The sequence below is a fragment of the Pseudomonas sp. CAN1 genome (genome assembly GCF_030462585.1).
GTDB lineage: Bacteria > Pseudomonadota > Gammaproteobacteria > Pseudomonadales > Pseudomonadaceae > Pseudomonas.
In genome coordinates this window covers 1-115343 of the sequence record NZ_JASMRU010000015.1, presented here as the reverse complement: position 1 = coordinate 115343, position 115343 = coordinate 1, and the positions used below count along the sequence as shown (strand labels likewise).

Below are 115343 nucleotides of genomic sequence, written 5' to 3'. Positions count from 1 at the left end.
TGACGTTGGGGAAGATCGACGCATCGACCACGCGCAGACCCTGGAGGCCGTGCACACGCAGACGGTTGTCCACCACCGAGGTCTGCGAGTCGCTGCCCATGGCACAGCTGCCGCACAGGTGGTAGATCGAGCCGCAGTTCTCGCGGAAGTACTGCAGCATCTGCTCGTCGGTCTGGGTCGCCGGGCCGGGCAGCACTTCCTCGACGGTGATCTTCTTCAGCGCCGGGGCGTTCATGATCTTGCGGATCAGGTGGTTGCCCTGGATGGCCTCGTCGATGTCCTTCTGCGTGCTCAGGTAGTTCGGGTCGATCAGCGCGGCATCGGCCGGGTTCTTCGAGGCGATGCGAATTTCGCCACGGCTGGTCGGCCGGCACGGGTTGAAGCAGAGCAGGAAGCCCGAGTACGGCTCGGGTTTCAGGCTGGCCTTGTTGCTCTTGGGGATCTGGTACGAGAGCGGGTTGAAGTACAGCTGCAGGTTCGGATGCGCTTCGGCGTCGTTGCCGCGGAAGAAGCCGCCACTCTGGTTCACGCTCATCGACAGCGGGCCCTTGCGAGTCAGCAGGTACTCCAGGCCCAGTTTCGCCTGGCCGAACAGCGAACCGAAGTCGTCGTTCAGGGTACGGATATTGGCCTTGTAGTAGTAGCTGACGCAGAGGTGATCCTGCAGGTTCTTGCCCACGGCAGGCAGTTCATGGACCAGGGGAATCTGATGCTGTTCGAGCAACGCGCTGTCGGCGACGCCGGAGAGTTGCAGCAGCTTGGGCGAATCCACCGCGCCAGCGGCAAGGATCACTTCGCGCTTGGCGTGGAACTCACGCTGCACGCCGTTCTGCGTCAGGCTCACACCGATGGCACGCTTGTTCTCGTCGAACAGCACGCGCTCCACCAGCGCGTTGCGCTCGATGCTCAGGTTGGAGCGGTTCTGCGCCGGGTGCAGGTAGGCGAAGCTGCTGGAGCAGCGCTGGCCGTTTTTCGTGTTGACGTCGTAGAGGCCGGCGCCTTCGAAGTCCTTGCCGTTGAAGTCTTCGCTCAGCGGGTAGCCCAGCTCCTGGCAGCCCTTGAGGAAGCTGTCGCAGATCGGGTGGGTGTGGCCCTTCATCGGCGTGATCCGAATCGGACCGTTGGCGCCGTGGTACTCGGTGTTGCCCAGCGGGTGCGATTCCAGCTTGCGGAAGTACGGCAGTACGTCCTTGAACGACCAGCCCTCGTTGCCGTTGGCCGCCCAGTCATCGAAGTCATGGGCCTGGCCGCGCACGTAGATCATCGCGTTGATCGAGCCCGAACCACCCTGCACCTTGCCGCGCGGCGCATAGAGTTCGCGGTTGGCGAGCTGCTTCTGCGGCTGGCTGTAGTACATCCAGTTGAAGGTCGGGTTGTAGTAGAGCTTGGCGAAGCCCACCGGGATCTTGAACCAGTGCGAGCTGTCCTTGCCGCCAGCCTCCAGCAGCAGGACGCTGTGTTCGCCCGATTCGCTCAGGCGGGCGGCGAGGATGCAGCCGGCAGAACCGGCGCCGACGATGATGTAGTCGTATTTCATGGATTGCGTACCGCGGTTTTGGGTAGAACCCCGCCCCCGCCTTTCCTTGAAGGGAAAGGCGGCAGCGGGTCCGGCATCAGCCTTTGGCCGGTGCGTTGTCTTTCACGTCGACAGGGTCCGGGCCCATCTGCAGGTGCAGACGCTCGCCGGTGTAGGGGCTGTGGGCGCGCACCACGTCCATGTTCAGCTCGACGCCAAGGCCTGGCTCGCTGGACGGGATGATGTAGCCGTCTTCCCACTGCAGCGGCTTCTTCAGCACCTGCGCGTGGAAGCCGTCCCAGGTGCCGATGCTTTCCTGGATCAGGAAGTTCGGCGTGCAGGCTGCCAGCTGGAAGCTCGCCGCTGCGCCGATCGGGCCGTTGTAGAGGTGCGGGGCGATCTGCGCGTAGAAGGCTTCGGCCATGGAGGCGATCTTCTTGCCTTCGAGCAGGCCGCCGCAGCGACCGACGTTCATCTGCAGGATCGACGCGCCGCCGGCCTGCAGCAGCTTGAAGAACTCGTACTTGGTGGTCAGGCGCTCGCCGGTGGCAATCGGGATGCTGGTCTTGGCAGCCACCTGGCCCATGGCGTCTTCCTGGCCCGGCGGGATCGGCTCTTCGAACCACAGCGGGTCGTACTTCTCCAGGCGCTTGGCCAGGCGGATGGCCGAGGACGGCACCATCTGCCCGTGGGTGCCGAACAGCAGGTCGCATTGGCTGCCCACCGCCTCGCGGATCTTGCGGCAGAAGGTCTCGCAGCGATCGAGCACTTCCAGCGATACCTGGTGGCCGGAGAACGCGGTGTAGGGGCCGGCCGGGTCGAACTTCAGCGCGGTGAAGCCGAGCTTCATGTTCTCGATGGCGCACTCGGCGGCCAGGTCCGGGTCGGAGTAGTCGTACTCGCCCTGGGCGTTCTTCGGGTACAGGTAGGTGTAGGAGCGCAGGCGCTCGTGGACCTTGCCGCCGAGCAGCTCATACACCGGCTTGTTCGCCGCCTTGCCGATGATGTCCCAGCAGGCCATTTCCAGGCCGCTGACGATGCCCATCATGGTCAGGTCAGGGCGCTGGGTGAAACCGCTCGAATACGCACGGCGGAAGAAGCGCTCGATATGGTGCGGGTCCTGGTTCTCCAGGTAGCGACCGAACACGTCTTCGATGGCCGGGACCATGACTTTGGGGTGGAAGGTGGCGGCGTAGATCTCGCCGACGCCTTCGATGCCGCAATCGGTCTTCAGCTTGACGAACAGCCAGTACATGCCGCCGACGTGGGGCGGCGGGACGGCAACCACATGGGTTTCGAGGGAGACGATCTTCATGCGTTTTTCGCTCTCTTCTGGATGCGCTTGTTCAGGATCAGGGTGGCGACCACGCCCAGCAGGCCCATTACCACAACGTAGGAGAAGTAGATCTGGTAGCCGACGAAGCCGGGGAAGCGGTCGGTGATGTAGCCGTTGAGCAGGGGCAGGTAGGCGTCCGGGGCGTAGCCCAGCACCGAGATGATGCCGATGGCCAGGCCAGTGACGCGCAGCGGGATGTGGCAGTCGTCGAGGATCGCCCAGTACAGGCCGCGGATGGCGTAGGTCATCAGGCCGATGAAGATCACCAGGAAGATCAGCACGCCCAGTACATGCAGGCTCGGCAGCACGATCAGGCCGATCATGCCCAGCGCCGCGAAGAGCATGGCCCAGGTCAGCACGCCGGTGCGGGTGAAGCGGTCACCCAGCCAGCCGCCGCCGATGCCACCCAGCGGGCGCATCCACAGCTTGATGGTGGTGATCAGGCCGGCGGCGGTGGCGCTGAGACCGAAGCCGCCTTCCTGCAGGTAGGCCGAGAAGCTGTAGGTGGCCCAGAAGAAGTGGTAGCCGCAGAACACGATGGCGGTCACCAGCCACAGCTCGGGAATGCGCAGCAGGGTCTTGAAGTCGTCCAGCAGGTTGCCCTTCTCGGCGTTGGCATCGCGAGTGTTCTTCTGCGGATCACGCACGGCCATCAGCGCCACGCCGAGCACGATGCAGAAGATCGCGTACATGTGGATCACCAGCTGCAGGCCCTGGGCGTTCTTCTCGCCGCGGGTCTCGGTGACGTAGGCAAACAGCGCGATGGCGACGGTTGCCAGCAGCGCCTCGACCAGCCCGCGGCCACCGTCGAGCACGCCAAAGAAGCGGCCCTGCTCGTCTTCGCCGGCGAGCATCTTCACCCGCTTGATCAGCGCGGCCCAGAAGGTCAGTCCGGTGGTGATGCCGAAGCCGCAGAAGATCACCAGCAGCATGTTGAAGCCCGGCAGCATGGCGTACCACATGCCCAGCAGGCCGGTACCGATCAGCGAGAAGCTGATCAGGAAGCGTGGCGACAGGCGGTCCGCCAGCCAACCGCTGGGCAGGTAGCTGAGCAGGAAGGCAGTGCCGAGGATCGAATAGAGGTAGCCCAGTTCGCTGTTGTTGATCGCCAGCGCCTCGAGCATGGTGCTCTGGTACACCTGGCGCAGGTACAGCATGGGATAGATCGCGCCCGCTGCAAGGACGAGCAGGGCGAGCTGGATGTAACGGGTGAGGTTGGCGTTAGCGGGCACGGCCATGGGCATGGCTTCTGCACTTATTGTTTTTTTCATCATGCATCTCGCAGCCGGCGCGGTCGCCGGCAACTGGTCGGAACAGCAGTGGGAAAGACGGAGCCCAGGCAGTGGGCCCCGTGGAGTTGAATCAGCGAATCAGAATTTCAGGACCACCAGACGGGTCTGGGTGAACTCGAGCATGCCGTGCTTGCCGTCGTCGCCGCCCAGGCCCGAGCGCTTCCAGCCGGCGTGGTAGCCCTGGTAAGGGTCGGCCGGTGTGCGGTTGACGTAGATCTCGCCGGCCTCGATGTGGTTGGCGACCTTCATGGCGTTGCGGTAGTTCTCGGTGTAGAGCACCGAGGCCAGGCCGAACTGGTGGTCGTTGGCCATGGCCAGCGCTTCGTCGAGGGTCTCGTAGGACAGCACCGGCAGCACCGGGCCGAAGATTTCCTCCTGGACAATTTCCATGTCCTGGCGGCAGTTGCTGAGCAGGGTCGCCGGGTAGTAGTGACCGGCACCTTCGGGCAGCACGCCGCCGCACTCCAGCACCGCACCTTCGGCCAGCGCACGCTGAACCTTGGCGTGCACATCCTGGCGAGCACGGGCGTGCTGCAGCGGGCCCATCAGGCTGGCGTCAGCAGCGCGGTTGCCGATGCGCACGGCAGCCATCTTCTCGCGCAGCAGGGCGAGGAAGCGGTCATGCACGCTGGCCTGCACGTAGACGCGCTCGATGGCGGTGCAACGCTGGCCGCTGTGGGCGAGCTTGGCGGCGACGATGGCTTCKGCGGCCTTCTCCAGGTCGGCATCGGGCTCGATGATCGCCGGGGTCTTGCCGCCCAGTTCCAGGGACGGCCTGGCAATGTTGGCCTTGCAGTAGTCGAGCACGATGCGGCCGGCGCCAACGCTGCCAGTCAGGGTGATCATGCCGATCTTCGGGTGCTGGCAGAGCACACCGGCTTCGCCGTGATTCATGGTCAGCACGTTGAGCACGCCGGCGGGCAAGCCAGCTTCCTCGGCGCAACGGGCGATCTCGAACGCCGAGGTCGGGGTGTTGTTGCTCGGACGCACCACCACGGTGTTGCCGGTGATCAGCGCCGGGGCGACCTTGCGCAGGAAGGTATAGACCGGATAGTTGAACGGGATCAGTGCCGCGACCACGCCAATCGGCTCGCGCTGCAGCAGGAGGGTTTCGTCGGTGGAGTCACTGGGAATCACCTCGCCTTCGATACGGCGCGCCCATTCGGCGTGGTAGCGGGTGATCTGGCCGGCGTAGAAGGCTTCGCTGCTGGCGTCGGCCAGGCTTTTGCCGGACTCGGCAGCCAGTGCCGCGCCAATGCGATCGGCATTGCGTTCCAGGGCGTCGGCGAAGCGGCGCAGGTGCTCGCCACGTTCGATGGCCGGCAGGCGGGCCCAGCTGCGCTGGGCGCGAGCGGCCACTTCGACGGCGTTGCGCACATCGGCCTCGGTCGCGGCCGGCACCTGGGCCACCTGCTGCTCGGTCGCCGGGTCGAACACGGCGATATGGGCGGAGGAGGCGTCGGCGAAACGGCCGTCGATGAAGTTACGATCTGTACGCATGGTCATGTCCTGTCGTTCAAGCAAGGCTTCGGGCCGGTGAAGGCCGCACGGAACGACAAGCTGCAGACTGCTGCATGCAGGCAGCATGGCTGCAGGCATGAGGTGACTCTTGTCGTTATCGGTTGTCTGAAGTTTCGGTAGGCACCGAGGGAGCGACAAGCGATTAATAGACCGCAGTAACTTGCGAAAAACGCAGGTTACTAGCCGTAGGAAAGCGCCAGCTCCCGGTCGGAAATCACCGCTGGCTATTCAGGAAAGATTGATGATGGAACCCGATCCCGCCAGGTTGCGTTCGGCGGTCCAGACTTCCTGCTGCAGCCACTCGTGGAAGCGCTGGACATGGGGCGGCAGCTCCTGTTCCGGACGACTGACCCACCAGTAGGACTGGTGCCCCTGCACCTCCACGTCAAGCATCTGCACCAGCTGCCCGGCAGCCAGTTCGCGGGTCACCATCTGCCGGTCGGCGATGGTGATGCCCAGGCCATCGATGGCCGCGCGGATGGCCATGTCCAGCAGGTCGAATTCGTAGCCGCCCTGCAGGTCGACACCCTGGATCTTCGCCGCGTCCAGCCAGTGCCGCCAGGTCAGGAAGCGCTGGTCATCGCGGGCCAGCACATGCAGCAGAGTCATGCTGCGCAGGTCGATGTCCTGCTCCTCGCGCTGCGCCAGCAGGCTGGGTGCGCACACCGCGATGTGCCGTTCATGCATCAGCAGCGAACTGTCCAGGCCATCCCACTCGCCATTGCCGAAGCGGATCGCGCAATCCAGCGTGCTGCTCTGCGCGAGGCTGTCCTGCAGGTTGGTGGTCAGGCTCACTTCCAGGTCCGGGTGAGCTTCACGCAGCCGCCCCAGGCGCGGCAGCAGCCAGCGCAGGGCGAAGGTCGGCGGCGCGTTGACCCGCAGGCGGTTGAGATGGTGGCGCTGCTGGATGCCGCGCACGGTCAGCTCGATGCGGTCGAACGACAGCTGCAGCGCGCGCAGCAGCACGCGCCCGGCCTCGGTCAGCTCCAGGTGGTGGTGACGGCGGATCAGCAGGTCTTCGCCGAGCTGTTCCTCCAGCTGGCGGACCTGGCGGCTGACCGCGCTCTGGGTCACGTTGAGCAGCTCGGCGGCACGGGTAAAGCTGCCCGTGCTACCGGCCACCTCGAAGGCTTTCAGCGCATTGAGCGCCGGAATCTTGCGTTTCACCCACCCTTCCCTGCCCGCCGACCGTCGCCGTGCGGGCATCGTCCGAGCCCTGCTCAGAAGTAATAGCCGATGTTGGCGTAGAGCTGGTTCTCCCAGTGATCGGTGCCACCTTCGGCCAGACTCTGGGTGTAACTGCTGCCGCCGATGTAGGGATCGTTGCGCCCGTTGAGCCATTCCACCGCGATGTACAGCGCCTTCACCGAGAAGGAGGTGCCGAGGATGAAACGCTCGGAGGTCTTGAAGTCGTCGGCGGACTTGTCGAAGGCGCTGTAGTTGCCATAGACCTTCACACCACTGACCCAGCCATCAAGGAAATTTCCTGGAATGCTGTAGCTCAGATCACCGACATACAGGTTACCGCGACTAGCGACATTGAATGTACCGTCGTACCCACCGAATGTGACTACCTCGTCGCTACCCGGATTCCTAGGCGACATTTGCTGCCGAGCGGCTTGCAATTGCACGCCCCATGGGCCGTTCTGCCCCAGGTAATGCACTGCGTAGGCATTGCGCCGGCCGTCGTCGTTGGTGTCGCGGTTTTCCAGCCGCGAGGTCAGCGCGGAAACGCCCACTTCGGACTTCCAGTCGCCCAGCTGCAGCGAGCGGGCCACGCGGCCGACCAGGATCTGCCGTTCCTTGTTGCGGTTGCCGTCCGGAACGTAGCTGTCGGCGTCGGTCACCACAGTGGAATAGCTGGCGCCGTTGCTGGTGCCATGGCCGGCCCAGGCGGGGCGGGCATAGGCGCCGAACTGGAAGTTCCACTCATCCTGCTGCTGGATGTACTTCACGCCGACGTCATTGACGTCTTCCAGGCCAACGACGTTGCCCAGGGTCTCGTAGAAGGTGCTGCCGAAGTACGGCTGCAGGCCGAAGGGAATGCTGTTGAGGCCGACCTGCACCTGCTTGTCGGCATCGAACTTGTAGCCGACCCAGGCGTACTCGGCGAAGTGGATGTCGCCGAAGTTCTTCGTGTACTGGTAGGGGTAGGCCTTGCCGTACCAGCGGTAGCGCGCGGCGCCGATCCAGCTGTCGGAGGTGTAGGTCACGCGCAGCATTGCGGTATCGATGCCGAACTTCTCGATGTCGCGGTCCGGATCGTGGTCCCAACGGGCGCGCACGGCGCCGCCGATATCCAGGTTCTCCGTCACCGGGACGGCGAGTGCGGCAGTACTGGTTGCAAGCAGGAAAGGAAGCAGGAACGGCAGGTGGAGTCTGGCCACGTTGAGGGTGCCTCGGCAGGTTTCTTGTCGTTATGGGAAGCGCTGACGGGCGGAGGGCTCCAGTCCGTGAGCGCGGCCGAAACTAGCCCTTGGGTGAGCCGCCCGACAAACGACAAAATCGCAGGTCAAACCCGAGAAAAACGCATATTCCGAAGGCATCGCCGCCGCTAGAATCAGCGAAAAAAGCCCGCGCCCTGAGCGTACTTTCGGATGGCCCCGCCATGCGTAACCTGCCGCCCTTGACCATGCTCCGCGTCTTCGAAGAAGTGGCCCACCATCGCAGCTTCAACCGCGCGGCCGATGCCCTGAACGTCACCCAGGGAGCCGTCAGCCGGCAGATCAAGCAGCTGGAGGAATACCTCGGAATCAGCCTTTTCCTACGCACGCCTCGCGGCCTCACGCTGACCGAATCCGGCAGCGCCCTGGCCCCACATCTGAGCGAAGCCTTCGACCAGATGGAGCGCGCACTGCAAGCGGTACGCGTACCGAACCTGCGCCAGCGCCTGCGCATCCTCGCCCCGCCCACCTGGAGCGCACGCTGGCTGTCACCACGCCTGCGCACCTTCCTGCAGCGCTACCCGGACATCAGCCTGAGCGTCACCAACCACCTCGATGGCGAGACGGCCGGCGAGCTGGACTGCCGCATCCGCTTCGGCCTGGAGCAGGCCGTCCACTGCCACAGCGAGCTGTTGGTGATGGAGCGGCACATCGCCGTGGCCAGCCCGGAACTGTTCGACGGCGAGCAAGCGCCTGAACTCAATGCCCACCCGCTGCTGCACATCCTGCATGAGGGCAGGCGCCTGCGAGTGTGGGAGAACTGGCTGGAGGCGATGGGTCGCAATGATGTCGATGCCGACAGCGGTATCGAGTTCAGCACCCTCGACCAGGTCATCCACACGGCCCTGGCCGGCGGCGGCCTGGCGGTGATCGACCGGCAGATGATCGAGCGCGAGCTGGCCGCCGGCAGCCTGCTGCCGATCACTCCGGTGGAAGTGATCGGGCCGTACGGCTACTGGCTGGACATCGCGGCGGAGCGCAAGGGACTGTCGAAGGTGCAGCGCTTCCAGGACTGGCTGGGCCTGGTGAGCAATCCCTGAGGGGAGAAAAAGAAGCCAGGTTCATGACTCGCCGTCAGAACCTGGCCAAGTGCTGCAGGAGCACGGAGCGCCACCCCCATTCCCGAGAGTTGCAGCGGGATGGCGAGACCATTCTGTTCAAGCCCTCGCAACCTGGATGCAGGAAAAGTCCCAGAAGGCCCGGCGACTCTTCGCCAACCACCGCCTCAGCGCTCCATACCTGTCTGACAGACCGTAACCTCTCTAGGTCGCGGTTCGAGGACGAATCGACGGCAATCGTTGAATCCGATTATCGAGGTACAGATAGATGAAACCAGCAACATCCTGGGTCGCCGCACTCTTCTTCGCCGTGTCGCTGAGCGCATGCGCAAGCAGCGGTGACGGCAATGGCGGTCCGGGGGAAATGGAAATCCGCACAGGCCGCGTTGAACAGATCACCCTGACGCAGATGCAGACCAACCACGACACCGGTATCGGCGCTGTGCTTGGCGGCGTTGGCGGCGCGGCCCTGGGCAGCCTGGTCGGCGGCGGCACCGGACGCGACGTCGCCATGGTTGCTGGCGCACTGGGTGGCGCGCTGGGCGGCAACTATATGGAGAAGAAACACTACGACCAGCCCAAGGAAGCCGAGCAGGTCATCGTACGGATGAACAGTGGCGTGCTGGTTTCGGTCACCCAGCCCATCAACCAGTCCCTGGCAAAGGGCATGAAGGTCTTCATCGAGGGAACCGGTAACGAGGCACGAGTCGTTCCGCAGAACTGACGCCGGCCAGGCCCCTCGTCCCGACCTGGGAGAGGGGCCTGCAGACCTCAGCCTGCAATCAGCGGACGTCCAGGCGGCTTTTCAGTTCGCCGCGCAGCACCTCGATACAGCGCGGCGCACGTACCGAAAGGCGCACCGTCACGCCTTTCACCGGCTCACGGGACAGTGGGGCATAGACGCCATCGACGCGAACGGCGAGCCCCTCCCCTCTCACCGCTGCAAGGATTTCCTCATCGGTCACCTCGTTGCCGCAGAAGAGGCGGATCTCCTCTCCCGAGCGGCGCGACAGGGTCAGTGCCATGCGACGGTCTCCTGCGACTGCGGCTGATCAGCCGGCGAGCCCAGCGGCAGGTTGCTCACACCGCCACCCACCGCGAGATACAGCGTATTGAAGGCATTGAGCGCCGACAGGCGACTGCCGACCTGCTGCAGCTGTCCATCGAACAGCTTCTCTTCCGAAGTGGTCACGTCCAGGTAAGTGGAATAGCCGCCCTCGTAGAGACGCCGCGCCTGCCGTGCATACACCTGCAGCGCGTCCACCTGCTGGTTGACCGCTTTCAGCTGCGCCGCGGACTCGCGGCTGTTGACCAGGGCGTCGTTCACGTCCGCCAGCGCGGACAGCACGGACTGCTTGTAGGCCAGGACTGATTGCTGGTGCAGAGACTTCGCTTCGAGCACCTGGCCGGACAGGCCGCCGGCGTCGAACACGCTCTGGTTGAGGCCCAGCGCGAGATTCCAGACCTTCGACGCACTCTCGAACAGCTGCCCGCTCTGCCCACGGCTGAAACCGATCATGCCGGTCAGGTTGAGGCTGGGGAGATACAAGGCTTCGGCCGCGCCGATCTTGGCATTACTGGCGACGACGGCTTGCTCCGCCTGCAGCAGGTCCGGCCGCCGCGAGAGCAGACTGGCTGGCAAGACCTCCGGCACCCCGGGAGTGCGCAACGCGTCCAGCCTTTCGGTGCGCACGATGGGGCCCGGTGAGCGCCCCAGCAGGATCGACAGCGAGTTCTCTGCCGCTGCTATTTTGGTCCGCAGCGGGGGAATCGTGGCTTGCATCTGCCAGTAGTCGTTCTGTGCCTGGCTGAGCTCGATCTGCCGGATCACCCCACGCTCGTAGCGCTTCTGGAAGATGTCCAGAGCTTCCTTGCGTGCCTGGGCGGTCTGCTGGGCGATCGCCAGCTGCTCATCCAGCGCCAGCAAGTTGAGGTAGCCCTCGCTGATCGAGCTGGCGAGGCTCAGCGCGACGCCTCGCTGCGCATACTGCGCACTCAGCAATTGGGCATTTGCCGCTTCGCTCAGGCGGCGCAGACGCCCCCAGAGATCGATTTCCCAGCTGGCATTCAGCCCGGCCTGGTACTGATCCGTCACCCCATCGAAATTGGCCAACGGCGTATCGACGAACTGATCGCCCCTGCGACGCTCGGCTCCCAGCCCAATCCCGACATGCGGGAACAGGCCGGAGCGAACGGTCTGCAACTGTCCGCGGTACTGGTCGATACGTGCGACGGCCCGTTGCAGGTCGAGGTTGTTCTTCAGGCCTTCGTTGACCAGGGACGACAGGGTGGTGGAGCCGAACTGCTCCCACCAGGGCCCCGCCACGCCGGTGGCGGTATCCGCCAGGTGGGCCCTGAACGAATCCGGCATGGCCACTTCGGGACGCTGGTAGTCCGGGCCGATCATGCAGCCGCCAAGGGCAGCGATGGCTACTGCCAGCAAGAGTTTTCCGGGCCGCATCAGTTGGCCTCCTTCGAAATGACCAAACCCTCATTGGCCTGGGCCTTGCGCCGTTCGGCGAGGCGCTCGACCAGGTACGAGAACAGCGGGACGAAGAGCAGCGCCAGACTGGTCGCCGCCAGCATGCCGCCGATGATCCCGGTGCCGATGGAGTGGCGGGAGTTGGCTCCGGCCCCGGAAGCGATGGCCAACGGCACCGCGCCGAAGATGAAGGCCAGCGAGGTCATGATGATCGGGCGCAGGCGCAGCTCTGCAGCCTTCAGCACCGCGTCCATGGGCGACAGCCCGGCCTGGCGCTGGAGAATGACGAACTCGACGATGAGGATGGCGTTCTTCGCCGCCAGGCCGACCAGGGTGACCAGGCCGATCTGGAAGTACACGTCATTGGGAATGCCGCGTGCCCAGATCGCCACCAGCGCGCCGAAGATGCCGAACGGCACAGCGCTGAGCACGGTCAGCGGCAGCGTCCAGGACTCGTACTGCGCAGCGAGGATCAGGAACACCATGATGATGCCGAAGATGAACACCAGCACCGTGGTGTTGCCCGCCTTGTTCTCCTCGTAGGCCTCGCCGCTCCAGGCATAGCTGTAGCCCGCCGGCAGCACCTTGGTCGCCAGTTGCTGCATGGTCGCGATAGAATCGCCGGAGCTGTAGCCGGCTCCTGCGTTGCCGGTGATCTTGGCTGCCGGGAAGTTGTTGAAGCGCGTCACCAGGCTGGGGCCGGAAGTGAAGTCGGTCTTCACCAGCGCCGACAGCGGAATCATCTTGTCGTTCTTCTGCTTCACGTACAGGTAACCCAGGTCCGTGGGCGAGCTGCGGTACTGCGGAGCACCCTGCAGGATCACCTGCCAGACCCGGCTGCCGAGCACGTACTGGCTGGCATAGGAGGAGCCGAACTGGGTCTGCAGTGCGCCATACACGTCGGCCATGGGCACGCCCAGGGTCTCCGCCTTGGCGTTGTCGACGCTGATGCGCATCTGCCGGGTAGAGGCCTGGAAGGTACTGATCAGCCCGCTCAGCTCCGGCTGTTTGGCGGCGGCACCGATGAGCCCCCAGGTCGCAGCCTGCAACGCCTTCGCATCACCATCGCCACGGTTCTCCACCCAGAACTCGAAACCGCCCTGGGTGCCCAGGCCGGGAATCGACGGCGGGTTGATCGGGATGATCCGCGCCTGGGGAATCACCGCGAGCTTCGGATACAGGGCGTGAATGATCCCCTCGGCCGACAGGGCAAAGCCCTTGCGCTCCTCGGACGGTTTCAGGTTGATGAACACCGTGCCCATGTTGGTCTGGTTCTGCCCGTCGATGAAGCTGTAGCCCGATACGGCCGAAGCATCCTGTACCGCCGGATGCTCGCGGAACAGGGCGGCCACCTGCTCGGTGGTCGCCTCGGTGCGGTCCAGGCTGGACGAGTCCGGCATCATCACCGCGACCAGCAGGTAACCCTGGTCTTCCTCGGGCACGAAGCTGGTGGGAATCTTCGCGAAGAGCATCCAGATGCCGACCAGCATCAGGCCGAACAGGGCCACGGCCAGCACGACGCGACGCACCATCACCGACACCAGCGCGACGTAGCCACGGGTGAGCTTTTCGAAGACCCGGTTGAACCACTCGAAGCCCTTGAAGCGCGAGTGCTGGCCGGGTTTCAGGATCAGCGCCGCCAGCGCTGGCGACAGGCTCAGGGCGACGAAGCCGGAGATCACCACCGAACAGGCGATGGTCAGGGCGAACTGGCGATACAGCAGGCCAGTGGTGCCGCTGACGAAGGCCACCGGGATGAACACCGCGCAGAGCACCAGCACGATGGCGATCACCGGGCCGGTTACTTCCTCCATGGCCTTGATGGTCGCGTCGCGGGCGCTGAGCTTGAACTCCTCCATGTTCCGCTCGACGTTTTCCACCACCACGATGGCGTCGTCCACCACGATGCCGATGGCCAGTACCAGGGCGAACAGGGTCAGCAGATTGATCGAGAAGCCCAGCGCCAGCAGCGCGCCGAAGGTGCCGATCACCGCGACGAACACCGCCGCCACCGGAATCAGGGTACTGCGCACGCTCTGCAGGAAGACGAACACCACCAGCACCACCAGCACGATGGCGATCAGCAGCGTGATCACCACTTCGTGGATGGAGGAGCGGACGAACTCGGTGGTATCCAGCGAGATGGCGTAGGAGATGCCCTGGGGGAAGGTCGTCGACATGTCCGCCATGGCTGCGCGCACGTTCTTCGACACTTCCAGCGCGTTGGAGCCGGCCTGCTGGTAGACCGCGATCAGGGTCGCGGTCTTGCCGTTGATCGACGAGCGCATGGTGTACTGGTTGAGGCCGATCTCGGCCTTGGCGACGTCGCCCAGACGCACGATGGCCGCGCCGTTGGAATCGGCGCGCAGGATGATCTCCTCGAACTCCCTGGCGTTCTTCATCCGCCCCGGCGTCACCAGCGGGTAGGTCAGCTCCATCTTGCCCTGCGACGGCGCCTGGCCGATGTTGCCGGCGCCAAACTGCTGGTTCTGCTGGCTGACGGCGTTCTGCACGTCGGAGGCGGTAATTCCCAGTTCGGCCATGCGGTCGGGCTTGAGCCAGATTCGCAGGGCCAGGTCGGCGTCGCCCATGATCTGCGCCTGGTTGGCGCCCTGGATGCGCTTGAGCGCGTCCAGCACATAGAGGTTGGCGTAGTTGCCGACGTACTGCTGGTCGAAGCTGTTGTCCGGCGAATAGACCGCCAGCAGCATGAGGAAGCTGGAGGAGCGCTTCTGCACGTTCACGCCGTTCTGCTGGACCGCCTGCGGCAGCTGCGCCAGCGCCTGGCTGACGCGGTTCTGCACCTGCACCTGGGCGATGTCCGGGTCGGTGCCCACCTCGAAGTAGACGTTCAGCGTCATCTGCCCGGTGGGCGAGCTGACCGACTGCATGTAGAGCATGTTGTCGACGCCGTTGACCTGCGTCTCGATGGGCGCCGCGACCGTGGAGGCGATGGTCTGCGAGTCGGCGCCGGGATAGGTCGCCGTCACCGTGATCTGGATCGGCGTGATGTCCGGGTACTGGGCCACCGGCAGGGCGAAGATGGAGACGCCGCCGGCGATGATGATGATCAGCGACAGCACCATGGCGAAGATGGGGCGGTCGATACAGAAGCGCGATAGCATGGCCTGAACCTCACTCTGCCTTGGTCGCGGTGGCGCCGAAGCTGCCCGCCGGCGCAGGGCCGGTGACCTTCACCACACCGCCGGGCTGCAGCTTGCCGGCGCCGTCGACCACCACCTGCTCACCGCCCTTGAGGCCGCTCTCGATGCGCCAGACGTCGCCGTTCGGCTCGGCCACCTGGACCGGCCGCGCCTCGGCCTTGTCGCCGACCACGACGAAGACGAAGTCGCCCTTGGGGCCATGCATGACCGCTCGCTGCGGAAGCTGGATGGCGTTGGTGTAGCTGGCCCCCTTGAGGGTGATGCGGACGAACTGCCCCGGGTGCAGGTCGCCCTTGGGGTTGGCGAACTCGGCGCGGACCATGAAGGTGCCGGTCTGCTGGTCGAAGCTGTTGGAGGCGAAGGTGACTACCCCGGTCTGGGGATAGCTGGAACCGTCCGCCATCAGCAGGTCGGCTTCGAGACGACCGTCCGCCGGCATGCTCAGGCGCCCACTGGCACGCTGGTCGCGCATCGCCAGGAACTGCTGCTCGCTGACGCTCATGCTGACGCGCATCGGGTCGAGGGTGGAAACGGTGGTCAGCAGGCTGTTGCTGGCATTGACGTAGGTCCCGTCGTTGACCTGGGCGTAATCGCTGATGCCATTCACCGGAGAGCGGATATAGGTGTAGGAGAGATTCAGCTCCTGGGTCCTCACCTGGGCCGCCGCGGCCTGCACCGCCGCTTCAGCGGACTTGGCGCTGGCGATGGCGTCATCGCGATCCTTCGGGCTCAGGGCATTCTCGGCGGCCAGGGGCAGCACACGATCAAGGTTGGCCTTGGCGCGGGTATAGGCGGCCTGCTGCGCCGCCAGTTGCGCCTTCGCCGAATCCAGGTCGGCCTGGAACGGCGCGTGATCGATCTCGAACAGCACCTGCCCGGCCTTCACCTGGCTGCCTTCGAGGTAGTTGCGCTTGACCAGGAAACCGTTCACCCGCGAGCGGATCTCCACGGCCTGCGGGCTTTGCGTCTGGCCCACGAAAGTCATGCTCGCGGGGAGGTCCGCAGGCTGGGTCATCAGGGTGGTCACCGCCACCGGTGGGGCCGCCGGAGCCTTGGCTTCCGGTCCACAGGCCGCCAGGCAGGCGGTCACGAGCAATGCTGCAGCGCGGCAGCCGAGGTCTTTCGAACGCATACTTGATTCCACTGGTCTTCGCCGCAGCGAAAGTACGAATGCCCGGCGCTCGGGATATCCCTTTCCCGAGCCCGAGCGTCGGCATTACTGGGAGGACTTGGCAGCGACGGCCTGGGGATGGGCCGTGACGATCTGCAAGGTGTCCTCATAGGTCACGTTGAGCATCTGGCCGACCTTCAGCGCGCTCATCTTGCTGCGCAGTTTCGGGTCGTCGACGGAGACCACCTTGGTGGTGCCATCCGGCCCCTCGAAGGTCAGCTCGTGCTTCTTGACGTTGATGCCGACGATCTTCAGCTGCACTCGCGCCATGCGGAACGCGTCGCCACCCGGATGCGGGTTGTTCGGCGTGGCCAGCTCCACGCCTTCGGCCTCGATGCCGCCCGGAGCCCGGGACTCGACCTTGGTGTCGAGGTCGAAAGCGACGGAATGGATGACCAGCGCGGCGATGTAGTCACCGCTCTTCAGGTTGCCCAGGTCCTGGGCCGCGTCGGTGACCTGCACGGTGATGTGCTTGCCGGAAGCATCCTCGACCACCAGACGATGATCCTTGGCATCGACCGAGACGACCTTGGTCACCACCTCGTCAGCCTCGACGGCGCTGCCCAGCTTGATATCGGCAGCCATGGCCGGAGCGGCAACCGCGATGGCCAGGGTGCTGATCAGGGGCAGGGATTTGAGAAATTGCATGGTTGAACCCTCCTTGGGCTCGATGGGTGGAAAGCGATGCGGCGAGCCGGCTACTGCGTGATACGTGCGGTATCGGATAGTGCGTTGCAGTTGTCCGAGGTCAGGCAATAGGTGACATACACCGACTGCCGGCCGCAGCCGCGCACGCCGATGGTGTATTCGGTGCGGTTGTTGGCGTAGGCGAACTGGGTAACCTTGCTGGACAGCACGGTGGCGGCGACGTCGGGGCAGTTCAGCTCGAACTTCGCCCGCGAGACGGTGGCGTCGATCGCAGCGCTCTGGTTCTGTGCCAGGAACTGCTGGTCGGTCACACAGCCGCCGAGCAGGGCAACGGCGAGCATCAGGGAAGAGAAGCGAAGAACTTTCATGGGTACCTCCAGCGAACGGAGTGGAAGCCCGGCAGGCGATGCCGGGCAGGAGCGGCATCACTGCGCCAGAGGCAGAGCCCGGTTGGTCTGGACCTGAGCGATGGCATCGAGCTGCGTCTCGATCTGCAGGAAGCGCAACGCACGTACTGGCGAGACTTCCTTGGAAATCCGCTCGACGTAGGTTTCCTTCAGCTTCTGGTTCCTGTCTTCGAGCTGGAACACCCTGGCCTGCAGCTGACGCGCCTGGTCTTCACCGACGCTGCCTTTCTGCAGGGCCTCGACAAAGTCCATTTCCAGCGCGATGGATTCACCGGCCAGCTTGTCTGCTTCGGCGCGGTAGCTGTTGTAGATGCCCCAGAACGCCTCGGCCTCGGCCGGCGCCAGCTGGATGTTGCGTTCGATGACCTGGCGACGGTTGTATTCCACGTCGGCGATCTGGTTCCTGATCTCTTCCTGGTGCTGGGTCATGACCTTGCGGGTCTGCTCGTTGCTGTCATCGGCGAAGGCGAACAGGGAGAGGCTGCCCAGGGTCAGGGAGGCAAGTACGGAACGGAGGTACATGGCGATTCCTTGCTGAAGATAAGGTCGCCTGCGGAGCGGTCGGGTTGGCCGAAAAGGCCAGGGCAGACCGCTGATCCGAGGCGGGAGGCGCTACCTTAATCGGCATCTTCAACGCTGGAATCGGGTAGGAAATCGATAAGGACGGGCCTCCCGTCAGTTACGCCAAATTCCTACAGCGGCTGAGCAGAATCCCGAATGGGATGCCCTTTGAGGCCCCGTTCAGGACACGAAAAAACGGGCGTACCGGCATGCCGGTACGCCCGCTTCACTTGTTTCTGAAGGACGAATCAGGCCAGGCGAGCAGCCCCTTCCGAAGTGGGAGAAGCAGCCGGGTCCGTCGTTCCACGACCACAGTCGGTCAGCGTCAGGTACTTGGTTTCCGGTGCCCAGGCGATGGAGATGATCGCGCCGAACAGCAGGATACCGGCGAGGATCGCCATGGTCGGGTTAAGGCCGATGCCCGCCACGCTGACCGGCAGCAGGAAGGTGCTCAATGCCGAACCCAGGCGACTGGCCGCGGTAGCCAGGCCGATACCACCGGCACGCACCTCGGTGGGGAAGCTTTCCGCCGGGTAGACACCCACCAGGTTGCTCACCGCCGACAGCACCAGGGTGAACAGGCCGAAGCACGCCACCATCAGCCAGGCCATGCTGCCGGGCAGCAGCACCAGCAGGAACAGCGAAGCGGCGAGGATCAGGAAGGAGTTGATGAGGAAGCCGCGGCGGCTGAACTTGATGGTGCACCAGATGCCCAGCAACGCACCGATAATCAGCAGCGCGTTGAGCATCATCTCGGTGCCGAAGCCCTCGGACAGCCCCATCTTCTGCAGGATCGACGGCAGGAAGGTATAGATCGCGAAGTACGGCATGACGATGCAGATGAAGAACAGGCAGTTGAACGCCGTGCGCTTGCGGTACTCACGGCTGAACAGCGCCTTGTAGCCGCTGTGCTTGCGGTTGATGACCTCCTCGTCGATCTCCACGTTGGCGCCCAGGTGCTTGCGCACGATGGCGCGGGCTTCCTCGATGCGGCCCTTGTAGACCAGCCAGCGCGGCGATTCGGGTGTGCCGATGCGGGCTATCAGGATCATCGCCGCCGGGATGGCGGAGGACGCCAGCATCCAGCGCCAGGCGTCATCGCCCAGTGGCAGCATGGCCGTGCCGACGAAGGTGGCGGCGACGTAGCCGAAGGTCCAGATCACGCTGAACGAGCCCAGCAGCACACCACGATGCTTGCGCGGCGAGAACTCGGCGAGCATGGCGTGGCCGACACTGAAGTCGCCGCCCAGGCCGATACCGATCAGCACCCGGCAGAGGAACAGCTGCAGTGCCGACTCGACGTAGAACTGCATCACCGAGGCGATGGTGATCAGCACGAAGCTGATGAGGAAGATCTTCTGCCGGCCAAGGTGGTCGGAAATCCAGCCGAAGAACAGGCTGCCGAGGAACAGGCCGAACAGTGCAGAGCTGCCGATCAGCCCCTGCCAGAAAGGCGTCAGCGCCATCTGCGGATTGATCAGGGTGAAGGCGATGCCGATCAGGCCGAGGATGTAGCCGTCGGTGAAGTGGGCGCCGAAGGTGAGGCCGGCGATCTTGATGTGGAACCTGCCGATGGGCAGGTCATCGATTTTGACTGGTTGACCCGACATGATCGTCTCCGACTTTTTGTTATTGGAAACACTGTGAGGTTGAACCGCCGCGCCCTGAGCGACGCGGCGGATGAGGCAGAACTCCTTGAGGGGCGTCAGGCAGACAGGCCGCCCATGAGCAGGTACTTGATCTCCACGTAGTCCTCGATGCCGTACTTGGAGCCTTCGCGGCCCAGGCCCGATTCCTTGATGCCGCCAAAGGGCGCCACTTCGGTGGAGATGATTCCTTCGTTGATGCCGACCATGCCGGCTTCCAGGCCTTCGGCCATGCGCCAGACGCGGCCGATGTCGCGGCTGTAGAAATAGGCGGAAAGACCGTAGGGCGTGTCGTTCGCCAGATTCAGGACTTCAGCTTCGTCGCGGAAGCGGAAACAGGCAGCGACAGGACCGAAGGTTTCCTCACTGGCGATCAGCATTTGCGGATTCGCCTCGGCCAGCACGGTGGGCTCGTAGAAGGTGCCGCCCAGCGCGTGGCGGCGACCGCCACAGAGCACCCGCGCGCCCTTCTCCAGTGCATCGCCAACATGCTGCTCGACCTTGGCCAGCGCCGCTTCGTTGATCAGCGGGCCTTGCTCGGTCTCGCCCTCCAGCGCATTGCCCACGCGCATGGCACTGACTGCCTTGGTCAGGCGCGAGACGAACGCCTCGTAGACGCGCTCCTGGATATAGAAGCGGTTCACGCACACGCAGGTCTGCCCGGTGTTGCGGAACTTCGAGGCCATGGCGCCGCGCACGGCGGCGTCGATATCGGCGTCGTCGAAGACGATGAACGGCGCGTTGCCGCCCAGCTCCAGCGACACCTTCTTCAGCGTGTCGGCCGCCTGGCGCATCAGCAGCTTGCCGGTGCGGGTCGAACCGGTGAAGGACAGCTTGCGCACAGAGCCCGAGGCCTGCAGCGCACCGCCAATGGCCGGAGCATCGCCGGAGACGATGTTGAACACGCCCGCCGGAATACCCGCCTGTTCCGCGAGCACCGCGAGGGCGAAGGCCGACAGCGGCGTCTCTTCCGACGGTTTGAGGATCATGGTGCAGCCGGCGGCCAGCGCCGGGCCAACCTTGCGGGTGACCATCGCCAGCGGGAAGTTCCACGGAGTGATCGCCGCAACCACACCGATGGCCTGCTTGATCACCACGATGCGCGCATCGCCCTTGTGCGAGGGAATCACGTCGCCGTAGACGCGCTTGGCCTCTTCGGCGAACCACTCGAGGAAGCTCGCCGCGTAGGCCACTTCGCCCTTGGCCTCGGCCAGCGGCTTGCCCTGCTCGGTGCTGAGCAGGCGCGCCAGGTCATCCTGGCGCTGCAGCATCAGCTCGCCCCAGCGGCGAATGCGCGCGCTGCGCTCCTTCGCGGTCAGCGCACGCCAGGCCGGCAGTGCGCGTTCGGCAGCGGCGATGGCCGCGTTGGTTTCCTCGGCGCCGCCGCGGGCGACTTCGACAATCAGTGCGCCGGTGGCTGGGTTCCGCACCGGATAGGTCACACCACCATTCACCCATTGGCCGTCGATGTAGTGGCCGGTCTTCAGCAGCTCGCTCATGCCACTGCCTCCGTCAGCGCGAAGGCTTCGCGCATGGGCCGGGCCACACGCAGAATGCGCTTGCCGGCGGTGTAGTCGTTGATCACGTCGCAGGGCGTGTAATTGCGCTCCAGCTCGTGGATCTCCTCGTCGTCCAGACGCGTCTCCAGCGCGGCCAGGGCGCTGTCGAACTGCGCGGTAGTGTCGGCGCCGACCAGCATGCAGTCCACGCCGGAGTGCTGCAGGACCCAGGCCTGGGCGATCTGCGCGTTGGACACGCCACGGCGTTGGGCCACGCGCTGCACCGAGCTGGCGATCTCGAAGGAAGCTTCATCGGCGTACATCTGTTGGGTGAAGAAGTCGGTCTGGTTGCGTGTGGAGCTCACGTCGCCGGTCAGCAAACCACGCGCCAGCGGGCTGAATACCGAGACACCGAGGCCCTGGTCGCGACAGAACGGGATCATCTCGCGCTCTTCCTCGCGGTAGGCGCAGTTGAGCTGCAGCTGCATGTTGATCGGCTTGACCCAGCCATTGCGCTCGCAGGCCATGAGAATCTTCGCCAGCTGGCCGGTAAGCATGGTGGATACGCCGATGTAGCGGGCCTTGCCGGCGCGGACGATGTCGTTCAGGGCGCCCATCACCTCTTCCACCGGGGTGTTCACGTCGTAGAAATGCAGCATGTAGATGTCGACGTAATCCATGCCCATGCGCTTCAGGGAGGCGTCGATGCCATCCATGATGTGCTTGCGCGAGTGGCCGCTGGCGTTGATGCCGGGGCGGGTGCCGTAGCCGACCTTGGTGGTGATCACCACGTCCTCGCGACGCACCAGGCGCTTGAGGATGCGGCACACCACTTCCTCGCCGACGCCGGCGGAGTAGAAGTCGGCGAGGTCGATGAAGTTCACGCCGGCATCCAGCGCGTGCTTGACGATCGGCTCGCTCTTCGCCTCATCGAAGATCCACGGTTTCCAGTCCGGGGTCCCCATGTTCATGGTGCCCAGGCACAGCTTGGAAACCTGCAGGCCGGAATTGCCGAGACGGATGTATTCCATGGTGCGGACCTCAGGCCTTGGGGGTGTAGAAGGGGTTGGCGATGGCGTTGACCACGTCGGCCAGCTGCGCACGCTCGGGCTTGCAGCTCAGCGCCGCATGAATCGCGGTGCGGCAGGCGTTGTAGTTGTTCAGGTAGACGGCATCGAGGTCGTCGCAGCCGGGGTTGACCCAGTTGGCGGTGACGATGGCCCATTCGTCCTCGGCTTCCGGCGGCAGGGTGCCGTCCAGCAGGGCCTCGGTGACGGCCTTGGCGATGCCGGCCTGGGACGCGCCCCAGGTGGCGTTGGCGTGCAGGTCGCCGTTGATCTCGGCCTTGTTGACGTAGAGGGTCATCGGCTTGACCGGGATATTCGGCTGGGCGATCACCATGAACGGACAATGGCCCTGGCTGGGCGACGCCAGGCTGCTGGAGAAGGCCTGGCCGGCCGGGCCGCTGCGCGGGCCGAGCAGGATATTGATATGCGCGGCGTTGACGCCGGGGCCTTCGAAACCTTCACCGATGTACAGGTCGAGCTTTTTCATGGGGTACCTCATGGAACCGTGGGGTGTAAGAAAGCCCGGGCCTGCTTGCGCGGCCCGTGGCAAAACCGGCGCAGGGACGCCGGGGGGAGTTCGGAGGGAGTCAGGAATCGACGGGCAAGTCGGACGGGTGCGCGAAGGCACCGGACAGGCCGGAACGCGGAGGACGGATCGAGGGCAGGGAAAGCAGGGAAGTGATCATGTCGCGTCGCTCTTTGTTGTTGTCGATGAGCTGGTACGACGATTTTTAGCACCGGGCCGAAACGGCCCGGTAACCACAAAAACTCAAGGAGTTATGAGTTCAAGTCATACCCGGATTCGGGCGAAAACCCAGATCACATCCTGGGTTCTGCAGATAAAAAAACCGGCGCAGGGCATTGCCCTGCGCCGGCTTTCATCAACCGAACAGACTCAATCTGACTGGATGCAGGCGACCCGGTAGAGGCCATCCTCGACTTCAACGCCATGGGTATCGTGGGTGAATCCCGGGAAACGCCGGTCGAAGGCTTCCAGCGCCTCCAGGTAACCCAGCAATGGGCCATCGGCGGGCCCGGCGTTCTCACCCGGCATCAGCAGTGGAATACCCGGCGGATAAGGCACCACCCCAGTTGCCACGGTGCGGCCGCTCATTTCCTCCAGCGTCAGCCACTCGATACGGTTCTTCACCAGTTGCTCGTAGGCAGCGCTCGGGCTCAGCCGCGGCTCGGGCAGCAGCGAGAAGGCCTGCCCCATCAGCGCGGTGGTATCCAGTTCGGCCATCGCTTCGAACATCCGGTCGCAGAGGTCCTTCAGGCCCAGGTCGGCGTAACGCTGCGGGAAATCGGCCACCAACTGCGGCAGCGCACGGGGCAGCGGCAGGTTGGCGTCGTAGTCGCGCTTGAACCCCAGCAGGGCATTGACCAGCGTGCCCCACTTGCCCTTGGTGATGCCGATGGAGAAGAGGAACAGCAGGGTGAAGTCGGTGGTCTTCTCCACCACGATGCCTTGCTGCGCGAGGTAGGCAGTGAGTACCGCGGCGGGAATACCCACCGGCATCAGCCCACCAGTGGGCGAGATGCCCGGCGTCACCACCGAAACCTTGATCGGATCGAGCATGCAGTAGCCCTCCTCGATCTCGCCGAAGCCATGCCACTGAGCCCCGGGAGCCAGGGTCCAGCATTGCGGGTCGCTGACCAGCAGTTCCTCGTCCGCCTCGAAGAAAGCCACCTTGCGCCCGGTGCGCGGGTCGCGTACCTCGTCAGGCTGCCAGGCATCGAAGAACCAGTCGCCCTGTTCCGCGAAGTCGTTGTTCAGGCGCGCCAGCAGGCGCCGGAAGGCCACCGCCTCGCGTATGGCGTCGGTGGTCAGCGCCACCCCGCCCTGCCCGTCCATCATCGCCGCCGACACATCGTTGGAGGCGATGATCGCGTATTGCGGCGAAGTGGACGCATGCATCATGTAGGACTCGTTGAAGCGTGCGTGCTCCACTGGATTACGCCCGTCGCGCACATGGATGAACGATGCCTGGGACAGTGCCGCCAGCAGCTTGTGGGTGGACTGGGTGGCGAACACGGTGGGGCGGTCTGCGCCTTGCTCGGCCGGGTCGCCGTGCATGGCGTGGCGCTGGCGGTAGATCGGGTTGAAGCGCGCATAGCCATACCAGGCTTCATCGAAGTGCAGACGGTCGACGCTCTGGCCGAGCAACTCCTCGACCCGCGCCACGTTGTAGCAAAGGCCATCGTAGGTGGAGTTGGTAATGATCGCGTGGCGCGGCGCAGGGTCGATGCCCGGATGCACCAGGGCGTTCTCGGCAATCTGGCGCTTCACCGCCACGGCGGTCAGGTGCTCGGAGCGGATCGGCCCGATCAGCCCGAGGTGGTTGCGCGACGGTACCAGGTAGGTAGGGATCGCCCCCGACATGGTCATCGCGTGCTCCGCCGACTTGTGACAGTTGCGATCGCACAGCGCGACCTGATCGCGGGTCACGCTGGCCATCAGGATGACCCGGTTGGAGGTCGAGGAGCCATTGGTGACGTGATAGCTGCGATGGGAGCCGAATACCCGCGCGGCGTAGCGCTCGCTCTCACCGATCGGGCCGCTGTGGTCGAGCAGCGAGCCCAGGTCGCCGACGGAGATCGACAGGTCCGAGCGCAGCAATTCCTCGCCGAAGAAGTCGAAGAACGCGCGCCCGGCCGGCGACTTGAGGAATCCCGTGCCGCCGGTATGGCCCGGCGTATGCCAGGAATATTCGTAGACGCGGGAGAACTTCATCAGCGCCTTGAACATCGGCGGCAGCACCGCCTCGCGATAGCGCTCGACGGCGGCGACGATACGGCCGCCAATGAAATCGGTGGTGTCTTCCAGCAGCCAGATGAAGTCGTCCGACTGGCGCAGCGCCTGAAGCTCGATGGAAGCCGCGTCGCCACGCGAAGCCATGAGGAAGGCAGGCATCTGTGCATTACGTCGACGCAGTGTCTCCAGTACCGGCAATGCACCGCCAGGCAACTCCCAGTTCAGCAGCAGACATTGCAGGGCCGGATTCGAATCGATAACGGCGCAGGCATCCGCGGCCGTCGCAGCGGGCAGCACGGTTACACCGCGCCGCTCGAGGTCCCGGGTCAACGCCCGCACGGCTCGCCCCGCTGAGGTGACCTGATCCTGCGCCTCATGGACCATCAGGACGACGACATCCAGGGTGTTCTTGGTAACGGATTCGGACATGAAAACTCCTCGAATCGGCTGGCAGCACTCGCGCCGCCAGCCAGGCAGGCGCCTGCCCCGCCCTCAGCGCCATCGAAGAAGGCGCGGGCAGGCGGGGAAATTCAGTTGGGTGTTTGTGCGGGAACGGCGGGTGCGCTGGCCGCAGGTTGGAGTACCCGCGGGCGCAGATTGAGGTTGTCGTGGCGGCCGACCGACACCCAGAACATCGCTGCCAGCGCGATGATGGTCAGTGCCAGGGTGCCGAAGCGGATCCAGCCGGGAGAAACGCCGCCCGGATGGACGCCGGTTTCCTCGACAGTACGCATGCTGTTGATCGACAGCTCGTAGAAGATGATCGTGGAGACCACGAAGATCAGCGACCAGCGCGTCTGTTCGCCATCGGAGCCGACCATCGCCCAGAGGCTGTAGATCGCCGCGATGACCCCGACGAAGGTGTAGAAGCCGTACTGGCGGGCGGGCATCTTGCGGTAGCCCAGCACCTTGATGGCGACTGCCGAGTAGATGTACGGCAGCAGGGTCATGATCACCGCGATGGAGGCAATCTTGCCGAACTGCTCGCTGGCAGTCGGCGACATGGTTGCCAGCACCTGGATGCTCATGATTGCCGCGACGATGGCCAGGCCGGCCGACGGCACGCCCTTGGCGTTGACCTTGGCGAACACCTTGCCGAACAGGCCATCGTCCGCCGCGGCCTTGGCCGTCTGCCCGACCAGCAGCGTCCAGCCAGCCAGCGAGCCGAGGCAGCCAATTGCCGCACAGAGCGCGACTATGTTCGCCGCGGTATCACCCAGCGCCAGGCGCGCAGCGTCGGCGAAGGGCGCACTGGAGGCCAGCAGCTCCTTGTTCGGGATCATGCCCATGATCGCGGTGGAACTGAGCACATAGCAGACGGCTGCGATGAGTACGCCACCCACGGTGGCGATTGGTACGTTGCGCGCGGGGTCGCGTACCACACCCGCGGAAACCGAGGCGCTCTCCACGCCGATGAAGGCCCACAGCGTGTAGTTCAGGGTCGATCCGACCGCTTCGAAACCACTCTTGCCGGAGACGTTCCAACCCGCCTCGTAGATGTCGCCGCTGAACCAGAACCAGCCCAGCAGCGCCATGCCGATGATGGGGAACAGGGCAAAGACGATGGTGAAGGATTGCAGCTTGCCGACCACCGAAGGGCCGAGGATGTTGGCGTAGGTGAAGAACCAGATCACCGCGATCTGCGCCATGGCAGAAACCAGTGGGTCCTTCAGGCTGGGGAAGAAGTGCGACAGGTAACCCAGGCCGGCCACCGCCAGACCGACGTTGCCCACTACGTTGGCCAGCCAGTAGATCAGGTTGGTCTGGTAGCCCATGTAGTTGCCGAACGACTTCTTGGTATAGGCGTAGGGGCCGCCCGCCACCGGATCGATCGCCGACAGCTTGGCGAAGACCAGGGCCAGGGACACCGCGCCGACAATGGTGATGAACCACCCGTAGAGGGCGATCCCTCCTGTGGTAGCGAGGTTGGCCGGAAGCATGAACACTCCCGAGCCCATCATGTTGCCGGCCACCATCAGGGTGGCCGCTACCACCCCGATCTTGTTGCTGTCGGCTTGTTCCATCGCGTGACTCCCTGAAAAAAGAAGTCACGATTCTTCTGCCGTCACCCAGGTCCTGAAATCGCTTGGCTTCCCATAGCGCGGGCCGAATTTTCCTTAACAAGCCAGCGGCTCAATCTGTCTATTCCGGGGTTCCTGCGGGGTTTCCGCTTCAGAGCCCGATGCGTTCGAAGAAGCCGGGGCCTTCGACTTCCTTGCCGCTGGCGGCGATGCTCACCGGTTCCTGTACCTGCCGCGTGGCGGGGATTTCCCGCGAGCCCAGCTCCTTGCCCACCAGTTGCAGCGGGCCGGCGCCCTGCCCTGCCGTGTGTTCGTACTTGGGCGGCGTGTGAATCTCGTCGTAGCGCAGGTAGTAGACCTCGCCAGCGCGGGCTTCCAGGGTGAAGCCGGCGATCAGGGTGAAGTCCAGGCTGCCGCCGGCGAAGAAGGTCCAGAAGCTGCCCAGCAGCGGCCGGCGCATCTGCAGGGGATAACTGCCGGGAGCGAAGCTCAGGGCGAAGTAGCCGTTGCTCGGCAGGCTGCCGATCAGCTCGTTATTGAGGAACAGCCCCGGCGCCTCCAGTTCCTCGTCGGACCACTGGTTCTGCGGCCGGTAGATATACACCGTGGCCTGCTGTGCATCCGCCGGCAGTGCGCCGAACGGCGGCCCATCCACTGCGCCGAAGAAAGCGCCGGGCGAGCTGCAGCCGGCCAGCATCAGGAGAAAGGCGTACAGGGCCACTCGGAGCATGGAAAGTCCCTCTTATGGTTATTCCCGGAGCATAACCACCACTTCGCGCCTTGCCACCCGTCGAAAGTCCGGGTCTACGGCATCACATTTACAGCGCCACTGCGCCCCATTCATCCTTTGCTGTTTGACACTACCTTGCGACAAACCAAGTATGACCAGGTATCAACAGGTATTACCTTTTATCAAGAGGTCTGCACATGGCCACTTCGGTCAAGCTCGATGAGGAGATGCTCGCCCGCATCCGCGAACTGGCGGAGCTGCGCCAGCGCTCCCCGCACTGGATCATTCGCGAAGCCATCGGCCAGTACGTCGTGCGCGAGGAGCAGCGCGAGAAGCTGAAGAAGGACACCGAGCAGGCCTGGGAAGAATTCCAGGCGACCGGCCAGCACGTCACTGCCGAGACCGTGGAGAGCTGGCTGAACAGCTGGGGCGCCGAGGACGAACAAGACACTCCGACATGCGAGTGATCTACGCCCCGGCAGCGCTGCGCGACCTCGAGCGTCTGCGGCGCTTCCTGCGGGAAACCAACCCCGCCGCCGCACGTCGCGCGGGCCGGATCATCATCGAAGCCACCCAGGCGCTGGCCGCCTATCCGCAGATGGGCCGGCTGATCGACGACCTGCCCGTGGACTTTCGCGAATGGCCCATCGATTTCGGCGACAGCGGCTACCTCGCCCGCTACCGCATCGACGGTGACACCCTGGTGATCCTCGCCATCCGCCACCAGCGCGAAGTCGGTTACTGAACGCTCTGCAATCAGTTCAGCTGCTTGATCCAGAAGTTCATCGGCTTGGCGCTTTCCTCCTGTTCGCCCAGGTCACGCCAGCGGTATTCGGTCTGCAGTTGCGGGCGCGGACTGAAGCCGCGTTGCAGCCAGAAGGCATCCAGCGTGCGGTAGTCGGCGGGACGGGCGGGATGGTCCTGCGGGCGTTGCACCGCGCAGAAGGCACACCAGTCGAAGCGCTCCAGGCTGCGCGCATAGCGCTCGCGCTCCTCGAAGAAGCGCAGGCCCAGGCCGGCGTTGCGATAGGCCGGCAGCACCACGGATTCGCCGAAGTAGAACACCCGCTCGGGGTTCCAGCCCTGGGCCAGGAATGGTCGCTGGAATTCCTCGGTCTCGTCCTGTAGCGGCAGGCCGGTGGACGCACCGATCACCCGCCCTTCATCAAGCACCAGTACGCAGAGGCTCCGTGAGGAGCGCACGTAGGTGTCCAGGTAATTCGCCTCGTACTCCGGCGAGCCGTCGTAGAGGTAGGGATACTCGCGGAACACAGTGATGCGCAGGCGCGCCAGGTCATCGATGAAGGGGCGAATGGCGTCGCCACTGAGCAGGCGGATTTCCGTGAGCATGGTCGTTTTTGTCCGCGAGATGCCGCAACCGGCAAAGTGGCGGCCAGAGCGACAACCTATCATGGGCGCCCCAGCCTTCCCGATTCCCGTCCGCGACAGGAGCATGTCCATGCACGCCAAGACCCTGATCAGTGCCTATTACGCCGCGTTCAATGCCGGCGACATGCAGGCCTTCCTAGACCTGCTGCACGACGAGGTGGTGCATGACATCAACCAGGGCGAGCGCCAGCACGGCAAGGCCGCCTTCGCCAGCTTCATGCAGCACATGAACCACTGCTACCGCGAGCAGCTGGCGGACATCGTGGTGATGGCCAGCGACGATGGCAGTCGTGGCGCCGCCGAGTTCGTCGTGCATGGCGAATACCTGCGCACCGATGAAGGCCTGCCGACAGCCAACGGGCAGACCTACGTGCTGCCGGCTGGCGCCTTCTTCGAGTTGCGCGAGGGCAAGGTGGCGCGGGTGACCAACTACTACAACCTCAACGACTGGCAGGCGCAGGTGGGCTGAACCTGGCGTCGAGATCGGTTCGCGAGCAAGCTCGCTCCTACAGGAAGCTCTTCGTAGGAGCGAGCTTGCTCGCGAACAACCCGATCCGTGGATTACGACTCGGTGACCATCCGCCGCCGCGCCGTCGGCGGTGCGGGCGGCGCCGGCAGCAGATGGCGCACCAGCCATYTGCGCACCGGCACCACACAGCGCTCCTGCACCAGCACGCAGCTGGTGACCATGAACAGCAGGAACAGCGGGTACAGCCACAGCGACAACTGCTGCTGCGTCGCCGCCTCCACGCAGTAGGCCCAGTCCGCCAGGCAATCGCCCGGCGCGCGGATCAGCTTCTCGGTGCGCGAGAACAGAGTGAACAGCGGCACGTGCAGGGCGAACAGCGACAGCGACGCCGCCCCCAGCCGTGGCGACCAGTGGCGGATGAAGCTGCTCTGCGGGTCGCGCGGCAGCGCGCTCATGTACACCAGCACCAGCTGTGCCGGCAGCAACAGGCCGTTGTGCAGCAGGAAGTACCAGTACTTGGCGCCGTGGGTGTAGAGGTAGTCGGCGACCAGGAAGCTCGCCAGCACGAAGGCTCCCATCGCCACCAGCATGCCGCGCCCCGGCAGACGCCCGGCGTCCTTGTACTGGCGGAACAGCCCATAGGCGAGGATGCCGCTTAGGAACTCCGGCAGGCGTAGCAGCGGGTTGCGGTGCAGCAGGCCGGTCCAGGGCATGCCGTACTGCTCACTGGCCACCACCAGCACCGGCGGGATCAGATAGACCAGCCAGAGCACCAGCAACCACTTCCACTTGTTCTGCAGGCGCGCCAGACGCGGCGCGACGAAGGGGAAGCAGAGGTAGAAGAAGAACAGCGTCGACAGCGACCAGAGCGGTGCGTTGAAGGTCAGGTAATACGGGTTCCAGGCCTGCAGCATGGTGAGCTGGAGGATGCTGTTGAACAGCAGCTCGCCGTCGCTCATCCAGTGACGGAACAGCTCCGGCTGCAGACGGCCGATGGCTTCATTGGTGTCGTAGACGACAAAGCGTGGCGTGGCCTGGTCGATGTCCGGCCCGATGCCCAGCTGGCTCACCAGCAGCAAGACGGTAATGGTCAGCAGGATCGAGAAGATGTGCAGCGGGTAGAGGTTGGACAGCCGCTTGGTGAAGAAGCTGCGCGGGCTCTCGCGCAATTGCCCGTCCGTGACATAGACGTGACAGAGCAGGAAACCGGACAGCACGAAGAAGGTGCTGGTGGCGAAGAAGCCCAGGCTGGTCAGGTCATCGAGCCCGGCGAACTTCTGCTCGGCTGGGTAGCTGTGCAGGGTGTGGTAGATCACCACGTACAGCCCCATGAGGAAGCGCAGCCACTCCAGGCCGATGAAGCGCTCCTTGGTTTGCTTCTCCACGTCACTCTCCCTCTCGACGGACAACAACGACTTCAGCGGCGGCGGTCGAGGAAGTTCACCACCAGTCGGTCCAGCGATCCCCACAGGCGCTCGCGCAGGCGTTTCCACCAGGGGCGCGCACGCCAGAAACCCAGGTCGATCTCGCGACTCTGCGCGAAGTCGGCAGCCAGGCAATCGGCCACCGCCGCAGTGAATTGCGGATCGAACGCTTCTACATTGGCCTCCAGATTGAACCGAAGGTTCCAATGATCGAAGTTGCATGAGCCGACGCTGACCCAGTCATCCACCAGTACCATCTTCAGATGAAGGAAGCGCGGCTGGTATTCGAAGATCTTCACCCCGGCGCGCAGCAGGCTCGGGTAATAGCGCTGCCCAGCGTAGCGCACCGGCGCATGGTCGGTGAGGCGCCCGGTGAGCAGCAGGCGCACGTCGACACCGCGCTGCGCCGCCTTGCGCAGCGCCCGGCGGACCTTCCAGGTCGGCAGGAAATATGGCGTCGCCAGCCACACCCGCTGGTGCGCGCCACGCAGCGAACGCACCAGCGCCTGGACGATGTCGCGGTGTTGGCCGGCATCGGCATAGGCCACCCGCGCCAGGCCTTCGCCGTAGTTCGGCAGCGGCGGCAGGCGGGTCAGCAGGACCTCCTCGCGGGGCTTCCAGGCGCGCACCCCGAGGCAGGCATTCCACTGCCGCTCGAACAGGCGCTGCCAGTCGGCAACGATATGGCCGGTCATCTCCACCATCACTTCGTGCCAGTCGCTGCGGTTGTCCCGCGCGGACCAGAATTCGTCGGTGGCGCCGGTGCCGCCGACATAGGCGATGCGTTCGTCGACCAGCAGCAGCTTGCGGTGATCGCGGTACAGGTTGCGGATGCCGGCCTTCCAGTTCAGCGGGTTGTACTGGCGCAACTCGCCGCCCGCCTCCAGCAACTGGCGGCTCCAGGCGCTGGAGAGCTTGAGGCTGCCGAAGGCGTCGAACAGGCAACGAACCTTCACCCCGCGCGCACGGGCGGCCAGCAGGCGATCCAGCAAGGCCTCGGCACAGCTGCCGCTTTCCACCAGGTAGAGTTCCAGTTCGATCTGCCGCTCGGCACTGTCGATGGCAGCGAACATGCGCGGGAAGAAGCGCTCGCCATCGCAGAGCAGGGCGAAACGGTTGCCCGTCCGCCAGGGGAAGATCGGCCCGCTCACCGCGAGGCGAAGATCAGCACGGCGCCCACCGGCACCGACAGGCCGATACTCTTCAACCCAGCCAGCTTGCGCAGCTGCGCAACACCTGGTGCGAGGCCGAAGTCAGCGGCGTTGATCACCAGCGGCTGCAGCGTCACCACCTGGAAGCGATGCTCATCCAGGCGGGTGATCAGCACGTCGGTGCGGTAGTCCTTGCTCTGCCCGTTCAGCTCCAGGCGCAGCGGCAGGCGCATTTCCAGTTGCACACCGCTGGCCAGTTCGGTGATCGGGCGCAGGTCGATGGTCGAGGTGACGCGCGCCTCGGGGAATTTCTCGGTGTCGAACAGCTTGTCGCGCAGGCGCTCATCGCGCAGCGGAACGCCGCTGTTCACCGAATCCATCTCGATGCGCAGTTCCACCTGGCCCTGCTGCTCCACCTTGCCGTGCATCACCAGGAAGCGATTCACCTCGGCGATATCAGCATTTTTCGTGGTGACGAAGGTCAGCCGCGAGGACTCGTAATCGAGGTACCAGGCAGCCTGGGCGGAAGCGGCGAAGCAGGCCGCGAAGAGGAAGGCGAACAGCGAGCGCATGAAATCCCTTACATGAAAAACGGATGGATCAACGGCCAACGATAGCGGCCCGCCATCGGCTTGCAAACTGGCCGATCGCTGAGCCCTTGGGCAGGCGGGGCCGGCAATGGTTCAGTCAGCCAGCAGCGCGGGAATCCCGGCCACCAGCGCATCGATGGCGCAGCGGATCTTCGACGGCATGTAGCGGGTCTTCGGCCACACCGCATGGATCTCCAGCGGCGGCAGGTTGCAGCGCCCCGTCACCGTCACCAGTTCGCCCAGCTTCACGTACCGCGCCAACAGCCACGACGGCAGGCGCGCCAGGCCGAAACCGGCCACGGCCGCTGCGGTGATGGCCTGCAGGTCGTCCATGCTCAGCTGCGGGTCGATGTCGATACGTTTGGCCCGGCCGTCATCCTCGCGCAGGTCCCAGGGCGAGGTGACCCCGGCGACCGAGTAACTGATAGCCGAGTGGCCGGCCAGATCGTCCAGCGCCTCGGGCATGCCGTGCTCGGCGATGTACGAGGGCGCCGCGCCGATGCTGGTGTACTGCACGCCCAGCTTGCGCGCAGCGAGCGTGGCGCTGTCGCTCAGCGGGCCGATACGCACGGCGAGGTCGAAGCCCTCTTCCACCAGGTCGACACGGCGGTCGGTGAACGACAGGTCGATCTTCAGCGACGGGTACTGCCGCGCCAGCGCCAGCATCAGTGGCACCACGCAGAGGTGGCCGAAGGAGATCGGCACGCTGACCCGCAGGCGGCCGCGCGGCTCCAGGCGTCCGCCCTCCAGCGCGGTGTGCGCGGCGTCCAGCTCGGCCAGCGCTCGCACGCAGCTGTCGTAGAACACCTGGCCGTCGTCGGTGAGGTTCTGGCTGCGCGTGGTGCGCTGCAACAGGCGCACACCCAGGCGAGCTTCCAGCCGGGCAATGGCCTTGCCCACCGCCGAACGCGTGAGGTTCAGGCGCTCCGCCGCGAGGGCGAAGCTGCCGGCATCCACGACCTGAACGAAGGTGGCGATACCATCGAGTCGGTCATCCATCAGCCTTCACCTTTGAATCCTGAAAAGACCCAATGATGGGACCAAATAGCGCCAATGGGGAACCCTGTTCTTTTCGACAATAGTGGCTCGTACTCCGGAGCCCACCCCATGACTGCCCACCATAACCCCAGAAACCTCATCGCCCTGGCGGCGGTGTGCCTGTCCTCGATGATGTTCGGCCTGGAAATCTCCAGCGTACCGGCCAGCCTGCCGGCCCTGGAGCGCGTGCTGCACGGCAACTTCCAGGACCTGCAATGGGTGATGAACGCCTACACCATCGCCGTCACCAGCGTGCTGATGGCCGCCGGCACCCTGGCCGATCGCTTCGGCCGCAAGCGCCTGTTCGTCATCAGCCTGGCGCTGTTCGGTGTCACCTCGCTGCTCTGCGGGCTGGCAGGGGACATGCCGACCATGATCGCCGGGCGATTCCTGCAGGGCGCTGCCGGCGGGGTCATGCTGATCTGCCAGGTGGCCGTGCTCACCAGCCAGTTCAGCGACCCCGCCGAGCGCGTGCGCGCCTTCGCCGCCTGGGGCGTGGTGTTCGGCATAGGCCTGGGCTTCGGGCCGATCATCGGCAGCGCCATCGTCGCCCTGGCCAGTTGGCAGTGGGTATTCCTGATCCACGGGCCGCTCGCCCTGCTTACCCTGGCATTGGCGCAGTACGGCGCGGTGGAGTCGCGCGATCCGGACGCCGAGCGCCTGGACATCGGCGGCATGCTGACGCTGTCGCTGGCGGTGCTCGGCACGGTGTTCTACATCACCCAGGGCGCCGACATGGGCTTCGCCAGCCCGGCGGCGCTGGCGATCCTGCTGCTCAGCGCTGCCTGTCTGGCGGCCTTCATCCTGATCGAGCGCCGCGTCGCCCACCCGATGTTCGACTTCTCGGTGCTGCGCATCCGCGCCTTCTCCGGTGCGATGTTCGCATCGGCAGGGATGAACGCGAGTTTCTGGCCGCTGATGATCTACCTGCCGGTCTACTACCACGGCGTGCTCGGTTACGACGACGTGAAGGCCGGCTGGTCGCTGCTCGCCTACACCCTGCCGACGCTGGTGGTACCGCCGATTGCCGAACGCCTGGCGCATCGTTTCCAGCCGGGCTGGGTGATCCCCGGCGGCATGTTCGTGATCGGCGCCGGCTTCTTCCTGATGCTCTGGGGCAGCGCCGTGGAGCACGCCAGCTGGCTGACCCTGCTTCCGGGCTGCGTGCTGGCCGGCATAGGCCTGGGCCTGACCAACACCACGGTGACCAACACCTCTACCGCCGCCGTGCCCGCCGCCCGCGCCGGCATGGCCTCGGGTATCGACATGAGCGCACGGATGATTTCCCTCGCGATCAACATCGCGGTGATGGGGCTGATTCTGCTCTCCGGTGTCGCCGCTGCGCTGCATGGCGTGGATGGCAGCGAAAAGCTTCAGCAGGCGGCGAGCATCGCCAGCGGCCGACTGGGCACGGACGATCCGGAAGCTGCCCGCGCAGCGCTGGTCCAGGGCTTCGGCTGGGTGCTCGGCTATGGCGGAATCAGCGCCTGGCTGCTCGCGGCGGGCAGCTTCCTCACCTTCGGTGCGCATCGCGCGGCGCGGCCTAGACTGGAGGCTGTCCGATCCTGAATGACAGGAGCACCACCATGAAGACCATCCTGCTGCTTACCTTCGTGCTCATCAGCGCCTCCAGTTGCAGCGTGGGCTCCGGCTTCCGCTTCCAACCCGATGTGCCGGCGATTGCGGCGCGGGCTTAAGACTGGCTGTTTTCGCGATTGACGCTGTGCCGTGCGGTTCGCGAGCAAGCTCGCTCCTACGAAGAGCATCCGCGCCAACCTCTTGGGATTTTGACTTGGCTCTGAATACTTCCAGAGAAACCTCCGCGCGCGCCAACTGCCCCGTTCAGGAGGCCTCGTTGAAGCGGAGTTTCAGGGGTTGAGCGACATGGATGTCGCGAGAGCTGCGATGGGCCAGGGATGGCCCTTCGCAGCGTGCCCCTGAAACTGCGCTTCAACGAGGGAATTTTTCGCCTAAGCGAAAAACCGGATGTCCGGGGCAAGACCTTTGCCCACTTTGGGGCGTTTGCCAAAGTGGGTCGCCCGGGGGGGGGCGAAACACGAGGTCCACGCACACACCAAAGCGGCGCCGAAGTGCCCAAACCAAAGCAGCAACATTGGAGCAGAAAAAGGCGCCGGCCCTGCCGACGGATCGCGGATAAGATCCGCTCCTACGGGTTCATGCTGCGAGTATCACGGCGCCTGCTTGATCACCTGACTGAACCCCAACACCGCAAACACCGGCACCTCCGGAGTAATGGACGGCACATTGGCAACCTCCTTGAGCGGCTCCAGCTTCTCCTCCAGGTCGAAGTCGATCAGCTTGAGCACCAGCGGCTCCATGGTCGTCACCTCGATGCGGCTCTCACTGGGGCGGCTGACCAGCACCTCGGACTTGAGCCGACGCTGCTGGCCGTGCAGGTCGAGGTTGAAGTCGATGGTTTCCTGGCGTGACTGACCGACCTGCAGGTCCTCATAGCGGCTGAGGTCGAGTTGGCTGCTGATGGTCGCCTCGGGAAAGCGCTCGATCTCGAAGAAGGAATTACGCATGCGCTCGTCGCGCAGCGCCAGGCCGCTGTCGATGGACTCCAGCGGCACCACTACGCGCACCGCGCCCTTGTCGTCGATCTGCCCGGAGAGGCGGTCGAAACGCTGCACCTCGGCCATCTTGCCGCGCTTGACCGAAACGAAGCTGATCCGCGAGGTATCGCCGTCCAGCTGCCATTCGGCCAGCGCCAAGGGGCTCGTCAGCACGAGCAACGCACACACCGCTCCTGTTACAAAAGAATGCATCGATCCTCCGAAGCGGGTCGCCCCGCTCCGTGGAACGCGCCCGTCAGTGGCTGCCCGATTCGGGCAAATCGTCCGCCTGGGGCATCAGCTGGCATCCCTCGCGCGCGCTGAGCCAGGCGGCTGTCTGCGTACTGCCCAGGCCGCGGGCGGTCACCCGCTTGCGCGCTTCATCGTCGAGGAAGGCGCTGGTCGGCACGTACTGCTTGGTATAGGCCTGACAATAGTCCGCCGAGTTCCCCATAACGTAACGGCAGGAGCAGTACTCCTTGGCGGTGTAGGCGCCGATGATGCCGGGGAAGGCAGCCAGATGGACGCGGTTCTGCCACGCGGTGGTGACCAGCGCGAGCAGCAGCAGGACCAGGGCGGTGAGGATCGGATGACGGCGGATCATGGCTGCACCTCCCCGTGGGCGAAGGCCGCCTGGGCAAGCTTGAGGAAGGTGTCGTGCTGGTAGCTGCTGTCACGGTCGTCGGCGTAGCGGACGATCACCAGCTTCTGTTCGGGGATCACGTACAGCGCCTGGCCCCAGTGGCCGAGGGCGGCGAAGGTGTCCTGCGGCGCATCCGGCCAGGGCGCGGGCGCACCGGCCACCGGGCGGTTGAGCCACCACTGGCCACCGGGCACTGCCTCATTGGGCTTCTTCGGATCGGGCTGGTACTCGGGGAACGGCGCGAGGACGAACTTCAGCCAGTCCTGGGGCAGTAGCTGGCGATCCTTCCAGCGACCGTCGCGCTCCATCAGCAGGCCGATGCGCGCCAGGTCGCGGGCGGTCATGTAGGCGTAGGACGAACCGACGAAGGTGCCGCTGGCGTCACGCTCCCAGACCGCGGACTGGATACCCAGCGGCTCGAACAACGCGGTCCAGGGGTAGTTCGCGTAGTCCTTGCCGACCATCTGCTTGAGCGTGGCGGAGAGCACGTTGCTGTCGCCGCTGGAGTAGCGGAAACGCTTGCCCGGCTCGGCATCGGCGGGGAAGCCGGCGGTGAATTTCGCCATGTCATCGCGGCCGCGGGTGTAGAGCATCGCCACCACCGAGGAGCGCACCGGTGCGTATTCATATTCTTCCTGCCAGGCCAGGCCCGAGGCCCAGTGCAGCAGGTCGCGCATCTTGATGTCGGGATGGTCGGCGAAGGCCGGGTAATGCTTGGCGACCGGGTCGTCGAGCTGGAACTTGCCCTCGCCGAAGGCCACGCCAAGGACGCTGGCCATCACGCTCTTGCTCATCGACCAGGCCAGGTGCGGGGTCTCGGCGCGAGTCGGGCCGGCGTAGCGTTCGTAGATCAGCTGGCCATCGCGGATGACCACCACCGCGTCGGTGCGCACGCCATTGCGGGTGCCGTCATCGCGGGTGGGGAAGGCGTAGTTCTCGAACTCCTGCACGGCGGTGCCGCTGGGCGTGGCGCCGTGGGGCCAGTCGGCCTCGGGCCAGGTTTCGGCGCCGTGGGCGTGGCCACTGAGCAGGCAGGTCGCCAGGGCCAGCGCACGCAGCGCTGGGCGGAAGGGGGCAATGGGCATCGGCGGGCCTCTTGTTATCGGGTCGGCCCGCACCCTAGCACGCTGAAGATGACGGATTAAGCGCCAATCGTGCCGTATTCGAGGACGATTGGCGCAATCGGTCAGCGCGGGGCTCTTCAGTCGGAGCTTGTCTAGCGAGGAACCTGATAATCGTCCGGCCCCATCAGGTCCATGCCGCATTGCAGGTCGGTGATCCAGTCGAGGAAGGCGCCGATCATGGCCTTGCCCACGAAGGGCCGGCCGTGCTGCGGGACGATCATTTCGATGTCCAGGCCGCGAACCATGTTGGCCCACAGCCGGCCGACCTTGTTCGAGGCCATGTAGCGGCGGTGGAAGCCTTCCATGTGCTGCACGTGGGCGGCGAAGTCCTGCACCGGGCTGGCGTCGTCCACCAGGGAGGCGCCCATGTCGCCGGAGAAGAGGATCTTGCTGATCGGGTCGTAGATCTGGAAGTTGCCCACCGAGTGGAGGAAGTGCGCGGGGATCATCTTCAGCTGGCAGCGGCCGAGCTGCACCGACTCGCCGCGGTCGGGCAGCGGGATCACCCGGTCATAGGTGGAGATGCCGTGGCTGACCGCCAGGTAGTTGGCCGTCAGGTGCGGCAGGAAGCGCGCCCAGAGCTTGGAGCAGATCACCTTGGCGCGGGTGTGCAGCAGCCACTTGTCCAGCGCGGCGATGATGTCCGGGTCCTGGTGCGAGGCGAAGATGTAGTCCAGGTCCTGTAGCGAGAACAGCTTGGAGAGTTCCAGGGACAGCGGGGTGTAGGTCAGGTCGCCGCCCGGATCGAGCAGCAGGCGCTTGTCGTGGTCGACGATAAGGAACTGGTTGGATTGCACACCGTCGCCGCTGACCAGATCGTCGAAACACAGGCATTGGTGTTTACCGTCGTCGAACAGCACGATGGGTTCGCGTCGCATGAGGGGATTTCCTAAAGCAGTGGGAGGGAAAACAGTGGGTAGCCCTGCGGAAATTTCTTGGTATCTCAGAAACTTCCGTAGGCTAGCGTCCCCTCCCCCAGCCCTCACTGACGTGGGTCAAGGCCTATTGCCACCTTCGCCTTCTCCAGCCGCTTGGCCCGTGCGGAGCCAGCGATGGCGAGCACGCCCTTGTCCCGACGCCACACCGCCGCCAGCTCCGCATCGCCGGCAGCGAATGCGGCATCCAGCGGCGCGGCGAGGCTTTCGAACTGGCTGAACACGCCGGCCAGCAGCAGGTGGGTTTCCGGCTGCCCGGCGGGCTGCCGGCTGACTTCGGCGCAGCCGGCGAGCACGCCGGTCAGGCGCATATTCAGCTCGGTCGGCCACTGGTGTTCCAGCGCCAGGCCATAGAGCCAGGCACAGACCGCGGCCAGCACATGGGTGTCCTCCAGGGTACGGAAAGGTTTGCTGTAGGCCTCCCAGCCATCGCCGGGCAGGCGCTCGCAATGGGCGCCGTCGAGCAGCAGGCGGGCGTGGGGGATGTCGGGCATCAGCGGCAGGGCCGGCAGTGCTTCGAGCCTGGCGCCGGGGGCACCGGCCTGCACCACGGTCATGGCGATGCGCGGCGACTCGCCCTCCTCCTCGTCGCGCGCGGCGACCAGCCACCAGGCGGCACTCTCGGCGGCGGTGGCGAAGTCCTTGCGGCCGTGCAGCACCAGCCCTTCGAGACGGGTCTGCAGGTCGGAGGGGCGCACGCTCTTCTTCTCGGTCACGCATAAGGCGCCGAGGCTGCGCGGGGCAGCCGGCCAGAGCGCGCGCAACGCCGCCTGGTAGCCAGCGAGGAAAGCCAGCCCTGGCGAGGTCGCCAGACGGCCCCCCAGCACTGCCAGTTCAAAGCTGTTGGCGCACCCGGCGCGGGCGAGCAATTCGGCGTACCAGTCGTCCAGGGCCAGGCCGGGCGGTAACCGGTCCTGCGGGCCGAGCAGGCAATTCCAGGGCATCGCGGCGCTCCTTCCTTCGAGGTCGTTGTTCTTGTCATACAAGCATCACCGCACCGTCATGGGCGTGACACCGGTCATTCCTAGCCTGAGCTTGCACAACAAAGCCGACCGGCCGCAACCCGCATGGCCGGTTCACGGAGGCACTCGCATGAGTCAGATCGCCCTCTCCTGTGACACCCCGGCAGAACGCCGTCTCAAGGCCGTGCGTCTGCGCGGCGCCCGCGCCCTGCGCGAAGCCCAGGCCCTGCGTTACCGCGTGTTCAGCAGCGAGTTCGATGCCCAGCTCAAGGGCGCGGACCAGGGGCTGGACATGGACGACTACGACCGCCACTGCGCCCACATCGGCGTGCGCGACCTGAACACCGGCGCGCTGGTGGCCACCACCCGCCTGCTCGACCACCGCGCCGCCCAGCGCCTGGGCCGCTACTACAGCGAAGAGGAATTCGCCCTCGACGGCCTGGACAACCTGCAGGGCCCGGTGCTGGAGATCGGCCGCACCTGCGTCGACCCGGATTACCGCAACGGCGGCACCATCGCGGTGCTCTGGAGCGAGCTGGCCGAAGTGCTCAACGAAGGCGGCTACCGCTACCTGATGGGCTGCGCCAGCATCCCCATGCGCGATGGCGGCATCCAGGCCCGCGCGGTCATGCAGCGSCTGCGCGATCGCTACCTGTGCCAGGAAAACCTGCGCGCCGAACCGAAGACCCCGCTGCCGCCCATGGACGTGCCGGACAACCTCACCGCCGAGCTGCCRCCGCTGCTCAAGGCCTACATGCGCCTGGGCGCGAAGATCTGCGGCGAGCCCTGCTGGGACCCGGATTTCGGCGTCGCCGACGTGTTCATCCTGCTCAAGCGTGACGAGCTCTGCCCGCGCTACGCCCGCCACTTCAAGGCCGCGGTCTGATGCGCCGCCTGCGCGCCTGGCTGCGCGTCGCCCGGTTGCTGGCACTGCTGCTGGTGGGCCTTGCGCTGGCCAGCTTCGTCAGCCTGCTGGAGCGCCTGCCCGGCGAGCGCATGCCGCTGCGCCAGCGCCTGACGCGCTGGTTCCTGGCACGCCTGTCCGCCGCGCTGCCCTTCGAACTGCAGGTACATGGCGAACTGCCCCGGCAGCCGATGCTGTGGGTCAGCAACCATGTGTCCTGGGTCGATATTCCGCTGCTTGGCGGGCTGCTGCCGCTGACCTTCCTGTCCAAGGCGGAAGTGCGCCAGTGGCCGCTGGCCGGTTGGCTGGCGGAGAAGGCCGGCACGCTGTTCATTCGCCGTGGCTCGGGTGATGCACGGATGATCAACGCGCAGCTGGCCACACACCTGTCGCGTGGTCGCTCACTGCTGGTCTTCCCCGAAGGCACTACCACCGACGGCACAGGCCTGCGCACCTTCCACGGTCGCCTGATGGCCAGCGCCATCGAAGCCGGCGTGCCGGTGCAGCCGGTGGCGCTGCGCTACCATCGCAACGGCCAGGCGTGCGAGCTGGCGCCGTTCATTGGCGACGACGATCTGGTCAGCCACCTGAAGCGCCTGTTCGACAATGATCGGGGAGTGGTGGAAGTCCACCTGCTGCCGGCGCTGTCCAGCGCCCACCAGGACCGCAACCTGCTGGCGAAGCAGGCCCATGCTGCGATCCATGCAGTGGTCTGTGACGTTCAGGAAGAGTCGGCCATCGCGGCCTGAGGTCTGCCAGTAAAGCGGCAGGGAAAGCGAAGAAGGTTTGGAGCCCGCCGTAACCTACGGCCGACGGGTTCCCACTCTGACGAAACAGCTTTCAAACTGCCCCGGGCAGCACCCTCGAGCTGCCCGGTGTAGCCTGAAAACAGTCTCCAGACGCCGGAGGTTCAAGCCTCCGGCGGCACGACCAGGATGTCACAATCCAGCTCGCGCAGAGCGTAGTCGGCAACACTGCCGATCAGGGCACGCTTGATTCCGCCCATACCCCGAGTACCCATGACCAGCAGATCGGGTCGATGCTTGTCGACCATCCGCTGCAACACGTTGCCCGGCAGCCCGACGGCCACCAGTTGTTCATCGATGCGATCCTCCAGGTGCTGCTCGTGGAGGAATTTCTTCAGCTCGTCCACGGCCTGGCGCGATTCGCTGCCGACGAATTCGTCGATGCGCTCCTCGCTCACCCCGGAGTACTGCATCATCCCCTTGGCCAGCGGGCTGAAGGCATACACGCCACGGCGCACGGCACCTTCGAGCATACCCAGGTCATTGGCGACCTCCACCGCGTGGGCCGAAGCCGGCGAGGTGTCGAGGGCGATCAGCAGATCACGGTACTGCCCGGCGGCCGGCTGGTTGACCACCAGCACCGGCAATTGCCCGGCGCGCAGCACTCGCTCCACCGTGGTGCCGACGAAGATGTCGCGCAGCACGCTCTTGCGGTGTGCGCCCATCACCAGCATTTCGCAGGCCTGCTTCTTCGCCGCGGCGAGAATCTGCTGATTGGGATCGCCGCGCTCCACCAGCAGCTGCGGGCAGGTGCCGCCCAGTTCGGTGAGTTCCACCAGCCGCGCTTCGAGCATCATGCGCACCTGGGTCAGCTCCTGGTCGATCAGCGCCGAGGGCTGGTCTTCATCCACCACGTAGAGCACGGTCCAGGGACAGGCGTAGCGCTTGGCCAGCGCTGCCGCACGGTGCAAAGCCTTTTCGGAACGGCCGGACAGATCCGTTGCGACCATTAACGACTTCATCATGCTGCTCCTCTCGTCGTCCTTCAGATGTGTCTATTGCACACGCGATGGGCCGCCGGGCGGTTGACGCATATCAAGTCAGGCCGGACCGTCCATCGAATTCGGCAGATTTCTGACGAATGCCTGCAATTCGGGATAGAACTCGCGGAAGTCTTCGCTCAGCGGTTCGTACAGGCGATCCAGCTCGTCCCAGGCGCCGTCCAGCAGGGATGGCCGCGACAGGCGCCGGGACATCCCGACGACCACGTCCTGCAGTACCTCGAACTCGCGATAACTGCCGAGCCAGTCCTGCGCTGCCATGCGCGGTGCAATGCGTGCCAGACGCTCCGGCAGGCCGGGCGTGCGGCCCAGTACACCGTAGACCCGTTGGGTGAAGTGCTCCAGCGGCTCGCCGGAGAAACGCCCCCAGTCGCGGGCCAGGCAGTGGTCGAAGAACACGTCCAGGAGCACGCCGGCCATGCGCCGGCGCTCGCTGGGGAAGCGTGTCTTGGCACTGTGTATCAGGGCGTGACTGTCGGTGAAGGCATCGATGCGCCGGTGCAGGCGGATGCCCGCCTCGATCTCGGCGGGCCACTGGCCGGCCAGCGGGCCTTTGACGAAATCGCCGTAGAGGCTGCCGAGCAGTTGGGCAGGCCGGTCGCCGCCCAGGTGGAGGTGCGCTAGGTAATTCATGTCGCTGAGCTTAGCGCGGAACCGTGACCAACCCGAAACACCCTGCCATGACGGCGGCGTAGGAGCGGATTCATCCGCGATAGGCTCGCATCGCGCCGGACGCCCATCGCGGATGAATCCGCTCCTACGCCAGCCGGGTAATGTCATCGGCAGCGCACCATCGCGGACGGATACGCCCACAATGGCGCGGCCTGCCGCCTAGTATCATCAGGAGTGATCATTACTATCGCCCCAAACGAATTCATATCGTTTTTGACCGATATATAGTTCGTCTCAACGCGATATACCGATGTGCCCCATGACTGAACAAACCCATCTCGATCCTGACATCGACCTCGAAGAAATCTTCAAGGCCCTGGCCCACCCGGTGCGGCGCGACATGCTGCACTGGCTCAGGGACCCGGAGAAATTCTTCGTCGAGCAGGAGCACCAGTCCTTCGAGATCGGCGTCTGCGCCGGCAAGTTCGACCAGCGCACCGGTCTGTCGCAATCCACCGTCTCCGCGCATCTGGCCACCCTCCAGCGCGCGGGCCTGGTGACCAGTCGAAGAGTCGGCCAGTGGAACTTCTTCAAACGCAATGAAGAAACCATCCAGGCCTTTGTTCGCCACCTGAGCGAAGCGCTGTAACCGGCTACTGCCAGCCAAGACCACCCCACTCTCCAGGAGCAGGCACATGCCCACTTCGCTTCTCGTCCTCGCTTTGTCCGCGTTTGCCATCGGCACCACGGAATTCGTGATCATGGGCCTGCTGCCCGAGGTCGCAGGCGACCTTTCCGTGACCATTCCCGCCGCCGGCTGGCTGGTCAGCGGCTATGCCTTCAGCGTCGCCATCGGCGCGCCGATCATGGCCCTGCTCACCGCCCGCCTGCCGCGCAAGACCGCGCTGCTGATGCTCATGGGCATCTTCATCCTCGGCAACCTGCTCTGCGCGGTGGCCGCCAACTATGGCCTGCTGATGCTGGCGCGGATCATCACCGCCCTCTGCCACGGCGCCTTCTTCGGCATCGGCTCGGTGGTTGCCGCCAGCCTGGTGCCGGCCAACCGCAAGGCTTCCGCCGTGGCCCTGATGTTCACCGGCCTGACCTTGGCCAACGTGCTCGGCGTACCAGCCGGCACCGCGCTGGGGCAGATCGCCGGCTGGCGCTCGCCGTTCTGGGCGGTGACCCTGATCGGTGTGTTCGCGCTGATCGGCCTGTGGAGCGTGCTGCCGAAGAAACACGATGAAGAAGCGGTGGACATGCGCAAGGAAGTCGCCGCGCTGCGCAATGGCCCACTGTGGCTGGCACTGGGCACCACCGTGCTGTTCTCCGCCGCCGTCTTCGCGCTGTTCACCTATGTCGCGCCGCTGCTGGGCGAAATCACCCAGGTCTCGCCGCGCGGCATCACCTGGAGCCTGGTACTGATCGGCCTCGGCCTGACCCTGGGCAACATCGTCGGCGGCCGCCTCGCCGACTGGCGCCTGGGCACCACGATGGCCGGCGTGTTCGCCACCATGGCGGTGGTCTCCACCGTCCTGAGCTGGACCAGCGCCTCGCTGATCCCGGCCGAGATCACCCTGTTCATCTGGGCCGCCTCTGCCTTCGCCGCAGTGCCCGCCCTGCAGGTCAACGTGGTGCGCGTCGGCGGTGCTGCACCGAACCTCGTCGCCACCCTGAACATCGGCGCCTTCAACGTCGGCAACGCCATCGGCGCCTGGGTCGGCGGCAGCGTCATCGACCACGGCCTGGGCCTGACCCGCGTGCCCCTGGCCGGCGCCGTGCTCTCCGTACTCGCGCTGATCGCGGTAATGATCGCCTTCAGCGGCAAGCCCAACCAGACCCAACCCGTACTCGATTGATCCTCCACCCTCACGCCCCGGAGTAACGCAATGACCACGCTTTTCGACCCCATCGTCATCGGTGACCTGGAACTGCCCAACCGCATCGTCATGGCCCCGCTGACCCGCTGCCGCGCCGACGAAGGCCGCGTGCCCAACGCGCTGATGGCCGAGTACTACGTCCAGCGCGCCGACGCCGGCCTGATCCTCAGCGAGGCCACCTCGGTGACCCCGATGGGCGTCGGCTACCCGGACACCCCCGGCATCTGGTCCGACGACCAGGTCCGCGGCTGGACCAACATCACCAAGGCCGTACACGCCAACGGCGGCCGCATCATGCTGCAGTTGTGGCACGTGGGCCGCGTCTCCGACCCGCTGTACCTGAACGGTGAACTGCCGGTGGCGCCGAGCGCCCTCAAGCCGGCCGGCCACGTCAGCCTGGTGCGCCCGATCAAGGAATTCGTCACCCCGCGCGCCCTGGAAACCGAAGAGATCGCCGACATCGTCGAGGCCTACCGCGTCGGTGCAGAAAATGCCAAGGCCGCCGGTTTCGATGGCGTGGAAGTCCACGGCGCCAACGGCTACCTGCTCGACCAGTTCCTGCAGAGCAGCACCAACCAGCGCACCGACCAGTACGGCGGCTCGGTAGAAAACCGCGCACGTCTGCTGCTGGAAGTCACCGATGCGGTGATCGGCGTCTGGGGTGCCGGCCGCGTCGGCGTGCACCTGGCTCCGCGCATGGACTCCCATGACATGGGCGACACCGACCCGCTGGCCACCTTCGGCTACGTAGCTCGCGAGCTGGGCAAGCGCGGCGTGGCCTTCATCTGCACCCGCGAGAAGGCCGGCGACGACAGCATCGGCCCGAAACTGAAGGAAATCTTCGGTGGCGTGTACATCGCCAACGAGCGCTTCACCAAGGACAGCGCCAACGAGTGGCTGGAAAGCGGCAAGGCTGATGCGGTGGCCTTCGGCATCCCGTTCATCGCCAACCCCGACCTGGTGACCCGCCTGGAAAAAGGCGCCGCCTGGAACGAGCCGCATCCGGAAACCTTCTACGGCAAGGGCCCGGTCGGCTACCTGGACTACCCGCGCCTGTAACGGCGGGTTCCAGCGCCAATGAAAAGGGCGCCTTCATTCGAAGGCGCCCCTTTTTGTTTTCCGGCGGAACACATCCCACCTGTAGGAGCGGAGCTTCTCCGCGAATCGCCGATAGGCGATGGTCGATGACCTCTTCCTGTGACTGCCGTGTCCGCGCGGTAGATTTCGCGGACAAGGTCCGCTCCTACGGGTGAAGTTCGGCGTCGCATGCAGGAGCGAGGGGGACGCCATCGTTATTGCTCGCGAACCGCATGGCGCCGGCGCTCGGCCTGTTCGCGAGCAAGCTCGCTCCTACGAAAAGCCGCCGGGTTGGATATCGAGGCAACTGTAGGGCGCATAACGCCTCGGGCGTTATCCGCCGTCCTGGCGGATAACCCGTTCCGGGTTATGCGCCCTACAAGTTGCTGAACGTAGGATGGCGTGGAGCGCAGCGATACCCATCAATCCGCGGCAACCACAGCATGGGTATCGCCTAGGCTCCACCCATCCTACGGTTCGAGGTTACTGGGTGATCCAGCGCAAGGGTGTGGCGTCGTTGCGGCCAGCCAAGCGATACCCCGTGGTCGCACACCGCGTCGCCTCAGCGCAGCCCTTGCAGCTCCCGCAGGCCGCCGGCTCGGGTGCGATCTTTTCCACCACGCCCATCGCCAACAGCCGCTCCAGCAGCGCTTCAAGCAGAGCCTTCGAGGCGCCCAGGCGCTGGGCCAGGGTCGGTACATCGGCCTCGCCCATCTCGCCGAGCAGGTTGCGCACCGCGATTGCCGTGGCCATCAGTGGCAGCTCCCCGCCGGGGCCGGGCGCAGTTCACGCTCGCCGTCCAACTCCAGGCCACGCCGGCCGACCCAGCGCAGGATCAGGAACAGCACCAGGTTGAACGCCAGCACCAGGCCGATGGCTACCGCGCTGTATTGCGGATGCTCGGCGAAGCTGAAGACCTGGTAGCAGAGGGTTGCCAGCGAGTAGGCGACGTTGAGGCCCCAGAACACCGCGAAGGTCATCCAGCCGCGGCCGCTCTCGCGGGTCAGCGCGCCGAGGGTCGCCACGCAGGGCACATAGAGCAGCACGAACACCAGGTAGGCGTAGGCGGCCAAGGGGCTGCCGAACTTGGCGGCGAAGGTGCCCATGGAGCCCTCCTCCATCTCGCCGTCGGCCATGCTCGCGGCGACCGGATTCGCCAGCACACTGAGGCTGAACGAATCACGCAGGCCATCCAGGGTATCCGCGCCGGCCTGCTTGAGCTGGCCCCAGAGGTCGTAGCCGTCGGCATCGAAGGCTTCGCCGTGGATGTGCTCGGCGGTGTACAGGGTGTTCAGGGTGCCGACCACCACTTCCTTGGCCAGCGCGCCGGTCACCAGACCCACCGTGGCCTGCCAGTTGTCCTCGTGCACGCCCATGGGTTTGAGCAGCGGCGTGACCTTGTGGCTGAGGCTGGCCAGCGCCGAGTCGGCGATGTCGCCCTGCACCGGGCGGCCATCGAGGGTGACGCTGTTGAGACCGCCGATCACCAGGCTGACCAGGATGATCACCGTCCCCGCGCGGACCACGAAGGCGCGCAGGCGCATCCAGGTCTGCAGCAGCAGGCTGCGCAGGTGCGGCACGTGGTACAGCGGCAGCTCCATGACGAAGGGCGAGGCCTCGCCGCGCATCAGCGTGTGCTTGAGCAGCAGGCCGGTGAGCACCGCCACGACTATGCCCAGCAGGTACAGCGAGAAGATCGCCAGCGCGCCGTTCTGGCCGAAGAAGGCCGCGGCAAACACGGCGAAGATCGCCAGCCGCGCACCGCAGGACATGAACGGCGCCATCATCGAGGTCATCAGGCGTTCGCGCGGGTTGTCCAGGGTGCGGGTGCCCATGATCGACGGCACGTTGCAGCCGAAGCCGACGATCAGCGGCACGAAGGATTTGCCCGGCAGGCCGAGGGCCTGCATCAGGCGGTCCATGACGAAGGCCGCGCGGGCCATGTAGCCGGAGTCTTCGAGCAGCGCGAGGAACAGGTACATCAGGCCGATCTGCGGAATCAGCGGCAGCACCGCGTTGATGCCGCCGCCCAGGCCCTGGGCGAGCAGCGCGGTAAGCCAGTCCGGCGCGCCGCTGCGGGCGCCCAGCCACTGGATACCGTCGATGAAGAGTGCCGAGGAACCCTGGTCGAAGATCGGCTGCAGCGCGCCGCCCAGGGTGATGGCGAAGAAGAACATCAGGTACATGACGAAGAGGAACACCGGGATGCCCAGCCAGCGGTTCAGCGCGACGCTGTCCAGCAGTTGGGTCAGGCGGTGCGGCGCGGCCTGGCGATGGTTGCTGGCGCGCTCGCAGAGTTCGCCGATCAGCCGGTAGCGCGCGTCCACCAGCAGCAGTTCCGGGTCTTCGCCGCAGGCGCAGCGGATCGCATCGCGGGCGGCCAGCAGGCTCGCCGGGTCGAGCTTGAGCTGGCGGGCGCAGTGCAGGTCGCCTTCCAGCGCCAGCAGCGCCATCCAGGCCTGGGTTGGCGGTGCATCGGCGGGCAGCAACTGGGTGACGGCGTTGCGCAGCGCGGCGGGATACGGCACGTGCAGCGGCGGCTGATCCGTCACGCCATCGATGGCATCTTTCAGCGCGTCGATACCTTCGCCACGGGTCGAAACCAGCGGCACCACCGGGCAACCCAGCTCCCGCGCCAGCGCTTCGCGGTCGATGTTCAGGCCCTGGGTGCGGGCGATGTCGAGCATGTTCAGCGCCACCACGCAGGGCAGGCCCATTTCGCGCAGCTGCACGGTGAGGTAGAGGTTGCGTTCGAGATTGGTGGCGTCCACCACGTTGACCAGCACGTCCACCTCGCCATCGACGATGCAGCGCCGGGCGATCTGCTCGTCCAGCGAAGCCTGGGTCGACAGCGTGGTCAGCGAGTAGGTGCCGGGCAGGTCCACCAGGCGTACGTTGTGGTGCGCGGTGCGGAAGCTGCCTTCCTTGCGCTCCACGGTGACGCCAGCCCAGTTGCCGACGCGCTGGCGCGAGCCGGTGAGCTGGTTGAACAGGGTGGTCTTGCCCGCGTTGGGGTTGCCGATCAGGCCGATGCGCAGCTCGTCCATGGCGGCTCAGTCCTGCACTTCGAGCTGGAGGAAGGCCAGGTCGCGGCGGCGCAGCACCAGGCTGCACTGGCGGGTATCCACCTGCACCGGATCGCCCAGCGGCGCCACGCGGCGCACCTTCAATTCGGCGCCTGGCAGCAGCCCCATGGAGAACAGGCGCTGGCGGAAGGCGGCACCGATCCCGGGGCGGTATCCGGCAATGCGGTACCGGCGTTGCGCTTGAAGATCGTGCATGGGGTGCCTCCGGGCGAATGATCGAACAACGGGAGAATCAGAATGACTCTCATTTGTTAGCGATTATTCGCCTCGAGGCCGGCCCTGAAACTGATTCAAGACAAGAATTGCCGACACTACCCCCAAAGAGGGATGGCCATGAAAAAGCCCCCGGCGCTTTCGCGGCGGGGGCTTTTCCTGTCCAGGCGGATCAGCGCGCGCTGAGTTGCTGCTGGAGGTTCTGCATCTGCTGCTGCAGGGTGTTGATGTTGCGCATCACCTGGATGCGGAACACGTCGAACTCCTTGGTATCGCTGCCGGCCTGGCCCTGGCGGCCATCGACCTCGGCGCGCAGCAGCATCAGGTCGTCCTGCACGCTCTTGATCGCCTGGCTCTGGTTGCCCTGCTTCTTCAGGTTGGCGATTTCGGTGTTCAGCCCCTGGATCTGCTGGTTGGCGCTGGCGAGGTCGGCCTGCACGTTCTTCAGCTTGTCCTGCTCGTCGGTGATGGCCTTGAGCTTGCCGTCGAGCTGGGTCATCAGCAGCGCGGCGCTTTCCTGCTGGGCCTTGAGGTCGGCACTGACCTGCGCCAGCCGCTTGCCCTGGGCGCCGTCGAACTCCGACAGGGAAGTCTGCTGCGCCTTGGCCTGCTCGGCGAGGCGGCCCTGCAACTGCTTGACCTGCAGCTTGAGCGCTTCGCGGTCGCTCATGCCGCTGGATTCGTTGGAGACGAACTTGCCGCGGATGTCATCCAGGCGACCGGCGGCTTCTTCGCTGATCTTGGCGAAACTTTCCTGGGTGGCGATCAGTTGCTGCTCCATCAGCATCAGTTGCTGGTGGCTCCACCAGCCGACGCCGGCCAGGGCGATGGCCATGGCCGCCACCAGCGCCCACAGCGCCCCGGTACCGCCGCCGCCACGCTTCACCGGCTGCGGTACGGGACGGCCGTTGGGCTCGACCACGCGGCGCGGGTGATGACCGAACTCGTCGCGATCAGCGGCGTCGGTGGAAAGGTGGGGCACATCATCGAATTCGTCGAACGTGTCGTTACGCATGGAGTGAACCTGTGGGGATGAAGCGGCGTGTTGCCTGCGCTGGGCGCAGTATATCCGTTCGCGCGACGCGCGTGAGCAGCGTGCCATCACAGGGCACTACGCACCTCGTCGGCGCATAGAAGACCCCGTCTTCACTGGTGCAGTTCCCTGGCCGACCCGCCAATAGTGGCTTTGCGACATCGTGGCACGCGGCTTGCTCCGGCCTCTGATCACTTGGCGCCGCTCTGGCGCCCATCGCGGGGAGGAAGTCGGGTGATCGAACTCAACAAGGCCATCCTGGATTGCATGCGTGAACTGCGCCGCCGTCTGCGTGAGGAACAGGCGCTGGATATCCAGTACCAGCAGAGCGACGCCATCGAGCAGATGCTGCGCGCCTCCGCCGACTCTGCGCGGGGCGAGACGCGCGAGCTGGGCGAACGCCTGAGCGCGCTGAGCGGCGTGAAGCTGCCCCGCGTGGTGCAGGAACCGAGCTTCCTGCCGCTGCAGGGCGGTGCTGACCAGCAATACTCCGGGCCGCTGCGCGGCGGTGCCCGCCCCTCACGCTGATGCGGCTGTTGTAGGAGCGAGCTTGCTCGCGAACAGCCCGAGCTGCGGTGCCGTGCGGTTCGCGAGCAAGTTCGCTCCTACAGGGAAGGTCCTGCGCCAGCAGTTGCCCTCGCAGCGGGCCTACAACTCACGAAACATTACGCCCCGCGCACCCGCCACCAGTCGCAGAACTCGTCCAGCGCATCCCACAGGCTGTTCTGCGGGTCGTAGTCGAGGTACTGGCGGGCGCGGCTGATGTCCAGGGAGAAGTCCTTGGCCATCACCGCCATGCCCAGGCGATGCAGGGTCGGCTCCGGGCGGCCGGGCAGGACCTTGCACACGCCTTCGTTGACAAGAGCCAGGTTGTAGGCCAGCCCGTAGGGCATGTGCCGTTCCACCGGCTGCATGTCCAGCCGACGCAGCACGTAGTTCACCACGTCCCACAGCGGCAGTGGCTGGCCGTTGCTGATGTTGTAGGCCTGGCCAAGCGCTTCGTCGCCGGCCATCAGGCTGGCGAACAGCGCGTCGTTGAGGTTCTGGATGCTGGTGAAGTCCACCTTGTTCAGACCCTGGCCGATGATGCGCAGGCGGCCCTTGCGGTGCGCGGCGATCATCCGCGGGAAGATGCTGGTGTCGCCGGCGCCGGTGACGAAGCGCGGACGCAGCGCCAGCACCTCCAGGCCGAACTCCTGGGCGCCGAGGGCGACCAGTTCGGACTGGTACTTGGTCGAGCCGTAGTGGTTGGCGAAGCGCTTGGGCACCTGCTGCTCGCTGATGCCGACGTGGGACTGGCCATCGAAGTAGATCGACGGCGACGACAGGTGCACCAGCCGGCGCACCTTCTGCTTGAGGCAGGCCTCGACCACCGACTCGGTCATGGTCACGTTGGCCTGGTGGAAGTATTCCTGGCTGCCCCACACGCCGACCGCGCCAGCACAATGCACCACGGCGTCGACGTCGCTGCACAGCGCGCGCACCAGCGCCGGGTCGGACAGGTCGCCGGCCATGAATTCGGCGCCGCGCGCCACCAGCGGTTGCAGCGCCTCTTCGCGGCGTCCGTTCACCCGTACCGCCAGCCCCTGCTCCAGGGCAAAACGGGCAAAACGCCCGCCAATGAAACCGCTGGCTCCGGTGACCAGAATCTTCATGCACGCCACTCCCGTTCTTATAGTCCGGCGACTCTAACAGGCGCCGCACCCTACTACTCTGGCCTTGCACGCCAGAAACGAATCCTTGCAGACCGCAGCGCCGCGCCAGGGTTGCACGACTTGCGATCGGCGACAGTCACCGGGCAGTTGCGACTACCCTTTGAGGCACGCAGTTTTCTCAAGAGGCCACACCATGAGCAAGCCCCACTGGATGATCTACGGCGCCAACGGCTACACCGGCCGGCTGGTGGCCGAGCAGGCGCAGCGCGAGGGCCTGAAGCCGATCCTCGGCGGTCGTAACCCGGCCAGTCTGCATGCGCTGGGCAGTTCACTGGGACTGGAATGCCGGGTATTCGACCTGAACGACAGCGCTGCCGCCCTGGCCGCGCTGGAAGATGTCGGCGTGGTTGCAAACTGCGCCGGGCCGTTCTCCGCCACCGCCGCGCCGATGATCGAGGCCTGCATCGCCAGCGGCGCGCACTACGTGGATATCACCGGGGAGATTTCCGTCTTCGAGTACGCCCACAGTCTCGACGAAGTAGCGCGCACCGCCGGCGTGGTGATCTGCCCCGGCGTCGGCTTCGACGTGATCCCCACCGACTGCGTCGCCGCCTGTCTGAAGGAAGCCATGCCTGACGCCGCGCACCTGGCGCTGGGCTTCGACAGCGGCAGCGGCCTCTCGCCGGGCACCGCCAAGACCACCGTGGAAGGCCTCAAGCTGGGCGGCAAGGTGCGCGAGGCCGGGCGCCTGCGCGACGTGCCGCTGGGCTACAAGCGCCGCGACATCGACTTCGGCCGAGGCCTCAAGCACGCGGTGACCATTCCCTGGGGCGACGTGGCGACGGCCTATTACTCCACCGGCATTGGCGACATCGAGGTCTACCTGCCGGTGCCGCCAGCCGCCGCCATCGGCATGCGGGTGATGGATAGCTTGCGCCCGTTGCTGGGCCGCGACCGTGTGCAGGACTGGCTCAAGCAGCAGGTGGACAAGCGCGTCCAGGGCCCCGACGAACTCGCCCGCAGCAAGCTGCGCACCTGGGTCTGGGGCGAAGTGCGCAACGCCCGTGGCGAACGCCGTACCGCGCGGCTGGAAACCGCCAACGGCTACGACGTGACCATCCACGGCGTGCTCTTTGCGGTGCGCCACCTGTTGGCCAACCCGAACACGGTCGGCTACTTCACCCCGTCGAAACTCTTCGGCGCGCGCTGCATCGAGCAATTGCCGGGCAGCGGCAGCATCGTCATTCGGGGCTGATCGGCACCAGCAGGCCCGGCGCCTTCGCCAGCAGGTGCCGGGTCAGTGCGGCGAGCAACTCGCCGCCGTTGCGCCAGTGGTGCCAGTAGAGGGGCACGTCGATCACCTGCCCCGGCAGCATGTCCACCAACTCGCCGCGCTCCAACTCTCCGTGCACCTGTTGCTCCGGCACCAGGCCCCAGCCGAGGCCGCCGCTGGTCATGCGCACGAAGCCTTCGGAGGACGGGCACAGGTGGTAGCTGAAGTGGCCGTCGACGCCGAGGTCCTTCAGGTAGCGGTGCTGCAACTGATCGTCCGGGCCGTAGACGATGGCCGGGGCGCGGACAAGGCCGGCGGGCGTCACGCCTTTGGGGAAATGCCGGGCGACGAATTCCGGGCTGGCCAGCCCGCGATAGCGCATGGCGCCCAGCGGCTCGCAGCGACCGCCGGCCACCGGGCGCGGACTGGCGCAGACGCAGCCGGCCACCTCGCCGGCGCGCATGCGCTTGAGGCCGACTTCCTGATCCTCGACCACCAGGTCCAGCAGCACGTGGCGCTCGCCGCAGAAATCGCCGACCGCGTGCGCCCACCAGGTCGCCAGGCTGTCGGCGTTCAGCGCCAGGCGCAGGCGTTCGGGCGCCGCGCCGTCATCCAGTGCCGGCACCCACTGCTGCAGGTCGCCCTCCAGCAGGCGCACCTGCTGCACATGGTTGAGCAGGCGCTGGCCGAGATCGGTCGGTTGCGGCCGCGCCGCGCGCACCAGCACCGGCTGGCCGACCCGCGCTTCGAGCAGCTTGATGCGCTGGGAAATGGCCGACTGCGACAGCCCCAGCACCTGGGCGCCGCGCTCGAAACCGCCCTGCTCCACCACGGCGGCCAGGGCGGCAAGCAGCTTGTAGTCGAACATGATCAGTTTCCCTAATGAGATATCAGCAGTATTGGTTTTTCTTATACAGGCGAAAGCCGGACAATCGCCAGCATTCCCCCTCTTTATGGATTGCCCACCATGGCTGGCGAAACTTCCCTGGCCGCGCTGCTGCGCGACATGACCCCGGTGCTCAACGACGGCGAGTACGTGTTCTGCACCCTGCCCGACGGCCAGCTGCCGGCCGGACTGCAACCGCTGGGCAGCTTCCGCGAAAGCGAGGGGTTGACGCTGATCCTGGCGCGCGCCGAAGCCGAACAGGCCGGGCTGGCCTTCGACTATGTCGCCGCCTGGCTGACCCTGGAGGTGCATTCGGCGTTGCAGGCGGTGGGCCTCACCGCCGCTGTGGCCGGCGTCCTGGCCAGAGCCGGGATCAGCTGCAACGTGATCGCCGCCTGGTACCACGACCACCTGTTCGTCGCCCATGCCGATGGCCAACGCGCGCTGGAAACACTGCGCGCACTCGCACTCGATCCGGAGGCCTGAGCCATGTGGCAGAGCTACCTCAACGGCCTGCTGGTCGCCGCCGGCCTGATCATCGCCATCGGCGCGCAGAACGCCTTCGTCCTCGCCCAGAGCCTGCGCCGCGAGCATCACCTGTCGGTGGCCGCGCTGTGCGTGCTGTGCGATGCGCTGCTGGTCAGCGCCGGGGTGTTCGGCCTGGCCAAGATCCTCGCCGAGAACCCGACGCTGCTGGCCATCGCCCGCTGGGGCGGCGTCACCTTCCTGCTCTGGTACGGCCTCAAGGCGCTGCGTCGCGCAGTCGCACCCGAAGCCATGGCCGATGCCACGCAAACCGGCCCGCGTTCGCGGCGCACCGTGCTGATGGCGGCGCTGGCGGTGACCCTGCTAAACCCCCACGTCTACCTCGACACCGTGCTGCTGATCGGCTCCCTCGGCGCCCAGCAGGCGGCGCCCGGCGCCTACGCCATGGGCGCGGCCAGCGCCTCGCTGCTGTGGTTCTTCACCCTGGCCCTCGGCGCAGCCTGGCTCGCCCCCTGGCTGGCACGGCCGGCGACCTGGCGCCTGGTCGACCTGATGGTCGCGGTGATGATGCTCGGCATGGCCGCGCAGCTGGTGTTCGCCGGCTGATCGCAGGCACTGGCGGCAATCAGTTCGAACGACGATCCGTCATCCCGGTCAGTGCATAGTGAGCCCCGCGCTCCGACGCAGGCCGCTGCGCAGGGCCTTTGCCCCTACAGTTGCTGCGTGGATATGCCACAGGTCGGGTGCTATGATCCGACCTTCGCGGCGCCGGCGGGCCTTGAGCCTTCCGGACGCAACTGGCGCGCTGCCGGTCCCTTCGGGGACGTATTGCAGCTACGCCCGGATGCCGCGACAAACATCGAACCGGCCCCGTGTACCGGTCGCGCGCTCGTCGCGCTAGCCCAGACTGAGTGAGATAGGAGAGAGACCATGGCTTTCGAATTGCCGCCGCTGCCTTACGCGAAGAACGCCCTTGAGCCGCACATTTCCGCGGAGACCCTGGAGTTCCACCACGACAAGCACCACAACACCTACGTCGTGAACCTGAACAACCTGGTTCCGGGTACCGAGTTCGAAGGCAAGAGCCTGGAAGAGATCGTCAAGACCTCCTCCGGCGGCATCTTCAACAACGCCGCCCAGGTGTGGAACCACACCTTCTACTGGAACTGCCTGAGCCCCAACGGCGGTGGCCAGCCCACCGGCGCCCTGGCTGACGCCATCAACGCTGCCTTCGGTTCCTTCGACAAGTTCAAGGAAGAGTTCAGCAAGACCTCCATCGGCACCTTCGGCTCCGGCTGGGGCTGGCTGGTGAAGAAAGCTGACGGTTCCCTGGCCCTGGCCAGCACCATCGGCGCCGGCTGCCCGCTGACCAGCGGCGACACCCCGCTGCTGACCTGCGACGTCTGGGAACACGCCTACTACATCGACTACCGCAACCTGCGTCCGAAGTACGTCGAGGCGTTCTGGAACCTGGTCAACTGGGACTTCGTCGCCGAGCAGTTCGCTGCCTGAGCGCATCCCGCTTGATACGAAAAACCCGGCCCCGCGCCGGGTTTTTTCGTAATGGGCGCGTAACACCCGCGTGTCAGCTAACCTGAAAGGCCGGTACAGTCACGAAACACAACGATGGCCCTTTGACGTCATTGCGCCAATTGCCAATACTCAGCCCCAGTCGTTCGCCCCTGGCGAGAAACAAGGAACGCCCTTGAAACTGGATCCCCGGCACAGCCTCTCCCTCAAGCTGCTGCGAATGGTATTGCTCGCGGCCCTCGTGGTCGGAGTGGTGCTCAGCTGTGCCCAGATCGTCTATGACGCCCACAAGGCGCGCCAGGCCGTACACAACGATGCCCAGCGCATCCTGGCGATGGTCCGCGACCCCTCCACCCAGGCCGTCTACAGCCTCGACCGGGACATGGCGATGCAGGTCCTCGAAGGCCTGTTCCAGCACGAAGCCGTGCGCTACGCCGCCATCGGCCATCCCGACGAACCCATGCTGGCGGAGAAGTCCCGCCCGCTGCTGGACTCCAATACCCGCTGGCTGACCGACCCGATCCTCGGCGCCGAGCAGAACTACTCCATCCGCCTCGCCGGCCGTGGCGGCTCCAACGAATACTACGGCGACCTGAAGATCACCCTCGACACCGCGCCCTACGGCGACGACTTCGTCGCCACCTCGGTGATCATCTTCATCTCCGGCATCCTCCGCGCCATGGCCCTGAGCCTGGTGCTATTCATGGTCTACCACTGGCTGCTGACCAAGCCGCTGTCGAAGATCATCGAGCACCTCGCCTCGATCAACCCGGACCGCCCCAGCCAGCACAAGCTGCCGATGCCCGACGGCCACGAGAAGGACGAGCTGGGTTTATGGGTGACCACCGCCAACCAGTTGCTGGCCTCCATCGAGCGCAACGGCCATTTGCGCCGGGAGGCCGAAGACAGCCTGCTGCGCATCTCCCAGTACGACTTCCTCACCGGCCTGCCCAACCGCAAACTGCTGCAGCAGCGCCTGGACCAGATTCTCGAAGGCGCCTCGCGCCTGCAACGCCGCGTCGCCGTGCTCTGCCTGGGCCTGGATGACTTCAAGGGCATCAACGAACAGTACAGCTACCAGTTCGGCGACCAGTTGCTGATCGCCCTCGCCGACCGTCTGCGCACCCGCAGCGCCCACCTCGGCGCCCTGGCGCGGCTGGGCGGCGACCAGTTCGCCCTGGTCCAGGCCGACATCGAGCAACCCTACGAAGCGGCGGAACTGGCCCAGCAGATCCTCGACGACCTGGAAGCGCCCTTCGAGCTGGACCAGCACCTCGTGCACCTGCGAGCCACCATCGGCATCACCCTATTCCCCGAGGACGGCGAGACCACCGAGAAGCTGCTGCAGAAAGCCGAGCAGACCATGACCCTGGCCAAGAGCCGCTCGCGCAACCGCTACCAGTTCTACATCGCCAGCGTCGACAGCGAGATGCGCCGCCGCCGCGAACTGGAGAAGGACCTGCGCGAAGCCCTGGCCCGCAGCGAGCTGCACCTGGTCTATCAACCGCAGGTGGATTATCGCGATCACCGCGTGGTCGGCGTCGAGGCGCTGCTGCGCTGGCAGCACCCGACCCAGGGCTGGGTGCCGCCGGACCTGTTCATCCCGCTGGCGGAGCAGAACGGCAGCATCTTCAGCATCGGCGAATGGGTGCTCGACCAGGCCTGCCGCCAGCTGCGCGAATGGCACGACCAGGGCTTCGACGACCTGCGCCTGGCAGTCAACCTGTCCACCGTGCAGCTGCGCCACAACGCCCTGCCACGGGTGGTCAGCAACCTCTTGCAGATGCACCGCCTGCCGCCGCGTTCGCTGGAGCTGGAAGTCACCGAGACCGGCCTGATGGAAGACATCTCCACCGCCGCCCAGCACCTGCTCAGCCTGCGTCGCGCCGGCGCGCTGATCGCCATCGACGACTTCGGCACCGGCTACTCCTCGCTGAGCTACCTGAAGAGCCTGCCGCTGGACAAAATCAAGATCGACAAGAGCTTCGTCCAGGACCTGCTGCTGGACGACGACGATGCCACCATCGTTCGCGCCATCATCCAGCTCGGCAAGAGCCTCGGCATGCAGGTGATTGCCGAGGGTGTGGAGACCGTCGAGCAAGAGGCCTACATCATCGCCCAGGGCTGCCACGAAGGTCAGGGCTACCTCTACAGCAAGCCGCTGCCGGCGCGCGAGCTGACCCTCTACCTCAAGCAGGCACGGCGCCTGGCCGAAGCGGCCGGCGGCAATCCCAACGGGTCCGTCGAGCGGCATTGACCCCTTCGGGTGGACAACGCCCTCCCCACGCCGAATCCCCCCTGTAGGAGCGAGCTTGCTCGCGAACAGCCCTAGCGCCGGTGCCATGCGGTTCGCGAGCAAGCTCGCTCCTACGAAAAGCCAATTCCCCCTGCGCGTTGCTGGCGACTTGCTGGCCCCGTGATCGAACGGCGCTATCGAACTCTCTTTTCAAAAATGAAAATCTTTCGCATTATGTTGCGGATTTTCTTGCGCAGTCCTTTTTACGTGCGCCTCTTTTCCATGCAAAGGAACCCGTCATGACTCGTATGCCCTGGGCCACTGCCAGCCTGCTCGCCATCGCCATCTCCCTCGCCGGCTGCGGCGATGACAAGAAAGCCGAAGCTCCCGCCGCCGCCGCGCCGGCTGCCAGCACCCAGAGCACTGCCCCGGCAGCGACCGCCAAGGTCGACGAAGCGGCGGTCAAGGCCGTGGTGAAGAACTACCTGGACATCGCCGAAGCCACCTACGGCGACGCCCTGACCACCGCCAAGGCCCTGCAGACCGCGGTCGACGCACTGATCGCCAAGCCCAGCGAAGAAACCCTGAAGGCCGCCCGCGAAGCCTGGATCGCTTCCCGTCCGTCCTACTCGCAGAGCGAAGCCTTCCGCTTCGGCAACTCGATCATCGACGACTGGGAAGGCGCGGTTAACGCCTGGCCGCTGGACGAAGGCCTGATCGACTACGTCGCCAAGGACTACCAGCACGCCGAAGGCAACGCCGGCGCCACCGCCAACATCATCGCCAACACCGAGATCCAGGTCGGCGAAGACAAGATCGACGTCAAGGAAATCACCGGCGAGAAGCTCAAGGGCCTGAACGAGCTGGGCGGCTCCGAAGCCAACGTCGCCACTGGCTACCACGCCATCGAATTCCTGCTCTGGGGCCAGGACCTGAACGGCACCAAGCCGGGCGCCGGCGACCGCAAGTACACCGACTACGCCCAGGGCAAGGACTGCACCAACGGTCACTGCGACCGTCGCGCTGCCTACCTGAAGGCCGTCACCGACCTGCTGGTGTCCGACCTGGAAGAAATGCACGGCAACTTCAAGGCCGGCGTCGCCGACAACTACCGCGCCAAGGTCGAGGCCGACACCGCCGAGAACAACCTGCGCAAGATGTTCTTCGGCATGGGCTCCCTGTCCCTCGGCGAGCTGGCTGGCGAGCGCATGAAGGTCGCGCTGGAAGCCAACTCCACCGAAGACGAGCACGACTGCTTCAGCGACAACACCCACAACACCCTGTTCTTCAACGCCAAGAGCATTCGCAACATCTACACCGGCGAATACAAGCGTACCGACGGCAGCGTCGTGAAGGGCCCGAGCCTGTCCGACCTGGTGGCCAAGGCTGACGCCCAGGCCGACACCGATCTGAAAGCCGACCTGGCCAACACCGAAGCCAAGATGCAAGTCATCGTCGACCGTGCCGAGAAGGACGGTGTGCACTTCGACCAGATGATCGCCCCGGAAGACAAGGACGATCAGCAGAAGATCCGCGACGCCATCGCCTCGCTGGTCAAGCAGACCGGCGCCATCGAGAAGGCCGCCACCGCGGTCGGCGTGCAGGACCTGAAGCCGGACAACGCTGACCACCAGTTCTGATCAGCCTGTCCTGAAGGGTTGCAGACGCTGCGGCTCCACGCCGCAGCCACCTGCAAGCCTCTGCAAAGCCCCGCCCCGCGGGGCTTTGTCATTTCCGGGCGGCAAAAGAAGTCGTTCGCAAATACAAATTTTTCATATTTGCATTTGACGCCCCTGCTACCATGGCGCGCTGCCATATACCGCCCTGGAACCCCCGCCAATGCTCCACCGTCGTACCGCCCTGTGCCTTGTGCCGCTGCTGTCTGCCCTCGCCCTTGCCGCGTGCAAGCCGGAGACCTCCCAGCACGCCGTGGCCGAACCTGGCGAAGCACTGTCCGGCGGCGCCACCACGGTGAAACAGAGCGACCGCAACGCCTATTCCATGCCCTCGGGCAACCTCACGCCGAGCCGCCGCCTGGACTTCGCCGTGGGCAACAGCTTCTTCCGCAATCCCTGGGTGATCGCGCCGACCACCACCACCGCGCGCGACGGCCTCGGCCCGCTGTTCAACACCAACGCCTGCCAGAACTGCCACATCAAGGACGGCCGCGGCCATCCGCCGGAGCTTGGCGACGTCAACGCCGTGTCGATGCTGGTGCGCCTGTCGATTCCCGCCGGCTCCGCCGATGTCGAAACCATCAAGCGCCTGGGCGTGGTGCCCGAGCCGGTGTACGGCGGCCAGTTCCAGGACTCTGCCATCCCCGGCGTGAAGCCTGAAGGCAAGGTGCGGGTGGATTACGAGCCGGTGACGGTCACTTTCAAGGACGGCACCGAAGTCGAGCTGCGCAAGCCCAGGCTGCTGATCAGCGACCTGGGCTACGGCCCGATGCACCCGAACACGATGTTCTCCGCGCGCATCGCCCCGCCGATGATCGGCCTGGGCCTGCTGGAGTCCATCAGCGAGGCGGACATCCTCGCCAACGCCGATCTCCAGGCCAAGGGCAGCGATGGCGTCCAAGGCCGGCCGAACCGGGTCTGGGACGAAGCGCAGCAGGCCACCGTACTCGGCCGCTTCGGCTGGAAGGCCGGGCAACCCAACGTCGCCCAGCAGAACGCCCACGCCTTCTCCGGCGACATGGGCCTGACCAGCGACCTGCTGCCCAGCGACGACTGCACCAAGGCCCAGGTCGACTGCCTGAACGCCATCGACGGCGGCAAGCCGGAAGTCAGCCAGCACATCTTCAACCAGGTCGCCTTCTACGCCCGCAACCTCGCGGTGCCGGCGCGGCGCAAGGTCGACGACCCGCAGGTACTCTCCGGCAAGGGCCTGTTCTTCGACTCCGGCTGCGCCAGCTGCCACACGCCCAAGTTCACCACCGGCGCCAATGCAGCCGAGCCGGAACTGGCCAACCAGGTCATCCGCCCCTACAGCGACCTGCTGCTGCATGACATGGGCGAGGGACTAGCGGACAATCGCCCGGAATTTCTCGCCAGCGGCCGCGACTGGCGCACGGCGCCGCTGTGGGGCATTGGCCTGACCGAAACGGTCAACGGCCACACCCAGTTCCTGCATGACGGCCGCGCCCGCAACCTGCTCGAAGCCGTGCTCTGGCACGGCGGCGAAGCCGAGGCGGCCAAGCAACGCGTACTGAATTTCGACGCCGGGCAGCGCGATGCCCTGCTGGCGTTTTTGAACTCACTCTAAGGAGCCGAGCCCACCATGTTCCGCCCCCGACTGCTGATCACCAGCCTCGCCATCGCCCTGGGCGCCTGCTCGCCCACCGACCCGCAGGCCACCACCAGCGCCACGCTGGCCCAGCAGGTGATCCTGCCGACGTACAGCCGCTGGGTCGACGCCGACCGCGCGCTGGCCGCCAGCGCCCTGGCCTACTGCCAGGGCAAGGAAGACCTGACCAAGGCCCGCGCCGACTTCATGGCCGCGCAGAAGGCCTGGGCCGAGCTGCAGCCGCTGCTGGTCGGCCCGCTGGCCGAGGGCAACCGCTCCTGGCAGGTACAGTTCTGGCCGGACAAGAAGAATCTCGTGGCGCGCCAGGTCGAGCAGTTGCTCAACAGCGGCAACGCGATTTCCCCGGCGACCCTGGATAAATCCAGCGTCGTGGTCCAGGGCCTGACCGCCTACGAATACATCCTCTACGACGCCAAGATCGACCTCGCCAACGCCGAGACCAAGGCGCGCTACTGCCCGCTGCTGGAAGCCATCGGCAGCCACCAGCAGGCCCTGGCGGAGAGCATCCTGGCGCAGTGGAAGCAGGACGGCGGCATGCTCGCCCAGCTCTCCAAGTTCCCCAACGAGCGCTACGCCGATGCCCACGAGGCCATCGCCGAGCTGCTGCGGGTGCAGGTCACCGCGCTGGACATGCTGAAGAAGAAACTTGGCACCCCACTGGGCCGCCAGAGCAAGGGCATCCCGCAGCCGTTCCAGGCCGAAGGCTGGCGCAGCGACATGTCGCTGGCGAGCCTGGACTCCAGCCTGACCGGCGCCCAGGCGCTGTGGGACGGCACCGACAAGAAGGGCCTGCGCGCCCTGCTGCCGGCCGAGCAGAAAGAGCTGGCCGGCAAGATCGACGCGGCCTACGCCGACGTCCACGGCAAGCTGAAGGCGATCAACCAGCCGCTCAGCGAGCTGCTCAAGAACGAAGCCGGCCTCAAGCAGTTGAACGAGCTGTACGACAGCCTGAACGTTGTCCACCGCCTGCACGAAGGCGACCTCGCCAAGGCACTTGGGGTGCAGCTGGGGTTCAACGCCAACGACGGGGATTGATTCGATCTGCTGCGCGTCGGCCATGCGTCTGCTGTGTGATTTAGGGACGGCGCGTCGGATTGCTCATTGGCTGGAGCCAACTCCGCATCCGCCGCACCATCCCGCCTAGCCTGGCTCTAGCTCGCAAGATCGATGGGATGCAAGAAGTGATAGAGGTGCAAGCCATGTTGCGACGTAACGTGATCGCCCTGGGCAGCCTGCTGCTTGGCGCCCTGACCTTCGGCGGCTGGACGCTGTCACGCAAGGGCAAGGAGCCCCTGGTGCTGTCCGCCCGTGACGACGCGGATGGCAAGCACTACGCCGTGGGCTATCGCCTGGACGGCAGTTGCGCCTTCGCCACCGAAGTCGGCCTGCGCTGCCACGATGTGGTGCAGCACCCCAGCCTGCCGCTGGCGCTGTTCGTCGCGCGCCGGCCGGGCCGGCACAGCTACCTGATCGACCTGAACGACGGCCGCCTGCTGCAGACCGTCGATTCGCAGGCCGACCGCCACTTCTACGGCCACGGCGTGTGGCACAAGGACGGCGAGTGGCTGTACGCCACCGAGAACGACACCACCGATCCGGGCCGCGGCCTGCTCGGTGTGTACCGCTTCGACGGCGAGCGCCTGAGCCACACCGGCGAGGTTTCCACCCACGGCCTCGGCCCGCACCAGGTGTCCTGGATGCCCGATGGCGAGACCCTGGTGGTGGCCAACGGCGGTATCCGCACCGAGGCCGAAAGCCGCGTGGAGATGAACCTCGACGCCATGGAGCCGAGCCTGGTGCTGATGCAGCGCGACGGCGCACTGATCTCCAAGGAAACCCTGCCGCAGCAGATGAACAGCGTGCGCCACCTGGCCATCGCCGCGGACGGCACCATAGTCGCCGGCCAGCAGTACATGGGCGACTCCCACGACCGCGCCGACCTGCTCGCCATCAAGCGTCCCGGCCAGCCGTTCCAGCCCTTCCCGCTGGCCGACGAGCAACGCCAGGCGATGACCCAGTACACCGCCAGTGTCGCCGTGCACGACGAGCTGCGCCTGGTCGCCCTGACCGCCCCGCGCGGTAACCGCTTCTTCATCTGGGACCTGGATACTGGCGCCGTGCGGCTGGACGCGCCGCTGCCCGATTGCGCCGGTGTCGGCGCGGTGAAGGACGGCTTCGTCGTCACCTCCGGCCAGGGCCGCTGCCGCGTCTACGACTGCCGCAGCGAACGCATCGCCGGCACGCCGCTGGAACTGCCCGCAGCGTTCTGGGACAACCATCTGCACCTGGCCTGACAGGTCGCCGGAAGCAACGTCACGCTCGGCGTGGTGGGAATCCGATCGCGGATGAATCCGCTCCTACCCATCCGGGAAATCTCCGCCCCTCGCGGCGGGCCAACGGGYRRCGTAGGAGCGGACTCCGTCCGCGATGGTCAACCGCCAAGCTCGGAGCCGCCGGATAGCGATAGCGGATGAATCCGCTCCTACCTACCGGGAAATCTCCGCCTTTCGCGACGGGCCAACGGGCAACGTAGGAGCGGACTCCGTCCGCGATGGTCAACCGCCAAGCTCGGAGCCGCCGGATAGCGATMGCGGATGAATCCGCTCCTACGCAACCGGCAACCGGCAACCGGCAACCGGCAACCGACGGCATCAGGCCAGAACGCCCGTACCAGAGCGCCCGAAAACCCTTACCACTCGTCTCCCTGGCCTCAGGAAGACCGCCACGCGGCCGATGCAAAGGCTGACCGATTCCCACCCTGCGTCTTAGAGGCGTAAACCCGATGTCCCCCAACACTTCCTTGCGTACCCAGATCCTTTCGCTGCTGGGCGGCAGCCTGCTGCTCGTGCTGCTGATCGCCCTCGCCTGCTTCCACTTCCTCTCCGGCAGCGTCGGCGCCTACCAGCGCCTGCTGGACGGCCCGCTGCAATCCTCGCAACTGGTCGACCAGGCCAACCTGGCCTTCAAGATCCAGGTGCAGGAGTGGAAGAACGTCCTCCTGCGCGGCCAGCAGCCGGCCGACCTGAACAAGTACTGGGGCCAGTTCGAGGACCAGGAGCGCGCCGTCCAGGACGTGCTCGGCCGTCTGCAACAGAACGCCGCCGACGAGCCGCAGCTCAAGGCCCAGGTGACCCGCCTGCGCGACGAGCACCGCCAGCTCGGCCAGGCCTACCGCAAGGGCCGCGACGCCTACCTCGCCGCCGGCAGCGACCCGCGCGCCGGTGATGCCGCGGTGAAAGGCATCGACCGCGCCGCCAGCGAGCAGATGGCCGCCCTGGTGGACAGCCTGCACCGCGATGCCCAGCAGGAAGCCCAGAACATTTCCGCCAGCGCCCACAGCACTGTCATCAGCGGCAGCCTGATCCTGCTGATCTCCGGCATCGTGCTCGGCCTGCTCAGCCTGTGGCTGGTCAACCGCAACCTGATCGGCCCGATCGCCCGCCTGATCGAACACATCGCCCAGCTCAGCGAAGGCAACTTCGGCGAGCGCGTCGACGCCAGCCGCCGCGACGAACTGGGCCGCCTGGCCCGCGCCGCCAACACCTTGCGTGACTTCCTCGCCGAGACCTTCACCCGCCTCAAGCACAGCACCACCGAGCTGGACACCGCCAGCGGCGAGCTGAACGCCATCGCCACCCTGATGGCCGAAGGCACCCGCGAGCAGTTCTCGCGCACCGACCAGGTGGCCACGGCGATGCACGAGATGTCCGCCACCGCCCAGGAAGTCGCCCGCCACGCCTCCGACGCCGCGCGCGCCGCCGACGATGCCGACCAGCACGCCCAGCAGGGCGGCGAGGTGATGAAGACCACCATCGTCACCATCACCGAGATGAGCAACGAGATCGCCAACACCGCCGAAGTCATCCGCCGCCTGGAAAGCGACAGTGGGCGCATCGGCAAGGTGCTCGAAGTGATCCGCGGCATCGCCGACCAGACCAACCTGCTGGCGCTCAATGCCGCCATCGAGGCCGCCCGCGCCGGTGAAGCCGGCCGTGGTTTCGCCGTGGTCGCCGACGAAGTCCGCACCCTGGCCCAGCGCACCGCCGAATCCACCGCCGAAATCCACCAGATCATCGACACCGTGCAGACCGGCTCGGTCAACGCCCTGCGCGCCATCGAGAGCGGCCAGACCCGCAGTGAACAGGGAGTGGAACGCGTCACCCAGGCCGGCGAAGTGCTGCGCAGCATCACCCATGCCGTGGAAGCGATCCGCGACATGAACCGGCAGATCGCCACCGCCGCCGAAGAGCAGACCTCGGTCGCCGAGGACATCTCGCGCAACCTCACCGAGATCACCGCCATCGGCGCCACCAACGAAGAGAACGTGGTCCGCACCCAGGGCGCCAGCCGCCACCTGCACGGCCTCTCCGGCGAGCTCGCCGACGTCACCCGCAAGCTCAGCGCCTGATCCTCTTCAGCCACATGGACGTGGCTCTCCCTTCACCACACTTCTCCACCACATTCCGCCGCACCGATCCAGCGCACATCTTCCGCAAACAACCTTACTTTTCGTGGGAAACCTCTTGTAATCCCAGCCCTTTGACTATCCACCGTTTCAGGCATAAGGTGCGCAATTCCGCCCCGCAATGGGGCGTCCCACGTATCGGCTTCAACGCCTGATCGACATCTGCGCGAACGGAAGGCCGCCCGGCAAATTGTGGGCGAGCGATCGCGCCCGATAGCAGCCAGGCACGTACCAAGGAACAGGAAGATGTTGCGCCGCATGCTGATCATGCTGGGCGTAGTTGCCGTCATCGTTGCGGTGCTCGCCGGCTCGAAATACCTCTCCATCAAGAAACAGATCGCCATGTTCACGGCGCCGCGTCCACCGGTGAGCGTGAACGCCGCCAACGCCGAAGAACGTGACTGGCAGAGCCGCCTGCAGGCCATCGGTACCCTGCGCGCCATCCAGGGCGTGACCCTGACCGCCGAGGTTTCCGGCACAGTCAGCGCGGTGCAGTTCGTCTCCGGCGACAAGGTCAAGGTCGGCCAGCCGGTGGTGCAACTCGAATCCGACGTCGAACAGGCCACCCTGCGCACCGCCGAGGCTGACCTCGGCCTGGCCCAGGTCGAGTACGAGCGCGGCAAGAGCCTGGTGGGCCGCCAGGCCATCTCCAAGAGCGAGTACGACCGCCTTGCCGCCCAGCTGAACCGCTCCACCGCCACCGTCGCGCAACTGCGCGCGGCGCTGGCGAAGAAGCGCATCCTCGCGCCCTTCTCCGGCACCATCGGCATCCGCCAGGTGGACGTCGGCGACTACGTCTCCCCCGGCACCGAGATCGTCACCCTGCAGGACCTGACGACCCTGCAGGTGGACTTCTTCCTCCCCGAGCAGGACTTCCCGCTGCTCAAGCGCGGGCAGAAGGTCGTGGTGCGCGTGGCAGCCTATCCGGGCCAGAGCTTCGATGCACAGATCGACGCCATCAGCCCGCGGGTGGATAACCAGACGCGCAACCTGCTGGTCCGCGCCAGCATGGCCAACCCCGACGGCAAGCTGCTGCCGGGCATGTTCGCCAACCTCGAAGTGCAGCTGCCGGACAGCGCGCCGCGCGTGGTGGTCCCCGAGACCGCCGTGGCCTTCACCCTCTACGGCAACTCGGTCTATGTGGTGGTACCGCACAAGCCCAAAGAGGGCGAGAAAGCCGAAGACGCCAAGACTGACGACAAGTCGCCGAAGCTGGACGTCGAACGCCGCTTCGTGAAGACCGGCGAACGCCGCGAAGGCAGCGTGGTGATCGTCGAAGGCCTGAAGGCCGGCGAGCAGGTGGTGACCTCCGGCCAGCTCAAGCTGGACAACGGCACCGCCGTGGCCATCGCCAAGGACCCGCAGTAACGCACAGCAGTGCCTTCGCCCCCGGCGAGGGCAACCAGAGACAACCGCTCTGCCCGGATTTCGCGAGCTAGAGCCAGGCAAGGCGGAGGGGATTGGCGAAAGCGGAGTTGGCTGTAGCCAATGAGCATTTCGACGATTCCCTCCAACGCCGCATGGCCGACGCGCAGCAAATCCGAACACAAAGGATTGAGCTTATGGGCTTCACCGATCCCTTTATCCGTCGCCCGGTGCTGGCGACCGTGGTCAGCCTGCTGATCGTCCTGCTCGGCATGCAGGCCTTCAGCAAGCTGGTGATCCGCGAATATCCGCAGATGGAAAACGCGCTGATCACCGTCACCACCTTCTATGCCGGCGCCAACGCCGAAACCATCCAGGGCTATATCACCCAGCCGCTGCAGCAAAGTCTCGCCAGCGCCGAAGGCATCGACTACATGACCTCGGTGAGCCGGCAGAACTACTCGGTGATCTCGATCTACGCGCACATCGGCGCCAACTCCGATCGCCTGGTCACCGAGCTGCTGTCGAAGATCGGCGAAGTGAAGACCCAACTGCCGCCCGACGCCGAAGACCCGGTACTGGACAAGGAAGCCGCCGACGCCTCGGCGCTGATGTACATCAGCTTCTTCAGCGAGCAAATGAACAACCCGCAGATCACCGACTACCTATCGCGGGTGATCCAGCCCAAGCTCGCTACCCTGCCGGGCATCTCCGAAGCCGAGATCCTCGGCAACCAGGTGTTCGCCATGCGCCTGTGGCTGGACCCGGTGAAGATGGCCGCCTACGGCATCACCGCCGGCGACGTGGCCAGCGCGGTGCGCGAGTACAACTTCCTCTCCGCCGCCGGCGAGGTGAAGGGCGAGCTGGTGGTCACCTCGGTGAACGCCGCCACCGACCTGAAATCCCCGCAGGCCTTCGCCGCCATCCCGCTGAAAACCGCCGGCGATCGCCGCGTGCTGATGGGCGACGTGGCGCGCATCGAACTGGGCGCGGCGAGCTATGACGCGGTCAGCTCGTTCAATGGCATCCCCTCGGTGTACATCGGCATCAAGGGCACGCCCAGCTCCAACCCGCTGGACGTGATCAAGGAAGTCCGCGCGAAGATGCCGGAGCTGGAAGAACAGCTGCCGCCGGGACTGAAGGTGTCCATCGCCTACGACGCCACGCGCTTCATCCAGGCCTCCATCGACGAGGTGGTGAAGACCCTCGGCGAGGCAATCCTGATCGTCATCGTGGTGGTGTTCCTGTTCCTCGGCGCCTTCCGCTCGGTGATCATCCCGGTGGTGACCATCCCGCTGTCGATGATCGGCGTACTGTTCTTCATGCAGATGATGGGCTACTCGATCAACCTGCTGACGCTGCTGGCCATGGTGCTCGCCATCGGCCTGGTGGTGGACGACGCCATCGTGGTGGTGGAGAACATCCACCGCCACATCGAGGAGGGCAAGTCGCCGTACCAGGGCGCTATCGAGGGCGCGCGGGAGATCGCCGTGCCGGTGGTGACCATGACCATCACCCTGGCCGCGGTGTACGCCCCCATCGGCTTCCTCAGCGGCCTCACCGGCGCACTGTTCAAGGAGTTTGCCTTTACCCTGGCCGGCGCGGTGATCATCTCCGGCATCGTCGCCCTGACCCTGTCGCCGATGATGTGCTCGCGCCTGCTGCGCCACGACGAGAACCCCAGCGGCCTGGCCCATCGCCTGGACCAGATCTTCGAGGGCCTGAAGGTGCGCTACCAGCGCCTGCTGCACGGCACCCTGAACAGCCGGCCGGTGGTGATCGTCTTCGCCCTGCTGGTGCTGGCGATCATCCCGCTGCTGATGATGTTCACCCACAAGGAACTGGCGCCGGAGGAAGACCAGGGCATCGTCTTCATCATGGCCAACGCGCCGCAGACGGCGAACCTCGACTACCTGTCGAAGTACACCGCCGAGTTCGAGGGCATCTTCCGTAAATTCCCCGAGTACTATTCGGCGTTCCAGATCAATGGCTACAACGGCGTGCAGACCGGCATCGGCGGCATGCTGCTCAAGCCCTGGGACGAGCGCGACCGCAGCCAGATGGAACTGCTGCACGCGGTGCAGGCGGAGCTGAACAAGATCCCTGGCCTGCAGATCTTCGGCTTCAACCTGCCGTCGCTGCCGGGTACCGGCGAGGGCCTGCCGTTCCAGTTCGTGATCAATACCGCCAGCGACTACCAGTCGCTGCTGCAGGTGGCGGAACGGGTGAAGAAGCGCGCGGAAGAGTCGGGCAAGTTCGCCTTCCTCGACCTCGACCTGGCCTTCGACAAGCCCGAGCTGGTGGTCGACATCGACCGCGCCAAGGCCGCGCAGATGGGCGTCACCATGCAGGACCTCGGCATATCCCTGGGCGCGCTGCTGGGCGAAGGCGAGATCAACCGCTTCACCATCGACGGGCGCAGCTACAAGGTCATCGCCCAGGTCGAGCGCGCCTACCGCGACAACCCGAGCTGGCTGAACAACTACTACGTGAAGAGCCAGAGCGGCCAGCTGATCTCGCTGTCCACCCTGGTGACCTTCCACGAGCGTGCGCGCCCGCGCCAGCTCAACCAGTTCCAGCAGCTCAACTCGGCGATCATCTCCGGCGTGCCGATGGTCAGCATGGGCGAGGCGATCGACACGGTGCGCGGCTTTGCCGAAGAGGAATCGCCGCGCGGCTTCTCCTTCGACTACGCCGGCGCCTCGCGGCAGTTCGTGCAGGAAGGCAGCGCCCTGATGATCACCTTCGCCCTGGCGCTGGCGGTGATCTTCCTGGTGCTGGCGGCGCAGTTCGAGAGCTTCCGCGACCCGCTGGTGATCATGGTCACGGTGCCGCTGTCGATCTGCGGCGCGCTGATCCCGCTGTTCCTCGGCCTGTCGAGCCTGAACATCTACACCCAGGTGGGGCTGGTGACGCTGATCGGGCTGATCAGCAAGCACGGCATCCTCATCGTCGAGTTCGCCAACCAGCTGCGCCACGAGCGCGGGCTGTCGGTGCGCGAGGCGGTGGAGGAAGCCGCGGCAATCCGCCTGCGCCCGGTGCTGATGACCACCGCCGCCATGGTGCTCGGCGTGATCCCGCTGCTGCTCGCCACCGGCGCCGGCGCAGTGAGCCGCTTCGACATCGGCGTGGTGATCGCCACCGGCATGAGCGTCGGCACGCTGTTCACCCTGTTCGTGCTGCCCTGCGTGTACACGCTGCTGGCCAAGCCGGACCAGAAGCCCGCCGAAACCGCCGCGCCCGCCCCGGCGCACTGAACGAAAAAGCCCCGCAGATGCGGGGCTTTTCTTTGGGCAGCTCCGCTACCGATACATCCGGAGCTGCCCAGTAGGATGGGTGGAGCGCAGCGATACCCATGCTGCCGGTGGGCAAAATCGATGGGTATCGCTTCGCTCCACGCCATCCTACGACGTGCTCATCCTGAACCTGCGAAGCGGATAAAGCGTTCCGCTTTATGCGCCTTACGACAGCAGGACAACTCCGGTGCTATGCATCCGTGTAGGAGCGAGCTTGCTCGCGAACCGCCCAACGCCGCAGCGCCGGTGGACACCCGGTCTTGTAGGATGGGTGGAGCGCAGCGATACCCATGCTGCCGGTGGGCGAAAACGATGCGTATCGCTTCGCTCCACGCCATCCTACGACGTGCTCATCCTGAACCTGCGAAGCGCATAAAGCGTTCCGCTTTTTCCGTCTTACGACGGCAGGACAACTCCGGTGCCATGCATCCGTGTAGGAGCGAGCTTGCTCGCGAACCGCCTGATACCTCGGCACCTGGGGGCACCTTGTTCGCGAGCAAGCTCGCTCCTACAGGCGGCTGTCACGGTTCAGGGATGGAAAACGCCACCAGCCGATAGCCTTCAGCGGTACGAATGAAATCGAAACTGGCGTGCCTGACCGGCTCGAACGAGCCCTGCTGCCAATGCTCCATGGCCGACACCTTGGGCGTCTGCCACTGGGCGAACTCGCCGCAGCTGTCGAAGTACTGCGGGTCGCGCTCAGCGTCGAAGGGCCAGCCCATGTCGTCCGCCCGCACGCCATAGCCGGCGGAGGTACGCAGCGCTTCCAGCCGCTTGCGCAGCGCCGCACCGTGCTTCTGCAGCACCTCATCCGGCGTTGCAGCCTGCCAGTCATCCAGCGCTTCGCTGCCCTGCCCGCTCCAGATCTGCTGGTAGCTGTGGGCCTTCAGCGATGCATCGTCGAGGTGCGCGAGGAACTCGTCGCGGAACCAGGCGGCGAAGTCCTTCTCGATGTCGACGAAGCTGATGTAGCGACCGTCGACAGCCTTGAACGAAACGCGGCGCGGATCGCTGGACGGCTGATCGCCGGTCTGCCGCGAGAACCAGTCCAGCGTGCCGGCGCGGGTGGTGTCGAAATCTTCCACCAGCGTCTTGCCGCTACGGTCGATCAGCAGTTCCTTGCCGCCCTTCCAGCCCTGATGTTCGCACTGCTCCAGCTTCACGCCAGGGTCGGCGCACTGCCGCGTAGCGCCCTTCAGGGCCACGACCATGCCGTTGCGCAGGGCACTGGCGTCGCTCAGCTCGGCCGGGATCAGGACCTGGCCGTGACTATCGAGGAAACCGACCTTGTCACGCTGGCGGTCGCGGAAGCGGATGCTCCCCTCGCTCTCGCAGATGGGCGTGTTGTCGAAGATGTAGAGCGAATCCGCCGCCACCTGGCGACCATCGCGCAGCAGGTAGTAGGTGCGGTAGCCGCCGGCCGTCTCCTCGCCGGTGGCGATGATGTGTTCGAAGCGCCGGGCGATGGTGAACATCGGGCTGAGCTTCGGCTCGACCTTCACCTTGCCCTGGGCATCCTTGAAGCCGATCAGGTCGTTCTGGGTGAAGGCGACCCAGGGTTCCTCCGCCGCTGTCGATGCGCTCAGCGCCAGCGCGCCCAAGGCTGCCAGCCATACGCCAATGGTCTTTGCTTCCATGCTGGAAATCTCCCGTCGAATCCCTGTTCCAGCGCATTGTGCCACGGGCAAAGAAAAGCCCCCGCGCATTGCTGCGCGGGGGGCTCGATCTGGCTGAAGAACTATCAGGCCGGCTGGCGTTGCATCGCACCACCCTCACTCTCGCCTTTCAGGCTCCAACTCTTCAGGTGTTCCAGGCTCGCGCGGTAGGGCTTCAGGCCGTTGGCCAGCAGCAGCGCGCCAGCGACCAGGGCCACGACGCTGACGATCAGCAGCGAGTAGCGCAGCGCCATGTCGTCGGCGAACACGTAGTCGGTCACCAGGGCAATGGCGGTCGGGCCGATGCCCAGGCCGAGCAGGGTGACGACGAACAGGTAGATGGCCGAGGCCTGGCCGCGCATGGAGTTGGGCATGATTTCCTGGATCGCCGCCGGGGCGACGCCGAAGGGCATGCTGAGGAAGAACACGATGGGCGCCATCATCGCTGCCGCGGCGTTGCCGCTATTGAGCAGCGGATAGATCAGGCTCAGCGGGATGGCCAGGCAGGCGGCCAGCAGGCCCACGCGCATGTTGGCGTCGGTGCGCCCGCGCTTGGCCCAGAAGTCGGCCAGGCGGCCGCCGCAGACGATGCCCAGGCAACCGAACACGGCGACGATGCTGCCGTACACCACGCCCACGTGGCCGGCGTCCCAGCCATAGGTACGGACGAAGAAGGTCGGCACCCAGGCGCCGCTGCCGTAACTCGCGAAGGAGATGCAGGCGAAGCCGAAGTTGTGGCAGAGCACGGTCTTGCGGTTGGCGCGCAGGTAGGCGCCAACCTCGCTCATCGGCACCACCACGCCGGCGCCCACGCCACGGCGGGTCGGCTCCTTCACCGCAAGCATCAGCAGGGTGAACAGTACGCCGGCAGCGCCGAGGATCAGGAAGATCAGCTGCCAGGGGCGCACTTCACCGAGGATCGGCAGGTGCACGTCGCCCTGGGCGGAAGCGAACTTGATCACCAGCCCGCCGAGCAGGAAGGCCAGCCCCGAGCCGAGGTAGATGCCCATGGAGTAGACGCTGATGGCGGTGGCGCGGCGCTGGGCCGGGAAGCTGTCGGCGATCAGCGAGTAGGCGGCCGGCGACAAGGCAGCTTCGCCCACGCCGACACCGACACGGAACAGCAGGAAGTGCCAGTACTGGCGCGCCAGGCCGCAGGCGGCGGTCATGGCGCTCCAGATCAGCACGCCGACGGTGATCAGCCCGCGACGGCTGCGGCTGTCGGCCATACGCCCGAGGGGAATGCCGCAGAGGGTGTAGAACAGCGCGAAGGACAGGCCCATCAGCAGGCTCATCTGCGTGTCGCTGATCTCCAGATCGCGACGGATGGGGCCGACCAGCAGGTTGAGAATCTGTCGGTCGATGAAGGAAAGCACGTAGGCGACCATGAGGATCGCAACCGTGGACCAGGCCACGGCACTGGAGGGGTAGCCGTTATTGTTGTTGTTCATGCCGGGCTCCTGAAACGCCGCCAATCGCGGCGAAGGCGAAGGGGAGAACCCGCAGAGTAGGCATTGCGAACGCGTCGCGCGCGCACTATCAAATCTCTGAATGCGCGCGTCGGCCGTTGGCTGATGGATGGGTGGTCAGGGATTGGACGCAGGGTTTCGCAGGGGCCCACCCTGTAGGAGCGAGCTTGCTCGCGAACAAGCTCGCTGGCGGCTCCGGCGTTGGGCGGGTTCGCGAGCAAGCTCGCTCCTACCAAGAGCAGGGGTTCCGTGTAGGGCGCATAAAGCGGAACGCTTTATCCGCCATGGCGGATAACGCTTGAGCCGTTATTCGCCCTACATCACTTGCCTTGTCCCGGAGACAGAGGACAGACCATGCCGGCTGACGACGCAACGCCAACCTGCACCGAACGGTCCCCTCTCCCTCCGGGAGAGGGTTAGGGTGAGGGGAAGCCGCGGTAGCTGCGTCCCATCAGACCGCAGCAAGCGTCCGCTCGCAAAGCTGCGCCAGCGCCCGCGCCCACAGTTCCTGGTCGTTCAGGCAGGGTACCAGCACCAGCTCCTCGCCACCCGCCGCGCGGAACTGTTCCTGGCCGCGCTGGCCGATCTCCTCCAGGGTCTCGATGCAGTCGGCGACGAAGGCCGGGCACATCACCAGCAGGCGCTTCACGCCCTGCTTGCCGAGCTTGTCCAGCTGCGCCTCGGTGTAGGGCTCGATCCACTTGTTGCGGCCCAGGCGCGACTGGAAGGACACCGACCAGCGCCCGTCCTGCAGCCCGGCGCCAGCAGCGAAGTCCTCCGCCGTGCGCAAGCACTGGCTGCGGTAACAGACCGCCATGACGTCCTCGTGCACGCCGCGGCTGGAGCTGGCGGTGAGGTCGTGGCGCTTGTCCTTCACCAGCTTGCGGATGTGCGACTCGGGCAGGCCGTGGAAGCTCAGCAGCAGGTGATCATAGGGTTGTTCCAGGTAGGGCTTCACGCTGTCCACCAGAGCCTGGCGGTACTCCGGCTCGGCATAGAACGGCGGCAGCACCTTCAGCTCCAGCTTGAGGTTGTGCTCGCGCATCACCCGGCGGGCTTCCTCGATGGCGGTGGTGGTGGTGCTGTCGGCGAACTGCGGGTAAAGCGGCGCGAAGGTCACCTGGCTGATGCCCTGCTGGCTCAGGCGCAGCAGCGCTTTCTCGATGGAGGGCTCGCCGTAGCGCATGCCCAGCTCCACCGGGCCATGCGGCCAGAACGGCTTCACCGCCTCCTGCAGACGACGGCTGAGCACCACCAGCGGCGAGCCCTCGTCCCACCAGATCGACGCGTAGGCGTGGGCGGACTCCTCCGGGCGCTTGCGCAGCACCAGCGACACCAGCAGCCGGCGGATCGGCCAGGGCAGGTCGATCACATACGGGTCCATGAGGAACTGATCGAGGTAGCGGCGCACGTCCTCGACCTGGGTGGAGGCCGGTGATCCCAGGTTGACCAGCAGGAGGGCGTTTTGGGTCATGCAGTGTCCTTAAACCGGTGCGGTAGGAGGTCGTCGTGCGGGCTGCGCAGTTTACACGCAGCGTGTCATGTCAAAGTCGGTCGCCGATGCCGCAGGAGCATGCCGCAGGCGATCAGCGCTGTTCGCGCAGCACATCCGCCAGCGCTTCCTTGAACTCCGGAAAACGAAAGGTGAAACCGGCGTCCAGCAGGCGCCGCGGCACAATGCGCTGGCCACCCAGCAGCAGGGTCGACATCTCGCCCAGCAGCATTCGCAGGGCAAAACCCGGCACGTGCATCAGCGTCGGCCGGTGCAGCACCTGGCCCAGTTCCTGGGTGAAGTCGCGGTTGCGCACCGGCTGCGGCGCGCACGCATTATAGGGACCGCTGGCGTCGTCCCTGCGCAAAAGAAAATCGATCAGGGCGATCTGGTCTTCGATATGGATCCACGACATCCACTGCCGGCCATCGCCCATGCGCCCGCCGGCGCCCATGCGGAACGGTGGCAGCATGCGCTTGAGGAAACCACCCTCGGGCGCCAGCACCAGCCCGGTGCGCACCAGCACCACGCGCACGCCAAAGGCTTCGGCCTCGCGGGCGATCTGCTCCCAGGCCAGGCACAGCTCGCTGGCGAAATCTTCGCCGGCCGCCGCGCTGTTCTCTTCCAGCGGGCGCTCGCCGGCATCGCCATACCAGCCCACCGCCGAGCCGTTGATCAGCACGGCGGGGCGCTGGCTGCGGCCTTCCAGCCAGTTCACCAGGCGTTCGGTCAGACGCACCCGGCTGTCCCACAGCAGGGCCTTGCGGCGGGCGCTCCAGGGCTTGTCGGCAATCGGCTCGCCGGCCAGGTTGACCACCGCATCCAGCGGGCCGTCACCGTAGGCTTCGAAATCGGCAATGCCGCGTACCGACTCACCGCAAAGCGACGCTACGCGCTGCGGCTGGCGGCTCAGTACGGTGAGCTGGTGCCCCTCGGCAGCCCACTGGCGGCAGAGGCGGCGGCCGATCAGGCCAGTGCCGCCGGTCAAGAGAATGTGCATGGCGAACTCCTTGTTGCGTTGCTCCACCTTCCATCAGTCTGGACGAGAGGGAGGCGATTGCATTGACACTCCCACTCCGGCGAGGTCTACGCTGTAAATGCCGGAACCGGAGCTGGGCTCATTCCTGAATGAACCGATGCAGCGCCGAAGGTTCCGATGATCGAACTCCTATCGTTGACGAGCGCGAGCCACTGAAACTCAATTGTACAGATAGATTCGTTTGTACAAGAACACCCCGCTCGTTACGCTCCAAGGCAAACAGATTACGAGGCATGTCATGAGCGCCCCCATTGCCATCATTGGCACCGGTATCGCCGGACTCTCGGCCGCCCACGCGCTGCAAGGCGCCGGACAGGACGTCCAGCTGTTCGACAAGGGCCACGGCAGCGGCGGCCGGATGGCCAGCAAGCGCAGCGAAGCCGGGGCCCTGGATCTCGGTGCGCAGTACTTCACCGCCCGCGACCGCCGCTTCCTCGACGCCGTGCAGAAATGGCGCGAGCAGGGCTGGGTCGCCGAGTGGGACCCGGCCCTCTACCAATACCGCGACGGCGAGTTGAGCCCATCGCCCGACGAACAGCCGCGCTGGGTCGGCACCCCACGCATGAGCGCGATCACCCGCGCGCTACTGCAGGACCTGGTCGTCACCTTCAGCTGCCGCATCACCGAGGTGTACCGCGGCGAGGAACACTGGCACCTGCAGGACTCCGAGGGCCAGACCCACGGCCCGTTCAGCCGTGTATTGGTGGCAACTCCGGCGCCACAGGCTGCCGCATTGCTGGCCAGCGCGCCGAAGCTGGCCGCCGCTGCCGCGAGCATCCCCATGGAGCCGACCTGGGCAGTCGCCCTGGCCTTCCGCGAGCCGCTGGATACGCCGGTGCAGGGCTGCTTCGTGCATGAAGGCCCGCTGTCCTGGCTGGCCAGCAACCACTCCAAGCCCGGCCGCGACGAACAGCTCGACACCTGGGTGCTGCATGCCGCCAGCGGCTGGAGCAAACAGCACATCGACCTGCCCAAGGAAAGCGTGATCGAGCACCTGCGCGGCGCCTTTGCCGAGCTGATCGGCTGCGCCGTGCACGCGCCGGATTTCGCCCTGGCGCACCGCTGGCTCTACGCACGGCCCATGGAAGCCCACCAGTTCGGCGCCCTCGCCGATGCCGACCTGGGGATCTACGCCTGCGGCGACTGGTGCCTCTCCGGCCGGGTCGAAGGCGCCTGGCTGAGCGGCCTGGAAGCCGCCCGCCGCCTGCTCGAACACCTCTGATCCACACCTGAACGGCCCGCCCTCTCCGCCACGGGAGAGGGTGGCGGCAGCCCTTCGCTGCGTCCTTAACCCTGTACAAGCCTTTGCACTTGTACAAGCCTGCGCCTATCCTTACCGATAGTTGTACAAATCAATCTTTCTTGTACAAGAATCGGTAGCCGTCATGCCCAATACCTCTCCCCGTCCCAAGCTCGCCATCAGCGCCTGCCTGCTCGGCGAGCCGGTGCGCTACAACGGCGGGCACAAGGCCTCGCGCCTGTGCCTGGATGTGCTGAGCCGCTACTTCGACTTCGTCCCGCTGTGCCCGGAGGTCGCCATCGGCCTCGGCGTACCTCGGCCGACCCTGCGCCTGGTGGGCGATCGTGAAGATCCCCGTGCGCTGATCCAGAGCGACGGCGGCCGCGACGTCAGCGAAGCGCTGCGCGACTTCGGCCGCCGCCAGGCCGCCCAGCAGCAGGACATCTGCGGCTACATCTTCATGCAGCAGTCACCTTCCTGCGGCCTGCAGCGCGTGAAGCTCTACCGCTTCGACGGCCAGCTGCGCCCGCCGGGTGTGCGCGGGCTGTACGCCGACACTTTTTGCGCGGCGCGCCCGGAGCTGCCGGTAGAAGAAGAAGGCCGACTCAACGACCCGGTGATCCGCGAGAACTTCCTCACTCGCGTGTTCGCCTTCGCCTCCTGGCAGAAGCTCTGCGCGGAAGGCCTGAACCGCCAGGCGGTGATCGCCTTCCATTCGCGCTACAAGTACCAGCTGATGGCGCACAACCCGCGCCAGTACAGCGTCCTCGGCCAGCGCCTGGCGGACATCGGCCACCAGGACCTGGAGCCCTTCGCCGCCGAGTATTTCCGCGACTTCATGCAGGCGCTGGGCACCTGCGCCACCCGTGGCACCCACAGCAACGTGCTGCAGCACCTGGCCGGCTACCTCAAGCACGACCTGCCAGGGCCGGAGAAGGCCGAGATGCAGCACCTGATCGACCAGTACCGCTCGGGCGTGATCCCGCTGGTGGTGCCGCTGACCCTGCTCAAGCACCACTTCCGCCTGCATCCTCATCCCTACATCGACGCCCAGGCCTACCTGCAACCGCACCCCGAAGACCTGAGCCTGCGCAATGCCATCTGACGTATCGAAAGGACTCCCATGAATCCCGACCACCCCCACCGCGACTCGGACGACGACTATCGCCAGGCCCTGGCCGAAGGCTGGCTGCCGATCCGCGAAGTGTCCCGGCGCACCGGCGTCAACCCGGTCACCCTGCGCGCCTGGGAGCGTCGCTACGGCCTGGTGGTGCCGCAACGCACGCCCAAGGGCCACCGCCTGTATTCCGAAGCGCAGGTCGCACGCATCCAGGCCATCCTCACCTGGCTCGGCCGCGGCGTGGCGGTGAGCAAGATTCGCTCGCTGCTCGACGAAGACGCCCCGCTGCCGGCGGAAAATACCGCCTCGCCCTGGGACGACCTGCGCCAGCAGTGCATCGCCGCCATCGGCCGGATCAACGAGCGCCAGCTGGACGAACTGTTCAACGGCGCACTGGCGATCTACCCCGCGCAGACTCTCTGCGAACAGCTGATGCTGCCGCTGCTGGGCGACCTCGAATGGCGCTGGCAGGGTCAGTTTGGCGCGCAGCTGGAGCGGGCGTTCTTCCACACCTGGCTGCGCACCAAGTTCGGCACCCGCCTCTACCATCACAACCGCCAGCAGCGCGGCGCCCCGCTGCTGCTGGTGAACCAGTCTGACCTGCCGCTGGAGCCGGGCCTGTGGCTCACCGCCTGGCTCGCCAGCAGTGCCGGTTGCCCGCTGGAAATCCTCGACTGGCCACTGCCGCCCGGCGAACTGGCGCTCGCCGTGGAGCGCCTGCAACCACGCGGCGTAGTGCTCTATGCCAGCCGCACGCTGAACCTGCCGCAGTTGCCGCGCCTGCTCGCCGGCATCGCCTGCCCGGTGCTGCTGGCCGGCCCGGCCACCGCGATCCATCCCGCCGAACTGGGTGAACTGGCGCTGGCCGAACCGCCGCTGCACCTCGCCCGTAATCCGCTGGACGCCTTCGAGCGCCTGCGCGAACTGCACCTGCTCAATGGAGAGGCCGTATGAAGCGCCACCTGGTCTGGCTGCGCAACGACCTGCGCCTGCGCGACAACAGCGCCCTGCACGCCGCCGCCGAACGCGACGGCTCGGTGATCGCCCTGTACCTGATCAGCCCTGCCCAGTGGCTGGAACACGACGATGCGCCGTGCAAGATCGACTTCTGGCTGCGCAACCTGCAGGAGCTGCGCGCCGGGCTCGACAAGCTGAACATCCCGCTGCTGATCCGCACCGTCGAACACTGGAGCGGCGCGGCGAAGACCATCGCCAAGCTGTGCAGCCAGCTGGAGATCAAGACGGTCCACGTCAACGAGGAATACGGCGTCAACGAGGCGCGCCGCGATGCCGACGTGGAGCAGGCGCTGGAAGAAGTCGGCGTGCGTTTCCGCAGCCACCTCGACCAGCTGTTCTTCACCCCCGGCACCATCCTCACCAAGGGCGGCACCTACTTCCAGGTCTACAGCCAGTTCCGCAAGGTCTGCTACGAGCGCCTGAACCTCGGTGTGCCCGCGCTGCTGCCAGCGCCCCGGCGGCAAGAGAAAACCGACGTCGACAGCGATCCGCTCCCCATCAAGGTGAAGGGTTTCGAGACGCCCCCGGACACGCTGCGCGAAGAGTGGCCCGCCGGCGAGGAGGCCGCCCACGAGCGCATCGAGCTGTTCGTCGACGAAATCCTCAAGACCTACCAGGACACCCGCGACCTGCCGGCCCGCGACGGTACCAGCCGCCTGTCGCCGTACCTCGCCGCCGGCGTGCTGTCCCCCAGGCAGTGCCTGCACGCAGCGCTGGCGAACAATCATGGCGAGTTCGAGACCGGCAACAGCGGCGCGGTGAGCTGGATCAACGAGTTGCTCTGGCGCGAGTTCTACAAGCACATCCTGGTCGGCTTCCCGCGCGTCAGCCGCCACCGCGCCTTCCGCGAGGATACCGAGAGGCTCAAGTGGCGCCGCTCGCAGAAGGACCTGGAAGCCTGGCAACAGGGCCGCACCGGCTTCCCCATCATCGACGCGGCAATGCGCCAACTGCTCGCCACCGGCTGGATGCACAACCGCCTGCGCATGGTGGTGGCGATGTTCCTCACCAAGAACCTGCTGATCGACTGGCGCGAGGGCGAGCGCTGGTTCATGCGCCACCTGATCGACGGCGACCTGGCGGCGAACAATGGCGGCTGGCAATGGAGCGCCTCTACCGGCACCGACGCGGCGCCCTACTTCCGCATCTTCAACCCGGTCTCGCAGTCCGAGCGCTTCGACCCGGAAGGCCGCTTCATCCGCCGCTGGGTGCCGGAACTGGCCGGGCTGCAGGGCAAGGCGATGCACGATCCGTCGCGGCTCGGGCTGTTCGGCGTGGAACGTTATCCACAGCCGATGTGCGACCTCTCCGCCACCCGCGAACGGGCGCTGGAGGCGTTCAAAAGCCTCGCAGCCACCAACTCAGTCTCCCTGTAGGAGCGAGCTTGCTCGCGAACCCGCCCAGCGCCGAGTCATGCACTCGGCGTAGGAGCGGACCCTGTCCGCGAATCCATCGCGGCGGGCTCTTCGGAGTCAGGAAGAACTCCAATGCCTTGCGCCTGCCAAGCGCGCTCAGCCATCAACACCGAACGCCCGGTGGGACTCCGTTACCCGCTGTAGGAGCGAGCTTGCTCGCGAACCGCCCAGCGCCAGTTCATCCGACTGGCGTAGGAGCGGACCTTGTCCGCGAATCCATCGCGGCGGAATCTTCGCCCCAAGGAAAGCACCAGGGTTTTGCGCCCGTCAGGTGCGCTCAGCCATCAACACTGAACGCCCGGTGGGACTTCGCGGACAAGGTCCGCTCCTACATGGACGGTAACGGTGGAGCCGGCCTGCGAGGCAAATCCTTCAGACACAAAAAAGCCGGGCACTTGGCCCGGCTTTTTTCGTCAGCGCTCTGTTACAGCGGCATCGTGTAATAAAGGCTGTAGGACTCGATACCGTCGTTCGGTTCCTTGATGCCGGCGTTGGAGTAGTGCATCGCGCGGATGCCCACCGCCTGGCCGCCGCCGAACTTCACGCCAGCGCCGATGCGGTCCTCGAAGTTCACCGCGCCGCCCAGGTCCTTGTCACCGACTTCCGAGCCGGTGAAGGCGGCGACGCCGATGCCGGCCTCGATGAAGGGTTTGACCGAGTCGCCGGAGAATTCGTAGACGAACACCGGGGAGAACGACAGCGAATGGCGGCCACCGGCGCGGTCACCGGCGCTCCAGTAGGTGTAGCCCGCATCCCAGTAGCCGGTCAGGCGGCCGGTGGAGCTTTCCCACCAACTCTTGTCCCAGTCGAATCCCAGGCCCAGGCGATAGGTCATGTCACCCTGGCTGGTCGCACCCACGGCGCCCGTCAGACTGGCGGCCTGCGCGGAAATCACATGTCCGAGCGACAGGGCAGCCACGGCGGCGAACAAGCGTAGTTTCTTCATCGAAACATCCTTTATGAGAAAGCTGAATGAAAAATCCCCGCGAATAGCTGGCGATTATAAGGCCATTTGTCAGCATTTGCTGACAGAGCAAAGTAGGTAGCTAGCTATTTTTTCGATCAGCCAGGGAAGAAATTGACCGGCTCTTCGGCGCCCCAGAGCACCGGCAGGACCCGCTCAAGGCTTTCGACTGCGCCACTGGTCCATAGCTCAGTTTTTCTTGCAGCACCCTCGGCCAGCAGATCGCGCGAGCCAAGCAGGCGCTGCAGTTGGCGGGCGACAGCGGCGCCAGTGTCGATCAGGGAGATATCCGCCGGCACCAGTTCGCGCAGCAGCGGACGCAGGAAAGGATAATGCGTGCAGCCGAGGATCAAAGTGTCACAGCCCTCATTCAGCAGGGGTGCGACATATCCTTGCAGCAGTTCACGGGTCTGAGGACTTTTCAGATCCCCTGCTTCAATTCTTTCCACCAACCCCGGACAAGGCTGGGTCACCACCCGCACATCCCCGGCGAACCGATCGAGCAGTGCGGCAAAGCGCGCGCTCTTCAGCGTGCCGGTGGTGGCGAGCACGCCGACCACACCACTGCGGGTCGCCTCGGCCGCCGGCTTCACTGCCGGCTCCATGGCGACGATGGGCAGCTGTGGATAAAGCTCGCGCAGGTCGGCAGCCGCTGCGGCGGTGGCGGTATTGCAGGCCAGCACCAGCGCCTTGGCGCCACGGGACAGGAGGAACTCGGCGATAGCGCGGCAGCGCGTGCGGATGTACTCGGGGGTCTTCTCGCCGTAGGGCACGTGGCCGCAGTCGGCGAGGTAGATCAGGGATTCATGGGGAAGCCGCGCCCGGATTTCGTGGAGGACACTGAGGCCACCCACACCGGAATCGAACACGCCGATTGGCGCGGCATCAGCCATGCGCGGCTCCGCATACGGCGCATTGCGGATCGCGCTTGACCCGCAGCTCGCGGAAGCGCGTGCCGAGGGCATCGATCAGCAGCAGGCGACCCACCAGCGGCTCGCCGAAACCGGCCAGCAGCTTCAGCGCTTCCAATGCCTGCAGGCTGCCCACCAGGCCCACCAGCGGGCCGACAACGCCGGCCTCGCTGCAAGTCAGCTCGGCTTCGCTACCGTGGCCGTAAAGGCAGTGATAGCAGGGGCTTTCCTCGCGGCGCGGGTCGAACACCGAGAGCTGCCCTTCCAGGCGAATGGCCGCGCCACTCACCAGCGGTTTCTTCGCGGCGACGCAGGCGGCATTCACCGCTTCGCGGGTGCCGAAGTTGTCGCAGCAATCCAGCACCAGGTCGACGCCCGCCACGGCGGCGTCGAGGGAATCGGCGTCCAGCGCCTGGCGATGGGCGACCAGCTTCACGTCCGGGTTCAGCGCGGTGAGGCGAGCGATGGCGGAGTCCACCTTGCCCACGCCGACGCTGTCGGTGCCGTGGATGATCTGCCGCTGCAGGTTGGTCAGGTCGACGGTGTCGAAGTCCGCCAGGTGCAGCTCGCCGACACCGGCAGCAGCCAGGTACAGCGCCACCGGGGCGCCCAGGCCACCAAGGCCGACGATCAGCACGCGGCTGTCCTTCAGGCGCAGCTGGCCATCGACGTCGATCTGCGGCAGGAGGATCTGCCGGCTGTAACGCAGCAGTTCGTTGTCGCTCAGCATGTCCAGCGCCCCAGGCTGATGCGTTCGTGGCCACCCAGGTCGCGACGGCTTTCCACGGCGCTGAAGCCACGGCCGAGCAGCAGCTCGCGCACGGCGTCAGGCTGGTCGAAACCGTGCTCGAGCATCAGCCAGCCGCCGTTTTCCAGGTGATTCGGCGCCTGCTCGATGATCAGGCGGATGTCGTCCAGCCCGTCCTGCCCGGAGATCAGCGCGCTCGACGGCTCGAAGCGCACATCGCCCTGCTTGAGGTGCGGGTCGGTGCTGGGAATATAGGGCGGGTTGCTGACGATCAGCGCGAAGCGCTCGCCCTCCACCGCGGAGAACCAGTGGCTGGCGCGGAAGCCGACGTTGCCCAGGCGCAGGCGTTCGCGGTTGCGCTCGGCCAGGGCCACGGCCTCGGGAATGCGGTCGACGCCCAGCACCTGCCAGCTCAGGCGTTCGCACGCCAGCGCAAGGGCGATGGCGCCGGTGCCGGTGCCTAGGTCGAGCACCCGCGATGGCGAGGCCGGCAGCAGCGCCAGCGCGGTCTCCACCAGCAGCTCGGTGTCCGGGCGCGGAATCAGGGTGTGCGGCGCGACCTCCAGGTCCAGGCTCCAGAAGCCCTGGCGACCGAGGATATAGGCCACCGGCTCGCCGGCCACGCGGCGCGCCAGGTAGCGGTCGTAGAGGTCGTGGGCCTCGCGGCTGACCACGCGCTCGGGCCAGGTGCGCAGGAAGCTGCGCGGTTTGCCCAATGCGGCACTGAGCAGCAGCTCGGCATCCAGGCGCGCGCTGGGCGAGTCCGGCAGTTGCGCCTCGTTGAGCAGGGTCATGATGGTTGCCATGGTCTATCGCTCTCTCAGTCGCCCGCTCTCAATCGCCTGCACTATCAATCACCCAGTGCGGCCAGCTGGTCGGCCTGGAACTCTTGCAGGAGCGGCTCGATGACCTGCTCCACCGCGCCTTCCATGACTTCACCCAGGGAATACAGGGTGAGGTTGATGCGGTGGTCGGTCACCCGGCCCTGGGGGAAATTGTAGGTGCGGATGCGCTCGGAGCGATCACCCGAACCGACCAGCAGCTTGCGCGTGCTGGCAATCGCCTGCTGCGCTGCGGACTGCTGCTGGTCGTTGAGCTTGGCCGCCAGCCAGGCCATGGCCTTGGCGCGATTCTTGTGCTGCGAGCGCTCTTCCTGGCACTCGACCACGATGCCCGACGGGATGTGCGTGATACGCACCGCCGAGTCGGTCTTGTTCACGTGCTGGCCGCCGGCGCCGGAGGAGCGGTAGGTGTCCACCCGCAGGTCGGCCGGGTTGATCTCGATGGCCGCCTGTTCATCCGGTTCGGGCAGCACCGCCACGGTGCATGCCGAGGTGTGGATGCGGCCCTGGGATTCGGTGGCCGGCACGCGCTGCACGCGATGGGCACCGGACTCGAACTTGAGCTTGGCGTAGACGCTCTCGCCCTCGACGCGGGCGATCACCTCTTTATAGCCGCCGTGCTCGCCCTCGTTCTCGGACATGACCTCCACGCGCCAGCCCTGCTTCTCGGCATAGCGCGAGTACATGCGGAACAGGTCGCCGGAGAAGATCGCAGCTTCGTCGCCACCGGTGCCGGCGCGGATTTCCAGGAAGACGTTGCGACCGTCGTTGGGGTCCTTGGGCAGCAGCATGCGCTGCAGGCGATCCTCCAGGCCGACCAGCGCGGTCTTGGCCTCGGCGACTTCCTCCTCGGCCATCTCGCGCAGGTCCGGGTCGCTGTCCTTGAGCAGCGCCTGGGCGCCTTCGAGGTCGGACTGCACCTTGCGGAACTCGCGGAAGGCGAGGATCACCGGCTCCACTTCCGCGTATTCACGGGAGTAGGCGCGGAACTTGGTCTGGTCGCTGATCACCTCGGCGTCGCCCAGCAGAGCGGTGAGCTCTTCGTAGCGGTCGCTGAGGATATCCAGCTTTTTCAGGAGGGAAGCTTTCATCGCTTGTCAGTGCCCTCCTCGAGGGCGAACAGTTCCTGCGCGACGGCCAGCGCATCGATGCGGCCCTCGGCGGAGAGTTTCTTCATCTGCACGCTGGGCGCGTGCAGCAATTTGTTGGTCAGGCCACGGCTGAGCTGGGCGATGACTTCCATCGGGTCGGCGCCGTTGGCCAGCAGGCGCTGGGCCTTCTGGGTTTCCTCGTCGCGCAGGCGCTCGGCCTGCTGGCGGTAGGCGCGCAGCACGTCGACCGCGGCCAGCTCGCGCAAGCGCAGCATGAATTCGTGCACGCCATCGCCGACCAGCTCCTCGGCGGCCTGGGCGGCGCCCTGGCGGCTCTTGAGGTTCTCGGCGACCACTTCGTGGAGGTCGTCGACGCTATACAGGTAGACGTCTTCCAGCTCGCCGACTTCCGGCTCGATGTCGCGCGGCACGGCAATATCGACCATGAACATCGGCTTGTGCCGGCGCTGCTTCAGCGCGCGTTCCACCGCGCCCTTGCCGAGGATCGGCAGCTGGCTGGCGGTCGAACTGATGACGATGTCGCTGTTGACCAGCTCGTCGGGCATGTCCGCCAGCAGGATGGCGCGGGCGCCGAACTGCTCGGCCAGCAGGCTGGCGCGCTCCAGGGTGCGGTTGGCGACCACGATGCGCTTCACGCCCTGCTCGTGCAGGTGGCGGGCGACCAGGGTGATGGTCTCGCCGGCGCCGATCAGCAGTGCCTGGCTGCGGCTAAGGTCGCTGAAGATCTGCCGGGCCAGGCTCACCGCGGCGAAGGCCACGGACACCGGGTTCTCGCCAATGGCGGTATCGGTGCGCACGGTCTTGGCGGTGCTGAAGGTGGCCTGGAACAGGCGCCCGAGCATCGGCCCGACGGTGCCGGCCTCGCGGGCCACGGCGTAGGCGGACTTCATCTGCCCGAGAATCTGCGGCTCGCCCAGCACCATGGAGTCCAGCCCGGCGGCGACACGCATCATGTGGCGCACGGCTTCCTCGTCCTGATGGACGTAGGCGCAGGCGCGCAGGTCATCGATACCCAGGTTGTGGTAGTCGGCCAGCCAGGCCAGCACGTCGCCGGCGTCCGGATGCTCGATCTCCAGATAGAGTTCGCTGCGGTTGCAGGTGGAGAGGATTGCGGCTTCGCGGCTGGAAGTCAGCCGACAAAGCAGTTGCAGGGCCTCGACCATCTGCTCGGGAGTAAAAGCCACGCGCTCGCGGACGGCCACGGACGCGGTCTTGTGGTTGATGCCGAGGGCAATGAAGGCCATGCAGAACCGCTGAGCTGATCGGAAAGCCCGCAATTGTCCTACTTAGCCTTGTGAAGGACAACCACCCGCGACGGATCGCACACTGCAAATCGTATACAGGCCCGGATGCGGCGCTTGCCCATGGGATTGGCACTTTCCTTATGTCATGATGGTCTCATTTCGCAGGTCAGGCCCTCGTCCTTCCTCTATGAACAAGTCTCTTGCGCTGCTGACTGCTCTGCTGCTGCTCGGCGGCTGCCAGTCTCTTACACAGAAAAATCCCGATGGTGCTTCCGCGGAGAAGGACAAGGCCGCGGCTGTGCAGAAGGACCAGAAGTACGGTTCCTTCAGCGAAGACACTCTCTATTCGCTGCTGGTGGCGGAACTCGCCGGCCAGCGCAATCGCTTCGACATCGCCCTCTCCAACTACGTGGAGCAGGCCCGGGAAACCCGTGATCCGGGCGTCGCCGAGCGCGCGTTCCGCATCGCCGAGTACCTGGGCGCCGACCAGGAAGCCCTGGACACCTCGCTGATCTGGGCCAAGGCCGCGCCGGACAACCTCGACGCCCAGCGCGCCGCCGCCATCCAGCTGGCGCGCACCGGCCAGTACGACGAATCCATGGTGTACATGGAGAAAGTCCTCAACGGCCAGGGCGACACCCACTTCGACTTCCTCGCGCTATCTGCCGCCGAGACCGATGCGGATACCCGCACCGGCCTGCTGCAGAGCTTCGACCGCCTGCTGAAGAAGTACCCCGACAACGGCCAGCTGCTGTTCGGCAAGGCCCTGCTGCTGCAGCAGGACGGCCGCCCGCAGGAAGCCCTGCACCTGTTGGAGGACAATGCCGCCAGCAAGCATGACGTCGCCCCGCTGCTGCTGCGCGCGCGCCTGCTGCAGAGCATGAAGCGCAGCGACGAAGCGCTGCCGCTGCTGAAGAACGGCATCAAGGAACACCCGGACGACAAGCGCGTCCACCTCGCCTACGCCCGCCTGCTGGTGGAGCAGAACCGCCTGGAAGACGCCAAGGCCGAGTTCTCCGCGCTGGTCGAGCAATTCCCCGACGACGATGACCTGCGCTTCTCCCTGGCGCTGGTCTGCCTCGAAGCCCAGGCCTGGGACGAGGCCAAGGTCTATCTGCAGGAACTGGTCGAGCGCGACAGCCACGTCGACTCCGCCCACTTCAACCTGGGCCGCCTGGCCGAGGAGCAGAAGGACCCGGAAACCGCGCTCAAGGAATACGCCCTGGTCGGTCCGGGCAACGACTTCCTCCCGGCCCAGTTGCGCGCCACCGAGATCCTGCTCGACCAGAAACGCTATGACGATGCCTCGCGCCGCCTCGCCGAAACCCGCGAGCGCCAGCCCGACTACGCCATCCAGCTGTACCTGATCGAAGCCGAAGGCCTGTCCAACCGCGACCAGGTGGATCGTGCCTGGAACGTCATCCAGCAGGGCCTCAAGCAGTTCCCGGACGACCTCAATCTGCTCTACACCCGCTCCATGCTTGCCGAGAAGCGCAACGACCTGGCGCAGATGGAGCAGGACCTGCGGCTGATCATCCAGCGCGAGCCGGACAACGCCATGGCGCTCAACGCGCTGGGCTACACCCTGGCCGACCGCACCACCCGCTACAGCGAAGCCCGCGACCTGATCCAGAAGGCCCATTCGCTGAACCCGGACGACCCCGCGATCCTCGACAGCCTGGGCTGGGTGAATTACCGCCTGGGCAACCTCAGCGAAGCGGAAACCTACCTGCGCAAGGCACTGGAACGCTTCCCCGACCACGAAGTGGCTGCGCACCTGGGCGAAGTGCTCTGGGCCCAGGGCAAGCAGAGCGAAGCCCGCAAGGTCTGGGCCGACGCCCTGAAGAACCAGCCCGACAGCACCGTCCTGCGCGACACCATGCAGCGCCTGACCGGCACCGGAACCCCCTGATTTATGCGTTTACGTCACCTGATCGGCGCCGCCGCGCTGGCCCTGCTCGCCGGCTGCTCCGGCCTGGGCACCCACGAAGCCCTGGAAGGCCAGGGCAACGCCACCGCCTGGAACGCCCACAAGGCGCGCATCGCCACCCTCGATGGCTGGCAGATCGACGGCAAGGTCGGCATCCGCGCACCGAAGGATTCCGGCAGCGGCACCCTGTTCTGGCTGCAACGCCAGGATTACTACGACATTCGCCTGTCCGGCCCGCTGGGTCGCGGCGCCGCCCGCCTGACCGGGCGTGAAGGCGCGGTGACCCTGGAAGTCGCCGGCCAGGGCCGCTACCAGGCCACCTCCCCCGAAGAACTGCTGGAACAGCAACTGGGCTGGCGCCTGCCGGTTTCCCACCTGCTCTGGTGGATTCGCGGCCTGCCCGCACCGGACAGCAAGAGCCGCCTGACCCTGGATGGCGACAGCCACCTGGCCAAGCTGCAGCAGGACGGCTGGGACGTGGAGTACACCCGCTACAGCGAGCAGGACGGCTACTGGCTGCCCGAACGCCTCAAGCTGCACGGCCAGGATCTCGACGTCACCCTGGTGGTGAAGACCTGGCAGCCGCGGCAATTGGGCGCAGGCCAGTCGAGCCAAGCGGACCCGCAGTGACATGCACGACCGCCTGACCCTGCCGGCACCGGCCAAGCTCAACCTGTTCCTGCACATCACCGGCCGCCGCGCCGATGGCTACCACGAGCTGCAGACCCTCTTTCAGTTCCTGGATCACGGCGACGAACTGCAATTCGCCGTGCGCCAGGACGGCGAAATCCGCCTGAACACCGAGATCGAAGGCGTTCCCCACCACAGCAACCTGATCGTCAAGGCCGCGCGCCGACTGCAGGAACAATCGGGCTGCCAGTTGGGCGCCGACATCTGGCTGGACAAGCGTCTGCCCATGGGCGGCGGCATTGGCGGCGGCAGCTCCGACGCCGCGACCACCCTGCTCGCACTCAATCATCTGTGGCAGCTGGACTGGGACGAAGACCGCCTCGCCGCCCTCGGCCTGACACTGGGCGCCGACGTTCCGGTGTTCGTGCGCGGCCGCGCGGCATTTGCCGAGGGCGTCGGCGAGCAGCTCACCCCGGTGCAACTCGACGAGCCCTGGTTCCTCGTCGTCGTACCGCAAGTCTTTGTCTCCACAGCAGAAGTTTTCTCCGATCCCGAGTTGACACGGGATACTCCGCCCATTAAAGTTCGCAGCCTTCTCGGGGTGGACGGTCATAACGACTGCCAGCCGGTCGTCGAGAAGCGTTACCCGGATGTACGTAACGCACTGATCCAGCTAGGTAAATTTACCAAGGCTAGATTGACCGGCACCGGAGCTTGTGTGTTTGGGAGCTTCCCAAACAAGGGCGATGCTGATAAAGTTCGCCGCCAACTTCCGGCCACTCTGCCGAGTTTTGTAGCCCAGGGGCGTAACATCTCGATGTTGCACCGCAAGCTGCAAAATCAGGTCTGAGAAGAAAGCAATGTAATCGGTTGTACGATACAGGGGCGTCGCCAAGCGGTAAGGCAGCAGGTTTTGATCCTGCCATGCGTTGGTTCGAATCCAGCCGCCCCTGCCATTAACCCACAGGGTTACACGTACAGCGTCAACGAACACATTGCTCCGCAAGTTTTAAGCTACAGGGGCGTCGCCAAGCGGTAAGGCAGCAGGTTTTGATCCTGCCATGCGTTGGTTCGAATCCAGCCGCCCCTGCCATTTTCTTCTGGCTCAACCGGGCCTACCCTCAAGCCGACACAGGTACCGCAGCGTGTCCAAAATGATGGTTTTCACGGGGAACGCCAACCCCGATCTGGCACGCCGTGTCGTACGGCAGCTGCACATCCCCCTCGGTGACGTTTCTGTCGGCAAATTCTCCGACGGCGAAATCAGTGTCGAAATCAACGAAAACGTCCGTGGTAAGGACGTCTTCCTGATTCAACCGACCTGCGCACCGACCAACGACAACCTGATGGAACTGGTAGTGATGGCCGATGCCTTCCGCCGCTCCTCGGCGACTCGTATCACGGCAGTCATCCCCTACTTCGGTTACGCCCGCCAGGATCGCCGTCCGCGTTCCGCTCGCGTGGCCATCAGCGCCAAAGTCGTTGCCGACATGCTGACCGTCGTAGGCGTCAACCGCGTTCTCACCGTTGACCTGCACGCCGACCAGATCCAGGGCTTCTTCGATATCCCCGTCGACAACATCTACGGCTCGCCCGTACTGGTCGACGACATTGAAGACCAGCGCTTCGAGAACCTGATGATCGTCTCCCCGGACATCGGTGGTGTGGTGCGTGCTCGCGCCGTCGCCAAGTCCCTGGGCGTCGACCTGGCCATCATCGACAAGCGTCGTCCGAAGGCCAACCAGTCCGAAGTCATGCACATCATCGGTGATGTCGAAGGCCGTACCTGCGTACTGGTCGACGACATGGTCGATACCGCCGGCACCCTCGGCCACGCCGCCAAGGCTCTGAAAGAGCACGGCGCCGCCAAGGTCATCGCCTACTGCACCCACCCGGTGCTGTCGGGTCGTGCCATCGAGAACATCGAGAATTCCGTACTGGACGAGCTGGTGGTGACCAACACCATCCCGCTGTCCGCTGCTGCACAAGCCTGTGGCCGTATCCGCCAGCTGGACATCGCTCCGGTTGTCGCTGAAGCCATGCGCCGCATCAGCAATGAAGAATCGATCAGCGCCATGTTCCGCTAAGGCGGGACAGAGCTGACGTAAAGCGCCCCGTCACTTCGACGAGGCATTAGCAAAATCGCCCGAACGCTGGTCGCAAGCGTCCGGGCGATCTTGTCATTCTGGAGATAGTGAAATGGTTGATTTTGTACTCAATGCTCAAGAGCGTTCCGACCTGGGGAAAGGTGCGAGCCGCCGCCTGCGTCGTAACGAAGGTCTGATCCCGGCAGTGGTCTACGGTGGCGAGAAAGCCCCGCAATCCCTGACCCTGGAACTGCGTGAAGTTTCCAAGCTGCTGGAAAACGAGGCTGCCTTCAGCCACGTGATCACCCTGAACGTCGGTTCCGCCAAGGAAACCGTACTGATCAAGGCCCTGCAGCGTCACCCGTCCAAGGGTTTCGTCATGCACGCTGACTTCCAGCGCGTTGTTGCCGGCCAGAAACTGACCGCCCACGTACCGCTGCACTTCATCAACGAAGCCACCGCTGTTGGCGTCAAGACTGGTGGCGGCGAGATCTCCCACGTGATCTCCGAAGTCGAAGTTTCCTGCCTGCCGAAAGACCTGCCGGAATTCATCGAAGTCGACCTCGCTCAGGTAGCCCTGGGCCAGATCGTTCACCTGTCCGACCTGAAACTGCCGAAAGGCGTAGAGCTGGTGCAACTGGCCCACGGTAACGACCTGGCCGTCGCCAACATCCACGCTTCCCGCGTAGTGAAAGAAGAAGGTGAAGGCGAAGCTGCTGCCGAGTAATCGCGCGCACCATTGCCTTTAAGGAAGGGGCCCCCGTCGTGACTGCCGTACAACTGATCGTTGGCCTGGGAAATCCAGGCCCCGAATACGACCAGACCCGGCATAACGCGGGGGCCCTTTTCGTTGAGCGACTGGCGGACGCGCAACGCGCGAACCTGTCGCTGGACAAGAAGTACTTCGGCCTGGTCGGCAAGTTCAGCCACAAGGGCCGCGACGTTCGTCTGCTCATCCCCACCACCTACATGAACCGCAGCGGCCAGGCCGTGGCGGCGCTCGCCGGATTCTTCCGCATTCCGGTCGAAGCCATCCTGGTGGCCCACGACGAACTCGACATGCCTCCCGGCGTCGCCAAGCTCAAGAAGGGCGGCGGACACGGCGGGCACAACGGGCTGCGCGACATCATCGCCCAGCTCGGCAACCAGAACGGTTTCCATCGCCTGCGGCTTGGCATCGGCCATCCGGGGCACAGCAGCCTGGTCTCCGGCTTCGTCCTCGGCCGCGCCCCGCGCTCCGAGCAGGAACTGCTCGACACCAGCATCGACTCCGCCCTCGGCGTGCTGCCGGAAATGCTCGACGGGGATTGGACCCGCGCGATGCAGAAGCTGCACAGCCAGAAGGCCTGATCACACCTCTATTTCCGCCACCTGGCGCGAGGGACCTAGCATGGGATTCAATTGCGGCATCGTCGGCCTGCCCAACGTCGGCAAGTCCACCCTGTTCAACGCCCTGACCAAATCCGGCATCGCGGCGGAAAACTTCCCCTTCTGCACCATCGAGCCGAACAGCGGCATCGTACCGATGCCCGACGCCCGCCTCGATGCGCTGGCCGAGATCGTCAAGCCCGAGCGCGTGATCCCGACCACCATGGAATTCGTCGACATCGCCGGCCTGGTAGCGGGCGCGTCCAAGGGTGAAGGCCTGGGCAACAAATTCCTCGCCAACATCCGCGAGACCGACGCCATCGCCCACGTCGTGCGCTGCTTCGAAGACGAGAACGTCATCCACGTTTCCAACAGCGTCGACCCCAAGCGCGACATCGAGATCATCGACCTCGAACTGATCTTCGCCGACCTCGACAGCTGCGAGAAGCAACTGCAGAAGGTCGCGCGCAACGCCAAGGGCGGCGACAAGGACGCCCTGGTACAGAAAGCCCTGCTGGAAAAGCTCATCCCCCACTTCAGCGAAGGCAAACCCGCCCGCTCGCTGATGAAGAACATGGGCGATGACGAGAAGCGCCTCGTGCGCAGCTTCCACCTGCTCACCAGCAAGCCGGTCATGTACATCGCCAACGTTGCCGAAGACGGCTTCGAAAACAACCCGCACCTGGATGTCGTCCGCGCCATCGCCGAAGAAGAAGGCGCCATGGTCGTACCGGTATGCAACAAGATCGAAGCCGAGATCGCCGAACTCGACGATGGCGAAGAGAAGGACATGTTCCTCGAATCCCTCGGCCTCGAAGAGCCCGGCCTGAACCGCGTGATCCGCGCCGGCTACGAGCTGCTGCACCTGCAGACCTACTTCACCGCCGGTGTGAAGGAAGTCCGCGCCTGGACCGTCCGCGTCGGCGCCACCGCCCCGCAGGCCGCCGCGGTGATCCACACCGACTTCGAGAAAGGCTTCATCCGCGCCGAAGTCGTCGCCTACGACGACTTCATCCAGTTCAAGGGCGAACAGGGCGCAAAAGAAGCCGGCAAATGGCGCCTGGAAGGCAAGGAATACATCGTCAAGGACGGCGACGTGATGCACTTCCGCTTCAACGTCTAAGCCCCCGCCAGACCCGAAAAAGCCCCGGCCACCCGCCGGGGCTTTTTTCATGGCCGCCCTGCCCCGCCGCTCATCGCGAAAATCCCCCGCGGCTGGCTAAACGATTGATAGATCAGAACAATATTCAAGAAAAGGGGTTGACACCCCCCCTCGATCTGCGGAAAATGCGCGCCACTCGGCTACATAGCTCAGTCGGTTAGAGCGCAGCATTCATAATGCTGATGTCCCAGGTTCAAGTCCCGGTGTAGCCACCATATCTCGAAAGGGGTTTAGCGAAAGCTAAACCCCTTTTCTTTTGCCTGCGAAAAAGCGCCTCTATCGCCTTACTCTGCCTCCTCGATCAGCTCCGCCGAATCATTCCTCGCGTCATTCACCCGCAACGACACTCGGTGCCCTGCAAAGTCCTCCCGTGCATGGTGAACCAGGTCGCCCAGTGCTTCGCTGTGCGTAGCCGCGGATAACCACTCCTCGAAGTTCTCCGGCGCCAGCACTACGGGCATGCGGTGATGGATATGTTCGATGCTGGAGGCGGCAGCGCGGGTGAGCAGCGCACAGGAGAGGAGCGGCTCGCCGTTGGGTTTTATCCACAGGGAACAAAGGCCGGCGATGGCGATGATGGGATCGGTTGGGCTGTGGATGAAATAAGGTTGGTGAACCTGGCGCCCGGCGGGGTTACGCAGGAATTCTTGCTCGTTCCACTCGTACCAGCCCAAGGCGGGCATGAGGCAGCGGGTGCTGCGCAGGGCCTGGCGCCAGAGAGGCTTGGCGGCGGCTTCTTCGCTGCGGGCGTTGAAGGAGAAGCGTGGCGGGGTGGTGTTTTTCCACCAGGTGGGGATCAGGCCCCAGCGGGCGGGCAGCAGTTCCAGCTGGCCGTTTTCGTCGTGGCGCAGGATGGGCACCGTCATGGTCGGGGCGACGTTGTAGCAGGCTTCCAGCCAACGCGGCGGGGTACGCGCGCCGATGTGCCAGTAGCGCTCGATGGCGGCCTCTTCGGGGCTGACGTAGCGTCCGCACATGCCGAGCACCTTGGAGAGAGTGGTGCCTTGAGCTTAGTTCGCTGGTATCTCCGGCGGCATCAACACGCCGAGCGGGATCGACCTACGTGCTTGGCGGCAGTGTCGATCAGGAACCACAGCGATAGCGGCGCACCGAAGAACAGGAAGGGGATCATCAGGAACAGGCCGTGACCTACCCAGGCAGTAACATCCGCGCCACCGGCCAGGCAGTCATGCAGGTTCTTGGCTCCGCCCTGGCAGTTGGCATAGGTGTATCCCCAGGAGCCCAGTTGCCAGCCGATGCCCGTATAAGCTGCCGGTATGACGGCAAGCGGTAGCGCACCGGCCAGGAAAAACGTAAAGCCTGCGAAAACAGGAGTATTGGCGGGCCGAAGAGTGCCAGAACGAGTATCAGCAGCTTCATACGAGCTCAGCGATGCCTGGTAGAAATGAAGAACGCTAGCACACCGACGAATTGGCTCAACGACGCGATGCTTAGCGCAACCGCTCCACCACTCCCCGCCCAATCACCCGCGTCGTCTCTCCCCCGAAATCCACTCTCCCCTCCTCCCGCAGGAATCCATCCACCGCCGCATCGATCCGCTCCGCCAGTTCCGGCAGTTGCCAGTAATGCCGCAGCAGCATGCCGGCGCTGAGGATGGCAGCGAGAGGGTTGGCGCGACCGCTACCGGCGATGTCGGGGGCGCTGCCGTGGACGGGTTCGGCCAAGGCAATGTTGGCGCCGAGGTTGAGCGAGGGCGCCAGGCCCAGGCCGCCGCCCCAGTGGCTGGCGAGGTCGGAGAGGATGTCGCCGAAGAGGTTGGTGGTGACGATCAGGTCAAAGGCTTCCGGGCGTTCGACCAGTTGCAGGGCGGCGACGTCGACCAGGCGCTCGTCGAGCACGTCACTCCAGCCGTCTTCGGCCAGAAGGTCGCGGCAGGTGTCGCGGAACAGGCCGCAGGTGAGCGGCAAGACGTTGGCCTTGTGCACCAGGGTGATGCGCCGCGCCTGGCGCAGGCGGGCGAGCTCGGCGGCGCCAGCGGCGAGGCGTTCGCAGGCGGTGCGGCTGATGACCCGTTCGGCGATGGCGACGCCTTCGGCTTGCCAGTGCTCGCGGCCGCTGTAGAGGCCTTCGCTGTTTTCCCGCAGGACCAGCAGGTCGATGCCGGCGCGCGGCGAGACCAGCGGACGCGAGCGCACGGGGCGCAGGTTGAGGTTCAGCGCCAGCGTCTGGCGCAGGCTGAGGATGGCGCTGCGGTAGCCCTCGACCTTGTGGCTGGGCGAGGACACCGCGCCGAACAACCCGGCGCCGCAGGCGCGCAGGCGCTCGTAGGTAGCGTCAGGGACGGAGGTGCCGCGCAGCTGGAAGCAGTCCCAGCCGGCTTCGGCTTCTTCGACCTGCAGGTCGGGCAGCAGGTGTTGCAGCACTTCCACGGCGACGGGCACGACCTCGCGGCCGATGCCGTCACCGGGGATGACGCACAGGCGTCGGTTCACACCTGGCCGAGCGGACGCAGGCGATATTGTGGCGGGAGCTGGTCGAGGCCGCTGACGGTGACGTTGAGGTCCTTCCAGATGCCGTCCTTGATGCCGTAGATGCAGCCGTGCACGGAGATCTTCTGGCCGCGGTGCCAGGCGTTCTGGACGATGCTGGTGTGGCTGACGTTGGCCACCTGCTGGATGACGTTGAGCTCGCAGAGGCGGTCGACGCGCTCTTCTTCCTTTTCGAACTGGGCGAGGTGGTCGCGGTATTCGTAGGCGAGGTCGCGGATGGTGCGCAGCCAGCCGTCGATCAGGCCGAGCTGGGTGTGGTGCAGCGCGGCGCGCACGCCGCCGCAGCCGTAGTGGCCGGTGACCAGGATGTGCTTGACCTTGAGCACGTCGACGGCGAACTGGATGACCGACAGGCAGTTGAGGTCGGTGTGCAGTACAACGTTGGCGACGTTGCGGTGGACGAACAGATCGCCGGGCAGCAGGCCGACAATCTGGTTGGACGGCACGCGTGCATCGGAGCAGCCGATCCACAGGTATTCGGGGGTCTGCTGGCGGGCCAGCTTGGCGAAGAAGTCAGGGTCTTCCTGCTTGATGGCTTCGGCCCAGCGGGCGTTGTTGTCGAACAGTTCCTGCAGATCGCTCATGTCCGGCTCCTCATCATTTGGCTGGCGGCACCTTACGCAGCGCGGGCGTGGCTGACAAGCTGGATCAGCGCACGGCGTTGAGCCGCCACCAGCGCGGCGGGCGCGGCGCCTGCTGCAGCGCCAGCTGGTGCCAGGCGTCGTGCCAGGCCTGGCCTTCGGCGGCGAGGCGCGGCCAATCCAGCGTGCGCCGATCAAGGGCTGCGAGCAACTCGGTTTCCAGCCAGCCATGGCCAGCACGCAGGGCGTCGGCGAAGCCGGGATCGGCCAGGGCGCGCTGGTGCACGGTCTCGAAGCGCCACCAGAGGCAGTCTTCCACGGCGTCGGTCTCGCGGCTGAGCAGCCCTTCCCCGGCGCGCTCCTCGAAGCCCAGCGGCTGGAACATCGACAGGCACGGCGCAGAGGTGCCGGTGGCGGCCAGGCGCGGGGAGTCGCCGTCGAGCCGGGCGATGAGGCTGGCGGTGGTCTGCGAGGGACGCCAGAAGCTGCCGGCGTGCAGGCAGACCTGTCGGTTGTCGTGCAGGTTGAAATGGTGCCCGCGGTGGCCATGGCTGCGCAGCGCAACCACCAGCGCCAGCCAGTCGACCTGGGCCGGGCAGTGGGCGAGGAAGTCTTCGTTGAGCTGGCGGCGCTGGTGGGCACCGGCTATCCAGGGCAGCACACGGCCGTCGAAGGCGCGGGCGAAGTGGAAGTCGCCGCGGCCGTTCCAGCAGCCGAAGCGGCGCGCCTGGGTTTCCAGGTTGGCGCTGCACAGGTCGTAGTCGTGGCCGAGGGTCAGGGCGTTGGAGATGGCCCAGCGCTCGACCTTCTTCGCCGCCCACAGGCGCCCGGCGGTTTCCAGTACCCAGGCTTCGTCGCGGTCGGCGATGAGGAAGCTGTTGTCGTAGCGCAGGCGCTTGTTGCGGTAGCCGGCCGGGCCGCCCTGGCCGTGGCGTTCCAGCAGTTCGGTGATCACCGCCAGGGCCTCGCGGGCGCTGCCACCGCGCTCCAGGCCAAGGCGCAGCAGGTCCATGCCGAGCAGGGCTTCGCCGTCGCGCTGGGTCAGGCGGGTGAACACGGCTTCGTTGCCGATGGCTACGCCGCACTCGTTGACGCCCATCTCGGCGCCCCACAGCCAAGCTGGCTGGCTGAGGATGACGGCATGGCGATTGGCGCTCTGCGGGATGCTCAGGTAGGTGGTGCGCACCGTGGCCGCGCTGTCGCCGTGCACGGCGGCCAGGCGGATCAGGCGTTGCGCTTCGGCGGGCTCGCGGTCGCTGTTCTTGGCAAACCAGGTGGCTCCGCCGCTACGCAAAACCAAGGTGTCGCACATAGTCTTCCTCTCCGTGATCTTCCCGCGCGCCGAGCACTTCCCGTGCAGCGCGCTCCCCGGCCTCGACGGCCCCATCGAAATAGCCCATCCAGCGCGTCGCCGTTTCGGTGCCGGCGAAGTGCAAGCGCCCGTAGGGTTCGCGCAGGCGCGCCGCGCCGCTGCTCCACAGGCCCGGCGGGAACAGGGCGGCATAGCAGCCGCGGGCGAAGGGTTCCTCGGCCCAGGATTTGTCCACGTAGTCCACCGGTTGCAGCGCCTGCTCGCCGAAGTAGCGGGCGAAGCAGTCGAGCACCTGGCCACGGCGGTCGCCGGCGGGCCGGGCATTCCACTGGCGCGCCTCGTCGCCTTCGATGAAACCCAGCAGCACGCCGCGCCCGGAGTCGGGCACGCTGTTGTCGAAGGTCAGGCGCACCGGGCCGGTCTCGCTGGTGGCCTGGCCGGAGAGGCCCTTGTCGCGCCAGAAGGGTTTGTCGTAGAGCGCCATGCACTTGATCACCGCGCCCTGCGGCAGGCGTTGCAGCAGTTGGTCGCGCCAGCTGGGCAGCAGCGGCTCCTGGGTGATGCGCAGCAACTGGGTGGGCGGGATGGCGAAGATGACGTGGCTGGCCTGGTGGGTGCCGCGGTCGGTTACCAGTTCGACGCGGCTGCCGTCCTGGCGCACGGCGCGTACCGGCTCGCCGGTGTGGACGTCGCCGATGCGCTCGGCCAGGGTTTCGCTGATCCGCTGGGAGCCGCCGAGGATGCGTTCCTGCTGGGCGCCGCCTTCGACGCCGAGCAGGGTGTCGAGGTTGGTGCCGGCGTGGATGTAGAACAGCACGTGGAGGAATGAGAGGTCATGGGGGCTGGCGGCGAACACCGCGCCACTCATCAGCTCGAAGACCTTGCGCCCGGTGGAGGTGCGCACGTTGCGCCGCAGCCATTCGGCGAAGGTGAGGCTGTCCCACTGCGGGGCCTTGGGGTGCAGGCTGGGGTCGCTGAGGGGGATTTCCCGCGCCATGCGGTCCAGGCGGACGTGGGCCTGCAGGACGTCGAGCAGGACGTGGGGCGGAAATTTCGGGATGGTGCCGCGATACGGCCTCAGGCGGCCGCCGAAGAGGGTGAGGTTGTCGCCCTGGTTCCATTGCGGGTAGGTGGCCAGGCCCAGCTCGGTCAGCAGGGAGAGGATGCGGTCCTGGGTCGGGCCGACCCACTGGCCGCCCACCTCGACCACTTCGCCGCTGGCGAAACGATGGTTGAGGGTGCGTCCGCCGACGCGCTTGTTGGCCTCGATCACTTTCACCCGTTGCCCGGCCTGCGCCAGACGCCAGGCCGCGGTCAGCCCCGATATACCGGCGCCCACCACGATCACATCGCTGCGATTCATGTTTGCGACCTTATATTCTTGTTGTTATTGGCCTTAAGCGTAAGCCAGGAATCGCCCTCGGAAAAACCCGATTGGCAGGAAATTTCGCAGCTTTTGCCGGGGATTGACGGGCGGAGGCTCTAGCTTGGGAGGTCCCGCTGTGGGGCGGGCGGAGCGGGCGGTGGGTGCTGAGTGGGGCGGGTTCGCGAGCAAGCTCGCTCCTACGAAGAGCACATAGCCGAGCCTGCGATCTGGCCTGGGTGAAAGGCCGCCAGCGTTGGGCGGTAGGAGCGGATCTTATCCGCGAAATCTATCAAGCGCGTGGCAGGGTTTCAGGACTTCGCGGACAAGGTCCGCTCCTACCCGATAGCCCTGTGCTCGGATCGGCCATCACCCTAACCCTCTCCCAGAGGGAGAGGGGACCTTATGGTGCAGGATGGAACCACAGCGTCAGCCGGTACGATCTGCCCCCTCTCCCTGAGGGAGAGGGCTGGGGTGAGGGGGAATGCGCAAACACGGAATCTTCCGGGGGAAGATAGCGGCTCCTGCGGGAGCCCTGGCCCCCGTGCTGATCTGTCAGTGCAGACGGATCAATCAACCAGCGTACAGGCCATCACCAGTGCGTCTTCACGGCCGCCCACGGCCGGGTAGTAGTCGCGGCGGCGGCCGATTTCGTTGAAACCGTAGCGTTCGTAGAGACGATAAGCCGGGCCGTTGGAGGCGCGGACTTCGAGGAAGCATTCCACCCCGCCCTTCTCGTGGGCGCGCTTCATCAGGTGCTCCAGCAGCGCCAGCCCGAGGCCGCGGCCCTGGCTTTCCGGCTTGACGGTGATGTTGAGCAGGTGCGCTTCATCGAGGATCAGCTGGATCACGCCGTGGCCGACCTGCTGCGAGCCTTCGAACATCACCCAGCATTCGTAGCTCTTCAGGCCGTCGGTGAAGGTGCCGCGGGTCCAGGGGTGGCTGAAGGCGGCGTATTCGATCTTGAGTACGGCATCGAGGTCCGCCTCGGTCATCAGGCGGAAGGTAACGGCATCGCTCATGCGGGGTTCTGACTCATCCAGCGTTGCCGCACGCGGCGCATGGCGCGCCAGAGGTCGGCTTTCAAGGTAGGTTCTTCGGCCAGGCGTTCCAGGCCCGGCAAGGCCCAGGCGACGCCGAGGCCTTCGACCTGCAGCTCGCGCAGCAGGGACTCTTCGTCGCCCTCGCCGGCGTAACGCACGGCGGGCATGCCGACCAGCCACAGGCAGGCACTCCGCTCGCTGCCTTCCAGGCGCGCAGCGACGAAGCCCTGGACGAACTCCAGCGCGGCCTGCGGGCCCTGGTCCATGTTGCCCCGCGCCAGCAGTGGCCAGCGCACGGGCTCACCGAGGATCTGCGGGCTGTCCGGCAGGCCGGCGGCGCGCAGCAGGTCTTTCAGCAGCAGGTAGGCCGGGTCGCGGCTGGCCAGCGGCTCGCCGGTGGGCAATTCCACCAGCAGCGTGCATTCGCCAGCGCGCAGCAGTTGCAGGGCGAAGCGCGGCGGCGGTGCGACCGGGGCGCGAACCACCGGCTCGGCTTCCGGCTCTTCCACCACCGGGGCGACGGCGGGCTTGGCCGCAGCGGCCGGTTTGGGCATCAGCCGCGCGGCGATCGAGCCGGGCTCGCCCGTCGGCATCGGTATGGCCGCGACAGCTGCAGGAGCCGCTTCGCGCGGAGCTTCAGTGCGGGCTGCCGGCGCGCTGTTCTCGACCACGACGGGGGCCGGCGGCTCCAGCAGTTCCGGGCGCGACGGTGCGGCGAACGGCAGCACCACGCGCGGCAGCCAACTGGCGACCTGCATGGCGCCGAGGTAGGCGCGGCGACGGGCTTCTTCGATCAAGGGGCGTTTACCTGTGGGTGGTGCCTGCACGGGCAGGCCGACACGACGAGGCGGGATTGTCGCGTGAAACGCGCCGGGGGGAAAGGCCGGCGGGCGGAAGGCCCGCCGTTTCGCTTACGGAGTGCCGAAGACGTAGACGTTGCCGGTGAGCTTGACCGCGCCGGTGGCCTGGTAGGTGAGCAGGTTGGTCTGCTGCAGGCCGCTGCCGGAGACCTTGCCCTGGTTGGAGCCGCCCAGGGTGAACTGCAGGTTGCTGGCACTGGCGTTGGTCAGGCCGATCTTCATGGCCTGGCGGTTGAACAGCGCGCCGTCGCCGTTGAAGCCGTTGTTGATGGTCACCATGTCGATGGACATGCCGTCGAAACTGAAGGTGCCCTTGATGTTGTCCAGCACGATGTAGCCGGTGCTGTTGAGCGGCTGGATCGCCAGGCGCGCCCCGCAGCCGCCGCTGCAGCGGGTATCGGCGGTGTTGGCGGCGAGGTTGAAGTTGACGCTCAGGCTGACGCCGTCCTGGCCGCTGACGTCGGCCATTTCGGCGTCGTCCAGGTCGCGCAGCTCGCCATGGGCGGTGGCGGCGGCCAGGAGCAGCAAGGGTGCCAGGAGGCGGCGCGGAAGGCGTGCGATTTTCACGGCGAGGCTCCTCATGCGGTCAGCGCGGCAGGTTGACGGTGCGCACGTTCAGGTAGTCGATGCGCAGGCCGCGAATGGCCTGGGAACCGAGGTCGGTGCCACTGATGTTCAGGTTGCCGATGCTGATATTGCTCTTCTGCACGTTCTGGTAGAAGGCCTCGTGGTTGGCCCAGGTGACGCCCGGCGCGCTGAGCATCAGGTCGCCGTTGCTGGCCACCGAGAGCGTCGCCGGCTGGTAGTTGGCGTCGCCCAGGTTGAGGTCGAAGTAGACGTTCTTGGCCACCGCCTTGTTGCTGTCGGCGCAGTTGTCGCAGCCGGCGATGACCAGCTTGTCGGCGTACATCTGCAGGCTCATGGAGGCCTTCAGCCCGGCAGCGTCGCCCCACAGGTTGAGGTAGGAGCCGTTGAGGGTGAAGTTCTCCAGGGCGATGGAGAAGAAGTCGGTGCGCGTGGTAGTGGCGCCAGCGGTGCCGTTGCTGTTGTAAGCGACGCTGGGCAGGGTGAATTTGGTCGCCAGGCCAATGTCCAGGCCCTGGATGCGCGTGCCAGAGGAGTTCTGCATGGCGCCGGCCACCACTTGCACGGTGGAGACGTTCTTCTCGGTGCGGGCGATGGTGCCGCTGACGCAAGTGGTGGCGCTGCCGCCCTGCGAGCCGCAGAGCTGGACGAACTTGTCGTAGTCGCTGGCACGCTGGCTGAGGGTGATGCCGTTGCGGCTGACGCTCCAGGCGGCGCTGAGGTTCTGCTGCGCGGTGGTGAGGTCGGTGGTGCTGCTGTTGTAGGTGTCCACCGAGGCGTTGTAGTTCTTCACCGCCGTATTGTTGTTACACGCGGCGAGGATGCCGCAATCGTACTTGGTCCCCAGCGATGGCCGGTCCACGCACCAGAGCCCGCAGACCTGGCTGGGCGCCGAGTTGTAGCGGGTATTCATGCTGTTGTAGTTGGTCTTCTGCGTGGCCTGGGCGGTATCGACCTGGGCTTCGCGCTGGTTGACCACGACCATGTCGGCGTCGATGCCGGTCTTGAGCGAGACCATGTTGTTCGAATAGGTGGTCAGCAGCGAGTTGCGCTGGGTATTCAGCGCGCTCAGCTCGGCATTGATCTTGTTGGTGGCCTGGGCCGGGTTGGTGCAGCCGGCGTCGCCATACAGGCAGCCCTGGTAGTAGGACCAGAGGCCGAACTTGTGGGTGTCGTTGATCGGGTCGGTCCAGGTCGGCGTCATCAGCTGCAGCGCTTCCTGGTTGGCCGGGATGTTCAGCCCCGCCTTGTACTTCACCGGGCCAAGGGTGAAGGGGTGCATCGGCGTGCCCATGTAGGCCTTGGTGTCGAGGGTGCCGCGCTGGCTGCCGGCGCCCTTGATGTAGGCGCCGGTAATGTCCACCTGGACGTCCTGGTTGGCGCTGTTCTTCACCCCGGTGATCTTCGAGGTGGCCGTGGCCTGGTCGTAGCTGAAGCCATCGATGAAGAAGCCCAGGCCGGCGCCGCTGACCTCTTCCAGCTGGTCATCGTCCAGCGCCTTCATGCCCAGGGCCGGCAGGCTGACCAGGCAGCCGGCCAGGCAGACGAGCAGCGCACTCTTCCAGCTCATGTCAGCGCTCCTCATGTCAGCAGCCCGACGCTTGCGCGCCCATGCAGGTGGACTGCCGGGGCAGGCCGCGCAGGGCGTCGTAGAGGTTGATCAGGATCGGGTAGACCGAGTCCGCGCCGGTGCCCACCTTGGGGAAGTTGGCGAAGGCGCCGGACTGGGTGTCGACGAACTTGCCGGCGTTGGCCAGGTCCTGCCAGGGCACGTTCTGGTTCTGCAGGGAGAAGAAGATGCCCTGGGCGCCGGTATTGATGTCGGTGGAGCCCGGCTTGCCGATGTAGATGGTCTTGTAGTTGGTCAGGTCGAAGCAGGTGGTCAGGCCCAGCGCCTGGCAGTTATTGGTGGTCGACAAGGTCGGGATCAGCGCGGCGATCAGGCCGCCGGCGTCCGAGTGCAGCGAGTCGCCCTTGGCGATACCGATCTGCGTGGCACGGTTGATCTGCTGGCCGTTGACGGTGGCCTCGCCGGTGCCGGACTTGAGCAGAACCACGTCGGCATACACCGGGGTATCGCCGGCCACGGCCAGCGCCAGGCAGTTGATCAGGTTCGGGCAGCCGTTGCGGGTGTAGTAGTCGTAGGCGATGGAGGCCGGGCCGTAGATCTGCCCCTGCAGGTTGCCGGTGAGCGAGAGGATGTCGCCAGACAGGTCGCCCTGCGCCTTGCCGAAGCCGATCCGCGCGCCGACCAGTTGGCGCACGCCGTTGTTGGTCTGGAAGGCGAACTCGACGTAGGGGTCCTGGATCTGGAACGGCACCACCTTGGCGTCGGCGCTGTTGGCGTTGTCCACCCGGCCGAGGGCGAAGTTGTTGATCAGGATGTCCGCCGGCTGGTTGGAGACGGTGTTGGCGCCGGTACGCGAATAGTTGCCGAGGCTGAGCTGGTCGACGTTGGTCAGCAGGTTGATGTCGGCACCGAAGCTCAGGCGGGTGTACTGGTAGTTCTGGTAGGTGGACGCGTCGACCGTGAGCATCGCGCCCTGGCCGGAGATCGCCGAGAGTTCTTCATCATCCAGCGATTGCATGCGTGCCTGGGCGGAACAGGCCAGCAGGCCACCGCAGAGCAAGGCAAGGGCACGCATGAGCGGACCGGAGGACAGACGCATGGCACTCTCCTTTCCCGAACCCCTTCGTAGGAGTTCCTGTTGTTATTCGTCGGGCGTATCGGCTCGCTTGCAAAGCATTGGAAAACGCAGTCGAGACTCGGCGCCGTGATGCCACTATAGGAATTCACCGGCCACTAAGGGCCGACCCATAGTCGAGTAAAACGTCTGGAACGATAGACGAGGAAGGGAAACGCCGGCGGCGGTTGTTACCCATCGTCACACCTGGGTGACAACGCGCGGCGCGAACGGGCTCAGCGCTGGCGGAACAGGCCGATCAGGTGCTCGGCGATGGCGCCCTTGATGCTGTCCAGGTTCAGCCGCGAGTGCGCCTGCAGCTTGGCGGTGTTCAGCCGGTGTAGATGCAGCGAGGGCATGCGCGCTTCGTACTCGCGCAGGTCACCCTTCACCAGCACGGGGAGGAAGATGTCCCCGCGCATACGGTAACGGTTGATCAGCAGTTTCAGGCCATCCTGGAACGGCAGCTCCCGCGACGCCACCAGCCGGTGCTCGCCGGGAATCTTCAGGTACAGGCCGCTATAGCCCATGGTCTCGCCGGGCAGGATGTGGATGCCGGTGGGCTCCACCGCCTCGGCGGGAATTTCGTGGAAGGTGTCGAACCAGGCCTGCTCGTCCGGGAGGATGGTGATGCCACCCTCCTGGCTCTCGGGGATCACGAAGCTGTAGTTGCTGTAGAGCTTCTCGACGTACGACGAATAGATGCACAGGCGGTTTTCGAAACGCTGCAGGAAGGCGATGGCCTCGTTGCGGTCGGTGATCGCATCCAGGTCCCAGTCCAGGTCGTTCTGGCGTTCCAGTTCGGCCCAGCGGGCTTTGGCAAGTGCGGCGTCGTAGGTCATGGGTCGATCAGCCTGTCGAAATCACGGCTCTGGTATCAAGCTCTGTTAATGAGCTCTGCTTCTGCCAAAAGCTATGGCAAAAAACTTGCCAGGAAATTCAGCGGGTTAGCCCTGTTTTTCCGTGACGCGTATCACATCGCCAGAGTAGCCCGGTCGCAATCTGACGCGTTTCGTCACCCTGTCGGCCAGGGGGGGACCTTTGCAGTACAATCGCCCCCTTTGTCATTCCAGGCCCGAACCAAGCCGATGATCGACCCACGACGCGTACTACGCGCCCTCGCCGAACACTGGGTGCTGCTCGAACCGCTGTGCGAGCGCTTCGACGCCGGCACCCTGAGCCTGGTGGAGCTGCGCATCCAGCTCACCAGCCAGCTGCCCGACAGCACCCCGGTGGACATCACCGCCCTGCTAGACCAGTGGGTGCGCCTGGACATCCTCGTCCCGGTGGCCAAGAGCCCCAACCGTTTCGAGCTGAACGCGCAGATCCACGACTTCCTCGCCTACCTGCGCCAGGAGCACCGCCTGGGCCTGTGCCTGGAGATCGAAGCCTACCTGCGCCACCTGGAACGCCTCGCCGGCTACATCCGCGAAGCTTTCGAGGCGCGCGACGGCAACGACCTGGCCCGTCAGCTGCGCCTGCTCGACATGCGCGTGCGCGACGTTCTGAAGAAGCTGGCCAACGACGAACAGGCGCTGGTCGCCGTCGCAGAGCGCGCCAAGACCCAGGACCGGCAGATTCCGCTGCGCCAGCGCTACGCGGAAGTCCTGGCGACCTGGGACGAGTACGTCGAGCCGATGATCCAACTGGTCTCCGCCGACGGCGCCTTCGAGCAGGGCGTGCATCGCGTGGAAAAGGTGCTGCTACGCCTGCTCAGCGAACAGGCACGCCTCGGCCAGTTGGTGGACGACGACCAGTTGCTGCGCACCCACGCGCGCATCCTGGAAATGCAGACCACCGCCCAGCTCACCCTGCGCCGCGCCCGCGAGCTGCTGCTGCCGCTGCGCGAGGAAGCGCGCCGGCACAACGCAATCACCCGCGGCGCTGCTCTGGCGCTATCGGTCATCCGCCGCAAGGGCATCGACGCCGTGCCGCAGGCCGCACTGCCGATGTTCACCCGGCCGCAGAGCAACTTCCTCGGCACCGCTTCCCAGGTCGAAAGCTACGTCTTCGCCCTCGCCAGCTTCCAGCCCAAGCCTGCGCACTTCCCCAAGGCCAGCGGCAATCGCAAGAGCGATGGCCCGCAGCGCTCGCCGCGCACCGCCCGGGAAATGCTCGACCGCTGCCAGGCCGCGCTGCCGCTGCCGGACCTCATGCAGTGGCTGCTGGAACAGGAGCCCGAAGGTGCCACCGACGAGTTGCTCTACTGGTTCTCGCGCCTGTCGCGCGATGCCCGCTTCCAGCGCGACCGTCTCGATCGTCGCCAATACGACACTCTCCAGCACAGCGTCAGCCTGTGCTCCTTCGCCCTGATCGCCGGCTCGACCGCTGGCAAGGACAGCAAGAGCGAATCGCATGCAGATTAATCTCACCGAAATGACCCAGCTCGCGCCGATATTCCGCGAGCTGTTCAAGGGCTTCCACGTCAGCCGCCGCGACCCCGAGCTGTACAGCCAACTGTCCAACCAGCAGGACGCCTACCGCGCGCTGTTCCGCAGCCTGGGCTACGAACTGGTCTGCGATACCCGCGGCTTCTACTACTTCGTCCCCGAGCAGGTCGGCGCGCAGGTGAACAAGACCGCCCAGCGCCTGGCGCTGTTCACCTTCATCCTCGTCGAGCACCTCGCCGACCAGGGCCGCGACCCGCTGGCCGTCCTCGACGGCGGCAGCATCGGCCGCGACGAGCTGCCGCCGCTGCTGGAGAAGTATCGCGACCTGTTCCTGCAGGCCGAAGTGACCACCCAGGAAGAACTGGAAGAGAAGGTCATGCGCCGCCTCACCCAGCTCGGCTTCGCCGCCGAGGATAACGGCGTGTACCGCTTCCTGCCGCCGATCCACCGCTTCCTCGACGTCTGCCTGTCGGTCCAGCAGGACCGCGACCTGGCCGCCAACCTGCACGCCGGCGAAATGCAGTTCAGCGCACCGGTGCTGATGGAAGAAGACGACGAGCCGGTGGTGATCCTCGAGTCCTATGCGGACGAGCCAGCCGCCGAAAGCGAAGACGCCATCGTGGTCATCGACGAGCCAGCCGCCCCTGCGCAAGCTGAAATTGCCGAAGAAGAGAGCGAAGAAGACGCCCTCGCCCGCGCCATCGCCGAAGAACAGGAGGCCCAGGCATGACCCAGGAACGCTACGGCATCCGCCGCTTCGCCCTGCTCAATACCGCCGGCTACAGCCTCGGTATCTTCCCGCTGGAACAGCCGCTGTCGGTATACGGCGCGAACAACCTCGGCAAGTCGGCGTCGATCAACGCGCTGCAGTTCCCGATCCTCGCGCGCATGTCCGACATGAGCTTCGGCAAGTACAGCCTGGAAGCCTCGCGCAAGTTCTACTTCGCCACCGATACCAGCTACATCCTGGTCGAGCTGGACCTGCCCAACGGCCGCCATGTTATCGGCGTCGGCGGCCGCGGTCCGGGTGGCGGCTTCGGCCACCAGTTCTTCGCCTACCAGGGCGAACTGGACCTGGAGCACTACCAGAAGAACGGCACCTGCCTGCGCCTGCGCGAGCTGTACGCGAACCTGGAGCGCGAAGGCATCAAGTCCTACGAGCTCAAGCCCGACGAGCTGCGTCGCCTGCTGGTTGGCGGCCACACCTCGATCCCGCTGGACCTGACCCTGATCCCGCTGCGCTCCACCAGCGAACAAAGCCTGAAGACCTTCCGCTCGCTGTTCATCAACCTGCTGCACATGCGCGAGATCACCGCTGCCAAGCTCAAGCAGCTGTTCCTCGATGCCTTCGAACACAGCCTGCGCTCGGGCAGCGTCGACTACATCGCCGCCTGCGAGGAAGCCTTCCGCGACGTGCGTCGCATGGAGGGTGATTACCAGGCCCTGGTCGCCGCCGGCCCACTGGTCGAAGCCCTGGCCAATGGCGTGCAGCAGCGCGAACTGCTGCGCGGCAAGATGCACCGCCTCTCGCCGCTGCTGGATAACCTGCTGGGCACCTGGGAAGACTATTCCGGCGCGCGCAAGGAAGAGCTGGTCATCCAGGCCGAGCACTACCGCCGCGAGCAGGACGGCCTGCAGAACGAGCAGCGCGGCAGCACCGCCGAGCTGATGCGCCTGGAGCGCGAGATCAGCGAAATCCAGCGCTGGATGGGCGAACTGGCCGTGTTGAAGAACCGCTTCGCGCTGGTCGAGGACGTCAAGGTGCTTGAGCAGCAACTGCTCGCCGCCAAGGACGCCCACGACGAACTGGCCGGCGCCCTGGCGCACTCCCGGCAGTTCTCCAGCGAGGACCTGGAAGAACGCATGCGTGACCTGGAGAAGCGCGTGAAAGGCGTTCGCCAGCAGCTCGAACACGCCGACAACAACAGCTACGCCCGCCTGCGCGAGGAGTTCTCCCAGCAGGACGTCGAGCGCCTGATGCGCCTGTTCAACGGCGCGCTGTTCAGCCTGCCGCTGGGCGACAAGGGCGTCGACCTGGACGAGGCCGGCCAGTGGGTCGGCAGCGTCGAGAAGATTCTCGATGCCTTCAAGGGCGAGCGCTTCGAAGTACCCGGCCTGACCATCGACCTCTCCACCATCGAGCCGCCGGCACTGCAGGCCCTGGCCGACCGCGCCGCCCTGCGCGACCAGAAGGAGCGCCTGGAGAAGGAGCTCAAGCAGCTCAAGACCCAGCAGGCCGTGGCCGCCGACCGCAACGCCAGCAAGGCGCAGGCGGACAAGTTCTACCAGGACGTACTCGACGCGCAGAAGGCGCTGGAAGACTTCCGCCGCAGCCAGACCCTCAACGCCGAGGAGCCGGCCAAGCTGGAGCAGCTCGCCCAGCTGGAAGCCACCCAGGACGAACTCAAGCGCTCCGCCGACGCCTTCACCGAACGCGTCCAGCAGCTCTCCGCCAAGCTGCAGCTGATCGGCCGCCAGCTGGCCGACATGGAAGCCAAGCAGCGCACCCTCGACGACGCCCTGCGCCGCCGCCAGTTGCTGCCGGCCAACCTGCCCTTCGGCATCCCGTTCATGGACCCGGTCGACGACTCCATGGACAACCTGCTGCCGCTGCTAAACGACTACCAGGACACCTGGCAGTCGTTGCAACGCGTGGACGGCCAGATCGAGGCGCTGTACGCCCAGGTGCGCCTCAAGGGCGTGGCCAAGTTCGACAGCGAGGATGATCCCGAGCGTCGCCTGCAACTGCTGATCAACGCCTACGCGCACCGCACCGACGAAGCCATGACCCTGGCCAAGGCGCGCCGTGCCGCCGTCACCGACATCGCCCGTACCCTGCGCAACATCCGCAGCGACTACGACAACCTGGAACACCAGCTGGCGCTGTTCAACCGCGAGATCAACAAGCGCCAGGTCTCCAACCTGCAGAGCTTCCGCATCGTGCTGGCGCCGAACAAGGACGCGCTCAAGCACATCGACCAGATCATCCACAGCGCCGGCCAGTACGAAGAAGGCGAGAACCTTTCGGTGTTCGACCTGACCCAGAGCGCCGAGCAGGATGCGAAGAACGAGGAAGCCAAGGACTACCTGTCACGCCTGGTGGCGGCGAACAACAACCAGCTGGGCCTGAAGGACCTGTTCGAGCTGGCGTTCGAGATCACCAAGATGGGCGGCCAGCCGATCATGCACACCGACATCGACGGTGCGGCATCCAACGGCACCACCATGACCATCAAGGCGCTGACCAACATGTACCTGTTGCTGCACCTGATGGACCGCGAACAGGCCGGCCGCATCCGCCTGCCCTACTACCTCGACGAGGCGGCGGACATCGACGAACGCAACCAGTCGGCACTGCTGGAGACCAGCCTGCAGCTGGGCTTCGTACCGATCCTGGCGAGCGTGAAGCCGCAGGTCTCGGCCCAGGTGGCCATCGACCTGGAAGGCGGCAGTGGCCCCAACGGCATCTACATCGACGAGGCGGACTGGAAGTACATCCGCCGTCGCGACACGGAGAAAGCCGCACACAACGACGTGGAAGCCAGCGCCGAGCCGGCGTGATGCTTTTGCAGCGTTGACGAAAAAGCCCCGCACTGCGGGGCTTTTTCATGTGGGCTCTTCGTAGGAGCGAGCTTGCTCGCGAACGGACTTCGCTCAGGGTTCGGTGCCACGCGGTTCGCGAGCAAGCTCGCTCCTACAGGCGGCTCATCGCAGCATCCGCCAATAAAAAAGGGCCGCAATCGCGGCCCTTTTTCATTTCAGCGCTATCTTACTGCGCTTTGCCCAGCGGGATCTTCGGCGCCCAGTCCAGCCACTCGTCGTTGGCCTCGTCGAACAGCGCAAAGGTCTGCCCCTGCTTGGCAGCAGTGCCCATCTCGGCATTGTTCGGCGTGGCGAAGGCCACACCGCCGGCCAGGATGGTCTCCATCGACTCGGTACGCACCTTCACTCCCTTGAAGAGGCCGGCGTCCACACCGAAACCGCTGGTGTTCCAGAAGCGGCTCCCGGTGCGCACCAGCGGCGCGTAGCGTGGCTCGATCAGCACATGGATCAGCACCCGGTCACCGGTCTCGCCCAGCTCGAAGGACGTCACCTTGCCCACCTGTACCTCGCGGTAAGTCACCGGTACGCCCGGCTTCAGCGAACCACGGCGGGCGGCGCTGAGGGTCAGGCGCAGCCCGCTGGCATCCAGCAGGCGATTGGGTTCGCTGTCCAGCAGGCTGAACGAGGCCTGTGCCTGTCCCGGCTTCTCGGCCGGCAACACCTCGATGTACTGGCCGCTGACGATGGTGCCCAGATTGGTAACGCCGGACAGGCCGACCTGCGGCCCAACCACCCAGAAACGCGTGCCCTGGCGCGCGATGCGGTCCGCGGCGCGGGTCAGGCGGGCCTTCAGTTGCACGGTATTGAGGTCCTTGCTCAGCTCGACCTGCTCGACGCGGCCGACCTCCAGGCCCTTGTAGCGCAGCACGGTGCCTTCCTTGAGGCCATCGGCGGTGTCGGCCCGCAGTTCGATCATCTGGCCCTTGGCGTGGGCGCTCTCCTCGCTCTCGAACAGCGCGAAGCGACGCACCTTGGTCACGGGTGCAGCCTTGGGATCAGGCGTATCGAAGGCGATGCCGCCGGCGATCAGCGTCTGCAGCGATTCGCTCTTCAACTTGATGCCGTCCAGGCCGCCGCTGACCGTGATGCCGCTGATGTTCCAGAAGCGCGTCGAGGTGTTCACCAGGTTGGCGTACTCGGGCTCGATGTGGACGCCGATGATCAGCCGCGACGGATCACGCCGGGACAGCTGGTAGCTCTGCACGCTGCCGACCTTCATCTGGCGATAGAGAATCGGTGTGCCGACCTCCAGCGAGCCGAGCTGGTTGGTGGTCAGCACCAGGTGCAGACCGGGGGCGTCGAGGTTCAGCGGCGGCGCCTTGGGCCGGATGACGAAGTCGCGGGTTGGATCGCCGCCACTGGCAAAGCGCACATTCAGGTAGTTGCCCTTCACCAGCGCTTCCAGCCCCGTGATACCGGCCAGCGAGATGCTCGGCTTGACCATCCAGAACTCGGTCTTGCTGTTGAGGAACTCCTCGGTGCGCGGGTCCATCGACAGGGTGGCGGTGGCGCCATTGAAGTCCTTGTCCATGTCGATGCTTTTCACCGTACCGACCTGCACGCCGTTGTACATCACCGGCGTGCTGCCAGGAGTGAGGCCACTGACGTCGCTGACCTTCACCTTGACGCTCAGCCCGGCCTGGGCAGCATCGAAGTCCTCATAGAGGCGGAACGGCTTGGTCGGATCGGTGGGCGGGCTGTCCGGGTAGTTATCCGGCGTGGAGAAGGCAATACCGCCGGCCGCGATGCTGGCCAGGGACTCGGTACGCAGCTTCAGGCCACTGAGGCTGCCGGACAGGGTGATACCGCTGGCGTTCCAGAATCGTGTGTGCTTGCGCACCAGGTTGGCGTAGGCCGGCTCGATATGGACCTTCACCTCGATGGTCTTCTGGTCGCCGGCGAGCTGATAACTCTTCACCTGGCCGACCTGGATCTGTCGATAGTAGATAGGGCTGCCCTGCTCCAGCGAGCCGAGGCGATCGGCCTTCAACGTCAGGTGCAGGCCTGGCAGACTGTCGGACAGCGGTGGTGGCTCCTTCAGCGCGGTGAACTCGTTGTTCTGCTCGCCCTTCACCGGGTCGACGGCGATGTAGTTACCCGATACCAGCGTTTCCAGGCCTGTCACACCGGCGATCGACACTCGCGGCTTGACCAGCCAGAAGCGAGTGTCCTTGCTCAGGTAGCCCGCGGCCTCCTTGCGCATCTCGACCACGGCAGTGACACCCATGTCGGGCTTGTTCACATGCAGGTCGACGACCTTGCCCACGCCGATGCCCTTGAACACCACTTCGGTCTTGTTGGCCTGGATGCCCTCGCCACTCTCGAACTGGATGGTGATCATGATCCCCGCCTGGTCGTAGGCCCGCCAGGCCAGCCATGCACCGATCGCCAGGGCGATCAGCGGCAGGATCCAGATAGCCGACCAGTTGGTGGTCTTGCGCATCTTCGGTTTGGGAAGATCACTCATCGTCGTTTTCCGCGTCCGTGTTATCCCAGATCAGCCGGGGATCGAAAGTTACTGCCGCAAGCATGGTGAGTACCACCACGCAGGCGAAGGCGGCAGCACCGAGGTTTGCCTCGATACTCGCCAGGTTGCCGAAGTTCACCAGCGTCACCAGGATGGCGATGACGAAGATGTCGAGCATCGACCAGCGGCCGATCCACTCGATGAAGCGATACATCACGTTCCGTTGCAGCGCAGAGAGTGGCTGACGCCGCTGCACCGAATAGAGTAGTAGCGCGATACCGATCAGCTTGAAGGTTGGCACCAGAATGCTGGCGAGGAAAACCACCGCGGCAATGGGCAACATGTCGGCGTTGATCAGCTCGACAACCCCTTCCATGATCGTCGCGGGCATGCCGTTGCCGAGGAAGTTCACCGTCATGATCGGCAACAGGTTCGCCGGAATGTAGAGAACCGCAGCGGTGATCAGCAGCGCCCAGGTGCGGGTAATACTGTTGGGACGACGCTCATGGACCACTGCGCCGCAACGGCTGCAATGGGTCTCGTCGTCCGCTTCACGGCGGTTGAGCTGGTGGCATTCGCCACAGACCACGATACCCGCATCAATGGCCCGCATCTTCGAACTCCCCCGACAATTCGCCCCACACCTGATGGTGCGACATGGTGACCTCCAGCCAGATCTGGGTTAACAGCAGCCCTACGAAGCAGGCCAGGCCGACACTGACATGCAGCTCAGCCATGCCGATCAGCTTGACGATGGAAACCAGGATTCCCATCAGGTACACCTCGAGCATCCCCCACTCGCGCAGGTGCTGGTAGCCGCGTAACAACAGCATGCCGTGCTCGCGGAGCGCCTTGTAGCGAATGGAGAGCAGCACGAACAACTGGCAGAGCAACTTGGCCAGCGGGATCACCATGCTGCACAGGAACACCAGGAAGGCCACGCCAGCCATGTTCGAATGGTACAGGCCGACGACGCCACTCCAGACCGTGTCCATGCTGGTCTGACCGAGGATGGTGATATGCATGATCGGCAGGAAGTTCGCCGGGATGTAGAGGAACAGCGCCGTCAGCACCAGGGCCAGGGCGCGCCGCACCATGTGCGGGCGATGGATCTCCAGCTCGTACCCGCAACGCGGGCAGACCGAACGATGCCCCGTTGGCACGGGCTCGCGGCGCATCAGCAGGTCGCACTCATGGCAGGCTGTCAGCTCTTCCAGAGGCAGATCCCGCAAGGCATCTCCTTCGATGTCGGGCATGTAGAAGCTCAGGGAAAATGTGAGGCTATTGTAGACGACGCAACCGCCTGTCCGGTGCCCGGACGGTGCCTCAAAATTCATGGAAAGACCGACGCGGGCCTGGCTCGTCTGGTCTGCTGCGTGCGGCAGCCCATATCGACTATGCCGGGCTTTTTCTGCGCGCAAAAGCAAAACCCCCGGCCAGCGATGCTGACCAGGGGTCTTGGGATAGGAGCTTGACGATGACCTACTCTCACATGGAGAAACTCCACACTACCATCGGCGATGCGTCGTTTCACTACTGAGTTCGGGATGGGATCAGGTGGTTCCAACGCTCTATGGTCGTCAAGCAATTCTTTACGGACGCTCGTGGCAGATGCACACGCTCATCCAGATTCGGGTATGTGACAGGTAATTTGCGGTTCACACGAACTTTCGGTTCGTTACGTCTTCACCGTACAACACGCAAATTGTTTGGGTGTTATATGGTCAAGCCTCACGGGCAATTAGTATCGGTTAGCTCAACGCCTCACAGC

The 115343-nt window shown here is 65.6% G+C and carries 100 protein-coding genes, 3 tRNA genes and 1 rRNA gene (1 of these 104 running past the window's edge); 41 read left to right on the top strand and 63 right to left on the bottom strand.

What is annotated here, in order from left to right; all coding sequences use genetic code 11:
* The 6 genes from QO207_RS19510 to QO207_RS19485 form a co-directional block, all read right to left on the bottom strand.
* Positions 1-1537: the 5' portion of a GMC family oxidoreductase gene (locus tag QO207_RS19510; RefSeq protein WP_301533965.1), read on the bottom strand. It extends 128 nt beyond the left edge of the window; only the first 1537 of its 1665 coding nucleotides appear in the window; its start codon is at positions 1535-1537; its stop codon lies off the left edge, out of view.
* Between the two features lie 76 nt (positions 1538-1613).
* Positions 1614-2831 carry a mandelate racemase/muconate lactonizing enzyme family protein gene (locus QO207_RS19505; protein WP_301533964.1) on the bottom strand — a complete coding sequence of 406 codons (1218 nt, stop codon included), beginning with the start codon at positions 2829-2831 and terminating at the stop codon, positions 1614-1616.
* Positions 2828-4090, bottom strand: a complete 1263-nt coding sequence (locus QO207_RS19500; RefSeq protein ID WP_301533963.1) for a nitrate/nitrite transporter — start codon at positions 4088-4090, stop codon at positions 2828-2830. Before QO207_RS19500 ends, QO207_RS19505 begins: the two co-directional genes overlap by 4 nt.
* A gap of 132 nt (positions 4091-4222) precedes the next feature.
* Positions 4223-5644, bottom strand: a complete 1422-nt coding sequence (gene aldA / locus QO207_RS19495) for an aldehyde dehydrogenase (protein WP_301533962.1) — start codon at positions 5642-5644, stop codon at positions 4223-4225.
* Positions 5645-5893: 249 nt separating this feature from the next.
* Complete coding sequence (locus tag QO207_RS19490; protein ID WP_301533961.1) at positions 5894-6832, bottom strand: LysR substrate-binding domain-containing protein; 939 nt, start codon at positions 6830-6832, stop codon at positions 5894-5896.
* Positions 6833-6885: 53 nt separating this feature from the next.
* Positions 6886-8052: a hypothetical protein gene (locus QO207_RS19485; protein ID WP_301533960.1), complete on the bottom strand. Its 1167-nt coding sequence runs from the start codon at positions 8050-8052 to the stop codon at positions 6886-6888.
* Between the two features lie 221 nt (positions 8053-8273).
* On the opposite strand from QO207_RS19485, the gene QO207_RS19480 reads away from it, so the two are divergent.
* Both QO207_RS19480 and QO207_RS19475 read left to right on the top strand, forming a co-directional pair.
* The gene (locus QO207_RS19480) at positions 8274-9149 is read left to right on the top strand and encodes a LysR substrate-binding domain-containing protein (RefSeq protein WP_301533959.1); all 876 of its coding nucleotides are present in this window, start codon (positions 8274-8276) and stop codon (positions 9147-9149) included.
* Between the two features lie 286 nt (positions 9150-9435).
* Entirely contained in the window at positions 9436-9891 is a 456-nt protein-coding gene (locus QO207_RS19475; RefSeq protein ID WP_301533958.1) for a glycine zipper 2TM domain-containing protein, read from the top strand.
* Positions 9892-9949: 58 nt separating this feature from the next.
* Here the strand turns inward: QO207_RS19475 and QO207_RS19470 are convergent, their stop codons facing one another.
* From QO207_RS19470 to QO207_RS19405, 14 genes are all read right to left on the bottom strand, one after another.
* On the bottom strand, positions 9950-10192 hold the full coding sequence (locus QO207_RS19470; protein WP_301533957.1) for a hypothetical protein: 243 nt from the start codon (positions 10190-10192) through the stop codon (positions 9950-9952).
* Positions 10183-11628: an efflux transporter outer membrane subunit gene (locus tag QO207_RS19465; RefSeq protein ID WP_301533956.1), complete on the bottom strand. Its 1446-nt coding sequence runs from the start codon at positions 11626-11628 to the stop codon at positions 10183-10185. Before QO207_RS19465 ends, QO207_RS19470 begins: the two co-directional genes overlap by 10 nt.
* Positions 11628-14774: an efflux RND transporter permease subunit gene (locus QO207_RS19460; protein ID WP_301533955.1), complete on the bottom strand. Its 3147-nt coding sequence runs from the start codon at positions 14772-14774 to the stop codon at positions 11628-11630. Before QO207_RS19460 ends, QO207_RS19465 begins: the two co-directional genes overlap by 1 nt.
* Positions 14775-14784: 10 nt before the next feature.
* The gene (locus tag QO207_RS19455) at positions 14785-15945 is read right to left on the bottom strand and encodes an efflux RND transporter periplasmic adaptor subunit (RefSeq protein ID WP_301533954.1); all 1161 of its coding nucleotides are present in this window, start codon (positions 15943-15945) and stop codon (positions 14785-14787) included.
* A gap of 84 nt (positions 15946-16029) precedes the next feature.
* Positions 16030-16632, bottom strand: coding sequence for a hypothetical protein (locus tag QO207_RS19450; RefSeq protein ID WP_301533953.1), 603 nt, complete (start codon positions 16630-16632; stop codon positions 16030-16032).
* A gap of 50 nt (positions 16633-16682) precedes the next feature.
* Entirely contained in the window at positions 16683-17000 is a 318-nt protein-coding gene (locus QO207_RS19445) for a hypothetical protein (protein WP_301533952.1), read from the bottom strand.
* A gap of 57 nt (positions 17001-17057) precedes the next feature.
* Complete coding sequence (locus tag QO207_RS19440; protein WP_301533951.1) at positions 17058-17561, bottom strand: transcriptional regulator; 504 nt, start codon at positions 17559-17561, stop codon at positions 17058-17060.
* A 287-nt stretch (positions 17562-17848) separates the two neighbouring features.
* Positions 17849-19210 (bottom strand): MFS transporter, encoded by a 1362-nt coding sequence (locus QO207_RS19435; protein WP_301533950.1) that lies wholly within the window; start codon positions 19208-19210, stop codon positions 17849-17851.
* Positions 19211-19305: 95 nt separating this feature from the next.
* Positions 19306-20745, bottom strand: a complete 1440-nt coding sequence (locus tag QO207_RS19430) for an NAD-dependent succinate-semialdehyde dehydrogenase (RefSeq protein ID WP_301533949.1) — start codon at positions 20743-20745, stop codon at positions 19306-19308.
* Positions 20742-21776: an aldo/keto reductase gene (locus QO207_RS19425; RefSeq protein WP_301533948.1), complete on the bottom strand. Its 1035-nt coding sequence runs from the start codon at positions 21774-21776 to the stop codon at positions 20742-20744. Before QO207_RS19425 ends, QO207_RS19430 begins: the two co-directional genes overlap by 4 nt.
* 10 nt (positions 21777-21786) lie before the next feature.
* On the bottom strand, positions 21787-22299 hold the full coding sequence (gene fae, locus QO207_RS19420) for a formaldehyde-activating enzyme (RefSeq protein ID WP_301533947.1): 513 nt from the start codon (positions 22297-22299) through the stop codon (positions 21787-21789).
* Between the two features lie 408 nt (positions 22300-22707).
* Positions 22708-24996: an Orn/Lys/Arg decarboxylase N-terminal domain-containing protein gene (locus QO207_RS19415; RefSeq protein WP_301533946.1), complete on the bottom strand. Its 2289-nt coding sequence runs from the start codon at positions 24994-24996 to the stop codon at positions 22708-22710.
* Positions 24997-25097: 101 nt separating this feature from the next.
* Positions 25098-26591: an arginine/agmatine antiporter gene (gene adiC / locus QO207_RS19410; protein ID WP_301533945.1), complete on the bottom strand. Its 1494-nt coding sequence runs from the start codon at positions 26589-26591 to the stop codon at positions 25098-25100.
* Between the two features lie 148 nt (positions 26592-26739).
* Positions 26740-27318: a DUF2846 domain-containing protein gene (locus QO207_RS19405; protein WP_301533944.1), complete on the bottom strand. Its 579-nt coding sequence runs from the start codon at positions 27316-27318 to the stop codon at positions 26740-26742.
* Between the two features lie 197 nt (positions 27319-27515).
* Here QO207_RS19405 and QO207_RS19400 point away from each other — a divergent pair, with 197 nt between their 5' ends.
* Together QO207_RS19400 and QO207_RS19395 are read left to right on the top strand one after the other, a co-directional pair.
* Positions 27516-27785, top strand: coding sequence for a CopG family ribbon-helix-helix protein (locus QO207_RS19400; protein WP_301533943.1), 270 nt, complete (start codon positions 27516-27518; stop codon positions 27783-27785).
* Positions 27776-28063, top strand: coding sequence for a type II toxin-antitoxin system RelE/ParE family toxin (locus tag QO207_RS19395; RefSeq protein ID WP_301533942.1), 288 nt, complete (start codon positions 27776-27778; stop codon positions 28061-28063). Before QO207_RS19400 ends, QO207_RS19395 begins: the two co-directional genes overlap by 10 nt.
* An 11-nt stretch (positions 28064-28074) precedes the next feature.
* Here QO207_RS19395 and QO207_RS19390 read toward each other — a convergent pair whose 3' ends face one another.
* Positions 28075-28668 carry a GNAT family N-acetyltransferase gene (locus tag QO207_RS19390; protein ID WP_301533941.1) on the bottom strand — a complete coding sequence of 198 codons (594 nt, stop codon included), beginning with the start codon at positions 28666-28668 and terminating at the stop codon, positions 28075-28077.
* A 109-nt stretch (positions 28669-28777) separates the two neighbouring features.
* Here QO207_RS19390 and QO207_RS19385 point away from each other — a divergent pair, with 109 nt between their 5' ends.
* Positions 28778-29176 carry a nuclear transport factor 2 family protein gene (locus tag QO207_RS19385; protein ID WP_301533940.1) on the top strand — a complete coding sequence of 133 codons (399 nt, stop codon included), beginning with the start codon at positions 28778-28780 and terminating at the stop codon, positions 29174-29176.
* A gap of 92 nt (positions 29177-29268) precedes the next feature.
* On the opposite strand, the gene QO207_RS19380 is transcribed toward QO207_RS19385, so the two are convergent.
* The 4 genes from QO207_RS19380 to QO207_RS19365 form a co-directional block, all read right to left on the bottom strand.
* Entirely contained in the window at positions 29269-30561 is a 1293-nt protein-coding gene (locus tag QO207_RS19380) for an acyltransferase (protein ID WP_301533939.1), read from the bottom strand.
* Positions 30562-30593: 32 nt separating this feature from the next.
* A complete protein-coding gene (locus QO207_RS19375; protein ID WP_301533938.1) occupies positions 30594-31751 on the bottom strand; it encodes a phosphatidylserine/phosphatidylglycerophosphate/cardiolipin synthase family protein in 1158 nt (385 codons plus the stop codon).
* Positions 31748-32323 (bottom strand): YceI family protein, encoded by a 576-nt coding sequence (locus tag QO207_RS19370; protein WP_301533937.1) that lies wholly within the window; start codon positions 32321-32323, stop codon positions 31748-31750. Before QO207_RS19370 ends, QO207_RS19375 begins: the two co-directional genes overlap by 4 nt.
* Positions 32324-32434: 111 nt before the next feature.
* Positions 32435-33340, bottom strand: a complete 906-nt coding sequence (locus tag QO207_RS19365; protein ID WP_301533936.1) for a LysR family transcriptional regulator — start codon at positions 33338-33340, stop codon at positions 32435-32437.
* Between the two features lie 108 nt (positions 33341-33448).
* Between QO207_RS19365 and QO207_RS19360 the strand changes: the two genes are divergently transcribed.
* Positions 33449-34948 (top strand): MFS transporter, encoded by a 1500-nt coding sequence (locus QO207_RS19360; protein ID WP_301533935.1) that lies wholly within the window; start codon positions 33449-33451, stop codon positions 34946-34948.
* Positions 34949-35568: 620 nt separating this feature from the next.
* On the opposite strand, the gene QO207_RS19355 is transcribed toward QO207_RS19360, so the two are convergent.
* From QO207_RS19355 to QO207_RS19335, 5 genes are all read right to left on the bottom strand, one after another.
* Positions 35569-36168: a YceI family protein gene (locus QO207_RS19355; protein ID WP_301533934.1), complete on the bottom strand. Its 600-nt coding sequence runs from the start codon at positions 36166-36168 to the stop codon at positions 35569-35571.
* Between the two features lie 43 nt (positions 36169-36211).
* Positions 36212-36559: an amidase gene (locus QO207_RS19350; protein ID WP_301533933.1), complete on the bottom strand. Its 348-nt coding sequence runs from the start codon at positions 36557-36559 to the stop codon at positions 36212-36214.
* A complete protein-coding gene (locus tag QO207_RS19345; protein ID WP_301533932.1) occupies positions 36556-37683 on the bottom strand; it encodes a serine hydrolase in 1128 nt (375 codons plus the stop codon). Before QO207_RS19345 ends, QO207_RS19350 begins: the two co-directional genes overlap by 4 nt.
* Before the next feature lie 131 nt (positions 37684-37814).
* Positions 37815-38600 (bottom strand): MBL fold metallo-hydrolase, encoded by a 786-nt coding sequence (locus QO207_RS19340; RefSeq protein ID WP_301533931.1) that lies wholly within the window; start codon positions 38598-38600, stop codon positions 37815-37817.
* Positions 38601-38704: 104 nt separating this feature from the next.
* Positions 38705-39601 (bottom strand): acyl-CoA dehydrogenase, encoded by an 897-nt coding sequence (locus QO207_RS19335; protein WP_301533930.1) that lies wholly within the window; start codon positions 39599-39601, stop codon positions 38705-38707.
* Between the two features lie 148 nt (positions 39602-39749).
* Between QO207_RS19335 and olsB the strand changes: the two genes are divergently transcribed.
* Together olsB and QO207_RS19325 are read left to right on the top strand one after the other, a co-directional pair.
* Positions 39750-40505 carry an L-ornithine N(alpha)-acyltransferase gene (gene olsB, locus QO207_RS19330; protein ID WP_301533929.1) on the top strand — a complete coding sequence of 252 codons (756 nt, stop codon included), beginning with the start codon at positions 39750-39752 and terminating at the stop codon, positions 40503-40505.
* Positions 40505-41272 carry a 1-acyl-sn-glycerol-3-phosphate acyltransferase gene (locus QO207_RS19325; RefSeq protein ID WP_301533928.1) on the top strand — a complete coding sequence of 256 codons (768 nt, stop codon included), beginning with the start codon at positions 40505-40507 and terminating at the stop codon, positions 41270-41272. The genes olsB and QO207_RS19325 overlap by 1 nt, the downstream gene beginning before the upstream one ends.
* 161 nt (positions 41273-41433) lie before the next feature.
* Here QO207_RS19325 and QO207_RS19320 read toward each other — a convergent pair whose 3' ends face one another.
* Together QO207_RS19320 and QO207_RS19315 are read right to left on the bottom strand one after the other, a co-directional pair.
* A complete protein-coding gene (locus QO207_RS19320; protein ID WP_301533927.1) occupies positions 41434-42291 on the bottom strand; it encodes a universal stress protein in 858 nt (285 codons plus the stop codon).
* Between the two features lie 78 nt (positions 42292-42369).
* Positions 42370-42963 (bottom strand): ACP phosphodiesterase, encoded by a 594-nt coding sequence (locus tag QO207_RS19315; RefSeq protein ID WP_301533926.1) that lies wholly within the window; start codon positions 42961-42963, stop codon positions 42370-42372.
* 298 nt (positions 42964-43261) lie between these two features.
* On the opposite strand from QO207_RS19315, the gene QO207_RS19310 reads away from it, so the two are divergent.
* From QO207_RS19310 to QO207_RS19300, 3 genes are read left to right on the top strand one after another with little or no spacing between them, the layout of a single operon-like run.
* On the top strand, positions 43262-43591 hold the full coding sequence (locus QO207_RS19310; RefSeq protein WP_301533925.1) for a helix-turn-helix transcriptional regulator: 330 nt from the start codon (positions 43262-43264) through the stop codon (positions 43589-43591).
* Between the two features lie 46 nt (positions 43592-43637).
* Positions 43638-44801 carry an MFS transporter gene (locus QO207_RS19305; protein WP_301533924.1) on the top strand — a complete coding sequence of 388 codons (1164 nt, stop codon included), beginning with the start codon at positions 43638-43640 and terminating at the stop codon, positions 44799-44801.
* Between the two features lie 30 nt (positions 44802-44831).
* Positions 44832-45881: an alkene reductase gene (locus QO207_RS19300; protein ID WP_301533923.1), complete on the top strand. Its 1050-nt coding sequence runs from the start codon at positions 44832-44834 to the stop codon at positions 45879-45881.
* Positions 45882-46382: 501 nt separating this feature from the next.
* Here the strand turns inward: QO207_RS19300 and QO207_RS19295 are convergent.
* The 4 genes from QO207_RS19295 to QO207_RS19280 all read right to left on the bottom strand — a co-directional run bounded on the left by QO207_RS19295 (position 46383) and on the right by QO207_RS19280 (position 50213).
* Positions 46383-46652, bottom strand: coding sequence for a FeoC-like transcriptional regulator (locus QO207_RS19295; protein ID WP_301533922.1), 270 nt, complete (start codon positions 46650-46652; stop codon positions 46383-46385).
* Positions 46652-48946: a Fe(2+) transporter permease subunit FeoB gene (gene feoB / locus QO207_RS19290; protein ID WP_301533921.1), complete on the bottom strand. Its 2295-nt coding sequence runs from the start codon at positions 48944-48946 to the stop codon at positions 46652-46654. Before feoB ends, QO207_RS19295 begins: the two co-directional genes overlap by 1 nt.
* A gap of 6 nt (positions 48947-48952) precedes the next feature.
* On the bottom strand, positions 48953-49180 hold the full coding sequence (gene feoA, locus QO207_RS19285) for a ferrous iron transporter A (protein ID WP_169936660.1): 228 nt from the start codon (positions 49178-49180) through the stop codon (positions 48953-48955).
* 190 nt (positions 49181-49370) lie between these two features.
* A complete protein-coding gene (locus QO207_RS19280) occupies positions 49371-50213 on the bottom strand; it encodes an ATPase (RefSeq protein WP_301533920.1) in 843 nt (280 codons plus the stop codon).
* Between the two features lie 255 nt (positions 50214-50468).
* Between QO207_RS19280 and QO207_RS19275 the strand changes: the two genes are divergently transcribed.
* Entirely contained in the window at positions 50469-50759 is a 291-nt protein-coding gene (locus tag QO207_RS19275; RefSeq protein ID WP_301533995.1) for a hypothetical protein, read from the top strand.
* Positions 50760-50896: 137 nt separating this feature from the next.
* On the opposite strand, the gene QO207_RS19270 is transcribed toward QO207_RS19275, so the two are convergent.
* Positions 50897-51886: an NAD(P)-dependent oxidoreductase gene (locus tag QO207_RS19270; protein WP_301533919.1), complete on the bottom strand. Its 990-nt coding sequence runs from the start codon at positions 51884-51886 to the stop codon at positions 50897-50899.
* 193 nt (positions 51887-52079) lie between these two features.
* Here QO207_RS19270 and QO207_RS19265 point away from each other — a divergent pair, with 193 nt between their 5' ends.
* On the top strand, positions 52080-53141 hold the full coding sequence (locus QO207_RS19265) for a trans-acting enoyl reductase family protein (protein ID WP_301533918.1): 1062 nt from the start codon (positions 52080-52082) through the stop codon (positions 53139-53141).
* On the opposite strand, the gene QO207_RS19260 is transcribed toward QO207_RS19265, so the two are convergent.
* Positions 53128-54033 carry a LysR family transcriptional regulator ArgP gene (locus QO207_RS19260; protein WP_301533994.1) on the bottom strand — a complete coding sequence of 302 codons (906 nt, stop codon included), beginning with the start codon at positions 54031-54033 and terminating at the stop codon, positions 53128-53130. The two genes, QO207_RS19265 and QO207_RS19260, sit on opposite strands and share 14 nt — an antisense overlap.
* Positions 54034-54126: 93 nt before the next feature.
* Between QO207_RS19260 and QO207_RS19255 the strand changes: the two genes are divergently transcribed.
* The 11 genes from QO207_RS19255 (at position 54127) to QO207_RS19205 (ending at position 70690) form a co-directional block, all read left to right on the top strand.
* Entirely contained in the window at positions 54127-54531 is a 405-nt protein-coding gene (locus QO207_RS19255) for an ACT domain-containing protein (protein WP_301533917.1), read from the top strand.
* A gap of 3 nt (positions 54532-54534) precedes the next feature.
* Positions 54535-55137 (top strand): LysE/ArgO family amino acid transporter, encoded by a 603-nt coding sequence (locus tag QO207_RS19250; protein ID WP_301533916.1) that lies wholly within the window; start codon positions 54535-54537, stop codon positions 55135-55137.
* 324 nt (positions 55138-55461) lie between these two features.
* Positions 55462-56043 (top strand): superoxide dismutase, encoded by a 582-nt coding sequence (locus tag QO207_RS19245; protein ID WP_301533915.1) that lies wholly within the window; start codon positions 55462-55464, stop codon positions 56041-56043.
* Between the two features lie 193 nt (positions 56044-56236).
* A complete protein-coding gene (locus tag QO207_RS19240) occupies positions 56237-58318 on the top strand; it encodes a bifunctional diguanylate cyclase/phosphodiesterase (protein WP_301533914.1) in 2082 nt (693 codons plus the stop codon).
* Positions 58319-58596: 278 nt separating this feature from the next.
* Positions 58597-59937: an imelysin family protein gene (locus QO207_RS19235; protein ID WP_301533913.1), complete on the top strand. Its 1341-nt coding sequence runs from the start codon at positions 58597-58599 to the stop codon at positions 59935-59937.
* Positions 59938-60136: 199 nt separating this feature from the next.
* Positions 60137-61561: a di-heme oxidoredictase family protein gene (locus QO207_RS19230; protein ID WP_301533912.1), complete on the top strand. Its 1425-nt coding sequence runs from the start codon at positions 60137-60139 to the stop codon at positions 61559-61561.
* A 15-nt stretch (positions 61562-61576) separates the two neighbouring features.
* Positions 61577-62638: an imelysin family protein gene (locus QO207_RS19225; protein WP_301533911.1), complete on the top strand. Its 1062-nt coding sequence runs from the start codon at positions 61577-61579 to the stop codon at positions 62636-62638.
* Positions 62639-62802: 164 nt separating this feature from the next.
* A complete protein-coding gene (locus tag QO207_RS19220) occupies positions 62803-63897 on the top strand; it encodes a DUF1513 domain-containing protein (RefSeq protein ID WP_301533910.1) in 1095 nt (364 codons plus the stop codon).
* Positions 63898-64385: 488 nt separating this feature from the next.
* Positions 64386-66011 carry a methyl-accepting chemotaxis protein gene (locus tag QO207_RS19215; RefSeq protein ID WP_301533909.1) on the top strand — a complete coding sequence of 542 codons (1626 nt, stop codon included), beginning with the start codon at positions 64386-64388 and terminating at the stop codon, positions 66009-66011.
* A gap of 303 nt (positions 66012-66314) precedes the next feature.
* Positions 66315-67436, top strand: coding sequence for an efflux RND transporter periplasmic adaptor subunit (locus tag QO207_RS19210; RefSeq protein ID WP_301533908.1), 1122 nt, complete (start codon positions 66315-66317; stop codon positions 67434-67436).
* Positions 67437-67630: 194 nt separating this feature from the next.
* On the top strand, positions 67631-70690 hold the full coding sequence (locus tag QO207_RS19205) for a multidrug efflux RND transporter permease subunit (RefSeq protein WP_301533907.1): 3060 nt from the start codon (positions 67631-67633) through the stop codon (positions 70688-70690).
* Between the two features lie 560 nt (positions 70691-71250).
* On the opposite strand, the gene QO207_RS19200 is transcribed toward QO207_RS19205, so the two are convergent.
* The 4 genes from QO207_RS19200 to QO207_RS19185 all read right to left on the bottom strand — a co-directional run bounded on the left by QO207_RS19200 (position 71251) and on the right by QO207_RS19185 (position 76345).
* Positions 71251-72366, bottom strand: coding sequence for a WG repeat-containing protein (locus QO207_RS19200; protein ID WP_301533906.1), 1116 nt, complete (start codon positions 72364-72366; stop codon positions 71251-71253).
* Positions 72367-72470: 104 nt separating this feature from the next.
* Positions 72471-73835, bottom strand: a complete 1365-nt coding sequence (locus QO207_RS19195) for an MFS transporter (protein ID WP_301533905.1) — start codon at positions 73833-73835, stop codon at positions 72471-72473.
* A gap of 469 nt (positions 73836-74304) precedes the next feature.
* Positions 74305-75327: a ferrochelatase gene (gene hemH / locus QO207_RS19190; RefSeq protein ID WP_301533904.1), complete on the bottom strand. Its 1023-nt coding sequence runs from the start codon at positions 75325-75327 to the stop codon at positions 74305-74307.
* 112 nt (positions 75328-75439) lie between these two features.
* Positions 75440-76345 (bottom strand): TIGR01777 family oxidoreductase, encoded by a 906-nt coding sequence (locus QO207_RS19185; RefSeq protein ID WP_301533903.1) that lies wholly within the window; start codon positions 76343-76345, stop codon positions 75440-75442.
* Between the two features lie 277 nt (positions 76346-76622).
* On the opposite strand from QO207_RS19185, the gene QO207_RS19180 reads away from it, so the two are divergent.
* The 4 genes from QO207_RS19180 to phrB all read left to right on the top strand — a co-directional run bounded on the left by QO207_RS19180 (position 76623) and on the right by phrB (position 81137).
* Positions 76623-77606, top strand: coding sequence for an NAD(P)/FAD-dependent oxidoreductase (locus QO207_RS19180; RefSeq protein ID WP_301533902.1), 984 nt, complete (start codon positions 76623-76625; stop codon positions 77604-77606).
* Between the two features lie 163 nt (positions 77607-77769).
* The gene (locus QO207_RS19175) at positions 77770-78729 is read left to right on the top strand and encodes a DUF523 and DUF1722 domain-containing protein (RefSeq protein WP_301533901.1); all 960 of its coding nucleotides are present in this window, start codon (positions 77770-77772) and stop codon (positions 78727-78729) included.
* Positions 78730-78747: 18 nt separating this feature from the next.
* Positions 78748-79698 carry a MerR family transcriptional regulator gene (locus tag QO207_RS19170; protein ID WP_301533900.1) on the top strand — a complete coding sequence of 317 codons (951 nt, stop codon included), beginning with the start codon at positions 78748-78750 and terminating at the stop codon, positions 79696-79698.
* Complete coding sequence (phrB, locus tag QO207_RS19165; protein ID WP_301533899.1) at positions 79695-81137, top strand: deoxyribodipyrimidine photo-lyase; 1443 nt, start codon at positions 79695-79697, stop codon at positions 81135-81137. The genes QO207_RS19170 and phrB overlap by 4 nt, the downstream gene beginning before the upstream one ends.
* A 463-nt stretch (positions 81138-81600) precedes the next feature.
* Here the strand turns inward: phrB and QO207_RS19160 are convergent, their stop codons facing one another.
* From QO207_RS19160 to hemA, 6 genes are all read right to left on the bottom strand, one after another.
* The gene (locus tag QO207_RS19160; RefSeq protein ID WP_301533898.1) at positions 81601-82122 is read right to left on the bottom strand and encodes an acyloxyacyl hydrolase; all 522 of its coding nucleotides are present in this window, start codon (positions 82120-82122) and stop codon (positions 81601-81603) included.
* 116 nt (positions 82123-82238) lie between these two features.
* On the bottom strand, positions 82239-83033 hold the full coding sequence (gene murI, locus QO207_RS19155; RefSeq protein WP_301533897.1) for a glutamate racemase: 795 nt from the start codon (positions 83031-83033) through the stop codon (positions 82239-82241).
* On the bottom strand, positions 83026-83781 hold the full coding sequence (locus tag QO207_RS19150) for a molybdopterin-synthase adenylyltransferase MoeB (RefSeq protein ID WP_253451117.1): 756 nt from the start codon (positions 83779-83781) through the stop codon (positions 83026-83028). The genes murI and QO207_RS19150 overlap by 8 nt, the downstream gene beginning before the upstream one ends.
* Positions 83775-84605: a peptide chain release factor N(5)-glutamine methyltransferase gene (prmC, locus tag QO207_RS19145; RefSeq protein WP_301533896.1), complete on the bottom strand. Its 831-nt coding sequence runs from the start codon at positions 84603-84605 to the stop codon at positions 83775-83777. The genes QO207_RS19150 and prmC overlap by 7 nt, the downstream gene beginning before the upstream one ends.
* Before the next feature lie 44 nt (positions 84606-84649).
* Positions 84650-85732, bottom strand: coding sequence for a peptide chain release factor 1 (gene prfA, locus QO207_RS19140; protein WP_301533895.1), 1083 nt, complete (start codon positions 85730-85732; stop codon positions 84650-84652).
* Positions 85729-86997, bottom strand: coding sequence for a glutamyl-tRNA reductase (gene hemA, locus QO207_RS19135; protein ID WP_045211202.1), 1269 nt, complete (start codon positions 86995-86997; stop codon positions 85729-85731). The genes prfA and hemA overlap by 4 nt, the downstream gene beginning before the upstream one ends.
* Positions 86998-87142: 145 nt before the next feature.
* On the opposite strand from hemA, the gene QO207_RS19130 reads away from it, so the two are divergent.
* From QO207_RS19130 to QO207_RS19085, 10 genes are all read left to right on the top strand, one after another.
* Complete coding sequence (locus QO207_RS19130) at positions 87143-88909, top strand: tetratricopeptide repeat protein (protein WP_301533894.1); 1767 nt, start codon at positions 87143-87145, stop codon at positions 88907-88909.
* Positions 88910-88912: 3 nt separating this feature from the next.
* Positions 88913-89557 (top strand): lipoprotein insertase outer membrane protein LolB, encoded by a 645-nt coding sequence (gene lolB, locus QO207_RS19125; RefSeq protein WP_301533893.1) that lies wholly within the window; start codon positions 88913-88915, stop codon positions 89555-89557.
* Between the two features lies 1 nt (position 89558).
* Positions 89559-90407: a 4-(cytidine 5'-diphospho)-2-C-methyl-D-erythritol kinase gene (gene ispE / locus QO207_RS19120; RefSeq protein ID WP_301533892.1), complete on the top strand. Its 849-nt coding sequence runs from the start codon at positions 89559-89561 to the stop codon at positions 90405-90407.
* A gap of 31 nt (positions 90408-90438) precedes the next feature.
* Positions 90439-90513: transfer RNA gene (locus QO207_RS19115), tRNA-Gln, on the top strand.
* 62 nt (positions 90514-90575) lie between these two features.
* Positions 90576-90650, top strand: a tRNA-Gln gene (locus QO207_RS19110).
* 52 nt (positions 90651-90702) lie between these two features.
* Positions 90703-91644, top strand: a complete 942-nt coding sequence (locus tag QO207_RS19105) for a ribose-phosphate pyrophosphokinase (RefSeq protein ID WP_015478849.1) — start codon at positions 90703-90705, stop codon at positions 91642-91644.
* A 112-nt stretch (positions 91645-91756) separates the two neighbouring features.
* Positions 91757-92371, top strand: a complete 615-nt coding sequence (locus QO207_RS19100) for a 50S ribosomal protein L25/general stress protein Ctc (protein ID WP_301533891.1) — start codon at positions 91757-91759, stop codon at positions 92369-92371.
* Between the two features lie 38 nt (positions 92372-92409).
* A complete protein-coding gene (gene pth, locus QO207_RS19095; protein WP_081516404.1) occupies positions 92410-92994 on the top strand; it encodes an aminoacyl-tRNA hydrolase in 585 nt (194 codons plus the stop codon).
* A gap of 40 nt (positions 92995-93034) precedes the next feature.
* Positions 93035-94135: a redox-regulated ATPase YchF gene (gene ychF, locus QO207_RS19090; protein ID WP_192223855.1), complete on the top strand. Its 1101-nt coding sequence runs from the start codon at positions 93035-93037 to the stop codon at positions 94133-94135.
* Positions 94136-94312: 177 nt separating this feature from the next.
* Positions 94313-94389, top strand: a tRNA-Met gene (locus QO207_RS19085).
* Positions 94390-94458: 69 nt separating this feature from the next.
* On the opposite strand, the gene QO207_RS19080 is transcribed toward QO207_RS19085, so the two are convergent.
* The 11 genes from QO207_RS19080 to QO207_RS19030 form a co-directional block, all read right to left on the bottom strand.
* Positions 94459-95151 (bottom strand): SOS response-associated peptidase, encoded by a 693-nt coding sequence (locus tag QO207_RS19080; protein WP_301533890.1) that lies wholly within the window; start codon positions 95149-95151, stop codon positions 94459-94461.
* A 474-nt stretch (positions 95152-95625) separates the two neighbouring features.
* Entirely contained in the window at positions 95626-96627 is a 1002-nt protein-coding gene (locus tag QO207_RS19075; RefSeq protein WP_301533889.1) for an isocitrate/isopropylmalate dehydrogenase family protein, read from the bottom strand.
* Positions 96624-97268, bottom strand: a complete 645-nt coding sequence (gene can, locus QO207_RS19070) for a carbonate dehydratase (protein ID WP_301533888.1) — start codon at positions 97266-97268, stop codon at positions 96624-96626. The genes QO207_RS19075 and can overlap by 4 nt, the downstream gene beginning before the upstream one ends.
* Before the next feature lie 64 nt (positions 97269-97332).
* A complete protein-coding gene (locus QO207_RS19065) occupies positions 97333-98577 on the bottom strand; it encodes a C69 family dipeptidase (protein WP_301533887.1) in 1245 nt (414 codons plus the stop codon).
* Positions 98552-99940 carry a flavin monoamine oxidase family protein gene (locus tag QO207_RS19060; RefSeq protein ID WP_301533886.1) on the bottom strand — a complete coding sequence of 463 codons (1389 nt, stop codon included), beginning with the start codon at positions 99938-99940 and terminating at the stop codon, positions 98552-98554. Before QO207_RS19060 ends, QO207_RS19065 begins: the two co-directional genes overlap by 26 nt.
* Positions 99941-100509: 569 nt before the next feature.
* Positions 100510-100962: a ribosomal protein S18-alanine N-acetyltransferase gene (gene rimI / locus QO207_RS19055; protein WP_301533885.1), complete on the bottom strand. Its 453-nt coding sequence runs from the start codon at positions 100960-100962 to the stop codon at positions 100510-100512.
* Positions 100959-101780, bottom strand: coding sequence for an energy transducer TonB (locus tag QO207_RS19050; protein ID WP_301533884.1), 822 nt, complete (start codon positions 101778-101780; stop codon positions 100959-100961). The genes rimI and QO207_RS19050 overlap by 4 nt, the downstream gene beginning before the upstream one ends.
* A 114-nt stretch (positions 101781-101894) precedes the next feature.
* Positions 101895-102410, bottom strand: a complete 516-nt coding sequence (locus tag QO207_RS19045) for a DUF6160 family protein (RefSeq protein ID WP_367620479.1) — start codon at positions 102408-102410, stop codon at positions 101895-101897.
* A gap of 19 nt (positions 102411-102429) precedes the next feature.
* Complete coding sequence (locus QO207_RS19040; RefSeq protein WP_301533883.1) at positions 102430-103998, bottom strand: hypothetical protein; 1569 nt, start codon at positions 103996-103998, stop codon at positions 102430-102432.
* Positions 103999-104014: 16 nt separating this feature from the next.
* On the bottom strand, positions 104015-105097 hold the full coding sequence (locus QO207_RS19035; RefSeq protein WP_301533882.1) for a hypothetical protein: 1083 nt from the start codon (positions 105095-105097) through the stop codon (positions 104015-104017).
* A gap of 251 nt (positions 105098-105348) precedes the next feature.
* The gene (locus QO207_RS19030; RefSeq protein WP_301533881.1) at positions 105349-105954 is read right to left on the bottom strand and encodes a hypothetical protein; all 606 of its coding nucleotides are present in this window, start codon (positions 105952-105954) and stop codon (positions 105349-105351) included.
* Between the two features lie 246 nt (positions 105955-106200).
* Between QO207_RS19030 and mksB the strand changes: the two genes are divergently transcribed.
* The 3 genes from mksB to mksF are packed head-to-tail and all read left to right on the top strand — an operon-like array spanning position 106201 to position 111063.
* Complete coding sequence (gene mksB / locus QO207_RS19025; RefSeq protein ID WP_301533880.1) at positions 106201-107478, top strand: Mks condensin complex protein MksB; 1278 nt, start codon at positions 106201-106203, stop codon at positions 107476-107478.
* Positions 107468-108232, top strand: a complete 765-nt coding sequence (gene mksE, locus QO207_RS19020; protein ID WP_301533879.1) for an Mks condensin complex protein MksE — start codon at positions 107468-107470, stop codon at positions 108230-108232. Before mksB ends, mksE begins: the two co-directional genes overlap by 11 nt.
* A complete protein-coding gene (gene mksF, locus QO207_RS19015; RefSeq protein WP_301533878.1) occupies positions 108229-111063 on the top strand; it encodes an Mks condensin complex protein MksF in 2835 nt (944 codons plus the stop codon). The genes mksE and mksF overlap by 4 nt, the downstream gene beginning before the upstream one ends.
* 208 nt (positions 111064-111271) lie before the next feature.
* Here the strand turns inward: mksF and QO207_RS19010 are convergent, their stop codons facing one another.
* The 4 genes from QO207_RS19010 to rrf all read right to left on the bottom strand — a co-directional run bounded on the left by QO207_RS19010 (position 111272) and on the right by rrf (position 115157).
* Positions 111272-113572, bottom strand: coding sequence for a PqiB family protein (locus tag QO207_RS19010; RefSeq protein WP_301533877.1), 2301 nt, complete (start codon positions 113570-113572; stop codon positions 111272-111274).
* Positions 113565-114185 carry a paraquat-inducible protein A gene (locus QO207_RS19005; protein WP_301533876.1) on the bottom strand — a complete coding sequence of 207 codons (621 nt, stop codon included), beginning with the start codon at positions 114183-114185 and terminating at the stop codon, positions 113565-113567. The genes QO207_RS19010 and QO207_RS19005 overlap by 8 nt, the downstream gene beginning before the upstream one ends.
* Entirely contained in the window at positions 114172-114828 is a 657-nt protein-coding gene (locus QO207_RS19000) for a paraquat-inducible protein A (protein ID WP_301533875.1), read from the bottom strand. The genes QO207_RS19005 and QO207_RS19000 overlap by 14 nt, the downstream gene beginning before the upstream one ends.
* Positions 114829-115041: 213 nt before the next feature.
* Positions 115042-115157: ribosomal RNA gene (rrf, locus tag QO207_RS18995) — 5S ribosomal RNA — on the bottom strand.
* Positions 115158-115343: the final 186 nt, after the last annotated feature.

Bases quoted from the DNA above. Each gene is read 5' to 3' on its own strand.
- QO207_RS19505 (WP_301533964.1), bottom strand. From the start codon at position 2,831: ATGAAGATCGTCTCCCTCGAAACCCATGTGGTTGCCGTCCCGCCGCCC.
- QO207_RS19500 (WP_301533963.1), bottom strand. From the start codon at position 4,090: ATGGCCGTGCCCGCTAACGCCAACCTCACCCGTTACATCCAGCTCGCC.
- QO207_RS19480 (WP_301533959.1), top strand. From the start codon at position 8,274: ATGCGTAACCTGCCGCCCTTGACCATGCTCCGCGTCTTCGAAGAAGTG.
- QO207_RS19475 (WP_301533958.1), top strand. From the start codon at position 9,436: ATGAAACCAGCAACATCCTGGGTCGCCGCACTCTTCTTCGCCGTGTCG.
- QO207_RS19470 (WP_301533957.1), bottom strand. From the start codon at position 10,192: ATGGCACTGACCCTGTCGCGCCGCTCGGGAGAGGAGATCCGCCTCTTC.
- QO207_RS19465 (WP_301533956.1), bottom strand. From the start codon at position 11,628: ATGCGGCCCGGAAAACTCTTGCTGGCAGTAGCCATCGCTGCCCTTGGC.
- QO207_RS19460 (WP_301533955.1), bottom strand. From the start codon at position 14,774: ATGCTATCGCGCTTCTGTATCGACCGCCCCATCTTCGCCATGGTGCTG.
- QO207_RS19455 (WP_301533954.1), bottom strand. From the start codon at position 15,945: ATGCGTTCGAAAGACCTCGGCTGCCGCGCTGCAGCATTGCTCGTGACC.
- QO207_RS19450 (WP_301533953.1), bottom strand. From the start codon at position 16,632: ATGCAATTTCTCAAATCCCTGCCCCTGATCAGCACCCTGGCCATCGCG.
- QO207_RS19445 (WP_301533952.1), bottom strand. From the start codon at position 17,000: ATGAAAGTTCTTCGCTTCTCTTCCCTGATGCTCGCCGTTGCCCTGCTC.
- QO207_RS19440 (WP_301533951.1), bottom strand. From the start codon at position 17,561: ATGTACCTCCGTTCCGTACTTGCCTCCCTGACCCTGGGCAGCCTCTCC.
- QO207_RS19435 (WP_301533950.1), bottom strand. From the start codon at position 19,210: ATGTCGGGTCAACCAGTCAAAATCGATGACCTGCCCATCGGCAGGTTC.
- QO207_RS19430 (WP_301533949.1), bottom strand. From the start codon at position 20,745: ATGAGCGAGCTGCTGAAGACCGGCCACTACATCGACGGCCAATGGGTG.
- QO207_RS19425 (WP_301533948.1), bottom strand. From the start codon at position 21,776: ATGGAATACATCCGTCTCGGCAATTCCGGCCTGCAGGTTTCCAAGCTG.
- fae (WP_301533947.1), bottom strand. From the start codon at position 22,299: ATGAAAAAGCTCGACCTGTACATCGGTGAAGGTTTCGAAGGCCCCGGC.
- QO207_RS19415 (WP_301533946.1), bottom strand. From the start codon at position 24,996: ATGTCCGAATCCGTTACCAAGAACACCCTGGATGTCGTCGTCCTGATG.
- adiC (WP_301533945.1), bottom strand. From the start codon at position 26,591: ATGGAACAAGCCGACAGCAACAAGATCGGGGTGGTAGCGGCCACCCTG.
- QO207_RS19405 (WP_301533944.1), bottom strand. From the start codon at position 27,318: ATGCTCCGAGTGGCCCTGTACGCCTTTCTCCTGATGCTGGCCGGCTGC.
- QO207_RS19400 (WP_301533943.1), top strand. From the start codon at position 27,516: ATGGCCACTTCGGTCAAGCTCGATGAGGAGATGCTCGCCCGCATCCGC.
- QO207_RS19395 (WP_301533942.1), top strand. From the start codon at position 27,776: ATGCGAGTGATCTACGCCCCGGCAGCGCTGCGCGACCTCGAGCGTCTG.
- QO207_RS19390 (WP_301533941.1), bottom strand. From the start codon at position 28,668: ATGCTCACGGAAATCCGCCTGCTCAGTGGCGACGCCATTCGCCCCTTC.
- QO207_RS19385 (WP_301533940.1), top strand. From the start codon at position 28,778: ATGCACGCCAAGACCCTGATCAGTGCCTATTACGCCGCGTTCAATGCC.
- QO207_RS19370 (WP_301533937.1), bottom strand. From the start codon at position 32,323: ATGCGCTCGCTGTTCGCCTTCCTCTTCGCGGCCTGCTTCGCCGCTTCC.
- QO207_RS19365 (WP_301533936.1), bottom strand. From the start codon at position 33,340: ATGGATGACCGACTCGATGGTATCGCCACCTTCGTTCAGGTCGTGGAT.
- QO207_RS19360 (WP_301533935.1), top strand. From the start codon at position 33,449: ATGACTGCCCACCATAACCCCAGAAACCTCATCGCCCTGGCGGCGGTG.
- QO207_RS19355 (WP_301533934.1), bottom strand. From the start codon at position 36,168: ATGCATTCTTTTGTAACAGGAGCGGTGTGTGCGTTGCTCGTGCTGACG.
- QO207_RS19350 (WP_301533933.1), bottom strand. From the start codon at position 36,559: ATGATCCGCCGTCATCCGATCCTCACCGCCCTGGTCCTGCTGCTGCTC.
- QO207_RS19345 (WP_301533932.1), bottom strand. From the start codon at position 37,683: ATGCCCATTGCCCCCTTCCGCCCAGCGCTGCGTGCGCTGGCCCTGGCG.
- QO207_RS19340 (WP_301533931.1), bottom strand. From the start codon at position 38,600: ATGCGACGCGAACCCATCGTGCTGTTCGACGACGGTAAACACCAATGC.
- QO207_RS19335 (WP_301533930.1), bottom strand. From the start codon at position 39,601: ATGCCCTGGAATTGCCTGCTCGGCCCGCAGGACCGGTTACCGCCCGGC.
- QO207_RS19325 (WP_301533928.1), top strand. From the start codon at position 40,505: ATGCGCCGCCTGCGCGCCTGGCTGCGCGTCGCCCGGTTGCTGGCACTG.
- QO207_RS19320 (WP_301533927.1), bottom strand. From the start codon at position 42,291: ATGAAGTCGTTAATGGTCGCAACGGATCTGTCCGGCCGTTCCGAAAAG.
- QO207_RS19315 (WP_301533926.1), bottom strand. From the start codon at position 42,963: ATGAATTACCTAGCGCACCTCCACCTGGGCGGCGACCGGCCTGCCCAA.
- QO207_RS19310 (WP_301533925.1), top strand. From the start codon at position 43,262: ATGACTGAACAAACCCATCTCGATCCTGACATCGACCTCGAAGAAATC.
- QO207_RS19305 (WP_301533924.1), top strand. From the start codon at position 43,638: ATGCCCACTTCGCTTCTCGTCCTCGCTTTGTCCGCGTTTGCCATCGGC.
- QO207_RS19300 (WP_301533923.1), top strand. From the start codon at position 44,832: ATGACCACGCTTTTCGACCCCATCGTCATCGGTGACCTGGAACTGCCC.
- QO207_RS19295 (WP_301533922.1), bottom strand. From the start codon at position 46,652: ATGGCCACGGCAATCGCGGTGCGCAACCTGCTCGGCGAGATGGGCGAG.
- feoB (WP_301533921.1), bottom strand. From the start codon at position 48,946: ATGGACGAGCTGCGCATCGGCCTGATCGGCAACCCCAACGCGGGCAAG.
- feoA (WP_169936660.1), bottom strand. From the start codon at position 49,180: ATGCACGATCTTCAAGCGCAACGCCGGTACCGCATTGCCGGATACCGC.
- QO207_RS19280 (WP_301533920.1), bottom strand. From the start codon at position 50,213: ATGCGTAACGACACGTTCGACGAATTCGATGATGTGCCCCACCTTTCC.
- QO207_RS19270 (WP_301533919.1), bottom strand. From the start codon at position 51,886: ATGAAGATTCTGGTCACCGGAGCCAGCGGTTTCATTGGCGGGCGTTTT.
- QO207_RS19265 (WP_301533918.1), top strand. From the start codon at position 52,080: ATGAGCAAGCCCCACTGGATGATCTACGGCGCCAACGGCTACACCGGC.
- QO207_RS19255 (WP_301533917.1), top strand. From the start codon at position 54,127: ATGGCTGGCGAAACTTCCCTGGCCGCGCTGCTGCGCGACATGACCCCG.
- QO207_RS19250 (WP_301533916.1), top strand. From the start codon at position 54,535: ATGTGGCAGAGCTACCTCAACGGCCTGCTGGTCGCCGCCGGCCTGATC.
- QO207_RS19245 (WP_301533915.1), top strand. From the start codon at position 55,462: ATGGCTTTCGAATTGCCGCCGCTGCCTTACGCGAAGAACGCCCTTGAG.
- QO207_RS19235 (WP_301533913.1), top strand. From the start codon at position 58,597: ATGACTCGTATGCCCTGGGCCACTGCCAGCCTGCTCGCCATCGCCATC.
- QO207_RS19230 (WP_301533912.1), top strand. From the start codon at position 60,137: ATGCTCCACCGTCGTACCGCCCTGTGCCTTGTGCCGCTGCTGTCTGCC.
- QO207_RS19225 (WP_301533911.1), top strand. From the start codon at position 61,577: ATGTTCCGCCCCCGACTGCTGATCACCAGCCTCGCCATCGCCCTGGGC.
- QO207_RS19220 (WP_301533910.1), top strand. From the start codon at position 62,803: ATGTTGCGACGTAACGTGATCGCCCTGGGCAGCCTGCTGCTTGGCGCC.
- QO207_RS19215 (WP_301533909.1), top strand. From the start codon at position 64,386: ATGTCCCCCAACACTTCCTTGCGTACCCAGATCCTTTCGCTGCTGGGC.
- QO207_RS19210 (WP_301533908.1), top strand. From the start codon at position 66,315: ATGTTGCGCCGCATGCTGATCATGCTGGGCGTAGTTGCCGTCATCGTT.
- QO207_RS19205 (WP_301533907.1), top strand. From the start codon at position 67,631: ATGGGCTTCACCGATCCCTTTATCCGTCGCCCGGTGCTGGCGACCGTG.
- QO207_RS19200 (WP_301533906.1), bottom strand. From the start codon at position 72,366: ATGGAAGCAAAGACCATTGGCGTATGGCTGGCAGCCTTGGGCGCGCTG.
- QO207_RS19195 (WP_301533905.1), bottom strand. From the start codon at position 73,835: ATGAACAACAACAATAACGGCTACCCCTCCAGTGCCGTGGCCTGGTCC.
- hemH (WP_301533904.1), bottom strand. From the start codon at position 75,327: ATGACCCAAAACGCCCTCCTGCTGGTCAACCTGGGATCACCGGCCTCC.
- QO207_RS19185 (WP_301533903.1), bottom strand. From the start codon at position 76,345: ATGCACATTCTCTTGACCGGCGGCACTGGCCTGATCGGCCGCCGCCTC.
- QO207_RS19180 (WP_301533902.1), top strand. From the start codon at position 76,623: ATGAGCGCCCCCATTGCCATCATTGGCACCGGTATCGCCGGACTCTCG.
- QO207_RS19175 (WP_301533901.1), top strand. From the start codon at position 77,770: ATGCCCAATACCTCTCCCCGTCCCAAGCTCGCCATCAGCGCCTGCCTG.
- QO207_RS19170 (WP_301533900.1), top strand. From the start codon at position 78,748: ATGAATCCCGACCACCCCCACCGCGACTCGGACGACGACTATCGCCAG.
- phrB (WP_301533899.1), top strand. From the start codon at position 79,695: ATGAAGCGCCACCTGGTCTGGCTGCGCAACGACCTGCGCCTGCGCGAC.
- QO207_RS19160 (WP_301533898.1), bottom strand. From the start codon at position 82,122: ATGAAGAAACTACGCTTGTTCGCCGCCGTGGCTGCCCTGTCGCTCGGA.
- murI (WP_301533897.1), bottom strand. From the start codon at position 83,033: ATGGCTGATGCCGCGCCAATCGGCGTGTTCGATTCCGGTGTGGGTGGC.
- QO207_RS19150 (WP_253451117.1), bottom strand. From the start codon at position 83,781: ATGCTGAGCGACAACGAACTGCTGCGTTACAGCCGGCAGATCCTCCTG.
- prmC (WP_301533896.1), bottom strand. From the start codon at position 84,605: ATGGCAACCATCATGACCCTGCTCAACGAGGCGCAACTGCCGGACTCG.
- prfA (WP_301533895.1), bottom strand. From the start codon at position 85,732: ATGAAAGCTTCCCTCCTGAAAAAGCTGGATATCCTCAGCGACCGCTAC.
- hemA (WP_045211202.1), bottom strand. From the start codon at position 86,997: ATGGCCTTCATTGCCCTCGGCATCAACCACAAGACCGCGTCCGTGGCC.
- QO207_RS19130 (WP_301533894.1), top strand. From the start codon at position 87,143: ATGATGGTCTCATTTCGCAGGTCAGGCCCTCGTCCTTCCTCTATGAAC.
- lolB (WP_301533893.1), top strand. From the start codon at position 88,913: ATGCGTTTACGTCACCTGATCGGCGCCGCCGCGCTGGCCCTGCTCGCC.
- ispE (WP_301533892.1), top strand. From the start codon at position 89,559: ATGCACGACCGCCTGACCCTGCCGGCACCGGCCAAGCTCAACCTGTTC.
- QO207_RS19100 (WP_301533891.1), top strand. From the start codon at position 91,757: ATGGTTGATTTTGTACTCAATGCTCAAGAGCGTTCCGACCTGGGGAAA.
- ychF (WP_192223855.1), top strand. From the start codon at position 93,035: ATGGGATTCAATTGCGGCATCGTCGGCCTGCCCAACGTCGGCAAGTCC.
- QO207_RS19080 (WP_301533890.1), bottom strand. From the start codon at position 95,151: ATGTGCGGACGCTACGTCAGCCCCGAAGAGGCCGCCATCGAGCGCTAC.
- can (WP_301533888.1), bottom strand. From the start codon at position 97,268: ATGAGCGATCTGCAGGAACTGTTCGACAACAACGCCCGCTGGGCCGAA.
- QO207_RS19065 (WP_301533887.1), bottom strand. From the start codon at position 98,577: ATGTGCGACACCTTGGTTTTGCGTAGCGGCGGAGCCACCTGGTTTGCC.
- QO207_RS19060 (WP_301533886.1), bottom strand. From the start codon at position 99,940: ATGAATCGCAGCGATGTGATCGTGGTGGGCGCCGGTATATCGGGGCTG.
- rimI (WP_301533885.1), bottom strand. From the start codon at position 100,962: ATGAGCGATGCCGTTACCTTCCGCCTGATGACCGAGGCGGACCTCGAT.
- QO207_RS19040 (WP_301533883.1), bottom strand. From the start codon at position 103,998: ATGAGCTGGAAGAGTGCGCTGCTCGTCTGCCTGGCCGGCTGCCTGGTC.
- QO207_RS19035 (WP_301533882.1), bottom strand. From the start codon at position 105,097: ATGCGTCTGTCCTCCGGTCCGCTCATGCGTGCCCTTGCCTTGCTCTGC.
- QO207_RS19030 (WP_301533881.1), bottom strand. From the start codon at position 105,954: ATGACCTACGACGCCGCACTTGCCAAAGCCCGCTGGGCCGAACTGGAA.
- mksB (WP_301533880.1), top strand. From the start codon at position 106,201: ATGATCGACCCACGACGCGTACTACGCGCCCTCGCCGAACACTGGGTG.
- mksE (WP_301533879.1), top strand. From the start codon at position 107,468: ATGCAGATTAATCTCACCGAAATGACCCAGCTCGCGCCGATATTCCGC.
- mksF (WP_301533878.1), top strand. From the start codon at position 108,229: ATGACCCAGGAACGCTACGGCATCCGCCGCTTCGCCCTGCTCAATACC.
- QO207_RS19010 (WP_301533877.1), bottom strand. From the start codon at position 113,572: ATGAGTGATCTTCCCAAACCGAAGATGCGCAAGACCACCAACTGGTCG.
- QO207_RS19005 (WP_301533876.1), bottom strand. From the start codon at position 114,185: ATGCGGGCCATTGATGCGGGTATCGTGGTCTGTGGCGAATGCCACCAG.
- QO207_RS19000 (WP_301533875.1), bottom strand. From the start codon at position 114,828: ATGCCCGACATCGAAGGAGATGCCTTGCGGGATCTGCCTCTGGAAGAG.